Source organism: Muricoccus nepalensis (assembly GCF_006438825.1).
Classification (GTDB): Bacteria; Pseudomonadota; Alphaproteobacteria; order Acetobacterales; family Acetobacteraceae; genus Roseomonas; species Roseomonas nepalensis.
In genome coordinates, this window is record NZ_RCZP01000013.1 from 1 (window position 1) to 115,343 (window position 115,343).

Here is a 115,343-nt window from a genome sequence, read left to right on the forward strand (position 1 = left end):
TGTTCCTACGCGTTACTCACCCGTCCGCCACTGACGATCCGAAAACCGCCCGTGCGACTTGCATGTGTTAAGCATGCCGCCAGCGTTCGCTCTGAGCCAGGATCAAACTCTCAAGTTCATCATGCCAATCACAGAGCAACCCAAAGGCCGCCCCATAACCAACACAACGCTCGATCAAGGCTCCGCTCACCACTCCCGATGACCCCATCGCCAACCCACCGTCATCGCCAAGGCGACAACCGGATCAGCTAAAAAGCCATCCATACTTCCAAAAGACCGATGCAATTTTGAAGGAACAAGGTTCAGCCCTAGCAGCAAACGACATCCCATCGCCGAAAAGGCGCCAGAACATCAAGCTGGGAGAGAGCAGAACCGGCGAATAAATGCCGAACAGACGCTCATCGCGCCTCGCTCGGCATCCTCTTCGGAAGCACCGGAGGGCTGGATAACCTCGCCGTCCGGTGAGAGCTATCTAATCCCGTCGGGCGGCGCGATCAACCCCAAAAATCGCGCTGCCCGCGAAACTTCCCTCGCCACCCCGGCTGGCCGCCCGGATCACGCCGCGTGCGCGGCTTTCCCGCGCCGCTGGAAGCGCAGCACCTCCTCGATCCAGCCGTCCAGGCGGTCCGTCTCCGCCTCGGCCGCCTCGGTCTCGCGGTAGGCCTCGGGGAAGCGAAGGGCGAGCCATCGCCAGGCCACCAGGCGCTTGTACACCTTCTCCGCCGTTTCCAGCACGGCACCGCCGGCCCGCTGGGGATTGGGAAGGTGTCCCGCGGCCGGGGGGCTGACCGGCCGGCCCGATCCGTGATCGACCGCCCAGCGCGTGAGCCGCGGGACCCCGCTGTCCCGCTCGTTGATCGGGCACATGGCGTAGGTCCAGCGGTCCAGGAGCGACAGCCCCGGCACCCCGTCGACCGCCGCGGCCACGGCCAGGGCCTGGGTCAGGTCCGCCAGCCGGTAGTTCGGGTCGTCCTTCCGCAGCACGGCCCGCTTGATCCGCGCGAGCACGCCGAAAAGGCTGTCCGAGCCGATCTCCTCGGCCACCGCCGCGATGATGTCGGCGTCGGGTTGCACCTGGGGCCGCGTCTCCGCCGGCGGCGCGGGCGGGGCGTTTAGCAGCCGGCGCACGAAGGACGGGTCCCCGGCCCCGGCGAGCACGGCCACCACCCCCTCCTCGTGCTTGCCGAAGCGCCCGGCCCGCCCACCGATCTGCTTGACCTCCTGGGAGAGGAGGTCGCGCGACTGCTGCCCGTCGAACTTCCGGAGGCTCGAGAACACCACGCGCCGGATCGGCAGGTTCAGCCCCATCCCGATCGCGTCCGTCGCCACCAGCACCTCGGCGTCCCCCCGACGGAAGCGGGCGGCCTCGGCGAGCCGGACCTCCGGGCTCAGCGCGCCGTAGACCACCGCCACCCGACGCCCGCGGCGCATCAGCTCCTCCCGGAACTGCAGGACGTCCCGCCGGGAGAAGGCGACGAGCGCGTCGCCCGGCCCCAGTTCGCTCAGCTCCACCGTCTGCCGCGCGGCCACCAGCGGCGACTTCCGGGCCAGCGAGACCTCCTCGACGGGGTCGCCGCAGAGCGCCGCGATCCGCCGGACCATCGGCACGGCCTCGGGCGAGCCGAGGACGAAGACCTCGCGCGCCGGCGCCCCCATGATGGCCGCCGTCCAGGCCGCCCCGCGGTCCGGGTCCTGCAGCATCTGCGCCTCGTCGACGATCGCGACGTCCACGGGCTCGTGCAGCGGGCACATCTCCACCGTGGCGGCCAGGTGACGGCTTCCGGGCACGCGGATGCGCTCCTCCCCCGTGGTCAGGGAGGCGGCCACCCCGCGGTCGGCCAGCGCCTCCCGGAACTCGTGGGCGAGCAGCCGCAGCGGCGCCAGCGCCAGCCCGCTCTCCGCCTTCGCCAGCCGGTCGAGCGCCGTGTGGCTCTTGCCGCTGTTCGTGGGGCCGGTGACCAGCGTGATCCGCCGCTCCAGCGCCCGCGCCGTCGCGAAGTGGCCGGCGTAGCGGTCCAGCGCCGCGACGCGCGCGACCGCCGCGTTCGCCGCCCGCCCGCCATGCACGGCCGGATGCGCTGGACCCGCCGCCGGCCCGCGCCCGCGCGAGGCCCCCTCCCCGCGCCGGTCGCCAGGCGGCGCCTCCTGCTCCGCACTGCGCCAGGCCGGCACCTCCGCCCGCAGCGAGGCCACCACCTCCGGGTCGAACTGCCGCCGCTCCCCCTTGCCGCCGCGCCCCGAGGCGATCCGCCGGGCGACGGGCACGAGACCCGCGCTCACCCAGCGCTGCCCCTCCTTCGGCGAGCAGCCGAGCAGGCCCGGCAGGTCCTCGGCCTCGACCAGCCCGCGCTCCCACTCGCGGAGCCGGCGCACCTCCTCGCGGCGACGCTCGCGCGCCAGGCGACCGGCCTCGCTCACCTCCCGCCGGCGCTGCTCCTCGGCGCGCACCGAGGTGGTCCGCAGGCGCTCCGCCGCCTCGCGGTCGAGCCCCTGCGCCGCGCCGATCAGCCGGGCCAGCTCGCCCAGCCGCTCCGTCCGCAGCAGGCGCCCGCTGTCGGACAGGTCCGCGACCACCGCGGCAAGGGTCGCCTCGGGGCCCGTCCCCGCGTCCCGCAGGCGCGCCGAGACGACCCGGTCGGCGGCGGCGAGAAGCTCGCCCTCGCCCGCCTCGGGGTCCTCCACCGCCGCCGCGGCCGCCCGCGCGTCGGCCGGGGTCACCCAGAGCCGCCCGGCCTCCTTCGTCGTCTCCAGGATCCGCGCCGCCCAGCCGCGCCGCCGCACCTCGCAGAGCGCCTCGCGGACGACCTGCCCGTGCAGCGTGGGGTACCGGCCCAGCACCCGCAGCAGCGCCGGCCTCTCGCCCGGCGGCACCGCCAGACCGGTGGCCTCGATCGCCTCCTCCGCGCCGCGTGCCGAGCCCTCGTCCTGCCGATCCATCGTCCCGTCCATCGTCGTCATCGTCCAAGCCCGGACAGGAGGCGCCCTGCACCGGGACGCCTTCGCACCCCCGGCACGCGCCGGCAACAGATTGGGCCGCGCCCGGCCCCGTTCCAGCGCCCCGCCTCAGGTCCTCGTCTCAGGGCCCCGCGGGCGACCGGGCGGGCAGCCGACGCGCCGCCCCGGCGTTCTCCCGCGATGCCCAGCCCCTCCGCGACCGCCGCCCCCTCCCCCCGCCCGGCCGCGTCGCCCAAGCGGCCCTTCGACTACGACGAGGCCTTCCGCCGCCTCCGCGCCGCGCTCGTGGGGCACCCCAAGGCCGCCATGTTCGAGCTCCGGGACCGCGGGCACGGCTCGCCCTTCGAGCAGCTCGTCGCGAGCCTCATCTCCGCCCGGACGCGCGACGAGGTCACGACCCCCGTCTGCCTCCGCCTCTTCGCCGAGGCCCGCACGCCCGCCGCGATGGCGGCGCTCGACGAGCCCTGCCTCGCGCGGCTCCTCGACGGCGCCACCTTCCCGGAGCCGAAGGCCCGCGACATCCTCGCCCTCTCCCGCCGCATCCTGGAGGAGCACGGCGGCGAGGTGCCGGGCACGATGGAAGGGCTGACCGCCTTCCGCGGCGTCGGGCCGAAGATCGCGGCCCTCACCCTCGGCGTCGCCTTCGGGCGGGAGGCCATCGCGGTCGACATCCACGTCCACCGCATCGCCAACCGCTGGGGCATCATCGCCGCCTCCACCCCCGAGCGGAGCATGGCCGCCCTCGAGGCGGTGCTTCCCCGCCGCTACTGGATCGAGATCAACGAGCGGCTCGTCCCCTTCGGCAAGATCGTCTGCACGGGCGAGCGGCCGCGCTGCTCCGCCTGCCCCCTCCTCGACCTATGCCGGCAGGTGGGCGTCACGGCCTCGCGCTAGGCCCAGGGGCCCGCATAACAATCCGCGGCGCGCGGGCGGGGGAGCCCCCGAACCACCCTGGCCGGAAGCGCCCGCGCGGCGTTATCCTGCGGCGTGAACGCCCTTTCTCCCCTTCGCACCCGGCTGCCGATCGAGGTCGTCTTCGACCTCGTCTGCCCCTGGTGCTTTATCGGCACGCGACGCCTGCGCCGCGCCCTGCGCGCGCGGCCCGAGCTCGTGGCCGAGCTTCTCTGGCGGCCCTTCCTCCTCAACCCCGAGCAGCCGCCGGCCCGCGAGCCCTTCGCCCGGCGCCCCGCCAACGCCGACCGCGCTCGCCGCCTGCACGCGACGCTGACCGAGATGGGCCGGGCCGAGGGCGTGCCCTTCCGCTTCGACCTGATCCACCACACCCCGCCCTCGGTCGACGCGCACCGCTTGGTGCGCCTGGCCGCCCGGCGCGGCGCGGCGGAGGAGGTGGTGGACCGCCTCTTCGTCGCCCATTTCGCGGAGGGCGCCGACATCTCCGACCACGCGACCCTGGCCGGCATCGCCGCCGATTCCGGCCTCGAGCGCGCGGCCACCCGCCGCTTCCTCGCCGGCGAGCAGGAGGCGGAGGCCGTGCAGTCCGAGAACCTCCGCGCCCATCGCCTGGGCATCAACGGCGTGCCCTGCTTCGTCATCGCCGGGCGGCACGCCATCGCCGGCGCGCAGGAGCCCGAGGTGCTGCAGCGCCTGCTCGACGTCGCGCTGACGGAGGGCGTGTGACGAGGGGCGCGGGGCGCCGCGCCGCGCTGCTCCTCCTCCCCTCCGGCGCCGCCTTGGCGCAGCCCGCCCCGGCCTTCGCCGAGGTGGACCTCCTCCTCGTCCTCGCGATCGACGCCTCCGGCAGCATCGACGAGGACGAGTTCCGCCTCCAGCGCGAGGGCTGCGCCGAGGCAGTCACCCACCCCAGCGTCGTCTCCGCCATCGGCTCGGGCCGCCGCGCCTCCATCGGCGTGGCCCTGGTGGAATGGGGCTCGCCCGGCGGCGCCGCGACGGTGGTGGAGTGGCACCGGGTGGCCGGCAGGCCTTCCGCCCAGGCCTTCGCCCGCGCGGTCATCGGCGCGCCCCGCTCCCCCCAGTCCTGGAACGCGATCGGCGACGCCGTGGACCACGCCGCCGCCCTCATCGCCGCCGCCCCCTGGCCCGCGGCCGAGCGCGTCATCGACCTTTCCGGCGACGCCCCGGACATGCGGAGCCTCCGCCCCGTCGAGGAGGCGCGCCGCGCGGCCGCCGCCCAGGGCATCACCGTGAACGCGCTGGCCATCGAGGGCGGCCGCCCCGGCCTGACCCGCACCTACGAGGAGACGGTCATCGCCGGCGACGGCGCCTTCGTCATGACCGCCGAGGCCCGCGCCGACTTCGCCCGCGCGCTCCGGGCGAAGCTCCTCCGCGAGATCGCGGCCCGGCCGGGCGGCGCGCGCCCCGCCTAGGCCGCCTTCGCCTGGGTCGCGACCCGCAGCAGGGCCTGCAGGATCTCCCGCGCGACCCTCACCCGCTGCGCCAGCTCCATCTCCCGCACCACCGCCAGCTTGTGGTCGGGCCGGAGCTTCACGCCGCCCTTCTGGGTCGCGACCCAGGCGACGAGCCCGCCGGGATTGGCGAACTGGTTGCGGCGGAAGGAGAGCACGACGCCCTTCGGCCCCGCGTCCAGCTTCTCCACCCCGGCCTCGCGGCACATGCGCTTGATCGAGACGACCTGGAGAAGGTTCTCGACCTCCTCCGGGATGGGCCCGAAGCGGTCCGCCAGCTCCGCGGCCATCGCCTCCATCTCCGCCTCGCTGCCCAGCGACCCGATGCGGCGGTAGAGGCCGAGGCGGACCGGCAGGTCGCGGACGTAGTTCTCGGGGATGAGCACGGGCAGGCCGAGGTTGATGTTCGGCGTCCAGTCCCGGTCCGGCGCCTCCCCCTTCGCGCCCTTGCCCCGCTGGCGGTTGCGGATGTCCTGCACCGCGTCCTCCAGCATCTGCTGGTAGAGCTCGATGCCGACCTCCCGCACATGGCCGGACTGCTCGTCGCCGAGCAGGTTGCCGGCGCCGCGGATGTCGAGGTCGTGGGAGGCCAGGGTGAAGCCCGCGCCGAGGTTGTCCAGCGTCTGCATCACCTCCAGCCGCTTGGACGCCGCGGCGGAGAGCCGGTGCGACTGCGGCCAGGTGAGGTAGGCGTAGCCCCGCTGCTTCCCGCGCCCCACCCGCCCACGCAGCTGGTAGAGCCCGGCCAGCCCGAACATGTCGGCGCGGTGGATGATCAGCGTGTTCACCGCGGGCATGTCGAGCCCGCTCTCCACGATGTTGGTCGAGAGCAGCACGTCGTACTTCTGGTCGCCGAACTCGGTCATCACCCGCTCGAGCTCGGTCGGCGTGAGGCGCCCGTGGGCCTGGGCGATGCGCACCTCCGGCACGATCTCGGCAAGGCGCGTCGCGACCTTCGGCAGGTCCTCCAGCCGCGGCACCACGCAGAAGACCTGCCCGCCGCGGAAGCGCTCGCGCTGCACGGCTTCGCGGATCACGACGCTGTCCCAGGGCATGATGAAGGTGCGCACGGCCAGCCGGTCCACCGGCGGCGTCGCGATCACGCTCATCTCCCGCACGCCGGAAAGCGCGAGCTGGAGCGTGCGCGGGATCGGCGTCGCGGTCAGCGTCAGCACGTGGACGTCGGCCTTCAGCGCCTTCAGCCGCTCCTTGTGCGCCACGCCGAAGTGCTGCTCCTCGTCGACGATGACGAGGCCGAGGTCGGCGAACTCCACGCCCTTGGCGAGCACGGCGTGGGTGCCGACGACGATGTTGATGGAGCCGTCGCGCAGCCCCTCCTTCACCACCGCCATCTCCTTCGCCGTCACCATGCGGGAGAGCTGCGCGACCTTCACGGGCAGCCCCTCGAAGCGGGCGGAGAAGGTGCGGAAATGCTGGCGGGACAGCAGCGTGGTCGGCACCACCACCGCCACCTGCGCGCCAGTCATGGCCACGACGAAGGCGGCGCGGAGTGCGACCTCGGTCTTGCCGAAGCCGACGTCGCCGCAGATGAGGCGGTCCATCGGCTTGCCCGCCGAGAGGTCCTCCAGCACGTCCGAGATGGCGCGGAGCTGGTCGTCGGTCTCGGCGAAGGGGAAGCGGGCGCAGAACTCGTCCCAGGCGCCCTCGGGCGGGGTGGCCGTCACCCCTTCCTTCGTCTGCCGCTCCGCCGCCGTGCGGATGAGCTGCGCCGCCATGTCCTGGATGCGCGACTTCGCCTTCGCCTTCCGGTTCTGCCAGGAGGCGCCGCCGAGCTTGTCGAGCGCGACGCCGGCGGAGTCGCTGCCGAAGCGGGTCAGGACCTCGATGTTCTCGACGGGCAGGAACAGCTTGTCGCCGCCGTCGTAGAGCAGCCGCAGGCAGTCATGCGGCGCGCCGCCGGCGTCGAGCGTCTGCAGCCCGTCGTAGCGCCCGATCCCGTGGTCGGCGTGGACGACGAGGTCGCCCTGCTCGATCTCGGTCGCGTCCGCGATGAACTGGTCGGCGCGCTTGCGGCGGCGCGGCGGGCGCGCGATGCGGTCGCCCAGCAGGTCCTGCTCGCCGGTGACGGAGATGCCGGGCTCGCCGTCCGCGCCGGGGGCGCCGATGAAGCCGCGCTCCAGCCCCCAGACCGCGAGGCCGACCACGCCCGGCGGCAGGGCCTGGGTCGCGGCCCAGTTCTCCACCGGCTGGGTCGGCACGCGGTGCTCGCGCAGCAGGTTCGCCAGCCGGTCGCGGGAGCCCCGCGTCCAACCCGCTAGGATGGCCCGCCGCCCCTGCCCCGCCATGGCGCGGGCGTGGTCGTGGAAGGCGTCGAAGACGTTGCCGCCGGCCTGGCGCACCTCGGTGAAGACGCGCCCCTGGCGGCCGCCAGCGTCGATCCCCTCGCCGTCCTCCGGCTTGCCGAAGGGCGTGAAGCGCAGCAGCACGCCGCCCGAGAGCATCCGGTTCCAGCCGCGGCGGTCGAGGTAGAGGCGGCCGGGCGGCGCCGGGCGGTAGGGCACCTCGCCCTCGCGCGGCGGCAGGCGCCGGGCCTCGTAGTGGTCCTCGATCATCTCCAGCCGCGCCTCGAGCGAGGCCTCCGCCTGATGGTCGAGGCTGACCGAGGCCGCGCCGAGGTAGTCGAGCAGCGTCTCCATCGTCTCGTGGAAGAGCCCCGCCCAGTGCTCCATCCCCGGGTGCCGCTGCCCCGCGGAGACGCTGACGTAGAGGGGGTCGTCGCCGGCCGCCGGCCCGAAGAGGTCGCGGTAGCCCGAGCGGAAGCGCGTGATCGAATCGGGGTCGAGGAAGACCTCCCCCATCGGCCGCAGCCAGAGCTCGTCGATCGCCTCGGCGCTGCGCTGGGTGCCGGGGTCGAAGTGCCGGATGCTCTCGATCTCGTCGCCGAAGAGGTCGAGCCGCACCGGGTCGGGCTCGCCGGCCGGGTAGAGGTCGATGATGCCGCCGCGCACCGCATACTCGCCGGGCTCCATCACCGTGCCCGCGCGCCCGTAGCCGTTGGCTTCCAGGAAGGCGATCAGCTTGTCCGGGTCGGTCCGCCCGCCCTTCGCCAGCCGCATCGTGGCCCCCGCGAAGACCGCCCGCGGCGGCACCTTCTGGACGAGGGCGTTCACCGTGGTCAGCACGATCCGCGGGCGCTTGCCGGGCTCCATGAGCCGCGTCAGCGTCGCCACCCGCTCGGCCACGATCTCCGGATTCGGCGAGACGCGGTCGTAGGGGAGGCAGTCCCAGGCCGGGAAGCTCAGCACCTCCGACTCGGGCGCGAGGAAGGCCAGGGCGTCGGCCATGCGCTGCATCCGGGCGTCGTCCCGGCACACGTGCAGGACGCCCCCCGCCTCCTCCGCCCGCCGCCGGGCGACGAGGAGGCCGTCATACCCCTCCGGCGCGCCGTAGACTTCGAGTCCGCGGGTCTTGGTCGCCGCCATTCAGGATTTCCGCATCGACGCGGGAATGCCGGCGCCCGGAAGCGCGCTCGCGTCCATCAGCCGGGTCAGCATCGGGGATTGCAGCTCCGCCGGCACGGGCCGGCGCCCGGAGAGCCAGTCGGTGAGGTCGACATCCGGCAACTCCAGGATCTCCTCAATCTCGTCCAGCTCCTGCTCCGAGAAGGATTCGATCCGGTCCGACACGAAGCCCCCCACCAGCAGGTCTGTCTCCTTGGTGCCGCGATGGGCCGCCCGGAACAGCAAACGCCGGCGGCGCGGGGAGAGTTCGTTCGCTTCGTCACTCATTGCATGGCCCGTTCGGCATTCGTTCGTGCGGTGCCATATAACCCCCGCGCCAGATCATGCCAGACCATCCCGAACACCTCCTCCCCCTCCTCGCCCCGCTCGAGAGCCTCCCCGAGGCCGCCGGAAAGGCGCGCCAGCTCGCCGACGCCGCGGGGCCGCGGGTGCTGGACCTCCTCTTCCACCTCCCCGAGCGCTACGTGGACCGCAAGCGCGTTACCCGCCTGGCTGATGCGGCCGATGGCGACATCGCGACCGTCCCCCTGCTGGTCGAGGAAGTGAAAAGTCCGCGTCAAGCGGGGCAACCAATCATAGTACGCGGGATCAGCACCGACGTTCCTTTGGATCTCGTGTACTTCGGTATCAAAGGGGAGTATCTAACAAAGAAGAAACGACTCATTCCGCAGCTTTGCGAATTATTTCGTCCTGGACACTCTGTCGTTGTATCCGGCCGTGTGCGGAAGTACGGGTACCGCTGGCAGATGGACGCTCCTGAGTTCGCCAACCCACCACTGCCGATCCCAGACGTGCAGCCGATCTGGCCGCTGGTGAGAAGTCTTGCTTGGGGCGACGTGCAGAGGGCCATGACGGCCGCCCTCGCTTGCCTGCCTGCCACGGGGGAATGGCAGGACCCCACCCATCTCCGCCGCCGCCGTTGGCCGGGCTTCGCAGAGGCCTTGCACGCCCTTCAGGCCCCCTCCGCCCTTCCTGTCCGCGAGGCGACGGACCGGCTGGCCTATGACGAGCTCCTCGCCGGCCAACTCGCTATCGGCCTCGTCCGCCGCGCCGTGCTGGAACGCCCGGGCCGGTCGCTCCGAGGCGACGGCGCGCTGCGCGAGGCCGCCCTCGCCGCCTTCGGCCACGAGCCCACCCCCGCCCAGGCCGGCGCCTTGGCCGAGATCGACGCCGACCTCGCCGCGCCCCGCCGGATGCTCCGCCTGCTCCAGGGCGACGTCGGCAGCGGCAAGACGCTGGTGGCGCTGCTCGCCATGCTCCGCGCGGTGGAGGCGGGCGCCCAGGCCGCCCTCATGGCGCCGACGGAAATGCTCGCCCGCCAGCACCTCCGCACCTTCCAGCGCCTGGCCGGCGCCGCCGGGGTCGAGTGCGCGCTGCTGGCCGGCAGCGTGAAGGGCAAGGAGCGCAACCGCGTCCTCCGGCGACTCGCGGACGGTTCGCTCCCCCTCGTGGTGGGCACCCACGCCCTTTTCCAGGAAGGCGTGCAGTTCCGCGACCTCGCCCTCGTCGTCGTGGACGAGCAGCACCGCTTCGGCGTCGCCCAGCGGCTGATGCTGACGGAGAAGGGCACCGAGACGGACGTGCTGGTGATGACCGCGACCCCCATCCCCCGCACCCTCCTCCTCACGCAATGGGGGGAGATGGCGACCTCCCGGCTGGAGGGGCGCCCGGCCGGGCGCAAGCCCATCGTGACCCGCATCGTCAGCCGCGACCGGCGGGACGAGGTGCTGGCCGCCCTCCGCCGCGCCTTCGCCACGGGCAACCGCGCCTACTGGGTCGTCCGCGCCATCGAGGAGGGCGAGGCCCACGACAACGCCGCCGCCGAGACCACCTTCGCCCAGCTCAAGGAGGTCTTCGGCGAGACCGTCCGCCTCGCCCACGGCGCGCAGAGCCTCGACGTGCGCGAGGCCGCGCTGGGCGACTTCGCGGCCGGCCGGGCGCAGCTCCTCGTGGCCACCACGGTCGTCGAGGTCGGCGTGGACGTGCCGGAGGCGACCATCATGATCATCGAGCAGGCCGAGCGCTTCGGCCTCTCCGCGCTCCACCAGCTCCGCGGCCGCGTCGGGCGGGGCAGCGCGCAGTCCTTCTGCCTCCTCCTCCCCTCTTCCGAGCTCATGGAGGGCGAGAAGCGCCGCCTCGCCGTCATCCGCGACACCGAGGACGGCTTCGTCATCGCCGACGCGGACCTCGACTTCCGCGGCGGCGGCGACGCGCTCGGCACCCGCCAGGCCGGCCAGATCGGCCGCCGCATCGCCGACCCGCAGCGCCACGGCCCCCTTGTCCGCGTCGCCCACCAGGACGCGGAGATCCTTCTCCAGAAGGATCCGGACCTCGTGGCGACGCCGCGGGGCCGCGCCGCCCGCGCGCTGCTCGACCTCTTCGGCCACGACCAGACCCTGAAGCCGCTGGCCGCCGGGTAAAGCTCGGTAACGGCCGCTCACGACCTCTTGCGCGCCCCCTCGCCCCGCCGTAACCCGGCGCCGCGGGGGCGCCCGGCCCCCCGCCCTCTGGGGGAGCCGACGTGGACGCCGCGCCTATCGAGATCGACCGCCTCACCAAGCGCTTCGGCGCCTTCACCGCCGTGGACGCCATCTCCTTCACCGTCCGCGCCGGCGAGGTCCTCGGCTTCCTCGGCCCCAACGGCGCCGGCAAGTCCACCACGATGAAGATGCTGGCCGGCTTCGTGACGCCCACCGCCGGCACCGCCCGCATCATGGGCGAGGACGTGGTGGACCGGCCGGTCGCCGCCAAGCGCCACCTCGGCTTCCTGCCGGAGGGCGCGCCCACCTATCCCGAGATGACCGTGCAGGGCTTCCTCGCCTTCACCGCCCGCGCCCGCGGCTACCGCGGCACCGAGGCCGCCGACCGCGTCCACGACGCCATGCGCTCCACCAGCCTGGAGGAGGTCCGCCTCCAGCCCATCGAGACGCTCTCAAAAGGCTTCAAGCGCCGCGTCGGCCTGGCCCAGAGCCTGCTGCACGACCCGCCCGTGCTGGTGCTGGACGAGCCGACCGACGGCCTCGACCCCAACCAGAAGCACGAGGTCCGCAACCTCATCGCGCGCATGGCGCCGAGCAAGGCGATGATCATCTCCACCCATATCCTCGAAGAGGTCGGCGCCGTCTGCACGCGCGCCATCGTCATCGCCCGCGGGCGCGTGGTGGCCGACGCCACCCCCTACGAGCTCGCCTCCCGCGGGCGCGACCTCGACGCCGTCTTCCGCGACCTGACGCGGGGCCCGGCCGGGGAGGCCGCGTGATGGGCGGCACCCTCACCGTCGCGCGGCGGGAGCTCGGCTCCTACTTCGCCACCCCCGTCGCCTACGTCTTCATCGTCATTTTCCTCGTCATGTCGGGGGCGCTGACCTTCACCCTCGGCGGCTTCTTCGCCCGCTCCACGGCCGACCTGCAGCCCTTCTTCTCCTTCGTGCCCTGGCTCTTCCTCTTCCTCGTCCCCGCCATCACCATGCGCCTCTGGGCCGAGGAGCGACGGCTCGGCACGATCGAGCTGCTGCTGACCCTGCCCATCGCGCAGTGGCAGGCGGTGCTCGGCAAGTTCCTCGCGGCCTGGGCCTTCTGCGCCATCGCGCTCGCGCTGACCTTCCCGCTCGTCGTCACGGTCAACCTGCTCGGCGATCCCGACAACGGCGTCATCGCGGCGGGCTATCTCGGCTGCCTCATGGTCGCCGGCGCCTACCTCGCGATCGGCGCCGCCATCTCGGCGCTGACGAAGAACCAAGTGATCGCCTTCGTGCTCGCCGTCGCCGTCTGCTTCCTCTTCGCCGCCGCCGGCTCGCCCGTCGTCACCGAGTTCCTCAGCCGCAACACGCCGGTCCTCGCCGAGGTCGCCCGCGGCCTCTCCGTCACCGACCGCCTCGCCGGCTTCTCCCGCGGCGTCGTCTCGCTGCGCGACGTGATCTTCTTCGCCAGCTTCATCGGCGTCTGGCTCTTCGCCAACGCCATCGCCGTCGATCTCCGCAAGGCCGACTGACCGTGAGCGACACCACCCCGCCCAAGCCGCGCGCCCGCGGCGCCTGGATCTCCCTCGGCGCGCTCCTCGCGGCCGTCGCCCTGGCCGTCGGCGTCAACCTCCTCGCCGACCGCTTCCTCGCGCGCGCCCGCATCGACCTGACGGAACAGCGCCTCTACACCCTCTCGGACGGCACGCGCTCGGTCGTCGGCAACCTCCGCGACCCCGTCACGCTCCGCCTCTTCTACTCCCGCCGCCTCGGCGCGGCCGCGCCCCTCTTCGGCGCCTACGCCGACCGCGTGCGGGAGATGCTGCGGGAATACGCCCTTCTCTCGAACGGCAAGATCCGCCTCGAGGTCCTCGACCCCGAGCCCTTCTCCGAGACCGAGGACCGCGCCCTCGCCCTCGGCCTGCAGGGCGTGCCGCTCGATAACGCGGGGGAGCAGGTCTATTTCGGCGTTGCGGGCACGAACCTCCTCGACGACGAGCGCAGCATCGCCTTCCTCCAGCCCGACCGCGAGCGCTTCCTCGAGTACGACATCACGCGCCTCGTTTACGAGCTGTCGAACCCCGCGCGCCCGGTGCTCGGCGTCCTGTCCTCCCTGCCGCTGAACGGCGACCCCCGCGTGATGATGCGCGCGCCGGGCGGCGGGCAGCCCTTCCAGATCATCACGCAGCTCCGCCAGTTCTTCACCGTGAAGGACATCGCCGCCGATACCCAGGCCATCCCGGCCGACGTCCAGGTGCTGATGGTCGCCCACGCCCAGGACCTGCCGGAGGCGGCGCTCTACGCCATCGACCAGTTCGTGCTCCGCGGCGGGCGGCTGCTCGCCCTGACCGACCCGCACAGCGAGAGCCAGGCCGTCCGCCCGGCGGCCGGCGCGCGGCCGAACACCGCCTCCAGCCTCGACCGCCTTTTCGCGGCCTGGGGGATCGAGGCGCCCTCGGACAAGGTCGTGGTCGACCAGCGCGGCGCCTGGCGCGTGCGGGCCGGTCAGAGCGACCGCGCGGGCGCCGTGGACTACCTCGCCTGGTTCAGCGCCCAGGGCGACAGCCTCAGCCGGGCCGACGTCGCGACCGGCGAGCTCTCCCAGGTCACCTTCGCCAGCGCCGGCGTGGTCCGGAAGCGGGAGGGCACGGCGATCGAGCTCACGCCCCTCGTCACCTCCTCCGCCCAGTCCGCCCTCGTCGACGTCGCCCGCGTGCGCGAGCCCGACCCGACCCGCCTGTTGACGGAGTTCCGCCCCGACGGCGGCCGCCACGTCCTCCTCGCGCGCCTGCGCGGCACCCTCGCCACCGCCTTCCCCGAGGGGCCGCCCGCCCTGCCCGAGGGCACCGCGCGCGCCGCCGACCTCCCGGCGCACCGCGCCATCTCGGAGGGGCCCGTGAACCTCGTCGTCGCCAACGACGCGGACATCCTGGAGGACCGCTTCTGGGTCCGCACGCAGGACTTCTTCGGCCAGCAGGTCGCGACGCCCACGAGCGACAACGGTTCCCTCGTCACCAACCTCGTGGACACGCTGGCGGGCGGCGACAACCTCATCTCGCTTCGCTCGCGCGGCGAGAGCCTGCGCCCCTTCACCCGGGTGGACGCCATGCGGGCGGAGGCCGACGCCCGCTACCGCCAGACCGAGCGCGGCCTGACCGAGCGCCTGCAGGCCACGGAGCGGCGCCTGCGCGAGCTGCGCCAGGGCCCGGGCGGCGGCGCCCAGACCGTCATCACCCCCGAGCAGCGCGCCGAGATCGACGCCGCCCGCGCCGAGATCGTCCGCACCCGCCAGGAGCTGCGGGGCGTGCAGCGGGGCCTCCGCCAGGGCATCGAGAACCTCGAAACCTGGCTGCGGGTGATCAATATCGCCCTCGTCCCGGCCCTGATCACGGTCTTCGCCATCGGCCTCGCGGTGCTCCGCGGCCGGCGGCGCGCGGCGGCGCGGGGCTAGGCGCCATGCCGCTCAACCGACGCCACCTCGCCCTCCTCGGCGGCGCGGCCGGCGCCGCCGTCGCGGCCGCCCTCCTCCTCCCCGGCGACGAGGCCGCGCCCTCGCCGTCGGACGCGCCCCTCGCCTTCCCGGCCCTCGCCGCCCGGCTCCCCGCCGCGCGCCGCCTCGAGGTCCGCCAGGGCGCGGCGTCGCTGACGCTCGAGCGCGGCGCGGGCGAGGCCTGGCTCATCGCCCAGAAGGGCGGCTATCCCGCCCGCGGCGAGCGCGTCCGCGAACTGCTCGTCGCGCTCACGGAGCTTCGCCTCGCTGAGCGCCGCACCGCCGATCCGGAGGCCCTCTCCCGCCTTGGCCTCGACGAGCCCGGCCCGAACTCGACCGCGCTCCTCCTCCGCGTGCTGGACGGCGCGGGCGCGCCGCTCGCGGAGCTGGTCGTCGGCCGCCGCCGCACGCGCACCCAGGCCGCGGCCCCCGGCAGCGCGGCCGAGAGCGCCTATGTCCGCCGCCCCGGCGAGAGCCAGTCCTACCTCGCCGAGGGCCGCCTTCCCGTCGACGCCGATCCCCGGCTCTGGCTCGACCGCGAGGTCGCCAACCTGCCGGAGGAACGCGTCCGCGCGGTGGTCGGGCGGCGCGACGGCCAGGCCGTGGAGCTCCGCCGCGGCGAGGGCCCGGACGGCCGCCTCGCGCTCGTCTCCCCGGCCGGCGCGCCGCCGATCGACGAGGTCTCCCTCGACGAGGTCGGCCGCGCGATGGAGGGCCTGACCCTGCTCGACGTCCGCCCGGAGGCCGAGGCGCCCGGCGAGCCCGCCGGCGAGGGCCGCTTCACCCTGACCGACAACCTCGCGATTACCGCCCGGCTTCGGCAGGCGGACGGCGAGGTCTGGCTGACTCTCGCGGCCGCCGGGGACGACGAGGCGGCGCGGCTGAACGCCCGCTGGCGCGGCTGGGCCTACCAGGTCGGCGCCTGGAAGCTGCCCGCCTTCGCTCCGAGCCTTGAGACCCTCCGGAAGCGCGAGGGTTGAGCGCGCGGGAATACCCCGACCGGCCCTGGGTCGGCATCGGCTGCCTCGCCTTCCGGGGGGAGGAGGTGCTGCTCGTTCGCCGGAGCCGGCCGCCCCGGGCGGGGGAATGGTCGGTGCCCGGCGGCGCCCAGCACCTCGGCGAGACCGCCGAGGCGGCCGCCCGCCGCGAGCTGCGGGAGGAGGCGGGGATCGAGGTCGGCCCGCTCGAGCTCGTCGCCTGCGTGGACGTCCTGCACCGGGACGAGGCCGGCGCGGTCCGCTTCCACTACACCATCGTCGACTACGCCGGTCGCTGGCTCTCGGGCGAGCCGCGCGCCGGCGACGACGCGAGCGAGGCCCGCTTCTTCGCGCCCGCCGAACTGCCCGGCCTCGGCCTCTGGGAGGAGGCCGTCCGGGTCATCGCGAGCGCGAGGCGGCGCCTGGGCGGGGCCTAGACCCGCGCCTCAGTACCAGATGCGCTGGTTCTGCATCCCCGCGTAGAGCGGCGCCACGAACTCGCCGTAGCCGTTGTAGATCCGCGTCGGCACCCGCTCGTTCGAGCCGAGCAGCCGCTCGCTCGCCTGGCTCCAGCGGGGATGGGCCACCTCCGGGTTCACGTTCGCCCAGAAGCCGTACTCGCTGGCCTGCAGCTTCTCCCAGTAGCCTACGGGCTGCTCGGCCTGGAAGGTGACCCGCACGATCGACTTCGGCGCCTTGAACCCGTACTTCCAGGGGAACAGCGCCCGGATCGGCGCGCCGTTCTGCGGCGGCAGCGGCTTGCCGTACATGCCCGTCGCGATGAAGGCGAGCTCGTTGCGCGCCTCGGCGACCGAGCAGCCATCGCTGTAGGGCCAGGGGTACCAGGCCTGGCGCAGGCCCGGCATGGTGTCGCGCTGGGTCGCCGTCTCGAAGACCACGAACTTCGCCTCGGGCCGCGGCGCCGCCAGCCGCACGAGCTCGGACATCGGGAAGCCCGTCCAGGGCACCGTCATCGCCCAGGCCTCGACGCAGCGGTGGCGCAGCACGCGCTCCTCCTGCCGCACCTGCTTCAGCAGGTCCTCGAGGCCGAGCTCCCGCGGCCGCTCCACCAGCCCATCGAACTTCACGGACCAGGGGCTGACCTTCAGCCGCGCGGCGGCGGAGGCCACGCTCTTGGAGGTGCCGAACTCGTAATAGTTGTTGTAGCTCGCCACGTCCGCCTCGGGCGTGATCTCGCGGCCCGGCTGGTAGCGCGGGTTGCGCATCGCCGGTGCCACGGCCTGGGCGAGGGCCGGGGAGGCCAGCCCGGGCAGCGCCAGCGCCGCCGCCCCCGCCGCGATCCCGGCGCCGAGCGCGCCCCGTCGCCCCATCACCACCGCCTCGGGGGTGGCGGCGCTTTCCGGCAGTTCCCAGCCGCGGCGGATGCGGATCAGCATGGTCGTCTCCGTTCGGTTGCCCGGAACACGGGGGGCGATGAACCCAGGTGTCCATGAACTCGGGTCTTGGGGGCGCTGTTCAAGGCCGGTCCGCCCGGCGTGAACGTCGCGAAGCGTTTCAGCCGCCCAGCCGCAGGCCCGCGCGCCGGACGATGTCCCGGAACTTCGCCAGCTCCGCCACCAGGAAGGCGCGCGTCTCCTCGGGCGTGCTCGGGGGCGCGGGGTCCACCCCGGCCGCGGCCAGCTTGTCGCGCACCGCCGGCTCCGCCAGCGCCCCGCCCGCCGCCGCGCTCAGCGCCGCGAGAACCGGCGCGGGCAGGCCGCGCGGGCCGAGCAGCACGTTCCAAGTGGTGACCTCGAAGCCGGGCGCGACGGTCTCGGCGAGGGTGGGGATCTCCGGGAAGAGCGGGTGCCGCTCGCGCGAGGTCACCGCCAGCCCGCGCGAGAGCCGGTCCCGCAGGTGCGGCGCGGTGGAGGCGAGCACCTCGAAGGAATAGGCCACCTCCCCCTTCGCCAGCGCCTCCATGACCGCCGAGCCGCCGCGATAGGGCACGTGCTCCGCCTCCAGCCCGCCGACCGAGATCTTCAGGTACTCCCCCGTCAGGTGCCCCACCCCGCCGACGCCCGAGGTCGCCCAGGAGAGCGCCCCCGGCCGCGCCCGGATCCCCGCCACAAGCTCGGCCACCGTGCGGAAGGGCGAGGCCTGCGGCACCACCACGACCAGCGGCCCGCCGCCGAGCATCGCGATCGGCGTGAAGTCGGCCACGGGGTCGTAGGGCGTCTGCGAGGGCAGCGCGGCGGGATTGGTGCCGTGGGAGGAGGCGGAGCCGAGGAGGATCGTCGCCCCGTCCGCCGGCCGCTGGCGCACCCACTCGCTGCCGATGGCGCCCCCGGCCCCGGCCCGGTTCTCCACGATCACCCGCCCGGCCGGGCCAAGGCGCGGCCCCATCCGGTCCGCGACCACCCGCCCCGCAATGTCCGTGGAGCCGCCGGCGAGGAAGGGCACGACGAGGGTGACCGGACGGTCCGGCGCCCATCCCCCCTGCGCCGCGGCCGGCAGCGCGGGCGCGAGAAGACCGGCGGCGAGCAGCGCGCGGCGTTGCATGGGCATCCTCCTCCGCGGCGACTCCGTCCGGCGCCGCTTTCCCCGACCTTGCCAGGGCGCGGCACGGCGTGGAACCGCCGCCTCAGCGCGGCCGGGGCAGCAGCGCCGCCGGCTGACCCGGGGGCGGCGTCTCGACCCGGAGGAGGCGGTAGCGCTCGGCCTCGATCCCGTCCCGCGCGCGGACGACCTCGCCCCCCGGCGCCGCCCCGGACCAGAGGGAGGGCCCCTCCCCACGTCGAAGGCTCCGCAGCAGGATCCCGGCCTCGCCCGCCGGCGGGGCGGGGAGGCCGAACAGCGCCCAGCGGTCCCCGATCGCGACCACCGGCACCCCCGGCGGCAGGTGCAGGGCCAGCTGCGCCGCCAGCCCGTACTCCTCGGCCGCCAGGAAGGCGGCGCCCGCGGCCCGCCGCGCCGCCTCGGCCTCCCGCGCGAGGCCCGGCCAGCCGCCGAGCCGCGCGAGGGTCGGGTCGGTCCCGCGGCGGAGCGGCAGCGGGGCGGCGGCGGCCTGCACCAGCGCCAGCACCGTCAGCCCGAGCCCGAGCCAGGCCCCGATCCGCTGCCAGCGCCGCGCCGTGAAGGCGGCGGCCGCGACGGAGGCCGCGGGGTAGAGGATGGCCGGCCAGTTGCCCTGCACCCGGCTGCCCGTCGCCTGCCAGAGGAACAGGGCGGCGGCCGGCAGCGTCAGCGCCGCGAGCAGCCCCGCCCCGCCCGCCCCGCGCCGCGCCCAAGCGACGGCCGCGGCCCCCACGCCGACTGCGCAGAGAGCGAGGAGCACGGGCGAGGCCAGGCCGAGCTGCCCCGCCAGCAGCTCGCCCAGGAAGCGCCACGCGAAGTCCTCGCCCGCCCCGGCCCGCCCGCCCTGCTTGGCGAAGGAGGCCCAGCCATGCGCCGCGTTCCAGGCGACCACCGGCAGGAAGAGCGCGCCGGCCAGCAGCCCGCCCGCGTAGAGCCGCCAATCCCGCCACCAGCGCCGGGCGGAGGGCTCGGCCACCAGCCAGAGGAGGAGCCCCGCGCCGAGCAGGGCCGCCGTGTACTTCGAGGCCAGCGCGGCCCCCGCGAAGCCGCCCACCGCCAGCCACCACCGCCCGTCACCCGAGGCGTGCAGCCGGGCCGCGGCCCAGAGGGCGAGGCACCAGAAGACGAAGACCGGCGTGTCCGGCGTCATCAGCACGGCGCCCGCGTTCGTCACGGGCATGGCGTTCATCAGCGCCGCCGCCCAGGTGCCCGGCCGCCGGTCCGGAAACAGCGCGTTCCCCGCCCCCGCGACGGCGAGCGAGGCGAGGGCGAGGGCGGGCGGCCCCAGCAGCCGGATGCCGAGCGGCCCGTCCCCCGCCAGCGCCGTGCCCGCCGCGATCCAGAGCGCGACCATCGGCGGGTGGTCGAGGTAGCCGGGCTGGAGGTCCCGGCCCCAGACCCAGTAATAGGCCTCGTCCGGCGACAGCGGCAGCAGCGCCGCCGCCCCGAGCCGCGCGGCCGTCAGCGCCAGCAGCGCGATCCACCAGCCGGCGGGCGTCGCGGCCGGCTCCCGCCCGCTCACCGGCCGCGCCAGACGAGGGTGGAGGAGACCGCGTAGTTCCACACGCCCGTCAGCAGCGCGCCGGCCGCGCCCGCCAGCCCCCAGCCCGCGATCCCTTGCCGGACCAGCAGCCCCGCGATGCCCACGTTGGCCGCCGCCCCGATCGAGCAGACCGCGTAGAACAGCAGCAGCCCGCGCGCGAGGCGCGGCCCGCGCAGCCGCATGGCGCGGTAGGTGATGCGGTTGTTGAGGAGGAAGTTCGCCGTCATCGCGACGAGGGTCGCGGTCCACTGCGCCGCCTCGAACTGCACGCCGGGAAGGCGGGAGGCGAGGCCGAGCACGGCCAGGTGCACCCCCACGCCGATCGCGCCCACCGCGGCGAAGGAGACGAAGCGCCAGGGCAGCCAGCCGCCCAGCGCCTTGTCCATCAGGAGGCCGAGGAACTCGAGCAGCACCGCGGCGTCGAGCTTCGACTCGCCAGCCTGGCGCGGGCGGAAGCGGTAGGGGATCTCGGCCACCCGTATCGGCCGCCGCGCCGAGAGAAGGAGGTCGAGCAGGATCTTGAAGCCGCGGGCCGAGAGGCGCGGCGCCAGCGCCTCGAAGAGGGCGCGGGGCAGGAGGAAGTAGCCGCTCATGGGGTCGCCGATGGGCGTGGGCAGCAGCCGGGCGGCGAGCCAGGTGCCGGCGTCGCTCACCCGGGCGCGGGCGGCCGAGAAGCCGGAGCCCGCCTCGCCCCCCTCGGCGTGTCGGCTGCCGACCGCGACCTCGGCGCCGCCCCGCACGGCCTCCAGCATGGCCGGGAGAATCGTCTCGTCGTGCTGCAGGTCCCCGTCGATCACCGCGACATAGGCGGCGGAGGAGGAGAGCACGCCCTCGGTCACCGCCGAGGCCAGGCCCCGCCGCCCGATCCGGCGCAGCCCGCGCACGCGGGGGTCGCGCGCGGCGATGGCGCGGACCTCGCCGATGGTCCCGTCCGGGCTGTCGTCGTCGACGAAGACCACCTCCCAGGCGATCCCGCGCAGCGCCGCCTCCAGCCGCGCCACCATGGGCGCGACGTTCGCCGCCTCGTTGTAGCAGGGCACGACGACGGTCAGTTCGGCAGGGGAGCGATGGTCGGGCACCCCGGCGCCTTAGCCCGCGCCGCCCGCCGCCGGAAGGGGGCGGGCCCTTCCCCGGAGGGATGGATCGGCGTAGCGGAACATCTCCCCGCAAGGCCGGAGCCGGCCGGCGGGACGCGCGAGGGTTCGAGAGAGGATGCCAGAGGGCCTGATCCCGGCGGACATGCCGACGCTCGCCGCCCTCGGCCCGGTGGCGCTGGTCATCGCCCTCTCGGCGCTGTTCCGCGGCTTCACCGGATTCGGCTTCGCAATCATCGCGGTGCCCCTGCTGAGCTTCGCCCTGCCGCCGCTGCTCGCGGTCGCCCTCGCCGCCTGCCTGCAGTTCCTGGGCGGGCTGATGGACTTCCGCGGCGCCGCCCGCGCCTGCCACTGGCCCTCGCTGCGCTGGCTCGCGGCCGGCGCGGTGCTCGCCTCGCCGCCGGGCACCCTCCTCCTCGCGGGCCTGCCGGCGGACCTCGCACGGCTTCTGATCGCGGCCGCCTGCGCGGTCGCGGTGCTGGCGCTGGTGGCCACCCCCGGCCTTCGCCGCCTGCCCGGGCCCGGCGCGACGCTCGCGGCCGGCGCCCTGGCCGGCCTCTTCAACGGCATGGCGGCCATGCCGGGGCCGCCGGCGCTCGCCTATTACCTCTCCCTTCCCCTGACCCCGGCCCAGGTCCGCTCCTCCTTGATGGTCTTCTTCCTTCTCTCGGCCGGCCTCTCCTGCGCGAGCCTCGTCGCGATCGGGGCCATCGGGCGGCGGGAGATGCTGCTGGCCCTGGCGGGGATGCCGATCATGCTCGCGGGATCGCGCTTCGGCGCCGCGTTGTTCCGGCGGGCGGGCGGGGCGCACCGCAACGTCTCCCTCGCGGCCCTGGCCCTCGTCGCGGCGCTGACGGCGGCCCGGGGGATCGCCGGCCTGCTCGGGTCCGCCCCGTGAGGATCCGGCGCCAGCACGTCACGCAAGGGCTGGGCAGCCTGCGCGCCTGGATCCGCGGCACCGAGCCCGGGCTGGTCGTGCTGGCCGTCGTCGTGGGGGCCGCGAGCGGCGCCCTCGCCTCGGGGATGAGCGCGATCGCGCAGGGGATGCACGTCGCGCTCTTCGGCCCGGAGGTCACGCACGGGCTGAGCGCGATCCGGGACGTCGATCCCGTGCTCGTCCTGCTCCTGCCCGCCGCCGGCGGCCTCCTGCTCGGCCTCATCAACCTCGGCCTCGCCCGCTGGCACCCCCGCGTGCCCGTGGACCCCATCGAGGCCAACGCCCTGCACGGCGGGCGGATGGCCCTGCAGGACGGCGCGGTCGTCGCCGGGCAGAACCTTGTCTCGAACGGGTTCGGGGCCTCGGTGGGGCTGGAGGCCGGCTACACCCAGGTGGCCGGCGCCGTCGCCTCCCGCGCCGGGATGCTCTTCGGCCTCCGGCGCGGCGACCTGCGGGTGCTGGTGGGCTGCGGCGCCGCCGGGGCCATCGCCGCCGCCTTCGACGCGCCGCTGACCGGCGCCTTCTACGCCTTCGAGCTCGTGATCGGCACCTACACCATCGCGAGCCTCGCGCCCGTCGTGACGAGCGCGGTGGTGGCCACCCTCGTCGCGCGGCTCGCGCACGGGCAGACCTACGCGGTGCAGCCCGGCGGCGTCGCCTCCCCGGACTGGGACGGCTACGCCATGGCCCTCGTGCTCGGGCTCGCCGCGGCGCTGGCGGCCATCGCGCTCATGCGCGGCGTCGGCCTGATCGAGGCCCTGCTGAAGCGGGGCGTCCGCCGGGCCTGGCTGCGCCCGGCGGTGGGCGGGCTCGTCGTGGGCGGCCTCGCGCTGCTCGCGCCCGGCGTGCTCTCCGCGGGGCACGGGGCGCTGCACCTCGCCTTCAACACGGAGGGATCGGCGCGGGCGGCGCTGATCCTCCTCCTCCTCAAGGCCCTCGCCTCGGCCATCTCGCTCGGCGCCGGCTTCCGCGGCGGCCTGTTCTTCGCCTCCCTCCTCCTCGGCGCCCTGCTCGGCAAGGTCATGGCGGCGGGGATCGGCCTGCTCGGCCTCGGGCTCGTGGACTCGCTCTTCCTGGCGGTGGTGGGGATGAGCGCCTTCGGGACCGCCGTGATCGGCGCCCCGCTCGCCATGACCTTCATGGCGCTCGAGACCACCGGGAACTTCCAGGTGGCCGGCGCGGTGCTGGCCGCGGTGGCGGTCACCGGCATCACCGTGCGGCGCCTCTTCGGCTACTCCTTCGCCACCTGGCGCTTCCACCTGCGCGGCGAGGGCATCCGCTCCGCCCACGACATCGGCTGGCTGCGGGAGCTGACCGTCGGACGGATGATGCGGCGGGACCTCCGCACCGTGCGAGCCGACACCCGCCCCGCCGCCTTCCGCCGCGACTTCCCGCTGGGCGCCGCCGACCGCGTGGTCGTCCTCGACGACGCCGGCCGCTACGCGGGCATGGTGATCGTCGCCGAGGTCCACGCCGCGCCCGCGGAGACCGAGACGATCGGCGCCCTGCTGCACCAGAAGGAGGTCGCGCTGCTCGCCTCCATGAACGCGAAGGAGGCGATGGCCGCCTTCGACGCCGCGGAGACCGAGGCCCTGGCGGTCATCGACGGCCTGGAGAGCCGAAAGGTGCTTGGCATGCTCACGGCCAGCCACGTCCTCCGCCGCTACGGCGAGGAGCTCGGCAAGCGGCGCCAGGAGGAGGTCGGGCTCGCCTGAGCGCAAGGGCCCGCCCGCCAGAGCGGGGGTTGGGGGCGCGGGCCGGGGCTCACTCGCCGGCCGGCACGGCCTGCCGGATGGCGACGGGCCGCGGGGCCCTGGCCGCCGGATCCCTGGCCGCGGGCGGCGCGTCGCCGAGCACCGTCCCAACCACCCGGTTCCTTCCGGCGAGCTTAGCCTCGTAGAGGCACCCGTCCGCCGCCCCGGCCAGGTCCGCCACCGCCGGCGGCAGGGCGGCGCTCGGCCAGGTCGTGGCGGCGCCGACGCTGACGGTGACCACGCCGCCGAGGCCGCCCTCCGGGTGCGGGATGCGCAGGCCCTCCACCGCCGCCCGCACCCGTTCGGCGACGGCGGCCGCGCCGGCCGCGTCCGCATCGGGGAGGAGGAGCACGAACTCCTCCCCGCCGTAGCGCGCGGCGAGGTCGCCCCTGCGGCAGGCGCTGCCGCCGAGGGCCTCCGCGATCGCCCGCAGGCACTCGTCCCCCTTCAGGTGTCCCTGGCTGTCGTTGAGGGCCTTGAAGCGGTCCACGTCGATCATGAGGAGCGAGACGGGGTACCCCGTGCGCGCGGCGTGGTGCCATTCGTGGAGGAGCGCCTCGTCGAAGGCGCGTCGGTTGGCGATTCCGGTCAGGCCGTCCATCGAGGCTAGCCGCGTGAGCCTCTCCTCCACCGCCTTGCGCTCGGTCGTGTCGCGCGTGATCGCCACCAGCCCGTCGCGCGCGCCCGAGACCGGGTCGAAGACGACCTTGACCGTGGACTCCAGCCAGACCCAGCGGTCGTCGCTTCGCAGCACCCGGTAGGCGATGGTCGCCTCGTCCACCTCGCCCCGCCTCAGCGGAACCACGGCCGCGCTCAGGATCTCGAGGTCGGCCGGGTGGACGATCTCCTGCGGGCGCTTGCCGACGAGTTCCTCCGGCCGCCGGCCGAGCAGCCGGACCGAGGCGGGCGAGACGTAGCGCCGCACCCCGTCCGAGCCGATGCGCGTGACCATGTCGTAGCTGTTCTCGGCAAGAAGGCGGAACTTCGCCTCGCTCTCGGAGAGCGCCGCCTCGACTCGCTCGCGCCGCCGCAGCTCGCGCACGAGGAGCCAGGTCGCGAACGAGAGCGCCACGAGCACGGCGCCCAGGGCCGCCGCCGGCAGCCACGCCCGCTGGTGCCAGCCGCGCGCGAGATCCGACGTCCCGCGGGCCACGTTGACGATGAGCGGCAGGCCGCTCACCTGCGAGAAGATGTAGAGGCGCTCGGCCCCGTCGAGAGCGGACTGCGCCGAGAATTCCCCGCTCTCGGTCTCGAGGAACCGCTGGAAGGCCCGTCCGCCGGCGACGTTGCGGCCGATGTCACGGGGATCGAAGGGCATGCGCAGCATCGTGGCGCCATCCCGGCGATGGAGCGTGCTGGACCCGTTCGCGCCGAGCTGGATGCCCGCGAAGGCCTCCAGGAGCACGGCAAGGTCGATCCCGCCCAGCACCACCCCCTGGAACCGCCCGTCCGCGGCGCGGATGGCCCGGCTCATCGGTAGGATCCAGCCGCCACGCAGCTGTGCGGGCGTCGGAACGCCGACGAACAGCCCGTCGACCAGCCCGTCCCCGTGCACCCGGAAGGCCTCCCAGTCCGAGAAGTTGGCGATGCGCGGCGGCTCCGACCGGGAGTCGAGCGCGATGTTGCCGGCTTCGTCGAGGATGAGGATCGCGCCCGGCCCGGCCGACGTCGCCGCCCGCTCGAACACCGCGGCCTGGCGGATCTCGAGCGGCACCTCGGCAAGGCCGGGGAGGCTGGCGTTCTCGGCGGCGGCACGGAGCGAGAGGTCGAAGCTGTGCAGCGTGCGTCCGACCTCGCGGCTGAGAAGCCCGACCAGGTTGCGGCCCTCCACCCGAGCCTCCTCCCAGGCGTCGTGGCGGATCTGCGCGATGCTGAAGAAGGCCAGTGCACCGACGCAGCAGGTGACGCCCAGCGCCGCCAGGACGACGTGCCAGGGCGACAGCCGCGCGGCCACCCGGGCAAGGTTCCGTGTCTCGGCGGTCGGGGGCGTCGGCATGCGCGCCAGTTTTCGCGAGCCGGGTTAGGAAATCGTTGCCTGACGGCCTGGCCAGGCGCGCGAAGAATTCGCCTGGACGGGATGCCGGAAGGGCTCGCCGCGGCCTGCTGCGCCCGATGAGGCTCGAATCCAAGACCTCACGTTGAAAAGGGTCGAAACGCTGCTTCCGCCTTTCTCCGCACCGTCCGCAGCGTTGCGCTACCAGGTGCCGCAGCTCGGACGGGCCCGGACCACCGCAGGGGTGGCCCGGCCGGAAATCTGGATCGACCGACACTGCGGCGGGAGCGCCCGATGCAGCGTTTCAGATGGGCCAAGCAGGCCCAGCGGTTCGTCTGCGCGCAACGTATGATCCGCGGCCCCACCCGTCCTCTCGGCACCGGATGTCATCCGGGGAGTACCGGCGCGTCCGAACCAAGGATTTGCAAATCGAGGAGCAGTAACCTGCATCCGAACGGGATCATCATCGGCCGCACGCTCAGTCACGCGGCCGAATTCACGTTCTCATCAAACAACTCGCCAACACCAACACGCCGAAACCAGCGCTCAACAGCAAGGATTAAAACTGGATGAACGCGGGAGGCTGCTCGGCAAACATAAAAACGTTGACGGCGTTACCCTGCAGACTTCAAATCTTAGGCGCAACAAACATGGAGACGCACCCGTGCAGAGCGCCGCGCCCCGCCGCCACGTCCTGCGGCTTGTCGCCACCGCCCTTGCCGCCGTCGCCGCCCTCCCGGCCACCGCCCACGCCGACGAGACGCTGCAGGCGCCGTCTGGCCGGGTCGTCCTGACGCTCTCCGGGCGCGTCGCGCGCACCAACGGCGAGGGAGCCGCGCGCCTCGACATGGCGATGATCGAGGCGATGGAGCGTGCGACCGTCGCGACGCGGACGCCCTGGTACGACGGCGAGCAGGTCTTCGAGGGCGTTCCCCTGCGCGCGCTGCTACGGGAGGTCGGGGCCTCGGGCCAGAAGCTCGTCGTGCGGGCGCTGAACAACTACATGACCGAGATCCCGCTCGCCGACGCCGAGGCCCGCGGCGCCATCCTGGCCTACCGCCGCAACGGCGAGCCCATGCCCGTGCGCGACAAGGGGCCGCTCTTCGTCATCTATCCCTACAGCAGCGACCGCGCGCTCCAGAACGAGGTCTATTACGGCCGCTCGGCCTGGCAGGTCAGCCGGATCGCCGTCGAGTAGCCCGCCGCCGGGGCCCCCGGTCAGCGGGCCACCGAGACCGGCCGCAAGAGGTGGCTGGGTGAGGCGCCGCGAGGCGCACGGCAAAGCCGCCACCCGCGACCAAGGTCCGCCCTCCATGCCGCGCCGCGCGCCCCGCCGCGCCGCCCGACCCGCGAGGGGCCGGGCCGCCCCCTGGATCGCCGGGGTCATCTTCGCGCTCTTCCTTCTCGCCGCCGGTGGGGCGACGGACATCATGCTCCGGCGCAACGACGCCATTGAGCAGCTCGCCACCTACAACGTCTCCTTCATCGCCACCCAGGCGTCGGCGGAGATGGAGCGCCTGCACGTGCGGGTGCTCGGCCTCATGGCCGGGGCGGAGGGTGTCGGCGAGGACGACGTGCGGCTGCACTTCGACATTGTGGTCAACCGTATCAACATCATCGGCCAGGGCGATTCACGCCGGATCCTCTTCGCGCAGCCGGGCGCCCAGCGCCTGCTCCACCGCCTGAACGCCTTTGCCGGGGAGGGCGAGGCGCTCGTCGCCGACCTCGGCGATCCCGCCAAGCTGGACCGTCTCGCCCGGCTCATCGCGAGCTTCGAGGAGGACCTCGCGGAACTCGTCTCCATCGGCAAGATGAAGGGGGGCGAGCGCATTGCCGAGACGCAGGACCAGCTGCGGCGCCTCCAGACCGGGGCGCTCGCGCTCTTTGGCTTCCTCGCCGGCTGCGGCGCCGCCCTGACCGCCTTGCTCTGGTGGGCGCAGCGGAGCAACGCCCTCCTGGCCGAGCGGGAGCGCGACCTCGACGTGCAGAACGGCCGCTTCGACGCGGCCCTCAACAACATGGGCCAGGCGCTCTGCATGGTGGACGACGCGGGCCGCCTCATCGTCTGCAACCAGCGCTTCCGGGACATGTTCGGCCTCGGCGGCGATCTTGCCCCGGCGGGGACGCCCATGGCCGCCCTCCTGCGCACCGCGAGGCGGGGTGGGCGGTTCCCGCCGGGCCTGATAGCCCGCATCCGGGAAGGGCAGAACGAGATCCTCTCCCGCGCCGCGCGGGGGAGCTTCGTCGTCGAGGAGCCCGGCGCCGTGGCTCTCTCCGTCACCCACGAGAGCCTGCCCGAGGGCGGCTGGCTGGCGACCTACGAGGACATCACGGAGAGCCGGCGCGCCGAGGCCCGCTTCGCGCACCTCGCCATGCACGACAGCCTCACCGGCCTGCCGAACCGCCTCTCGCTGCGCGAGCGCCTCGACCGGGCTCTGGCGGCCCAGCGGCGCCGCGGCGACCCCTTCGCCGTGTTCTGCCTTGACCTCGACCACTTCAAGGACGTCAACGACACCCTCGGCCACCCCGTGGGCGACGCGCTGCTCCGGGAGGTCTCCTCGAGGATCCTGTCCTGCCTGCGCGAGGGCGACCTCGTGGCGCGTCTCGGCGGCGACGAGTTCGCCATCCTCCAGTTCGGGGTCGGCGACCGGGACGAGGCGGTGTCGCTCGCGTCCCGGGTCATCGAGGCGGTCTGCGCGCCCTACCTCCTCGAGGGCCACCGGGTCATCATCGGCACGAGTGCCGGGATCGCCGTCGCGCCGGACGACGGCCTTGACGCGGACAGCCTGATGAAGAGCGCCGACCTCGCCCTCTACAAGGCGAAGGGGGAGGGGCGAGGCACCTTTCGCTTCTTCGAGGCCGCGCTCGGCAACCAGGTCCGGATGCAGCGCGCCATCGAGCTCGACCTGCGGGAGGCGATCGGCAAGGGAGAGCTGGAGGTCTACTACCAGCCCCAGCTGGAGCTCGCCACGAACGCGATCCGCGGCTGCGAGGCCCTGCTGCGGTGGCGCCACCCGCGCCTTGGCTTCGTCTCGCCCGCCCAGTTCATCCCGGTGGCCGAAAAGATCGGCCTCATTGCCCGGCTTGGCGAGTGGGTGCTCCGCGAGGCATGCCGGGCGGCGGCCGACTGGCCCGTGAGCGTCCGGGTGGCGGTCAACCTCTCGCCCGCGCAGTTCCGGACGAGCGACGTCGTGCAGGTCGTGGGCGACGTGCTCGCCGCCACCGGGCTACCGGCCCGCCGCCTCGAACTCGAGATCACCGAGTCCGTGCTTCTCCAGGACAGCCCGCAGGTGATCGCGGCCCTTCACGCGCTGCGTGGAATGGGGGTCGGGATCTCCCTCGACGATTTCGGGACGGGCTACTCCTCGCCGAGCTACCTCCTGCGGTTTCCGTTCGACAAGGTGAAGATCGACAAGTGCTTCGTCAGCGCGGACGGCATGGACGCGCGCGCCATCTCCGTGGTGCGCTCCATCTCGCGGCTGGCGGCCGAGCTCGGCATCACCACCACCGCCGAGGGCGTCGAGACGGCGGAGCAGATGGAGCGGATGCGCGACGCCCACTGCACGGACATCCAGGGCTTCCTCATCAGCCCACCCCGGCCGCTCCGCGAACTCCGCCGCTTCCTCGGGATGGACCTCGAGGCCGAGGCGGCCTGATCGCGGGCGCGTGGGCGCCCTCCCTCCCCCTCCGGAGCCGGCCTCCCCGGGAGCAGGGAACCTTACCGCACAACAGCTCCCGTCAGCGTTGCGACGTCGCTCTTCGCCGCACCCGGCCGCTCCAGCTTGCGCGTCACCTCCTACAAGGCACGCCAAGAGATCTTCTGGTTAAGATCGCCCCGTCGGCGAGCCCGATGACATTCCGCCCACCTCTCGCCTATCCTTCCGTACCGCCAAGCGGTTCAAGGCCTGCACCTCAGGAGAAGATGAAGGCGAACGGCCAAGGGGCGCTGAACCATGCTCCAAGGGAGAAGGCTCAAGCGCCCGTCTACGCCTTGAATCTCAGCAATCCGGATCCGTTTGTCCGGGCAATGCCCGGGCAGGCGGACGCGAGACAAATGCAAATGAAGGCAGACAGCACAACAGCGCGCTAATTCGCCCGTGAAAAGCTTGGTGCGCCCGCTGGGGCTCGAACCCAGGACCCCAAGATTAAAAGTCTCGTGCTCTACCGACTGAGCTACAGGCGCGCGCCGCTCCTATGGGAAGCGCCCGCCCCCCCTGTCAAGCCGAGCCCGGCGCAAGGCCGGGCCCGGGAGGGGTCAGGCCGCGCCCGCGGGGCGCATCTTCACAATACGGTCCGGATTCTGGACCTGCCCGCTGCTGCCGGCGCCGCGCTTGATCTTGTCCACCAGCTCCATGCCCGAGGTCACGCGTCCCCAGATGGTGTACTGGCCGTCCAGGCTCGGATAAGGGCCGAACATGATGAAGAACTGGCTGTTGGCGCTGTTCGGGTCGCCCGCGCGCGCCATGCCGCAGGTGCCGCGCAGGAAGCGCGCCTTGGCGGGCGGCGAGAACTCGGCGGGCACGTTCGGAAGCGGGCTGCCGCCGGTGCCGGTGCCCGTGGGGTCGCCGCCCTGGGCCATGAAGCCCTCGATGACGCGGTGGAAGGGCGTGTTGTCGTAGAAGCCCTGGGCGGAGAGCGTCTTGATGCGCTCCACGTGCTTCGGCGCGAGGTCGGGCCGCAACTCGATGGTCACCCGCCCGTCCTTGAGGTCGAGGTAGAGGGTGTTCTCGGCATTGGCCTGGGCCTCGGCCTCGTTGGTGGTGGCGTCGCTCATCATGGCTCCCGTAGCGGTGGCGATCGAGGTGGCGAGAAGGGTCCGGCGCTGCATGGCGTCTGATTCCCGGGTTGGTGGGCCTGGTGCGCCGCCGCTCAGGCGTGGCGGACGCGGGCGAGCGTGCGCTCGTGCGTCAATTGGGGCACGAAGCTCGAAATGTCTCCCCCCAGTCGCGCGATCTCCTTCACGAAGCGGGACGAGATGAACTGGTTCGTTTCGCTGGCCATGAGGAAGACCGTCTCCACCTCCTGGTCCAGGCGCCGGTTCATGCCGGCCATCTGCACCTCGTAGTCGAAATCGGACACCGCCCGGAGGCCGCGCACGATCATGCCCGCGCCGTGCTCGCGCGCGAGCGTCACCAGCAGCCCCTCGAAGGGAACCACCTCGATCGTGGCCCCCGTCGCCGCCGCGATGCTGCCGGTTTCGGCCCGTACGAGCTCGACCCGCTCCTCGATCGGGAAGATCGGCCCCTTGCCGGCGTTCATCGCGACGCCGATCACCAGCCGGTCGAGCAGGCGCGCGGCGCGGTGGATGACGTCGATATGGCCGTTCGTGACGGGATCGAAGGTGCCGGGATAGACCCCGATCCGCTCAGGCATCGGCCGCCCCGCCCTCGCTCACCACCACCCCGTCGTCCACCACCGGGAAGCAGGAGGTGACCGCCTCGCCCTTGTCGAGGCGGAACAGCGTGACGCCCGCGGCCTGCCGCCCCATGACGCGGACCTGGTCCGCCGGCAGGCGGATGAGCCGGCCGTTGTCGGTCACCAGCATCACGTCGTCGCCGGGCCGGACGGGGAAGGTCGCGACCACCGCGTGCCCCTTGCCACGGCCGAGCGGGATGCTCGCGATGCCCTGCCCGCCGCGGCCCGTGCGGCGGTACTCGTAGGCGGAGGAGCGCTTTCCGAAGCCGGTGTCCGTGACCGCGAGGAGGATCTCCTCCGCCCGCTCCAGCTCCTCGGCCCGCTCGGCGCTCAGCGCCACCTCCTCGGCCGATTCTTCGCCCTCCTCGGCGGCGGGCGCGGCCTCCTCGGCGGGGGCCTCGCCGGCCTCCCCCTGGGCGCGCCGCTTGGCGGCCGCCAGCTTCAGGTAGGCCGCGCGCTCGCCCGGCGTCGCCGGGACGTTGCGCAGCACCGAGAGCTCGATCACCGCGTCGCCCTTGCCGACGAGCCGGATGCCGCGCACGCCCGTCGAGTCCCGGCCCGCGAAGACGCGCAGCACGCCCTCCTCCGCCGTGAAGCGGATGGCGCGGCCGAGGCGGGTCGCCAGCAGGATGTCGTCGCCCTCCCGGCAGGTCTGCACGCCCACCAGGCTGTCGCCCTCGTCGAGCTTCATCGCGATCAGCCCGGCGGCGCGAACGTTCCGGAAGTCCGACAGCCGGTTGCGCCGCACGTTGCCGCACTCCGTCGCAAACACGAGGTGCAGGTTCTCCCACAGCCCCTCGTCCTGCGGCAGCGGCAGCACGGCGGTGACCGTCTCGCCTTCCTGGAGCTGCAGAAGCTGGCGGAGCGAGCGCCCGCGCGCGGTCGGCCCCGCCTCAGGCAGCCGCCAGATCTTCTCGCGGAAGGCGATGCCGCGGCTGGTGAAGAAGAGGACGTGCTGGTGCGTGTGCGCGTTGAAGCTGCGGATGACGACGTCGTCCTCGCGCGTGCCCGCCGCGCTGCGCCCGCGGCCGCCGCGGTTCTGCGCGCGAAAGGTCTCGAGCGGCGTGCGCTTGACGTAGCCGTCCCGCGTGATCGTCACCACCATCAGCCCGGGCTCGATCAGGCTCTCGTCGTCCTGGTCGGAGATGCCGTCGAGGATGGAGGTCATGCGCGGGACCGCGATCTGCGCGCGCACCTCCGCGAGCTCCTGCGCCATCAACTCGAGGCGCCGCGGGCGGGAGGAGAGGATCTCCAGCAGCTCGCGGATGGTGGCCGCTATCTCGTCCAGCTCCTGCAGGATCTTCTCCCGCTCGAGCCCGGTCAGGCGGCGCAGCGTCAGCTCGAGGATGCCGCGCGCCTGCGCCTCGGTCAGGCGCACCGTGTCCTCGGTCACGATGTTGCCGGCGTCGTCCACCAGGGCCAGCAGCGCGCCGACGTCGCCGGCCGGCCAGTCCGTGGACATCAGCGCCTCGCGCGCGGCGGCCGCGTCCGGGCTCGCGCGGATGACGCGGATCACCTCGTCGATGTTGGCCACCGCGATCGCGAGGCCGACCAGGATATGCCCGCGGTCCCGCGCCTTGGTCAGGCGGAAGCGGCTGCGGCGGGTGATCACCTCCTCGCGGAAGCGGATGAAGACCTGCAGCGCGTCCCGCAGACCCATCTGCCGAGGCGTGCCGTCGTCGAGCGCGAGGAAGTTCACGGGGAAGGAGGTCTGCAGGTTCGTGAAGCGGTAGAGCTGATTCAGCACCACCTCCGCCGTCGCGTCCTTCTTCACCTCGATGACGATCCGCATGCCGTCGCGGTCGCTCTCGTCGCGAAGGTCGGAGATGCCCTCCACCTGCTTCGCGCGGGCAAGCTCCGCGATCCGCTCGATCAGCGTCGCCTTGTTCACCTGGTAGGGGACCTCCGAGACGACGATCGCCTGCCGCCCGCCGCGCATGTCCTCGATCTCCGCCCGCGCGCGCACCGGCACGGAGCCGCGCCCGGTCTCGAAGGCCGCCCGGATGCCGGAGCGCCCGAGGATCAGCCCGCCCGTCGGGAAGTCCGGCCCGGGCATGATCTCCATCAGCCGCTCGAGCGTGATCGCCGGGTCCGCGATCATCGCCAGCGTCGCGTCGATCACCTCGCCCGGGTTGTGCGGCGGGATGTTGGTCGCCATGCCGACGGCGATGCCGTTGGACCCGTTCACGAGAAGGTTCGGGTAGGCCGCCGGCAGGACGCGCGGCTCCTCCGCGCTCTCGTCGTAGTTCGGCTGGAAGTCGACCGTGTCCTCGTCGATCCCGGCCAGGAGCGCGGTCGAGGACTTGGCCAGCCGCGCCTCGGTGTAGCGCATGGCGGCCGCGGGATCGCCGTCCATGCTGCCGAAGTTGCCCTGGCCGTCGATCAGCGGCACGCGCATGGAGAAGGGCTGCGCCATCCGCACCATGGCGTCGTAGATCGCGCTGTCGCCGTGCGGGTGGTACTTGCCCATGACGTCGCCGACCACGCGGGCCGACTTCTTGTAGGGCTTGTCGGCCGTGAAACCGTTCTCGTTCATCGCGAAGAGGATGCGGCGGTGGACGGGCTTGAGCCCGTCCCGCGCGTCCGGTAGCGCGCGCGAGACGATCACGCTCATCGCGTAGTCGAGGTAGGAGCGGCGCATCTCCGCCTCGATCGTCACCGGCCGGGTCTCGTCCGGCGCCCGCTCGTCGGAGGGGCCGCCGCTCTCGGTATCGCTCACTTATCGGGTTCCAGATGGCTCAGCCAAAGAGGGTCGGGAAGGATCGCGCCGGCTCAGAATGGTAGAGGGCGGGAGTCCCTGTAAACTGTATGCCTGGGTGACCCCCAAACTCCAGCAAACTGGCCCCTTCCACGCCGTCCCCTGCCCTGCCGAGGAGGCCCCTTCGCCCACGCCGTCAAACACAGCACCTCAAGCACCGATTCCTCTACTCAGGTCTGACAAGAATTCGGCGCCTTTTCCAAGGGTACTCTCACAGAGCGAGGGACCACATCGGCAGTGTTGACGCCCCAAGGGGGGGGCCGGGTTCGCTTCGTTATATAGGGAGTCCAGCGGGATAAATCTACCCGGTAGCCGCGTCCTGAACCGGCCCAAAGGGGGCCGGGAGCACCCTCCTGCAAGGAAGGACAAGGGGCCCAGAAGCAGGGTACCTCTACGCGGCGTCAGATTGCGGGGAACTGGAGACATCTGTCTTGAGACTGCACGCGGCCTGAGGTACCTCCAGTTCGGCGACACGTCAGTCGTGTTACCTGCGTCTTCTTGCCGTGGATGCCGTTTTTGCAAGCGGACCAGTCGGCTATTTACAGATTGTTTTTATCAAGAACCGCTAAGCACCTTTACAGATGTAAAGCGCGTGGTATTTTATTCGGTCACCCACCTACTCGGCAGTACTGCATGTCTCTCGCATTCAAGGAAAATATCCCAGCAAATCGAGGCATCACCGAAGATCAACGATTATGTTATCAGCATCTTTTCCGTCTTATGTCCGCGGATTGCCCGGGATATGCGGAGATGGTTATCGACAATGTAGAGAATGAAGATGGTGGTTCAGCACATGCCTATTTAACTTGGTGGAGGTACTGGACCTACGTATCTGAACCTCTATACACAACTCTGCCTGCGAGGCTATTTGCCGAGGTTATACCGCCCCGCATGGGTGCTAGCCTACTCCTTCCATCAAGGACTCCGCGGGTAGGAAGTTCACCCGTCGAAGGCAGGTCGGGTTCTACACGGACCGGTATTAGTCCTCCTTCGCTATACGATCGCTACCTGCAATCTGATCTTTGGAAAAAAATACGCTCGCGAGTGCTGCATCGAGATCGGTATAGGTGTCGCTGCTGCAATGCGCGTGGACGCGAAGTGCATCACCGTTCGTATGACCTCGATGTTATGGCCGGTCTACACGACACAGATTTGATCACCCTTTGCAGTAATTGCCACCAGCACGTCGAAGGCGTGGATACAGGGATTCCCTCTAACGAGAACCCGATAACTCCGAAGCGAACGGCGAAGCGAGTGAAACGGTCCCTAGACCAGAAGGAGGTGCGCTTGCTTAATCTCTGTGAGAGACATGGGAGAACGTTGTCGCCACTGCGCTAACGGCCTTACTCGGTGCCGCACAGCGCGCGGCGCGCCGCCCAGGTCATGCGCCTGCGCTCCTGGGAGGCGGCGCGTTGGGACCGGCATGTGGGCCAGGCCCTGCACTTCGCTCTCGAGGTGTCCCGTCAGCCCGCCGCCCCGTCCCCCTACCCGTTCGGTACCGGCCACTCTTCGCCTGCCGAAGCCACTCCTGCCCGCGATCTCCATGCGATCGGTTCATCCTGGCTACGCCCGGGTTCGGGGCTAGAGATCAACGGGCACTTGCCACCGACCTCTGGCGTGACATCCTTCCCCTCTCTTTGGCATGGGGGATGGGATGTCTGGTCGGTCTGGTGTCTTCCTGGCTGCCGCCATAGGGCTGGCAATCGCGGGCACTCCCGCACAGGCCTGGACTCCTGGAGAACTGCTCTATCCCGGCGAGGGCATCGATAAGAACATCGACCGCATGGAGGCGGCGCTCCGGACCCTGATCGATCAGTTCGGCAAGACCGTGGACGAGGCCACCCTGCGAGCACTGCAGCGCGGCATGATGGCGGTCCAGTCCACCCGGAGCGCACTGAGCGACGTCCTGACACAGGCCGCCAACAGCGTGAGCAATGAGCGACGTGCCCTGATGGTGCAGTTGGAGGCTCAGATCCTCGAGGTCGAGAAGACCGTGAAGGACGTGAGCAACCAACTTGGGGAAAGCGAGCAGCGCGTTACCCACACTTTGCAGGAGATCACACGCTCCTCGCAGGCGCCCTGGGTTCTTGAGTACGAGCCAAGGCTGTACCGCTCCGATCTCTCCTCGCCTGTTCGCGTCACCGTTCGCGGCCAGAACCTGGCGGATCCCCGGAACCGTGTGATCGTCGGCACCCATCAGATCGCGCCCTCCATCAGTCTCGCCAATACGGCTACCTTCTCGGTGCCACGCGACATGCTCCGCCCAGATGTCGATGGTTTCGCCCCGATCGTGCTGCGCACCCATGCCACAAGCCGCTCCTTCTGGTCGTGGCTTCCCTGGGCCTCCACACCCGCGCCTCTGGAGGTCAGCCTGGCACTGCGATCCATGGGGTCGGTGGTTGGTCACTACGAGTTGGAGTTCCGTTCCACGACAGTGGCGAGCTATGTCGTGCATGATCAGTCCTACTCAGTGGCAAGTCCGGCCAGCGGTGCCGAGCGCTGCATCGATAGCCTTCCCGGCGAGGAGTTCGACACTGGCTTTGTCCAGATCACCATCACCAAGAATCTGAGGACCACTCCCGCCCCCCCGCTATCACTCGCTATGGTGTGGCCTCCGGCTCCCCAGCCGCCCGTAACCGGGCCTGGCCCGGCCACCGCGGTCGCCATGGGGTTTGCTTCACCCGAGAAGATCTGCTTCGTCATGCACACCCCACCCCCCGCTGGGGGTTCGAGCCAGATCGACTTTACCGTCAAATACCGCGTCAAGATCCATGCGGCAGAGGGTCCGCTGCAGCGCCGAAGCGGCGCCCTTCCCTGGGATAAGGACACCTCCGAGGTGCTGCCCCCCGGAGTGGAAGGCTTCCTCGCCCGGGTCAGGTTCTCCGGCTCCGAACGCAACATCGAGCGCGTCTTCGAGAAGTCGAGAACGTATGGCCCCCTGAACCTGACCTACGAGCCGGGAAGCCGTGCGGTGGTGTTCCGCCCTCTTCCCGTCGATTAGTTCCCTCCTGCCCTCCTGCCCTCCTGCCCTCCTGCCCTCCTCGCCGATGCGGCCGCGCCAGCGGCTGAGCGAGGAGGGATGGATGGGAGCACGATGCTGGAAGACGGTCTCACCGGTGAAGTGCTGGAAGTACGGGTTCTCCACCCAGCGGGAGAGCACCAGAGCGCCCAAACCACCAACTCTCCCAAGCAAATCATTGCCCGGGAGGTTGTTCAGACCCGACTACCTATCTTCGGCAATCGGCGGAGTTCGGTCCCCGCGTCATCTGCAGTCCATGATGATGGTTACCATCCCTCCGCAAGCGCCTTCTCCACGTCATCCCTGGCCAGCACCTTGGTGCAGGTCTCCCACCCAGACTGCCAGGCAGCTTGGGCAGGGGTGGCACCCTGGCCCGTCGCGGTCCCGCCCCAGCGCACGTCGAAGGCCGACAACCGCGCCTTCGTCTCGGCGTGCTTCCGCAACTCTCGCTCCAGATGCTCCTCGCTCTCGATCCAGTCGTCCTCAATGGTGTCTGGGAGCTGACCGAATATGTCGAAGCGGTCCCGCATCCGCTGCGACAGGCGGTCGTAGACCACCTCGTCCCGGCTGCCCTCATAAACCAAGCTGAGCATGTCCACCTCGGACCGGGCCTGGCCGAACCGCTTGATGCGGCCGATGCGCTGCTCGAGTTTCGACGGGTTCCAGGGCAGATCCACATTCACCAGCGTGCCGAGGGTCTGCAGGTTCAGTCCCTCGGCGGCCGCGTCGGTTGCCACCAGCAGCTTCAGCCGCCGGTCACGCACCGCCGCCTTGATGGTCGTCCGCTCCGCCGACGCGAAATGGCCATCCTTGTACAGGCCGGATCTCCCTGCACCTGCGTAGAGGCCAACCGGGGTGGAGGAGAACTCCGCCGCCAGGCAGTCGGCGATCCACCTGGCCGTATCGTAATACTGGCTGAAGATGATGCAGCCGTAGGATCCGAGCCAGCCGACCTCCCGCAGGTAGTGTCGGAGCACCTGTAGCTTAGGATCGGCGTCCGTCCCGGTTGGAGATGCCGACGCCGCGACGCGCAGGTGCCCAAGGAGGTCACGGAGCGCTGCCCGCTCAGCCTGAGAAGCCTCCCCGAGCTGGGCCAGGTCGAATTCCTGGTCGTCGCCATCGGCCCGCAAGACGGCAGGCGCCTCGCCCTCGCCAGCCTCGGGTATGCAGGTCCGGCGGGCGATCGCCAGCGTGGTGGAGAGGCCCGCTATGGACGAGGAACAGATCCGCTGGAGCAGGAGGCTACGGAGGAACCCGGCCCCACGGTTCCGCTCCATCAATGCCGAGGTATAGGCCTCCGCAGCCACGAAGGCGTCCTGGAGCGGGATGGTGGACGCCACTGCCCGTCCGGTCGCCCCGTAGAAGGCGCGGGTGCGAGGATCGTGCTCCACCGGGCGGGGATGCAGGTTCACCGCCACCCGCTTCATCAGGCCCGCATTCTCGAGGGCTGCACGGCGCCGCAGAACGGTGTGGCGGACGACGGGGTTGTTCTCCTGGAAGAAGGCAATTCCCCTACGGTCCTCTTCCAGCCGATCCGCGATGTCCCAGCGGAGATCCTCCGGGAGGTCGGTGTAGGACGAGGACGTCAGCGCCCCATCGTCGGCCATACGGAAGTGCTCTCGAAGGTAACCGAACAGCGGATCCGTCTCGCCTCTTCCCAGGGGTATCGGATTTCGCAACCACTCCCAGGCATCCTCGATCGTTCGAGGACGGATCTCGCCGCGGATTAAGCGGAGCGCCTCCTCCGGCTGGTTGCGCCACCGGGAGAGATCACCCCCCAGGACGTGGTCAGCCCCCGAGGCGAGGATCCCCATAAGGTCCCAGAGATCGAGTGCGTTAGTCTGGATCGGCGTCGCCGTCCCGAGAAGCACATGGCGCGACCGCAACGCGATCCGGTTCATGAAGTCCAGGAGGTTGTTGGCCTCGCGCGACCCGTCCGCCTCCGCCCGGCCGCGCGCCTTATGGGCCTCATCCAGGATGACGATGCCGTAGGCGGCCTCGCCAGGGCGGGCGCGCCGTTCCAGCAGTGCGCGACGCTCGACCGCATCCATCCGCATGACGATACCCGTCGAGACGATGGCAATCCGGTAGGGGCAGCGGGTGATGTCCTCGGCTCGGCTGGGGATCACATGGCCGCGGTGGTCGGCCCAGGCCTTCTCGTTCGACATCCAGCGGGCCGATGGGATACCCAGCTTCTCCACCAGTTCGGTCTGCCACTGCTCGCACAGGGTGGCTGGGGCCAGGATAAGGGCGGGACCGTCGCCCAGGAGGGCTGTCAGCAGGGCTGACGTCGCGAGCGAGAGGGTCTTGCCGACGCCGACCTCATCCGCGAGCAGGAGGCGGACATTGCCGTACAGTTCGCGCTGTCGGAGGAACTCGGACACGAACGCCTTCTGCCAGGGCTGGAGACCCTCACCGGCACGGACCAGGGGACTCTCGGCCAGTGCGGCCCGCGGCAGGTCGACATCGCCCTGCTCGTCCCATGGCGGGCAGTCCGGGATACGGACCTCGATGCGGTCGGCGCAGCGGGAGATCTCGGTCACCACCGCGTCGGGAAGGGGAACAGAACGTTTCCACAGGTAGTCGAACTCGGCCTGGGTCCAGTCAATCCCCTCCTCCGAGGTGTCCTCCCAGACAAGCTCGTAGTGCTCGCCCCAGCCCTGCCGGGTCTCGTTGACGGAGCCCATGAAGCTGGTCCGGGTGCCATCGGCCAGGGTGATAATGCCTGCCTTGCCGTGGATCAGCGGTGCCGTGAACCGGTCGATGACCCGGATCTCGATCTTCGGCTGGCTGTTACCATCCTTCGCCGTGAGCAGGTCCCGCATGAGGGTGTAGCGATCACGACGCAGAAGCGTGTCGACCGCGACGCCCCCCTCGCCGGTCCCCTCCCACCACTGCTTCATCAGAGCCTGCGCACGGACCTCCTTGCTGACCTGGATGTCGGCCGGGTCCAGATCCGAATTGCAGACGATCCGGATCTTGCCCACCGAAGCGATCTCTTCTGCCGCGACCTCGAAGATGGACGAGCGGAAGTAGCCCGCGATGCGGTCATACTTCTGCGCCCCGAGGAGTCGATCACGGAGGAAAATGTGCCGGAGCCGTCCCTCGCGGGAGGAGAAGCGGCGGATGTGAGAGATGCGAGGAGGAGAAAGATCACTCATGCCCGTTCTGCCCACCTCATAGCCGACCATCCTCCAGGTTCAGCGTCCCGTCGTATTCGCCCGGCGGGGGCAGAGGCAGCTCGGGTTGGAATGGCGCCTCACCCCACTCCGATGGCCGCATGGCGCTGATGTAGAGGCCGTTCCGGGACGGCCCCTGCATGTCCGCGAAGGCATAGGGGAAGAAGCCAGCCTCGACCAACCCTAGGAGGCGCTGGAACCAGCCCGCATAGGCGTAGTCCCATCCCCGCCCCTTCTCGGCGAGGACAGGGAAGCGTTGGAGGAGCTTGTCCGCAAGTTCACGGGCACCGTCACCGGCGGCATCTTCCCAGCCGAAGAAGTGACCCTCCTTGGCGTGGCCGCTGGTGTACGTCGCCACTCCCTCAGCGATCTCCTTGGTTGCGCGCTGGTCGGAGTGGGTCAGCGAGTACTCGGAGACTGCAACCGCCCCATGGACTTGGTGGAACAGATCCACCGGGCCGATCTCGAACCGCCAGTAGGCACCGCTTGCCGACATGTAGGGCATGGCGCGGAGGCGCTGGAATCCAGCCTTGTGCAGTTCAGCCAATGCCGCGACCACCCGTGCGGACCGACGGATGCGATGATCCGGATGCGGGCGAAGCGCAACCAGTCCAGCGGCGGTGGTGACGGCTCCAGCCATGACGCACTGCTACTCCGCTGCTTGCTGTTGTGCTGGAGCGGTGACCGGGTAAGCCCAGATCTGCCTTGCATTGTCGAACAGGAAAGCACCACGCCGTTGGATCGCTTCCTCGTCCCAGGCAGTGGCATCTTCGCCCATGAAGCCTTGGGTGACCTGGAGCAGACCATGCTTGCGGAACAGGGCCTGCTTGTCAGCGAAGCTCTTGTTGCTCAGTTCCCAGCCGAGTTCGCGAGTGTGGAGGGTCAGATTGCCGATCGTCTGTAGAAGGGCTGCCCGTCTCGCGATCGCCAGCAACCGCCTGGCCCTGACGGTGGAGGGCGTCTCCGCCCCCGCAGGTGAAGTCTTGACCTGCTCTCTGAGGGCGGCTCGGCCACCATCCCCCAACTGATCGACCTCGTGGATTTCCTGCCAAGTCACCTTGCTGCCATCCGGGAGCGGCCAGTTCGTGTGCCAGCCCTGCGGCATGAGGTGCTCGATCCACACGTGGCTGGGGATCGGAACAGGATCGGTCTTGGGGCCTCGCAGGGCGGTCTCAATCTCGCTCAGCACGGATATCATGCGCACGGGTGGACGAAGGCGTGCATAGAGGTTCGCGGACAACCAATGGTGCCGGAACTCGGCGTCCGACGGCCACGTCGAGCTACTGCCTCCTTGGGAGAGCAAGTAGGTGCGCACGAGGTCCGCCGACGCTCCGTGCTGGACGATCTCGCGCGCTAGCCCCAGGAAGATCCGGTTGTAGTTGGCTGCGGATCCTCCGACGATCGCGCGCCGGACGACGTAGGAGACGATGTCCTGGTAGGCCTGCTCCTTCTCGTTCTCGCCGACGTCGCTCGAGGCAATGGCAAGGATGGGGGCATAGACTGTGGTGATATCCCATGGCTTGAGGCGCCGCGCGGCACGTCCGAGAGCATCCTCGCCGTCGGCCCGGACGATCTGCTTGTAGAGATCGGCGTAGTGCAGGATGTCCTCGACCTCGGCCTCGACGCCCTTCGGTGCATGATCAGTCCGTAGGAAGTCCCTGTACTCGGCAAAGAGCTGGGCGAGCGAGATCTCCTTGCCCGAGCGTGCCGTAAGGTACTGCAGCATGAAGAACTCGACCCGTGGCCGCTTCAGACGCCCCCTCTGTTCGTCCTCAGTCCAGAAGTCAGCCTCGAGGGGCGTCCATTTGTTGTCGTAGAGCTTCTCGGCCGACGTACCGACCGCCGTCCTTGCCGCACGCATGAAGATAAAGTTGCGGATCAGATCGAAGGCGAGAAGAGGCTTCCCACGATCGTTCAGGGTCTCAAAAATCGTCTGGGGATCGTCGTCTGTCTGGAGCTGGATCTCGACCAGACGGAAGTCGTCGAGCACGGCCACCAGGAGGGCGTCGAGCTTCGCCTCGACGTCGGCCCCCTCGCCGACGAAGCCGCGAATGGCGTCGTAGAAGAAGATGTATGCCTTCAGCAGGTTCGGCTGCTGCCTAAGATTGATCTTCTTCAGCTGGACGGAGTTCTGAGGGAAGTGCTCCCGGAATCGCTTGCGGATCTCTTCGCGTGAACGGGCAGACTGGATCTGGAGGTAGGTGTCGCGGTCATGGTGGGTGGGCCAGAGGCGATGGGCGTCCACCTCTGGCGACTTCATGTCCTCCGCGTCCGGGTTCGTGGTGTTGCGGTCGGCCAGCCGCGACAGGCTCGCTAGGTCGTTCACCAGGGCGACGTCACGCAGGGTGCAGAAGAGGATCTGCAGCGTGGTGAGGCGCTGCTGACCGTCGATTACCTCGCAGATCGGAACCTCGCGCGAACTCCCAGCCTCGCGGCTGTTCAGCACAACCGCCCCCATATAATGGGGGTATCGCTTCTCGACGCCCCCTAGGCGCTGGGTGGCCTTCGCCAGGATGTCCTCCCAGAGGCCCTCCCATTGCCCCTCGCGGCTCCAGACATAGTGGCGCTGGTAGATCGGCACCACGTAGCGGCGGGACACCTTGAACAGGCTGCGGACGGAGACGGTATCGGACTTCAAGGAACTTACCCCCTACAGCCGCTCGGATCCGATGAGACCGGCCAGGACGCGAGCTGCCACCGCTTCCGCGGGGTTGCGTCGCGACCACGTCCGCCCGAACCAGGTAGCAAGGGCACGCACGTTGTCGCGGACACCCAGCCAGCTTGCCTCCCCGAAGTGATCCCGCAGACCATGCAGGGCCGCCTTGCCCGATGTCTCTGGATCCACCTCCCGATCGGCATCTCGCGCGAGCGACATGATGGCATAGAGCGTGGGGCGGAGTGGGCCGTCTGCGACGGGATGCCCGCGCAGCAGGGCAGCACGGAACTCGGTGGCCGTCTTCAGACGGGCACGGTTCGGCGCCCTTTCCGCCATCAGATCCTCCCAGCCCTCGGCACGGTAAGCCTTCGCGAAGTTCTGGTATTCATCCAGCTTGCCGCCGGGAGAACCTGCGGGCCACTCGCCTTCGGCGGTCGTCATGCGCAGGTAGAAGCGGGTAGCTGGAGGGAGGCGATCCCACATCGCCTCCGGAATTCCCTCAGGAACCATTAGTTCCGTCGCTGTGCTCACGGCCAGGGAGATCATCTCTTCCACTAGACCTATTGGTGCAGGCTGTCCCCGGCGGCGTTCCTCGCGAGGCCGCAGGGCCTCGCGGGTCATGTCGACCCCGTCGATGTGAGTGTAGGTGGTCAGCACCTCGAGAGCGGCGGCATAGCCAGCCATCTGGATGTCCGCGTCGCTGAACAGGTTCTCGTCCCGTCCGCCGCCGCGAACACTCTGGTTCAGGCCGGTCAGTGTCTCGACCTGTGCTTGAACCCTGGCCCGGACCTCTGGGACGATCTCGCTCTTGAACCCATACTCGTCCTCGGTGCGCTTGCGCAGAACGAGAAGGACAGTGCCCTGAACGTATCCGCCCTTCTTCAGCTCCGAGGAGGTCTCGGTCGACACATACCACGCCGCGGTCACCCGCAGGCCGGACGCCCACACGATACCTGCCATGTCTGCCCAGACGCCTGCGTCCTTGTGGGTGAACATGCAGACCTGCAGGCCATTGTCAGGCATATTCCCTGCCATCGCCGAGAACGCCGCAACCATCTCGCGTCGGAAGGCCTCGCCCTTGCCTTGGATCGCAAGAGGGCGGCGACTGTCCCAAGTCCATTGATCAAATGGAGCAGGCGGGTTCTTCCGCAGCCATGCAATGAAGAATTCAGTAATCTCGTGATAGTGGACGGCGTCCGCGTACGGGGGATCAAAAATCCAGAGCGAGGCCTCTTTTTTCGTCGCCGACGCTGGATGCGTCTCAAGTGAAAAATCAGCAGCACTCATTGGGCAATGGGAGATTTTCAAATGGTATTTCTCTAACCCCGCATCGGAATAAACTCCCCAATTGTAGAGTGTGTTTAGCGCCTGATTTGAAAATACCTGCTCGATTTTTGGAAGCTGAGTTGGTTGCGGATCGGCATTCCAACGACACAATTTAGAGGTCCGGTCAGCGTCGCGAGCTCGGCTGAGAGAAGCTACAGGCGACGAGCCATATCGCCCATATAGGGCTTGCCGAAGCAGTGCCCGCGGGCTGAACAGATGATGCCAGTACGTCCATCCGCGAGTCCTGATCGGCTCGTCGGTCTTCTCCCCTGGTTCAATCCGCATATCGGGCACGAAGCCGTTCGCCTGCCATTCAGCGATATTATCGCGGACTTGCTGCGCAACCCTCCTCTCACGCTCTAGATCATCGGGGCGTGCACCATCAAACCAAGTCTCCGGCCGTGCTTTGCCCTCCTGCAGGTCGAGCGCGCTCAACCATTGAATGGCATAGAGACGCTCAAGGAATACGTCACCGCCAATCCAGGCACCGGGGGCTGATCCGGGTACTACAGGGGAAGCCTGAGCAACCCAACTCGGCTCACGGGCCTCGAAATCCGAGAGTTCCCATGCACGCAACTTGTTATTGCGCGAACCATCAGGCCCCGCAGATCCTTCACCATCTCCACGCAGCCGCGAAACGGGAATCCGCCATTCTCTCTCTTCTTCCCCCTGGATTGGTGCAAGGGAGTAGACTAGATGACCATCTCGCACCGTCCCCTGGGCGGCCTTCGTCATTTCGTCTTTCGAGAGACCACTCTCGACGATAATGTTGAAGCACTTCTTCGCATAGTCAGGATCAAGCCTAGCGGCGCATCGACGGTTGTTGCTAATCACCCAGGATGGGCACATCGGCACTCGCCATCCAGTCTGGGGATCTACCGTTTCCAGGCAGTATAGATACGCCTTCGCCCGATTTGACTGAGCATCATGCTCGATACCTAGGCGGATGATCTCATTATCAACCGTGGCCGCAAGAAGGGACTGCTCCTCAATGATGCGTGCCCGAGATTCATCATCTGCTCCGATGACGTTCAGCGCACCCCAGGTGAGCATGGCAGCGATCGGGTTTAAATCCGAGGCAACCACACTGCATCCGGAGCGTGCCGCCTCGAACGGAATGCTCCCGCCTCCTGCAAACGGGTCTCCAACGATTGGACGGTGTCCGAACCGCGCGACACCTAATTGCTCGACGAGTTGATGGACCGACCTGGCTGTAGTGCCGAGGTGGTGGTTCACCTTCTCCCAGACACCCTCATACAGGGGATCTTCCTGGAGCGAGAGATCCTCGACTTCCTCTAGACGCTTCGAGATCGACACTTGGCGGGAGAACGGCATTGAGGAGACTGCGCGGCGCCGCAGATCCACCCTCTCACGAAGAATGCGTGCTCGCTCCGCGTCGCGATCCTCCCTCCTTCCATATCCGACGAGCTTGATGGGGGTCCACCCGGAGGTGATCTTTCCTTTCTCATCGACTACCCGGAAGACATGCGGCAGCTTTTCCAAGGGATCGATTGCCGGACACTCGAGGACATCATCGGCACTGATGCTTGGTTCACGTCGCCAGATGCCTTCTTCATCCATGCGCATGAGGAGATCGAAGATCTCTAGGTCAGCCTGGGGATCCTCGGTGGAAGGCAATAGGGAGGCGAGCACGGTCGCCCGCACAAGCACGAGTGGCTTCCGCCCTTTCCAGTACGATCCTAGAGCTGTCAGGGTTTGCCCTGGTCCGGCCTTCCGCTCCTTCTGGGCCTCGATCCCCACCTTTTGGGCAGGGAACACGCGCTCGATCAGTGCGGGCGCGTCCTTGAGGGAGAACGGGGCAAGGCACGGTCGCGCGACATTGGTGTCCGGCATGGTGATCGTCAGTCCAGGTCGAAGAGAGGAAGTCCGCCCGTGCTCTTGGGGGCGGGTGAAGTCTTGACCGGTGCTTCGGCCGGTGTAGCGGAGAGCAGCAGCGCGAGGCCACGGCGGACGCCATCCGAGGGAGCCATCAGGACGCGTCCAGCCAGCCAGAGGCGCTCACTGGACGTCAGTGCCACCCAGGAGGTGACCACCGCAGGCACCGAAGCCTCGTCGGCCGATATCACGGCCCAGGCCAGGGTCATCAGTTCCGTGCCGAGAACCCGCTCCACCCGGTTGTCGCCGGGCTGCCAGCGCCCCGTAGCCAGCCCCTTCTCCCGCAGGCGGGTGTTCAGCTCCGTTTTGGCGGCATCGGCCATCGCGTTCCACCGGCCACGCGGAACGGCGCACCGCTCCGTCGCTAGACCGCGCTCCGAGTCCTCCAGGATTCCGAAGTCCTCGCGGATCCGGATGTCGCCACCACGTCCGGCGGGGATAGAGACAATGACGTGGTGCGGCCACGCCGACAGGGGCGGGCAGCCGAACCCGACAGTGCCCGCCGCCTTTGCTCGGGCCTGGACCACGCCCAGTTCGGCCCGGAACTCGCCCGCCCGGATGACCGGTTCCGACGGTGCCCGGCCCTTCGTGCGGGCCGGGGCAGTGACACGGCGTGCGGCCATCATGTTCTCCCTCCTCAGGACTGGGTCACGCAGGTCCGGGGGTCGCCCACGTCCACCTTCAGCGCGTCCACGAACGCGATGAGATCGCGCCCCGTGGGGAAGGACACGGACTTCACGGCGGAGGTAACCGTCGCATCGGGACGGCCCATCGACGCGCGGACGGCCTCGACCACCGCCGACAAGCCTTCTCCCTTTAGTCGAAGATCTCCGCCCAGCCGCATGGAGAGGGCCGCCGTGGATTCACCTACGGTGACCTGTGGCACCACCGCCTCGGCAGAAGCTGCCTTCAACGCCGTGACCAGGGAGAAGAAGTCCTCCGTGCTGCTCTGACGGATGTCGAGGACGAGCGTCGCGGGCTTCGCCTCGTCCACGAAGTCCCGCAGCGTCGGCGGCATGTCGGTGCCCTCACCGCCGTCGTCACCGTCGTCATTCTTGGGCCGAGACGGGCGGACGGTCATCGGGATGTGGAAGGTCTCCTCGCCCTCCAGGTCGCCATCGATCGCAATCGCCCGCAACAGCACGCTGCCGCCCGTGGCCATGGCAGGGGTGACGAGGAAGGAACCATCGTAGACGGTTCCCTCGCGTGCCAGAGTGCCATTCAGGGTGTAGCGGATCGTGGCCGCGGATGGCCGGGCGAACAGCTCCACCCGCTTCCCGTCCGCGGACGGCGAGACAGTGTGCTGGATAGTTATCTCGTTACGCCAGACATATGGCTCACCTGTCGGATGTACCCCTTTGGGATCCACTGCAAGGAAGGCGATGCGCAGGTCCGTCGTGGAGAAGCTCAGCTCGGTCATCTCAGGGTCCGACGTGGAGACGGTCGTCGTCCCCTTGGCGAAGTGGATCCGCGGCGTCTGACCAGCGTCGAGCGCGACCACCGACAGCCTGACCTCGCCATCGAGCGACCGGCTCTCCGGTGTTACGGAAACACGGGTCTTGTCCACCGGGAACGGACCGCGCCGAACCTTGCCGTTCTCGGCATCCCGCCACTTGCCCGAGGTCACCGCGATCCGCTTGACCGCATCCAGGCCACCGGGCGGGAACCACTCGAACCTGGCTGCCTCCTTGGCCTTGGTGGTGATGTCCAACCAGGGGATGGTGTTGAAGCCCGACCCATCCGGCCAGAGCAGGCCGCCCTGGTTGGTCTCCGGATTGCCCGCGACCCGCTGGATGATGGCGTCGGCGCTGGCTTCGGGGTTCGGGTTGTACTTCCCGGCCTTGACCAGGGCGGCCTCCACGGCCGTCTCTCCGTCCAGGGAGGATCGTCCGTCCTTGCCCTTCGCCGTACGCAATTCGAGCTTGGCCTCGATCAGACCGAGCGAGCGGTCCGGCTTGCGTCCTGGATACCAGACGCGGTTAAAGGCGTTCTCTACCTGGGTGAGGAAGTCGAACTCCGCCGTGTTGCGGCGGTCCTCCACCTCGCTCCGGAGTGGGTCGTCGGCCCGCAGCTCCCGGAGCACCTTCTCCGCAGCGTAGAGGCGCCGCATCGCGCCTTCCAGATTGAGGAAGTAGGTCGGGCTTCCGGTGACGATGAGAAAGTTGTTCTTCTGCACGAGGCCGGAGAACAGCTTCTCCGCCAACTCTGGTGGCGTCTTAGTGTCCGGGTTGATGGCGATGAGCTTGCGCTGGCCGGACAGATCGATGGCACCCAGTTCCGGCAGGGCCAGGACCTCAGCGTAGACCTTCCCCTGCCTGGCGCGGAACACCTCCTCGAGCTGGCGCTGGATGCCCTCGTCAATGCGCGGCTGGGGTGCCTTGTCGGCCTCGGACTGCAGCCGCTTGGTGATGTTCTCCTGGGGAGCGAAGTAGACGACCTCGCCCGCCCCGCGGTGGATGTACCAAGCGTCCTTCACGAGGGCGTCGAAGGCTCCCGCGAATTCGTCGGGCGCGCGGCCGGGCGCCACGAGGCACTCGATCACCTGCTCCTTCGTCAGCCCGGCCTTGGCGTCCACGCCGCGCATGAGGGAAGCGCAGAGGATGACGTTGGCCGCCTGGCTCCCAGCGTCGGAGCCGACCTGGCGGTCCACGGTCTCAGCGTGGCTGTTCCCGCCGTCCGCGATATCCTTGGCCACGGCTTCCTGCAGGTCGGACAGGGGCAGGACCTCGTTGCGCATGTCGCTGTCGTTCAGGTCCATGTGCTGGACCCCGATCAGCCCCACGGTGTCTGCCCGGCCCTCGGTATAGACGTCCTTCACGATGCGGCTGACCATCCGCATCAGGCCACGCGTCTGCCGGAACTTCTCGTTGTTCCGGAAAAGCGCCACGAGGTCCCGGAGCCGTGGGTGGAACGGGTAGCAGCGATGGACCTCCTCGGCGTACTGCTCGGGGGTTCTGGCGACCGTGCGGGACCGGACGGCCTCGTCCATGGCCTTCGCGTATTCGCTCGCCACGCGGTCCACGACCTCCGGCCCGGGCATGCGCTCGAACAGGCGCCGCCGGAGAATGTCGAAGATCTCGTTCGAGTTCAGGGCGACTGGCGTGATCTCCTTCGCGCTGCGGCGGACCTCCTGCGAGAGGTTCGCCACCGTCTGAGCGATTGAGCGGCTCGCCCCCTGGTAGGCGGCGCTGAGGTTGGAGACCACGACCATGCAGCGGGGCAGCTTCACCGCGGCCGAGAACAGGTTGGCCAGGGCGTAGGTGACGACGTTGGCCAGCGTGCCCTGGCCGAGTTCCTTGGTCTGGGCGTAGTCCAGGTAGGGCGCCAGCTCGTCGAGCATGATGAGGGTCGGCTCGTCGCCGATCAGCTTCATCCAGTCCGCCTCGCCCGGTGCGGAAGCGCCGCTTTCCCAGAACCTGCGGAACTCCGCCCCCTTGCCGAGCTGATGGGCGATCTCGCCCCAGATGTAGCGGTCGCTGGGCTGACGGCCAGATATCGCGACGACCTTGGCCGCACCGAAGCCGTTCGGCGCCTTCAGGCTGGCCCCGTCCAGCACCTGCTGGCGGAGGGAAGGAGACTTTGCGATGAGCCCGAATGACACCATCAGGTGCGTCTTGCCGCCACCCATGGCCTGGGTGAGCGTGAACACCGCCTGATCGCTACGACCGTCCAGACGGGCGATGCCTAGTTCGAAGAGCTGCTTCATGCCCCCGGTGACGTGGTTCCGGGCGAAGAAGGCGTCAGCCTCCCTCTCGGCAGCCTCGATGACCTGGGCGATGTCCTCGATGTCCGGCTCGGGGTCAGACCGGAGGACACTGTCGAAGGGCTTGCAGGCAGCGCGGACGGTGGTCAGCAAGGGCGGCGTCCTCCCGCCGAGAATGAAGGCTGGACTACCCATTTATGGTCAAACAATCGCCCTACTCCCCGAGCTTTTTGCGCGGCGGAAGCGATTTCCGCTCCCGGCTGCGAATCCTAGGATGCCTCTCTGAATCCTAATCCCGTTTGCAACCAAACCGGTATCCCCATGGGGCTAGGAATCGGCCGATCTACCTTTCGCCTGGACAATTCGGCTCCGTGACAATGGAGCGGCCCAGCGGCCAATGATGAATCATTGTCAACTTCAAATTAGCCGCGCGGCACGGAGTTACCGAAGAACGCCCAAACCGCTTACCGGACCGTCTCCTTCAATCCAGCTCATTTCGAACTCGATGCTTCTGGCGAGGAGGGAGTTAAAGCCGGTGACCAGCGCCACAGCCAATCCGGTTCACCGCGCCTGTTTGCAAGACACCGGCGGTGACATCTCCCACCAACACCCCCTACAACCTGGCGGTATCATGGTCGACTACGGGGTTTCCCTCCTTGCCTCTCCATCTGCGGCCCAGCCCCGGTCACGATGTAGCGTTGAGGCGCTGGTTCACCGCCCGGCACACGGCCTCATACCCAGCGCGGATTCTACGTGCGTCCGGACCCGCTCGATGCCGGACCTCTGGGTAGAGAGCCATGGCGCGCTCTCGCTCGCAGTAGCATGCCAGCCTGGCGTGCTGCATCGACATCCCTAGCGTCGGACGAGGCTCACCAACAATCAGCCGTGCTGTCTCGTCCCAGCAGATAGCGTCGAAGTCAGACACCCGGTAGCGGGCTGCCCCAACGGTGGCGAGCAGGAGGTCCAGCCACGGGCCGTCCCACGACGGCTGATCCGCCACGAGGCAGCGGCCCTTGGCGAGATCCAGAATGACCCTTGCCGCATCCATTGCGGCAACCCCGCTGCGACCCAGGGTATCACGGCTGATTCCGTGGACCGCCTCCGCCCGCGGGTCCCAGTCCGTCGATGACCAGGTGTCCTCGGGTTTGATAAGCAGGCTGCCCGTTCTCTTCCCTGGCAAAGCCGCCCATCCAACTTCGATCGGATAGGAATTCGGCGATAAGCTAGAAGCTTCAAAATCGATGAACAGGAATTTCCGTTCCGGGTGAAGTATTCCGGCACCTCGTTGCTTCCCGAACTCGGGTTCTGGATTGCCGTTCACGCCCCCTGGGGCCCCATCTCAAGCCATGACAGCACGGTCGCCAGAGCCCGCTCTGCCCTGACGAGACGTCCACCCGGCAGGAGGATGAGCGTCACCCCATCCTCCTCGCGGATCGCCGATACCGAGGCGGCGGCAATGGCGTGGAGCACGCCGTCGGTATCGCGGAGGACGACGAAACGCCCGATACGTTGCCCCTCAACGAGTTCGATCTCCCGCACCATCTCACGGCTCTCCGTCCGCGCGGGATCGTCGTCGACCACGGGGATGACCACCCTCGTGGTGATGGTCGACGCTTGGCTGGTCTGGAGATTCCTGGTTGACGACAGCGCCCTGGGTGGCGGTCTGCCCCACCAGGCACGCGACCTCCTCCCCTGTCAGGCGCCCCCGGGATGCCAAGGCATCCGCCACGGTGAGAACCGCTGCCCGGTTTTCGGCGATCAGACAGCATGCCGCAGCCATGCTCCGGGAGAGCAGAGCGGCGACTCGCTCTCGGATATCGGGATGGTCTCTGAGCAGACGATCAGCGTCGCCATCCCGCTCCACGCGATGCCAGAGAACGGCGTGAGCGTGGCCATCAAGCCCCAGGGCAGCAACGGCGACAACTGCGAGACGGGTGGCTGCCGCAATGTCCGAAGTAGGTGATCCCCCGGATCCGCCTGAGATGTCACCTAGCACTTCGAGCTCGGCGGCCCTTCCTGCCAGCAAGGCCCTTAGCCGGTTCTGGATGGCGCCCCCTGTGAGGAATACCGTTCCCTCTCCCAGCGCATCCTTCCTTGTCATGGTCCGGCACGGGGAGCCGAGATCGCCTTGGACCTGCACATCGATGAGGACGCCATCCCCACACCCGAGGTAGGCCACGGCATGCCCGGCCTCGTGTACTGCGGCCCGTCGGAGATCACCCGGGGACAGGGGCGGCGGCGGCTCACCGATCTCGGCGACAAGGTCATCCAGTACCATGGGTCGCCCGGACCGACGGGCGGTCGCCCGTGCTACCCGACACCACCTTTCCACATCGGCACCACTCGCCCCCCTTCCATAGGCGACCGCCGCCAAAGGAAGGAGGTCCTCATCCCGGAGTTCACCTCGCAAGTGATGCCGCAGGATCTGCGCTAAGCCGTCCGCATCGGGTAGCAATACTCGGATGACCCGCTCCAGGCGTCCCGGTCGTAGGATCGCGGGATCAAGCACCGTCGCGTCGTTCGTAGCCCCGATGACTACGATTCCCTTGCGGGTGTGGCTGCCATCCAGTTGTTCGAGGAGGGCGTTCACGACTTGGCGGCTATAATCACGGTGCCGAGCATCAAACCGGCTGCGATCTCCGATGCCATCGATCTCATCGATCAGGAGCACACACGGCGCAAGACGCCTTGCCTCAGCGAAGGTGGCCGCCATGGCCCCAAGGAGGCTCCCAAGGTGGCCCTCCTTGCTTCCTTGCCAATCCTGGAGAGATGCCGCCAGGAAGGGCACCCCTGCGCTCATAGCAATCGCACGGGCCAGTGATGTCTTGCCGCACCCTGGTGGTCCCTCCAGGACGCATCCGCGGTCCAGTTCCGACGCAGGTAGGTCTCCAGCAACGCAGCCCTTGAGATCCTGCACTAGGCGGTGAGCCCAATGCGACGCCTCCCCCATCCCTGGCAGAGTTTCCAGCCCCGGGCCTGATGGTGTTTGCTTCCCTTTGATCGTGGCCGCTACCCGTCGGAAGAAGTCTGCCGCCGACTGTCCTGGACGCCTGGAGAACAGGAGATCGGAGGGCTGCAGAAAGCGGATCAGGTCATCTGGGATCGCCTCGATCGGGTCGGTCGCAGAACTGCAGACATCGACCGCCAAGCGGATCAGCAGTCCGGCGTCGACAGGAGGGATGACCAGACGCTGGTCCGCGGCGTGGACAACCTCCAGGGGAAGGAGCGCTTCGGGGGCGTGGCTGATCGCATGCACCGCCCTCCCCTCGATCAAGGCAACGCGGAACTCCTTCAACAAGTCCCGCTTGGTTGATCCCTTGCCCGGATCAATGGCAAGCAGTTCTGCAGGCCTGCCGAGTTCCTTCTTCTGCCACACGGAAACTGGACCTGTCGCAGCTTCCAGGATGTCGTCACTGGACTGCGGCCGGGCCCGGGGCGCCATTGTCACTGACCCGGCGATCATCCTCCAGGCGATGGCAATGTCGGCTCCCCAGGCTTGGTCCGGAACCTCGATGATGGACACCATCCCTGGCCGACGTGATGTCTCCAGGAACCCGGACTGATCGCTCAGGGCGGCATCGATCATGAGCCGGGAAGCCAGAACGGAGATGCCGAGATCCCGGGTCAGCTGCATTCCGCCCAGCGTCTGATCATTCTTATCCGTGAAGTCTTGCTCCAGGGTGAAGTCATCACCGTAGAAGTCATGGGGTTCAGCCACGGTGGATGGCCTCCCACCGGCCAGGGTGTCCTGCAGGTTCGCCCAGGGCGTACACGCGGCTAAGGGTGCGAGCCCAGCCCGCGCCCTCGTCCATTGCCCAAACCGTTGATGTCGTGATGAGCGGCAGTCGAAGACGTGGATGACCACGGCAGATGCCAACGAGATGCGGGCCACCATGGGTGACGAGACGCCAGAAGCGGAGCGTCGGCGCCGATGCGAGTTCGGCTGGCGATGGTGGGCAACCACCGGCGAAGCGAGTCAGGTCGGCAGCAAGGGATTCGAGACGAGAGACCTCATCGAGCAGCGCGCAACGCGCGTGCTCCGAGGGCATGCCATCAAGGCGGATCATAGGAAGTCTCCGAGAGAGCAGCAGGTGCCGCAGGAGCGGCAGGGCGGCCTCAGGCCGCGGAGCTGGCTATCTCGGTCGTGTAGGTGGCAGCGGCGGCTGACGGCGCGATGACATCGGCCCGGCAAGCCATCAGGCCCAGGGGCTGGTCAGCGCGGAAAGGCGGGTTGCCGTCCATAGAGAACATGTAGGGAACTACGAGGCTGGATGTCCAGCACTTTTCTGGACCGCACTGTTAACGCCAGGATGGTGACGCCTGTGATGATCGGAGTCGCCGGGGGAGCAGTTGGATGTCGTCCACGATGAACACGCCGGGGCGTCAACGCCGGTCGAGACGAGAGAACAAGCTAGCGACGTTGGAGATCGGCTTGGTGAAAGCCATGATCCACGAAGGCATGCCTGATCAGGAGATCCAGGCCTACTTCACCCGCCCTGGGCGAACCATCAATCACGGACGGTTCAAGGAGATCCGTGACGGCAAAAGGCACGCATCCGTCGGGCGTGCGTCAGCCAGTGCACTCCGTGAGTTCCTGAATGCATGGCCAGAATACCAGACTGTCACCGGGCTTCATCCCCGGGATGATGAGCTGCTCGTCAAGGCAAGGGAGGCCATGCTGGCGGCTGTCCGCCAGTACAACGCTCCCGGTGTAAACTTCCGCTCCGAATGCTTCATTGTCCTGGCGGTCATCGCCTGGACCTACCTTCTGCACTGGCTCTACCGGCGCGACGATATCGACATCCGGTATCGCGACGCCTCAGGCAAGGTGAAGACGACTGTCGGGGGAGCCGAGAAGCACTGGGAACTTGAGGAGTGCCTTCGCCACGCGGCGTGCCCCATTGATGAGCCCACCAAGGCCAATCTGCGCTTTCTGATCGGCATCAGACACGAGATTGAGCACCAGATGACGCAACGGATCGATCACCTGCTGGGTGCCAAGATCCAGGCCTGCGTTCTGAACTTCAACAAGACCCTCAAGGAACTGGTTCGGCCGCGGGTCGGGCTGGACCAGGAGGCGACCTTTGCAATCCAGCTCGCTGGGATGATGCGCGAGCAGAGGGACATCCTTCTCAAGGACACGGGCCTCCCCAAACACATCCTGACCGCCATGGAGACCCTTGAGGACAGCCTTCCGGAGGAGGTGCGCCAGGATCCCGCCTTCGCCTGGCGCGTCATGCTTGTCCAGAAGACTACCAACTCAAAGGGGAGAGCCGACGAGGTGGTGGAGTTCGTCCCGATCGGGTCACCCCTCCAGGAGGAGATCTCTCGAATTGCCCTCAAGGAGACCGACAAGCCGAAGTTGAGGCCGGGCATGATCGTGGACGAAATGAAATCTCTGGGCTTCAAACGCTTCACCATGGATAGTCACACTCGGCTCGTCAGGGAACGTGACGCCCGAGATCCGAAGAAGGCCTTTGGCACCTTTGTCGGCGGCAAGGAGTGGTGGTGGTATCACCACTGGCGTGATGAAGTCCGAAAACACTGCGAGCAGTTCCCGGAACGCTACCGGTCATCTCCTCAGCCACCGAAACCTTAACCCTGCCAACGAGAGTGCTGCCGCGTGGGCTGATACGCCCGCCTGAACAGCTTTTTCAAATCACCAGCGGGGACTGTGATGCTAAGCCCCCTGGCCAGTTGACCGCTCAGGGTCGACCTCAGCGGTAGACACCCTGGTCGGGGTTACCGTTGGATGGGGTGGAACACAGGTGTGGGCCGTAGCTTTCTGGTGGTGGCTGGCGGGCTCATCATGCACTGGATGTACTCCTGCAGGCGAGCGTTCTTGCCACGCTTCACAAGGTTCACAATGGGCGTCCGTACCTCTGTAGAGCGACGCTCGTGTGCGCAATGGGCGTAAAGCTCCCGGTGCCATGTTCTGCGAGTAGTGGGCCACTTCACCTCCTAGGCCGGACCATGGCTGGTTGGGCACGGTGGTCTTTGAAGGGTTGAGTCCGGCGGGCGAGCACATGCAGCCACATGTCCACTTCCGCCCGGCCAGTGGCGCGGGACCTACCGCCATGGCCAGGACGGCCCCTATTCAGCCAACCTGCTTCTGTGTTGCTATCAAAGCATCCTGCTCCGCGTACATCCGGGCTCCAGATGGTGAACCAGAGGTCAACTTCGAATGCGAAGTTCGGCGAAGGCGTTACTGGCTGGCGCGGCTCTCATCGCAGCGATGGGGGCCGCGAGCTATCACCTTTTCTGGCCAAAAGTCGCACGGATCGATCCGGATCGTCCCCCCACGCCGCAGGCTAACGTCGTTGCCCCTGCCATCGATCCCTCATTCCTGGTCGTGCCGCTCCGCCTAACAACTGCACGCGTGGTCGAGCTGGCGAACGACAGGGTGCCTTCGACCGTAGGCGACAAGAACGACCTGCCGAACTTCGGCCCGACGGCAAACAACCGGCTCACCTGGGCTTTCGCAAGGAGGGATATCACCGGTTCCGCCCAGGGCGGAAGGCTGATCCTCAGCACAACCATTTCGGGTAGCGTGACCGTTGACGGCAAGATCCAGCCTATCCGTGGGACCGCGGGGAAGTGGCTGGGCAGGCTCGCACCCTCGCAGTCGTACAGCCAACCGCTGCGCGTGGCCGCAGAGGTGACCGCCACGGCCGCCCCAGAGCTCCTGCCGGGCTGGCGAGTGGCGGGCAAGCTCGAGGCGAGCGCGCTTCTGACAACAGCTTCGGCCGAGATCGCTAACCTCTTCGACCTCAGCCTGAGAGATGTGCTGCAGCCGCGTGTGAATGAGGCGATCACGAAGGCCCTACGTGACCTGGAAGTGCGGATTTCGGCAGATCAGTCGCTCGAGAGGGCTGCCCACGACGCATGGTCGAGGGCCTGCCAGCCCGCGGAAATCAAGCTCGATGCTGGTCGCCCATCGCTCTGGCTATCAATCAACCCGATTGGGTTCCTGGCCACACAGCCCACCATCGGGACGGACTTCGTCGAAATCTCCCTCGGCCTTCGCGCGACCCCATCCGTCACCTCGGCGAAGCCGGAAGGCCGACCGTGCTCACCGTTCCCCAGGGAGGTCGAGATCGCGCGAGAGATCCCTTCGCAAAGCGAAGTAATGGTCCAGGCATACCTCGACTACGCCGCCCTGAACGCGGCCATAGCGGCCGAGCTAGCCCGCAACAACGTGGTCGGCAACGAGGAAGCCCAGGCACGCATCCTGGGCATGTCGCTCTCAGCCCACGGCGAGATGATCCTGGCATCGATTGATGCCGAGTTCCGCGAGAACCGGTTCTTCGGAGCTCGCGCTACTGGCCGCCTGTTCGTCGCGATCAGGCCCGGTCTCGACGCGGAGGCCCAGGTGCTCCGCATCGAGAGCGCCCGCATCGATGGCCGCTCGTCCGAGTTGCTGGCATCCGTCGGCCTTGGCGCGCTCCGGGCGTTGGCCCCCGTTATCGAAACGCGCCTTGCAGGGCTGTCGTTTGACATGCGTCCCCAGCTCCAGGAGTTGCGGAACCGGGTCAGGGAAGTGGCCGCGAAGGCCCCCTCCTCTTCTGACGCCCTACGGATCACCCAAGCCTCCCTTGACGACGTGCGTCTCGTAGGGATCGGCCACGGCCCCGACGGCCTCCAACTCACGGGGGCAGCACGGGGGCGAATCGCGCTGGAGGTCGTGCGCCTGACACCTTAGTCGCTCCCCGATTAAGCAACCTGATACGAGGGATGTGGCGCGCCGCGGGGCGGCAGTACCTCAATCGTTCACCTCCAGGATGGGACCCGCTTGTGGAACCAACACCGTCATCCTCAGGATCCGCGCAGTCCGGATCGGCGATAATGAACAAGGACATGCTCGACGCACGGCGAGACCTCAGGTCTACCGAATGTGAGTTCATCAGGCACCAGCTCTGGGTCACCCTGATCGTGGTGGCACTGGCGATCGTCAGTCGAAACCCAGGGCTACTGGGGGACCTCACCGCGGGCATAGGCCTCAAACCCGCAATCGGAGACGTCATCACCCTCGGGCCGGTCGCTATCTTGGCCCTGACCGGCTGGGCCTGCTGGGAAGCAGGTCGTGTCCGGGAGGCCCGGGAGGACGTGTTTGAGTTCGGGGCGATGAGGGGAAGGCAACGGCGCCACTGGCGCCACTGGCTCGTCCTGCCGCTCTTCCTAGTCCCGGCCCTCGGCGTCCTTTTCCTGTTCAGGCAGTATGTCTTGGAGGTGAAGACGCAAGGCGCTCAGGAATGCGGTGATTTCGGTCCGCTGCGCCTCTTTTATGATTGGGCACTCATGCGCGGAAAGGGCTTCGTCGTTGAGTATTGCTTCGGCAATGGCGGCAAGCCAGCGCGCTCCATCTACATCTACCCGCCGGTACAGACCTGGTTGTACCTGGCAATCGCAATCTGGTCCGCTTGGCTCGGCTATCGGTCGTGGCGCCACTTCACTTTCGTCCCGACTGCTTCTTCCAAAGTCGCCGTGACGGCCACCGATCCATCGGCGGCCCCGAGCACAAGTGGCACCAGCGACGACTCTCCCTCGTAACGCCACGATCCATAGGTCGCTGCTTACCTCCCACGGGTGTCTCCGAGCGCCTCCCCTCGGTCGAGCACCGTGCTCGGGAGACGCTTGGCTCGCTGGGCGCCTTATACCGGTCCGCACAGAAGCTGACCTACTCTCGGGGAGCAAACTTCCCCCCTGCAACACCTTCGCTGGAGGGAGTAGGTCAGTACCTATGCGGGGCGGTATTAGAGCATGCCCTTACTAAGCAGACTGTTATCTCCTGCGAGCGCATGCCTCTCTTCGATCATGCGTGCATCAAGCTGGGACACCGCTATCAATACATTTTCTGGGTTTCTACTACCTGACATCATGTCCCCACCCCTTGCGGGCCTGCATTTCAAGGTAATGAAACCGGAGAGCGTGAAGATGCGGACTCACGCTTGCCGCATGCAGGTCGTCTCCGCATCGGGGAATGACCTCAGTCCATCGCACGGAGGACTGCTTGGGGAAAGCAGACCTTCTACTCGTCGATCAGGCGCCAGCCGGAGAGCAGGGTGCGGCTCCCCAGATCGAAGGAGTAGACGCACCCCCCTCCCCCGCCAGGCTGGTCTTCGGTCCGGCTGATCGGCAGGCCCTTGAGATGGCAGAGCAGGAGCGCTCCGACGCCACCGTGGGAGATGATCGCAATGTCCCCGTTCCTGGGTGCTGTGGCGATCACGCGTTCCACGGCGGCTCTAATCCGGCGTTGGGCATCCACAGCCCGCTCCCACCCGCGCACGCTTCTCTCCGGGTGCGCGAAGAACAAATTCGCTGTGTCCTCGAACTCTGCTTTGGGCAGATAGCCTGTCGCCGAGCGGTCGTTCTCTCCCAGGTCTGCCAGGATGACGGGCGAAATGCCGAAGCGATCCGCTACCAAGCTGGCGGCATCCCTGGCCTTGCGCTCGGCGCTGCTGAATACCGAGCCCAGTTTGCTCATCCAGGGCTGCTCCAGGGCCAAGCCCATTCGCCGGACGCCTTCTGAGGAAAGTGGCCAGTCCGGCACCGGCACAGCCGGGTCAATGACGACCTCCGGGTGCGTGATGAAGTGCAGCATGGGCATAGCGGTTTATTGTGCTGGTCCAGGGTTACAGTGCTGCTTTGGGAAGGGGCGGCGCTAGTAGAACTCGGCCGCGTGCACCAGGATTATGAATGGGTGGATATTCTAACTGTGAGTGGCCAACCACCTCAAGGTCCTGGCCTCCAACCAAGCCCTCCGCCTAGACTCCGGCTGTATCGAGGCTCACAGCGCCCTGGCCGAGGACACCACCGACCAGGACATGGCCCGCCTGCACCTCGAGAAGGCCGTCAGGATCGGCCAGGATCTCTGGCACCCCCTCGCCCGCGCTCGGGATGACTTCGCCTAGTGGGGCGTGACGGCCACCCGCCCGTTCGTGCGGACCATTAAGGCGCTGGGCGCCTTGGCCGCGGAGATGCGTAACGAGAGGATTGCTGGGACCTGCTGCGTGGAGGCTCCCAGCCGCCTGGGCAAGGGACGAGCGAGCGGCCCTCTTCTGGGAGACCCTATCATCAGCGCAGCAAGGACGACCGCGCCGCGCCCCTACCGTCTAGCGTCCTGACTCCCTTCCAGTCGCTTTCAGCAGGCCATGAGCTTCGTTGATCTTCCGAGTCAAGGCATCGGCGACGGCACGGATTTCCGGGCTGAGATGAGCGACCTTGTCTGGATGGTTAAGCGCAATCAGCTTCCTGAATGCAGCGCGGACCTGTTCCTGCGTGAAACCTGGCTCCAATCCGAGGACGGTCATGGCCTCCGCACGGTCCATCTGCTTGGTGCCGGGAGGAGGGCGCCTGTCCCGCGGTCCCGCCGAACCATTCGAGCGAGTACGCCCCTGGGCGGGTTCGACAACCACGGCGATGCAGGTCGCCGAATAGTCGGTCGTCCGATGCCATTTCGTACGATAGTAGGGATTGCCGCGATCGCTGTGCCCAGCGACGACACGCTCGCTCCACGACTCGTCGTGTCGCTCCCAGAAGTAGTCGACGTACGCGTTGCCGCCGACCTGGGCGGTCAGGAGGTCGAGCTGAATGGCCGCCTCCTCTGGCGATGCGGTGCGGCGATGGGTGGCGAGCTTGCGGATGACCTTCACGATGGTTTGGCCGGGAACGGTGTCGCGCCGGGACCGTTTAATCCCCATGTTCAAGAGGGAGGTGATCCGGACAACCTCCTTCAACACAAGGGCGAAGCCGTCCGGTGACAGGTAGTGCGCTACGGCGGCGTAAGGCGTCAGGGGGACAAGCGTCGCCTTGGGTAACTCGTCGAAGGAGCGAATGCGGTTGAGCCGCGCCGGAAAAAGTCCGCCCGTCGCGGAGCACCGGAAGAATAGGCGGCTTTTCAGGCATTCAGCACAAACGGGGCGATCGGCGTCAAAATCCTTCAGTTCATACCCATGTATCTGCTGCGATTTGACAAGCTTCTCGCGCAGTCGTCGGTCCTCGGCTGCTTCTGGAGTTCCGTCAAACAGTGTCGACTCAAAACTGGTTTCGCTGTCGCGGTCGCAGAACTGGCAGTGATTTACATTGTGCCACCAAGTCGAAATGGAGCTGAACATCGGCGGTTCCGTGCGTGCCCCTCACCTTACCGCCTATGGGCGATCTGCAAAGGCGCCGGATGCAAGAAAGCCGAACGGAGCAGCGCTGTTGCATGAAGTCAGCGGGAATGCCCATGCCTCATTAGATTACCGGCTGCCGTCTTGCGAACTTGGCTTACCTTCCTTTTGGATCGAGCCCGTGCGCCGCTTTGAGCAAACCATTCAGTCCGACCTCGCGCACATGCGACGCGGGGGGCTGAGTGATTGAAGCCCGGACAGCGTTCAGATCACCTACGATGACGATCTGCCGCACCCCCCGGGTAACCGCCGTGTAGATCATCGTACGGTCGACGCGTGCGCCGTGCGGTACCACTACAACGACCCTCTCGAAGCCGGTGCCCTGCGATTTGTGCACGGTGAGGCCGTATGCCAAGTCGACGTCACCCAGCTCTCCGGAGTCAATGGCGTGAACCCGGCCATCGAACTCAGCCTGGATGCCCCCTTTCGACGTGACCTCTACCACCCGTCCCAGTGACCCATTCCACAACTCACGCCGGTAGTCATTCCTTGTCCAGAGGATGGGGTCACCGACCGCGAGTTGCCGTTCCGGTACGCGCTGCCGACCGACTGCATGGATCTTATGCAGATGCCGGTTAATGGCAGCGACACCGCCCGCGCCCGCCCTAACCGGCGATAACACCTGCATCTCCCCCCCTGCCCGCCCAAGATCCGCCAGGACATCCGTAACCGCATCCAGGATCTCATCCTGCGCGCACGCGAGCACGGTCACACCCCGCGTCGTTCCAGTACGCCAGGCACGAAGCAGCGGCACCAAGCCGGTGCGGATGTCCGCGGCAACATCAGGGATGCCCGTCGCCTGAGCCTGACGGTGGACCTGGAGCAGGGCAGCCTTAGGGACAGCGGGCTGGTTGGCAAGAAGATGGAAGGTCAGCCCAAATCCAATGGGTGGCAGCTGATAAGGATCGCCAACCAGGACGAGGCGATAGCCCTCACCCACGGCCCTGAGGATCCTGTAGAGCAGAGGGAGGTCCAGCATGCTGGCCTCGTCGACAACCAACAGTGGACCGGTGCTGGCTGTGACCTCGCCCCGGGCCGCGGCACCAAGGAAGGAGGCGATGGTTGTCGCGTGCCGCCCAGTGGCTTCCCGCATCCGTGCGGCAGCTCGCCCCGATAGGGCCATCTGATGCACCGTTAAGCCTAGGTGTTCAGCGAGATCTCCGAGTACCCGGAGCGTCGTCGTTTTGCCCGTACCCGCACCTCCCAACAGCAGTGCCAAGGGATTCAGCAGAAGTCGCCGAACTGCAGCACCCTGCTCCTCGGTCAGACCAGCCATCGCATCCGGCGGCAAGGCATCCAGGCCACGCTGGATAGCTGCTCTTCCGACGAGGAGATCATCCATCCCAGATGATGTCTGCATCCCGGCAAGTCGGTCAGCGACATACCGCTCCATGACGTGGGCACCAGCGGGTTGAAGACCCTCGCCCTGGGGGATAGCCGCACCCTCGGCTTCGGCCATCCGGACAGCACGCGCGGCGACGCCTGGTCCTGAGCCGAGCAGGGAGGCCACCCCGGTCAGAATGGCATCACGCGGGGTCCAGGTGTGCTGCTGTTCCAGACGCCGGTAGAGAACAGCCTCCACCGCGGCCACCAACCGATGATCGTGGCCAGTGCCGAAGCCCAGGTGTCGCGCGGCCGCGTCAACCCGGGCCCAGGGTGCGACGGCGATCAGGACGTAAGGGTTCTCCCGAATACGCCTCAGGACGCCCTCCCCCCAGAACCGGACGGCCTTGAGCGCAAGACGGGCTTCGAAACCCTGCTCATCGAGCCAGGCCACCACGTCAGCCTCAGCCAGCCGCTCCCGCCAAGCCGCCACCAGTGTCCCAGCTCGGTCGTCGCCGACCACCGGCATCAGGACTTCCAGATTGCCATCGCTAAGGGCTCGATAGAGATCGGTTCCCAGGGCCCGCCACAGGGCGGCCGCTCGGGTGACGCCGATACCCTCGAATGCCGGGTTCGTGGCCAGGTAGCGGACGATGAGCTCGCCACGGACGCCGGGAGGGGAATACCGCCGTCCGACGATAGGATGGGCGCCATCTAGATGCACGAAGAACCTCAGAGCCTGTGGGAGGTCTACACAGCCACTCGCCGTCCGGTCTCCACTATGTGTGCCTCGATGTGCCGCAGGCGATCCAGCTCCCCGCGTAGGCGGTTCCTCTCCGCTCGCAGGGACCCATTCTCCGCCTTAAGAGAGGCGTTGGCCTGCTCGAGCTGGTGGATGCGCCGGTCACGTGGATCGGGGCCATCCGCATCGCTGCTTGCCGCCCCTTTCGAGTGATCAGGCATCCCAAGTCCAAGGCGGGAGACTGCATCCTCCAGAAGGCTTCTGGCGCCGGGATTGGCGTACAACACGTTGCGGTCGAAACGGCAGGCCAGAGCGATCGCGCTGAGGTTTGCCTTCCCGCCCCGCTCTGGTACGCGGACTCCATCCGCCTCCAGGGAAGCGATGTAGGAGCGCAGGACCTCGACGTTCTCAGCGCCCCGCTCCCGTCCCGATCGGGGTGCGTCAACCACCGTTGGCTCTCCGGGCGACAGACCACCCACGGTCGATGACGGGCATCGGTTGAGCGAGATCCGCCGCCGACACACCACGCATGTGCGCGTTGTACTGGTATAGGGCGAACTGCTCCTCAAAGGCGGTCAGCTGCGCTTTGAGCTTGGCCACCTCGGCGGCAAGTTTCTCCGCGCGCTGGAGGTAGATACTGTCGGCCGGGTCGAGGATGACCTTACGCTGCCTCCGGGAACTCTCCTCCCGGCAGAGTTTGTACGCCACCTTGATCTCCGGGTGCCGCTCCAGCGCTTGGCGGGTCCACCGGTATCCAAGCTGGGCATCCGTACGGTCGACTAGGCCTGCCCATGTGATCTGATCCCCATCCCAGGACTGGATGACCCCGACCACACGGGCGACCAATCCCGGCGTGATGGCAACGCGCTTCAACGCCTCGGGGGCAACCCGCCTAAGCCGCACGGGAAGTCCTCCCCCCGGAAGGAACAGCTCCAACCTGATTGCTGCTGGACAACGTGATCTGGACCAGGGTGCCATCCTCCACGGCGTTGTCGCCATGGACCTCCAGGGCAGACCTCAGGGCATCTCGCATCCGCTTGTGGTGGGCGACGAAGTTGTTGGCTCCATAGGTCTCCTCCCCCGCCTCGGCTTCAGCACCGGCGAGAAGGAACTCGTGTTCCTCCAGCAAGACCTCTGCTCGGGCGCGCCGCACCGCATCGCCCTTGACCAGGAGGTGCTGCGGGCACGCGGCGCAGCTGCCGTGTTCCATGCACGGCGCCAGCGACCAATCATTCGTGCACATGCCGAGATCGGTGGTGTGTGCCGTTGCGAGCTGAGAGTCGCGGAACGCCTTCCGGTCTGCGAGTGGAAGACGATCATGAACACGGGCGATCGGACCGACGAGCTTGCCTCCGGCCAGGTGCGCGCGTGCCCGCTCGGCGAGTTCGAAACCGCTGGTGTGGTCATAGGCCGCGTTCTGGCCGACGTCCTTCCGACCAGACCAGCGGGCGATCTCCATTTGTCCCATGCCGCCCTGTTGGGCCAGGGTGTTGAGCCAGTGCCGGAACTGATGCGACCTCATGTTCATCAGGGACCCATCGGCCTCTTTGAACCCAAAGCGATCAAAGACCGTACGCATGGTTAATCGAGACGTCAGGAAGTCAGCAACATTCGCGTTGGTAACTGGAAGAACGATTGCCGGGATCTCCCCACGGACGCTGTGGAACATGTTCAAGCAGGTCAAGAAGAGCTGCTTACTCACACCCTGAACCTCTCCTGGTTGGTTCAGCCAGCTCATCCTCTTGCGCATCGCCCTTTCAAGCACGGCGAGAGGAACCCCTTGCCGCACTGACCCTGATGTACCGCACCAAAGCTTGAGCAGGCTTGCCCCATGGACAACATCGAGCATCTCAGGGATGTCGTGTGCCGTAACAATCGTATGGAGGGCTTTTCCTCGCCACCCATCTGGCAGCCAAGCTCTCCCAGGGTTCGCCACGTTCCAGACCGCCACCTTGCGGAAGGGTTCGGTGATCCTGGTGATGTCCGCTACGGCCCTTCGCGCCACGTCGACCATGGCGGTCGGGATCCATTTGACCGATGGGCCGCCGCCCTTCTCCGCGAAGTAGCGGATGCCATATCGCTGGAGCGGATTACCCGCCGCGTCGAGGATCGGCTCCCCATTGTGGACGACGGGTTCGAACACTTCGCAGTCCGCCGGGACCGTCAGCAATTCGTTGATGCGCCAACCGCCACAGACGAGGAGTTCCACACATCGCATGAGGAGGACGTCGCCTGGTTCGACAACCAAATTGGCAATCTGCGCCAAGGCATCGAGAGAGGCCTCGCTTGGCAAGTTGCGGTCGCGCCTCTCCACTGAATCGGGGTCGATGCGACTGTCACCGTGTCCCGAACGGGGAAACGGATTCACGAAGTCGATCGTGATCTTGGTCAGGTTGAAGCGGCTGATATAGCCGACAAGTTCGAGGAGGTGCTGGCCCGTCTTGTACCGAGAAGACGGCTCCTCTCGTGCTTTGACCTCCTTGCACGCGACAATGAAATCCTCGGGCAAGAGGTCGGCCAGCTTCGCACCGCGGGCCTCCAGAGCATCATAGAGATACCGCGCCGCGCGAATGATGATCGAATGTGTCGAGGAGAACTTGGCTCCGCGCTGCTGCCGAAGACAGACCACCGCCTTCAGGAATGAGGCAAAGGGTTCCCGCAGTGGGATACGCCTGTCCATGCTCTTCGCATGGCCGCCCTCGTGCGTGGTGAAGTAGAGGCCGATTCTCTTCTTCGTGTTAGACGCCCTCCCTCCGAAGGGTAGCGTCCACAGCGGCTCATCAAAGTTCAGAGGTACAGGGAAGACGCCGATGGCCTCCCGCCCTTTGGCAATGAAGACCACCAAATTCTGGGCGGCAGTTCGAGCTTGAGCGCTCGGAAGTTGTTCAACCGACATGGTTATGATCCCCAGACTTAGTGGCGGCGACTCGGCTTACGACATCGGCAACGGCCAGGATGGTGGTGTCGGTGAGCGCCACCATCCGGCCGTCCAAGCCCCCCTCTTCTCGCCGCTTACGCTCGGCCAGCAGGTCACGCAGGAGTTCCTGGTGTGGGGCATCCAACCAGGGCTGGAACTTGTTGCAGGTGTAGCAGGCGACCGGCGCGTTCAGCCCGCAGAAGGAGAAGGACCCGCAGGTCCCGATCGGGTCGAGGGCTGGTGCCTCCCGATCGTGCCGGTAGATCCTCGCGCCCGCTTCCCCACCCCTAACCGCCAAGGCCTCGGTGCGGACCAGATGGCCGAGGAAGGCCTGCGAGATCGGACCCAGGGTCAGAGCCATGGCTTCGTCGAGCTTCTCAACGATGTCCGACTTGAGGTCGAAGTAGCACTGGACGTTTTGGAGGTCCGTATGATCCAGCGTCTCCGCGACCTCCCGCTGAGAAGCCCCCTCCCGCACGAGGCGAGTGGCGAAGGTGTAGCGGAAGCGGCGGCACGTCGCCTGGAGTGCTTTACCGGTCCTGGGAGAGACGACGCCAAGTTGGGCGACACTCGTTCTCACAAGACTGCCGAATTCGTCCGTCGACATGCTCAAGGCGTATTCATGGAACGCGCCTCCTAGCCGAGCCTCCCGGAGGTACGGCCGCATAAAGACCGGCATCGCCACGCCCGCTGGAACTCCAGCGCCCAGGGATGCCCGGTTCTGGGAGATCAACTCCTGAACAAGAGAACCGATCTCGCGGGTCAGCTTGCGGGTCTTGAACTCGTGCCGTTCACGGGCGTGCCTTTTCTTTATACGGGCAACCCGGATCTGGTAGAACGCTCCGTCGGAGTCCGGCTCCTCCAGTTCCAAAAGGTCGTCCGCCCGCATCAGCACATACTGCTGGTTATTGCCACCCAGAGCTGTGCACAGCCAGATCGCCACCTGCTGCTGCAGGGAGATCCGCCCATCGTCCCGAGATGCCCGCAGAGCGTTCAGGAGAGCCGTGGTCTCAATGTCATTCAGAGGACCACCATCGGGGTCCAGGGACAGCACCGCGGCGCCCTTGGCGTTCCCACCGAACCGGATCTCACGAAGCTCGAAGCAGACCTCGGCTGAGAAGCGTGGGTATCCTTGATCGCAGCACCATTCGTACCAATCCCGAGCATAACGGGCGAGATACCGTGCGTGCTCGGGGTACGAACCGATGAGTTCGGACATGAACGCCATTCCGATCGGCTCACCGGGGATATCGATAGACCTGAAATACGGAAGTCCAGTCATACGGCTTAGCATCGAAAAATAATGACTGATGCCACCCGCACGCTGGCTCTTGATGATCTCCGCCATAAAACAGGTCATTCCGGCGAGAAGGTCGTAGGAGCTGACATTAATCGCGCTCCAGTCGAATGAGCGCCTGCCCGTTGCCTCGTCATAGCGCCAGATCGGGGTATCTGTTTGAACCGGACGGCCACCCTTATCCCGGATGATGCCATGGCCAGGGAACGGCCGACCATTGGGATCAGGAGAGTTATTGAAGGCGAGGCTCACCGGTTTTTACCCCTATAGCTCTTGGCTTGCAGATAAAGCATGCGGCGGTTTGCCGCCTCGCGCGTATGGCGGGTGGTGTAGTGCGCTGCCTGTTTGGAATTCCGGGACCACCCCATAAGGTAAATGCGCTCCCGGATCTCGTCCGCATCCTTCACCTTCTGCTCGTCCATTAAACGAGAAAAGGCGTCGTTCCACGTATGGCGGAGAACATGGGCGCTCAGGTTATGGGGGAGTCCTGAAACTCGTTTCCGGAGCAGCTGGAACATATCGCTTACGCTTCGCTTGGCGAGCGGTTTGCCCGTGCGAGAGACAAAGACATAAGGAGTCTTCTTCGCTGCCCCATAGCGCGCCGGGTCCCTACGGTGTTTGGTAATCCACGTCTGCAGCGCCTCCCAAAGATCGCTCCCCAGGGGGAGTACCCGTGCCGCCGTTTTCACAAGCGGCTGCGCCAGGCGGAGATCATCCCGATCGTCTGGGCGACGATGCACAGCGAGAGTTGGCCGATCTCCGGACAAACGGAGATCCTCCCCCTTTACGACCAGGGCCTCCGAGAGGCGGACACCGAGATCGAGGTAGGTGAGAAGGAGGGCGTAATTCCGGTGACGATGCTGCCTTTGGAAAGGGTTTTCCGGATGATTGGGGTGGATTACTTCGCGCAAGCGGGCAGCCGTCTCCTCGGCCAAACCTTCACGGCCGACAGAGCGCGGCTTTGACAACATGGACGTCATGTTGTTCCGGAATTCCGTTACGCGTGTACGCGCCGGGATGAACCTGGCATCTGCGTTTGGAATACGCTGAACCACCCACTGGGCACGCCAGACAATATAATCACGGACGTAGAGACAGCGATTATAGTGCGTGAGTGAATTAACCCTGCCGTCCTGGGGACGAATACGGTTAATCCAAAGGGCGTCGCGCAGCGCTAACACCTCATCGGGTGTTAGGAGCTCAGCGGATTCCAGGCGTGCTTCGAGATCAATGCCCCGCTGATCAGCCCAGGCCAATGCCACGGCAATTGCCGAGACTTCCTGGAACATAGTCGAGACGGAACCCTGATGGGCACGACGGAGAACTAGGCTGTACCTGGTAACCCACGGTAGGGGGAGGCCGACCCGGGTATCGTAAAGCAGCACGAATCGTTCGCCATGGGCGAACCTCGTAGGGCTAACGACGTACCGGGCTACAATATGTCCAACAAGGAACGGGCCTCCAGAGCGACCCGGTTGTAGGCCGCCCTGATAATTTCCGTCTACCTAAATTTTTGAGGCCTACGCTCAGCGACATCTAGTTTACACGCAGGGTGCAAACGTTTCTGTAATTCGCCCAAGTTTACTGGGTGAAAACGCCCCCGTTCCCCTTCTGTGTTTACAAATCCAAGTACCGCGTGCTTTCGGGCGCTCAGAAGGGGAACAGGGCTACACGAAGAAAGCAATTAAGATGTTGAAAACGTTCACCAAACGGTAGCTAGTTTACACTTTCTAACTACCGCCCGCTAGAATGGGATGTCGTCGTCGAGGTCCGCCTTGGGCGCGTCCCAGCCGCCACCGCCGCCACCACCGCCGCGGGCCGGCTTGGCCGCCCCGCCGGAGGAGGCGCCGCCCCGCCCGCCGCCATAGCCGCCGCCCGAGGCCCCGCCCCCGAAGCCGCCGCCGGAGCGCTCGCCCCGGTCGCCGCCGAAGCCGCCGCCGGCCTCGTCACCGCCGCCGCCGCCCTGGTTGCGGCCGCCGACGAGCGTCATCTCGCCGCGGAACTGGCGCAGCACGATCTCGGTGGAGTAGCGCTCCTGTCCCTCGTTCGTGGTCCACTTCCGGGTCTCAAGCTGGCCCTCGAGGTAGACCTGGCTGCCCTTCTTCAGGTAGCGCTCGGCGATCTCGCCGAGCTTCTCGTTGAAGATCGCCACCGAGTGCCACTCGGTCCGCTCCTGCTGGTTGCCCTCGCGGTCCTTGTAGCGCTCGCTCGTCGCCACCCGCAGGTTCACCACCTTCCCGCCGTTCTGGAAGTTCCGGACCTCGGGGTCCTTCCCCAGCGACCCCAGGATGATCACCTTGTTGACGCTGCCGGCCATGCCACCCACATCCTCGAAAGGCCGGGCGAACCCGGCCGAAACCCATACAGACCCGGTGGCCTCGCGCCACCGCTGATCCCAAATCGTCGCCGCGCGCAGAATTCCCCTTGGGATTCGGGCGCGGGCCGACGAAGCTACCCCCCGGGGGCCGGCGATGCCACCCCCTGGGGGAACCAGGGCCGGTTCCCGGGGGCGCCGAAGCCGGCTCCCGGGGGAGCCCGGTCCGGGACCGCCCCCCGGCGACCCCTTCCCGTCACCATTATATGGTGGCACAAGCTCCAGAACACAATGCGAACAGAGGCCGCTCTCCCTTGCCCGACAGCCTGCCCGAGACCGTCTCGAACCGGAGCGGCGCCGACCGGCCCGGCGAGGGCCGAGCCGCCGCCAACCGCCTGGCCCATCGCGGCAGCCTCGAGATCGGCACCGGCGGCCATATTCGCATCCGCGGCGCCCGGCAGCACAACCTCAAGAACATCGACCTCGACATCCCCAAGGGGACGCTGACGGTCATCACGGGCGTCTCGGGCTCGGGCAAGTCGTCGCTCGCCTTCGACACGATCTACGCCGAGGGCCAGCGCCGCTACGTCGAGAGCCTCTCGGCCTACGCGCGCCAGTTCCTCGAGCTCCAGCAGAAGCCCGACGTGGACAGCATCGAGGGCCTGTCCCCGGCCATCTCGATCGAGCAGAAGACGACCTCCCACAACCCGCGCTCGACCGTCGGCACGGTGACGGAGATCGCCGACTACACCCGCCTCCTTTGGGCGCGCGTCGGCATCCCCTATTCCCCGGCCACCGGCCTGCCGATCGAGGCCCAGACCGTCTCGCAGATGGTCGACCGGGTCATGGCCATGCCCGAGGGCACGCGCCTCCTCATCCTGGCCCCCGTCGCCCGCGGCAAGAAGGGCGAGTGGAAGAAGGAACTGGCCGAGCTCCAGCGCCGCGGCTTCGAGCGCGTGAAAGTCAACGGCGCCCTCCTCCGCATCGAGGAGGTCCCCGCGCTCGACAAGAAGAAGAAGCACGACATCGAGGCGGTGGTGGACCGCGTGGTGGTGCGGGAGGGCGCCGGCCAGCGCCTGGCCGACAGCTTCGAGACGGCGCTCGGCCTCTCGGACGGCGTCGTCTACCTGGAGGGCGCCGACAACGGCGAGCGCACCGTCTTCTCCTCCCGCTTCGCCTGCCCCGTCTCGGGCTTCACGATCGAGGAGATCGAGCCCCGGCTCTTCTCCTTCAACTCCCCCCAGGGCGCCTGCCCCGCCTGCGACGGCCTCGGCAGCGAGACCTTCTTCGACGCGGCCCTCGTCGTGCCGGACGACGCCAAGTCCATCGCCGAGGGCGCGGTGGCCGCCTGGGCCGGCGGCGCCTCCTCCCCCTACTACGACCAGACGCTCGAGAGCCTGGCGCGGCACTTCAAGGTCTCCGCCAACACGCCCTGGGCCGACCTCGCGAAGCCCGTGCGGGACGCCATCCTGAACGGCACCTCGGAGGTCATCACCCTCCGCTACAAGGACGGCCTTCGCGCCTACGAGGTGAAGAAGGCCTTCGAGGGGGTGATCCCCAACCTCGAGCGGCGCCTGCGCGAAACCGACAACCCCTGGATCCGCGAGGACCTCAGCCGCTACCAGTCCGACCGCCCCTGCCATGTCTGCCGCGGCGCCCGGCTGAAGCCCGAGGCGCTGGCGGTGAAGGTCGCCGGCCTCAACATCGCGGAATCCTCCGACCTCTCGATCCGCAAGGCCATGGAGTGGTTCGCCGGCGTCTACGACCAGCTCAACCCCCAGCGCCAGGAGATCGCCCGCCGCATCCTGCGCGAGATCAACGACCGCCTGCGCTTCCTCGTCGATGTCGGCCTCGACTACCTGTCGCTCGCCCGCGGCAGCGCCAGCCTCTCGGGCGGCGAGAGCCAGCGCATCCGCCTGGCCTCCCAGATCGGCAGCGGCCTGACCGGCGTGCTCTACGTGCTGGACGAGCCCTCCATCGGCCTTCACCAGCGCGACAACGAGCGCCTTCTCGGCACGCTTCGCCGCCTGCGGGACATCGGCAACACGGTGCTCGTGGTCGAGCACGACGAGGACGCGATCCGCGCCGCCGACTACCTCGTGGACATCGGCCCGACGGCCGGGGCAGGCGGCGGGCGCATCATCGCCCACGGCACGCCCGACGAGGTCGCCGCCAACCCCGACAGCATAACCGGCGCCTACATGTCCGGCCGCCGCTCCATCCCCCTGCCGGAGACGCGCCGCGCCTCCGACCCCAAGCGGCAGCTCCGCGTGGTCGGCGCCAGCGGCAACAACCTCAAGAACGTCACGGCCTCGCTCCCCATCGGCACCTTCGCCTGCGTCACGGGCGTCTCGGGCGGGGGCAAGTCCACGCTGGTGATCGAGACCCTCTACAAGGCCGCCGCCCGCCGCCTGATGGGCGCCGGCACCGTGCCCGCGCCGCACGAGCGGCTGGAGGGGCTGGAGCATCTCGACAAGATCATCGACATCGACCAGTCCCCGATCGGCCGCACGCCCCGCTCCAACCCCGCGACCTACACGGGCCTCTTCGCGCCCATCCGCGACTGGTTCGCCGAGCTACCGGACTCACGCGCCCGCGGCTACAAGTCCGGCCGCTTCTCCTTCAACGTGAAGGGCGGCCGCTGCGAGGCCTGCGGCGGCGACGGGCTCATCAAGATCGAGATGCACTTCCTGCCCGACGTCTACGTCACCTGCGACACCTGCAAGGGCAAGCGCTACAACCGCGAGACGCTGGAGGTGAAGTTCCGCGGCAAGTCCATCTCCGACGTGCTGGACATGACCGTGGACCAGGGGCTGGAGTTCTTCTCCGCCGTCCCCGCCATCCGCGACAAGCTGAAGGTGCTGAGCGAGGTCGGCCTCGGCTACATCCACCTCGGCCAGCAGGCGACGACGCTCTCGGGCGGCGAGGCGCAGCGCATCAAGCTGGCGAAGGAGCTCTCCCGCCGCGCCACCGGGCGCACCCTCTACATCCTTGACGAGCCGACGACCGGCCTGCACTTCGAGGACGTGCGCAAGCTGCTGGAGGTGCTCCACGCCCTCGTCGCGCAGGGCAACACGGTCGTGGTGATCGAGCACAACCTCGAGGTCATCAAGACCGCCGACTGGCTGCTGGACATGGGCCCCGAGGGCGGCGACGGCGGCGGGCGGATCGTGGCGGAGGGCACGCCCGAGCAGGTGGCCGCCAACCCCGAGAGCCACACGGGCCGCTTCCTGGCGCCGCTCCTCGCGGGGCGGCCCGTGGCGGCGCCGGCGCGCAAGCGCAAGCGGGCCTGAGCCCCCCTCAGGCCGCGGCCGCGCGCCGGAGCCCCTCCCGCTCCTCCTCGGAGAAGTCCGCCCAGGCGAGGTCCCGGTCGAGAGCGAAGACCGGCAGGCCCGGCGCCGTGACGCCGAGCGCGACCCGCCCCTCCGCGTCGAGCCAGAAGGGCTCCGCCTTCTTCGGCAGGGGCCAGAGCGTCGGCTTGCCGCCGCCGGCCGGGCGCACCTGCCAGCCGTTCGGGTCGGCGCCCACCACCACCGCGACCGGCATCAGCGGCTGCCCGGACAGGGCCTCCATGTCCCGCCGCGCGCGCCCCGCGGCCCGCACGAGCAGCACGCCGCCGCCCAGCAGCAGCAGGACCAGCACCGCCGCGGCCGCGAGGGTGGCGGCGCGGTTGCCGAGGTGGTCCAGCCCCATGTCGGTCGTGAGCTGGCCGGGCCGGGAGGGATCGGCCAGCAGCCGCACGCTGTAGTCGCCGAGATGGGGCTCGGCGAAGACGTACTCGGCGCCCTGGCGGATCGGCTCGCCGTTTTTCGTCGGCGCGGCCGAGACGAGGGTCATGGAGCAGGTCTGCAGCAGCCCCATCCGGGCGGTGCAGCGCCCGTTCTCCACCCGCCCCGCGGCCGGAACCGCGCCGGCCCGGATCTCGTAGTCGGAGAGGAGCGTCGGCAGGAGGGAAGCCGCGGCCCACCAGCCGAATCCGATGGCCATCACGAGCATCCCGAGGGCCGAGAGCCACCCCCGCCAGCGCGCGACCGGCGCGTGGATGCGCAGCGGCCGCTTCGGAAAGGCGGCCTGGACCGTCGGAATGTTCAAGAGGGTCGAATCCTGCGTCGGGGCGGCGGAGGCTAGGCGGCGACTGCCGGCCCGTCCGTTCGAGATTGCGTGATACCCGGGCGCGCCTCAGAACCGGCCGCGCCAGCCGGCCCAGGCGACGGCCAGCCGGTCGCCCGCGCCGCGCGGCCCCGATGCCTGCCCGGGCTGCCAGGCGGGGCGGAGCACCCGCGCGAGGTCCCGCCGCGCGAGCACCCCCGGCAGCGCCGCCGCCACCGCCCGGGCGGGCAGGCCGGCCAGGCCCCGCCGCCCGGCCTTGAGCAGCGCGAGGCCATCCCGGGCCAGCGCCCGCGCCGCCTCCCGCGGCTCCGCGTGCGGCGGCAGGGGGTCGCGCCCCTGGGCCGCCAGGGCCGCGAGGCTGCGCAGCGTGCCGCCGATGCCGTAGGCGGTGCCGACCTGCCGGAGCCCCGTCATCGCCTCCTCCCCGGCACCCAGCACCCGTCCCGTCTCGGCGGCCATCACGCCGGCGGTGGCCCGCATCCGCTCGGCCAGCGGGACCGCGTCCTCCCCGGTCTCCTCGGCCTCGCGCCCCTCCACCATGGCCAGCAGCGCCGCGGGGTCGAGCCGCCCCGCCCGGATCTCGGCCGAGAGCGGCCCCGCCACCTCGTGCCGGCGCGGCGCGGCGCCGGCCGCCGCCTCCTCCACGGCCTCCCGCCACCACTGGAGGCGGATCAGCGCCATCATCGGCTCGCGCGCCGCCTCCCGCGCCCGGGCCAGCTCGTGGTTGAAGGCGATGAGGGCGAAGAGGGTCTCCCGCGCCTCGGCGGGCGCGAAGAGGGCGGAGAGAAAGCGGTCGGGATCGTGCCGCCGGGCGAAGCCGGCCAGAAGGCCAGCCGGTCCGGGAAGGTCGGGGGTCGCGTCCATCGGGGCGACTTGGACCCGGGGGTCCCCGGTGGCAAGCGCCGCCCGGCCTCCCATGTCTCGCGCCGGCGTGACGCCCCCCGGCCTTGGCCGAGGGGGTCGCAAGCGCGACACTGCGCGCCGAGCGAACCACAAGGAGATGCCCATGGCCTTCAGCCTTCCCCCCCTGCCCTATGATCCCGGCGCGCTGGCCGCGCGCGGCATGCAGCAGGAGACGCTGGAGCTGCACCACGGCAAGCACCACCAGGCCTATGTGACGGCGCTGAACGGCCTCATCGAGAGCAAGGGCCTGCAGGGCAAGACGCTCGAGCAGATCGTGGCCGAGGCCGGCAAGGCGGGCGCCGACGGCCTGCCCGTGCTGAACCAGGCCGGCCAGCACTGGAACCACCTCCTGTTCTGGCAGGTGATGTCGCCCAACGGCGGCGACGACAAGATCCCGGGCGCGCTGATGAGCCGCATCGAGAGCGACCTCGGCGGCCTCCAGAAGTTCAAGGACGACTTCAAGCAGGCCGGCGTCACGCAGTTCGGCTCGGGCTGGGCCTGGCTGATCGAGGACGCCTCGGGCAAGCTCAAGATCACCAAGACCCCGAACGGCTCCAACCCCGTCGCCACCGGCGAGGGCACGCCGCTGCTGGGCGTCGACGTGTGGGAGCACTCCTACTACCTCGACTTCCGCAACCGCCGCCCGGACTACCTGACGAACTGGCTGGACAAGCTCGTCAACTGGGAGTTCGTGGCCTCGCTGATGGGCAAGGGCATGACCTCCGGCCAGACGGCCTGACGGTCTCGGTCCGCCGCCACGGCGCCGGAACGACGAAGGGCGCCGCGGGTCATCCCCGCGGCGCCCTTCGCGCGTTCGGCGGGCCGCTCAGGACTTGGCGGGAACCGTGTCGTTGGCCGGCGTCGGGCGGATGACGCTGCCGATCGTCGTGCGCACGAGGGTCACGCGGACGTTCGGCGCGATCTCGGCCTCGATCTCGTCCGAGCCCTCCTTCACCTTCGTGATGGTGGCGACGAGCCCGCCGCCGGTGACCACGCGGTCGCCGCGCTTGAGCTGGCCGAGCATGTCCCGATGCTCCTTCAGCTTCTTCTGCTGCGGGCGGATGAGGATGAAATAGAACACGCCGAAGATGAGCAGCAGCGGCGCGAACTGCATCAGCATGCCGGCGGCGCCGCCTGCGGCCGCGTCCTGCGCGAAGGCCGGGGAGATGAACATGGGGCTGGGCTTCCGTCCGGGCGTTGTGGGTGCGAAGAGGGGCGGAAACTAGCCGTCCGCCCCCCCGCGTCAAGCGGAGGCGGCCGGGCCCCCCGGCAAACCCGCCCGGCCAACCGACGAGAGCACGATGGACCAAGCCCTCCTCAAACGCATCGCGGAGGCGCTGGAGCGCATGGCGCCCCCGCCCGCGGCGCCGATCCGCCTCGCCGGCGCGGACGCCTTCGTCTGGCACCCCGCCCCCCTGCCCCGCCTCGTCCCCGTCCGCCGCGTCTCGGCGGTGGACATCGCCCTCCTCCAGGGCGTGGAGCAACAGAAGGGCCTCCTGCTGGAGAACACCCTCCGCTTCGCCCGCGGCCTGCCCGCCAACAACGCCATGCTTTGGGGCGCCCGCGGCATGGGCAAGTCCTCCCTCGTCAAGGCCGCCCACGCGCGCGCCAACGCCGAGATCCCCGGCAGCCTCGCGCTGATCGAGATCGCACGCGAGGACATCGCGACCCTGCCGGAGCTGCTGGAGATCCTGCGCGACCAGCCGCGCCGCGTGCTCGTCTTCTGCGACGACCTCTCCTTCGAGCGCGAGGATGCCGACTACAAGGCGCTGAAGTCGGTGCTCGACGGCGGTATCGCCGGCCGGCCGGAGAACGTCGTCTTCTACGCGACCTCCAACCGCCGCCACCTCATGCCGCGCGACATGATCGAGAACGAGCAGCAGCGCGCCATCCACGCGAGCGAATCCGTGGAGGAGAAGGTCTCCCTCTCCGACCGCTTCGGCCTCTGGATCGGCTTCCACAACTGTGACCAGCCCACCTACTTCGCGATGGTCGAGGGCTACGCCAAGGCGCTCGGCCTTCCCATCGAGCGCGAGGCGCTGCTGGCGCGCGCGAAGGAGTGGACGGTCACCCGCGGCTCGCGCTCCGGCCGCGTCGCCTGGCAGTTCGCCCTCGACATGGCGGGGGAGCTGGGCGTGAAGGTGCGGGCTTGAGCCCTCCGGGAGGCCGCCAGGGCGCCCAGCGCGACGCCGAGGGACGCTTCCTCAACCCCGACGGCGGCCCGTCCGGCCAGCCCCTCGGGCAGGTCTGGAAGATGATGCGGGAGGGCACCGGCACGCCCTGGCCGCGGCGGGTGACGGACCCGCCCGAGGCGCCGCCGGCCGAGCCGCCGCCGGGCCACGCCGCTATCACCTTCGTCGGCCACGCGACCTTCCTCATCCGCGTCGCGGGCGGGCCGACGCTGCTAACGGACCCCGTCTGGTCCGAGCGGTGCAGCCCCTTCACCTTCCTCGGCCCCCGCCGCGCCCGGGCGCCCGGCCTCGCGCTCGAGGCCCTGCCGCCGGTCGACGCGGTGCTGCTCTCGCACAACCACTACGACCACCTCGACGTCGCGACGCTCCGCCGCCTCGGCGCCCCCCGGATCATCACGGGGCTCGCCAACGCGCCCATCCTGGCCCGCAACGGCATCCTTGCGGCGGAGGAGCTTGACTGGTGGCAGGAGACCAGGGTGGGGGCCGCGACCGTCACCTACCTTCCCGCCCGCCACTTCTCCGCCCGCGGCATCCGCGACCGCGGGCGCTCGCTCTGGGGCGGCTTCGCCGTCCGCACCCCGGCCGGCTCCCTCTTCTTCGCGGGGGACACCGCCTACGGGGGCCACCTGCGCGAGATCGGCGAGGCCCTCGGCCCCTTCCCGATCGGCCTCATCCCGATCGGCGCCTACGAGCCCCGCTGGTTCATGCGCGCGGTCCACATGAACCCGGAGGAAGCCGTCCGCGCCCGCGCCGACCTGGGCGTGCGGACCGCGGTGGCCATGCATTTCGGGACCTTCAAGCTCACCCAGGAGGGCATCGACGAGCCCGCCCGTGCCCTCGCCAAGGCCCGCGCCGCCGCCGGGCTGGCCGAGGGCGACTTCATCGTCCCCCGCTTCGGGCAGACGCTGGTGCTACCCTTCTAGGAGCGCCCTCCAGGGGCGGGGGCGGGCCGCTCGAAGAGCTGCTCCATCACCTCCTCGCCCCATTGCCGCCCGGGGCGCTCCTCCACGAGGCGGAAGCCCGCCCCCTCGTAGAGGCGTCGGGCGGCGTCGAGGCCGCGGAAGGTCCAGAGACGCGTGGCGGCGAAGCCCCCGGCGTCGCAGAAGCGCAGCGCCTCCCCCAGCAGGCGTCGGCCAAGGCCGGAGCCGCGCTCGCCCTCCTCCACGATGAACCAGCGGAGATGGGCGATCCCCTCGCCCAGGTCCTCGCCGTCGATGGCGACCGTGCCCACCACGCGCCCGCCGCGCCGGGCGGCCCAGAAGCCGTTCGGCGGATGGTCCAGCCGGTCCGCGAACTCGCCCAGCCCAGCCGCGACCCGTCCCTCGAAGAAGCGGCCGAAGCCGGAGAGCCGGGCGTTAGGTCGTGGCGTGCATCTCGACGCATCGGCCGAGCACGCCCGGCGCGTAGCCGCGACGGATCTCGGCCGCCGCGTCCCCGCTCACCGCCGGGGCGCCCCGGCGCGGCGGTCCGGGCTAGCGCGCTGTGCCAAAGATGCGCTGCTCCACCCGGTCGCCCACCCGGATGTTCAGCCGCTCCGCCGTCCCCGCCGCCAGCTCCAGCGTCGCGCGCACCGGCCCGCCGGAGCTGATGGTGGCGAGGCTCCGCGGCACCGTGCGCTCGGCGATCCGCAGCACCGTGCCGCCCTCGGTGATGAAGACCATGTCGAGCGAGGCGATGGTGTTGCGCATCCACATGCTGCTCTCGCGCGGCTGTCCCCAGTCGAAGAGCATCCCCTCGTTCGGCCCGACTTCGGTCCGGAACATGAGCCCGACCGTCTGCTGCGCGGGGTCGAGCGCCATCTCCACCTCGAAGGCGTGGCGCCGGCCGTCGCGGGTGACGATCACCAGCGGCTCGGTCGGCAGCTTCGGCTGCGGCCCGTCCTGGGCGGCCGCCGGGCGCGCGATGGCCGCGACGGGGGCGAGGGAGGCGAGGGCGAGAAGTCCGCGGCGCCGCGTCACCGCCCCGCCCCCTCCGCCTCGCGCTGCGGCATCCCCTCGGGGATGACGGTGCGGACGAGGCTCGCGTCCAGCGCCTCGTACTCGTGGTAGCGGATGGTCTCGTAGAGCTCGGCGCGGGTCTGCATGCGGTCCACCATGCGGTGGGTCCCGCCGTCGCGGCCGATGGCGGCGTAGAGCTCCTCCATCGCCTTGTTGGCGACCCGCAGCGCCGAGACCGGCCAGATCACCATCGCGTAGCCCATCTCCTCGAACTCGCGATCCGTGAAGAAGGGCGTGCGGCCGAACTCCGTCATGTTGGCCAGCAACTTCACGCCGGGCATGCGGCGGGCGAACTCGCGGAACATCTCGGCGGTCACCAGCGCCTCCGGGAAGATCGCGTCCGCCCCGGCCTCGATGTAGAGCTTCGCGCGGGCCACCGCCCCGTCCATCCCCTCGCTCGCCGCCGCGTCGGTGCGGGCGATGAGGTAGAGGTGGCGGCGGGCCTTGCGGGCGGCGGCGACCTTGGCGGCCATGTCGTGCGGGTCGGCCAGCTTCTTGTCGTTCAGGTGCCCGCACTTCTTCGGCAGGAGCTGGTCCTCGAGATGCACCGCGGCCGCCCCCGCCTCCTCGAAGGCGCGGACCATGTGCATGACGTTCAGCGCCTCGCCGTAGCCGGTGTCCCCGTCCACCAGGACCGGCAGGGCCGAGGCCCGGGCGACCTGGCGGATGTACCAGCAGACGTCGTCGACCGTGATCATGCCGAGGTCGGGCAGGCCCATGTTGGCCGACATGGCCGCCCCCGACATGTACAGCGCCTCGAAGCCCGCCCCCTTGGCCAGCAGCGCCGCCATGCCGGTGTGGGCGCCGGGAAGGCGCAGGATGCCCGGGCGGTCCAGCAGGGCGCGGAAGCGGGCGCCGGCCGGCGCCTCCGGCAGGTCTTCACCAATGACGTAGGGCATGCTCGCCTCCCGGGGTGCTGGCCTCGGGCCCGCGCCGAAGGGGCTCGCCGGGCCTGGCACGCGGAACATCCGCCTTGCCCCCAGGCTAACACCCGCCCTGGCCGCCTGCCAGACAGGCGGCCATGCGCGGGCGGCGCGGGAGCGGGCCGCCGGCCGGGAGGGCCCCGCCCTTTCCCCCCGGCGGCTCAGCCCCTAGCTTGCGCCCCGCAGGAACACCCCCAACCCACCCGCAGAACGGAGAACGCGCCATGGACATGACCGGGAGCCGCCTCATCGAGGCGCCGCGGCAGCGCGTCTGGGAAGCCCTGAACGACCCGGCCGTCCTCCAGGCCGCCATCCCCGGCTGCGAGTCGGTGGAGCGCACGGGCGACGACAGCTTCGCGGCCAAGGTCGCCGTCCGCATCGGCCCCATGTCCGCGAAGTTCGGCGGCAAGGTGACGCTGACCAACGTCCGCCCGCCCGAGGGCTACACCATCACCGGCGAGGGCTCGGGCGGCGCCATGGGCTTCGCCCGCGGCGGCGCCGACGTCTCCCTGACCGAGGAGGGCCCCTCCTCCACGAAGCTCGACTACACCGTGAAGGCGCAGGTCGGCGGCAAGATGGCCCAGCTCGGCGCCCGGCTGGTGGACAGCACCGCCCGGCAGATGGCCGATCAGTTCTTCGACCGCTTCGCCGCACAACTTGCTCCGCCGGCGCCCGTTGCGCCTGAACCCTCCGAAACCCCGACGATGGCGACCGACAGCATGGCCTCTTCCGACACCGTCCCCACCCAGCCGCGCCCCGACGGCGCGCCGATTGCGGCCGGCCGCACCGCCACCGCGGCGCTCCGCCCGGCCGCGGCCAAGCGCACCATCTGGGACACGCTGGACGCCATCCCGCGCGAGCCGCTGGGCCTGCCGATCAACCTCTGGCTCGGCGGCGCCGTCTTCCTCGGCATCCTGATGCTGCTCTTCGTCCTCGGCTGACCGGGGCTTGGCCGAAGCTCGCGCCCCCGCCGACGTCGCCGCCACCCAGGCCCTGCTCGAGGCCGGCGGCTACGTCGCGGACCGGGCGCTCGCCACCACCGTCCACCTGGCGCTGGCCATGGGGCGCCCCATCCTGCTGGAGGGGGAGCCCGGGACCGGCAAGACCGAAATCGCCAAGGTCCTGGCCGCCCAGCTCCCGCGCCGGCTGGTGCGGCTGCAGTGCCACGACGGCATGGACCTCTCCTCGGCCGCCTACGAGTGGAACCACGCCCGCCAGCTCATGGCGATCCGCCTCGCCGAGGGCGCGGGCGGCTCCGGGCGCGCGAGCCTCGAGCACGGCCTCTACGACCGCCGCTTCCTCGAGGCCCGCCCCCTCCTCCAGGCCATCGAGGGCAGCCCCGCCCTCCTCCTGATCGACGAGCTGGACCGCGCCGACGAGCCCTTCGAGGCCTTCCTTCTCGAGATCCTCGCCGACTTCCAGATCACCGTGCCGGAGCTCGGCACCATCCGCGCCGAGACGCCGCCGGTGGTGGTCATCACCTCCAACCGCACGCGCGAGGTCCACGACGCCATCCGGCGCCGCTGCCTCTACCACTGGGTGGACTACCCCGACGCGGGGCGGGAGCGGGCCATCCTCGCCCGGCGCGCGCCGGAGGTGCCGGCCGGGCTCTCCGCCCAGGTCGTCGCCTTCGCCCAGGGCCTGCGGGGCGGGGACGAGTTCTTCAAGCCGCCCGGCGTCGCCGAGACGATCGACTGGGCCCGGGCGCTGACCGCCCTCGACCGGCGGGAGCTCGAGCCCGCGACGGCCGAGGCAACGCTCGGCGTGCTGCTGAAGTACCAGGACGACATCGCCCGCCTCCGCGGCGCCGAGCTGGCCCGACGGGTGGAGGAGGCGCGCGAGGCGGGCTCTTGAGCGCGCTCGCCCCGAACCTCCTCGCCTTCGGCCGGGTCCTTCGCCGCGCCGGGCTGCCGGTCGGCCCCGCGGAGACCCTGGGCGCCGCCGAGGCCCTGTCCCACGTCCCCTTCTCGGACCGCGCCGCCTTCCGGGCCGCGCTCCGAGCCACGATGATCCACCGGCGCGACCACTTCGAGGTCTTCGACGCCGCCTTCGACCTCTTCTGGCGCAACCCGGACGCCTCTCTCGGCGCCCTCGACCCCGACGCGCCGCCCGAGAGCCTTCCCCCCGCCGCCCGCCGCGTCTCGGACGCCATGCCCGGCGCCGCCCCGCCCGCGCCGCCCACGGGCGAGCCCGAGCGGCGCGACGACGCCGCCCTGACGGTGAGCGAGCGCGAGCGCCTGAACCGCCTCGACTTCGAGGCCATGACCGTGGAGGAGCTGGCCGAGGCCAAGCGCGCGATCCGCCGCCTCGTCCTGCCGCTGGCCGAGCGCCCGACGCGGCGCTTCCGCCCCGACCCCTCCGGCCCCCGCGCGGACCTGCGGGCCACGATCCGCGCCTCCATGCGGATGGGCGGCGAGATCACCGGCATCGCCCGCCGGCGCCGCGTCACCCAGCCGCCGCCGCTGGTGCTGCTCTGCGACGTCTCGGGAAGCATGGCCCATTACGCGCAGATCCTGCTGCATTTTCTCCACGCGGTGGCGAACCACCGCGCCCGGGTCCACAGCTTCGTCTTCGGCACGCGGCTGACCAACATCACGCGGGCTCTGCGCAACCGCGACCCCGAGGTCGCCTTCCAGGCGGTCTCCCACATCCTGCCGGACTGGTCGGGCGGCACCCGGATCGGAGAGGCGCTGGACCGCTTCAACCGCCTCTGGGCGCGGCGCGTCCTCGGCCAGGGCGCCGTGGTGCTGCTCATCACCGACGGCCTCGACCGCGGCGGCGCGGAGGGGCTGTCGGAGGCCGCCGAGCGCCTCTCCCACTCCTGCCGCCGGCTCATCTGGCTGAACCCGCTGCTGCGCTACGCCGGGTTCCAGCCCCGCGCCGCCGGCATACGCGCCCTCCTCCCGCACGTGGACGAGCATCGCCAAGTGCATAACCTGAACAGCCTGCGCGCCCTGGTCGCCACCCTCTCGGCGCCCGCGCCCAACGGAGGACGATCGGCATGAGCGGCACCGAGGACATCCTGGAGACCGCCCGCGCCTGGCGCGCGGAGGGCGAGCGCGTGGCGCTGGCGACCGTGGTGGAGACCTGGGGCTCCTCCCCCCGCCCCGCCGGCTCCCGCCTGGCGGTCACCGGCAGCGGGCGCCTGGCGGGCTCCGTCTCGGGCGGCTGCATCGAGGGCGCCGTGGCCGATGTCGCGAAGCAGGTGATGGAGAGCGGCGCGCCCCAGCTTCTCGACTTCGGCATCACCGACGAGCGCGCCTGGGAGGTGGGGCTCGCCTGCGGGGGCAAGCTGAAGGTCTTCGTGGAACCGCTCGCGTGACGCCGGACACCCTCGAGACCCTCCAGGCCGCCCGCGCCGCCCGGCGCCCGGTCGCGCTGCTGACGCGCCTGCCCGACGGCGCCCAGCGCCTGCACCCCGACGAGGCCCTGCCCGACGCCCTGCGGGACGCCGCCGAGGCCGCGCTGCGCGACGACCGCGCCGGGCCGGTCACGGCCGGCGAGGAAACCTGGTTCGTCCAGCCCCAGGTGCCCTCGCCGCGCCTGATCGTGGTCGGCGCCGTCCACGTCGCCCAGGCGCTGGTGCCCATGGCGACCGCGGTCGGGCTGGCCGTCACGGTGGTGGACCCGCGCCGCGCCTTCGCGACGGAGGAACGCTTCCAGGGCGATGTCACGCTGGTCGACGAGTGGCCGGACGACGCGCTGCTCGCGCTGCGGCCCGACTCCCGCACCGCCATCGTCACCCTCACGCACGACCCGAAGCTCGACGACCCCGCGCTCGACGTCGCGCTGAAGTCCGAGGCCTTCTACATCGGCGCGCTCGGCAGCCGCCGCACCCACGCCAAGCGCGTGGAGCGGCTCACCGAGGCCGGGCACGGCGCCGAGGCCATCGCCCGCATCCGCGCCCCGGTCGGCCTCGACATCGGCGCCGTGACGGCGCCCGAGATCGCGCTGTCGATCATCGCCCAGGTCGTCGCGGCGCGCCGGGGCAAGCCCCTGTGATCTTCGGCCCCACCCCGCTGGAGGAGGCGCGCGGCGCCGTCCTCGCCCATACCCTCCGCCTGCCCGGCCGCGTCATCAAGAAGGGCACGGTGCTCGACGCCGAGGCCATCGAGGCGCTGCGCGCGGCCCGCCACCCCGAGGTGATCGCCGCCCGGCTTGAGCCCGGCGACATCCCGGAGAACGAGGCCGCGGACCGCATGGCCGAGGCCATGCTCCGCCCCCTCATCGCCCGCAGCCGGGCCGCGACGGGCCGCGTGAACCTCACCGCCGAGACCGCGGGGCTGCTCCGGGTGGACGCCGCCATGGTGGACCGCCTCAACGGGCTGGACGAGAGCCTGACGCTCGCGACCCTGCCCGACCACGCGGTGGTCGCGCCAAAGGACATGCTGGCGACGCTGAAGGTGATCCCCTTCGCCGCCCCCGCCGGCGCGCTGCAGGTGGCCGAGGCGATGCTGCGCGGCGCCCCCGCCATGACGCTGCACCCCTTCCGCCCGCTGAGGGTCGGCCTCGTCGCCAGCGCGCTGCCGGGCATGAAGGACAAGGTGATCGAGAGCGGCATCGAGGCCACGCGCGCCCGCGTCGAGGCGCTGGCCGGCACGCTGCTGCCGGCCGAGCGCTGCGCCCACGCGACCGCCGCCATCGCCGAAGCCCTCTCCCGCCTCCGCAAGGCCGGCGCGGAGCTCCTGCTCGTGCTCGGCGCCTCCGCGGTGGTGGACCGGCGCGACGTGGCGCCGGCCGCCATCATCAAGGCGGGCGGCGCCATCGAGCACTTCGGCATGCCCGTGGACCCCGGCAACCTCCTCTGCCTCGGGCGGATTGGGGAGGTGCCGGCCATGGTCCTGCCGGGCTGCGCGCGCAGCCCGAAGGTGAACGGCTTCGACTGGGTGCTGGAGCGCCTTTTCGCCGGCGTGCCCGTCCCCCCCCGCGCCATCATGCGCATGGGCGTCGGCGGGCTGCTGAAGGAGATCGAGACCCGGCCGCTGCCCCGGGGCGACGCCCCCTCCCAGCCCGCCGTCCTCGCCCCCCGGCGCCCGCGGCGGGTCGCGGCCCTCGTGCTGGCGGCCGGGCGGTCCCGCCGCATGGCGCCGCTGAACAAGCTGATGGTGCCGGACCGGACCGGGCGCGCGATGATCGTCCGCGTCGTCGAGAACGCCCTCGCCAGCCGCGCGCGGCCCGTCCTCGTCGTCACCGGCCACGAGCGGGAGCGCGTCGAGGAGGCGCTGGCCGGGCGCCCGGTGCTGATGACCCACGCGGAGGGCTACGCCGAGGGCCTCTCCGCCTCGCTCAAGGCCGGCATCGCCGCCCTGCCGGAGGACGTGGAGGGCGTGCTCGTCCTGCTCGGCGACATGCCCCTCGTCGGCCCCGCCATGCTCGACCGACTGCTCGCCGCCTTCGACCCGGAGGAAGGGCGCGCCATCGTGCAGCCGACCTTCCGGGGCAAGCAGGGCAACCCCGTCCTCTGGGGGCGGGAGCTCTTCGCGGAGATCCTCGCGATCTCGGGCGACGTCGGCGCCCGCCACCTCACGGGCAAGCACGGCGACCGCCTGGTCAACGTCGAGATGGCCGACGACGGCGTGCTCCGCGACTTCGACACCCAGGACACGCTGAAGGGCCTCTGAGCCGTCAAGGCCTGATCTTCGGCGGGGGCGGGCCCATGTCGGGAGGGATCATGCCGACCGCCTACGCCATCCCCTTCCCGCCCGAGGCCACGCCCGCCGTGGCCCCCCGGGCGCTCCTCCTCGCCTGGGACGCCGCGCGCGACGCGGCCTCGGCCGCCCTCCACGGTCCCCCCCGGGCCTTCCGCTTCGCCGGCGACCCCTCCCTCGACCTCGTACTGGAGGACCGCGACGCCTGCTGCTGGGCGGAGGCGCTGGACCGCCGGATCGGGCTCGACCACGCGGACGGGGTCGCCACCCTCCTCCGCCTCCTCGCCCTGCTCGAAGTCATGGGTCGCGCCTCCTGGCTGCGCGGCCTCTTCGACATCGGGCGCGAGGGAACCGTGCTGCACCCCGACCTTCTTCGCGCCGCGGCGACCCAACCCCTGGACGGCGCCGCCCGCTTCGATGAAGAGGGTCTGAGGGTCCGGCTCGCGCGGCCGGGCCTGCCACCACGCCAGCCGCCGCCTTCCCCGCCGCGGATCGAGACCACCGGAGCGACGCCCGCATGAACCCCCTCCTCCCCGCGCTGCTCCCCCTGCTGCTGGCGGCAGGCTGCAGCGCGCCGCTCCCCGGCACCGGCGGCGGCGCGCCCCGGGGCGAGCGCGCGGCGCTGAACGCCGCCTGCCGCACCCAGGCGGAGCGCGTGGTGAACTACCGCGACCGCGGCCAGACCATGCGGCAGGACGACTACAACGCCCGCGTCGGCACCACCTCCTACCTCGGGCCGCAGGTGATCACGGACCAGATTGCCCAGGTCTACGAGCGCGACCGGATCGCGGCCGAATGCGTGCGCGGCGCCGAGCCCGCCCGCCCCGCGCCCGGTGGGGGCCTCTCCGGGCGCTGAGGCGCCCTTGGCCTCGCCCTTCGCCCGGATCGTCGCGGGCCCGCTCGGCCGGGCGCTCGCCACGCGCAACGCCCGCATCTTCTTCGGGGCCAGCCTCGGCGCCTGGACCGGCCTCTGGATGCACCGGATCGGCGTCGCCTGGCTCGCCTGGGAACTCTCCCGCAGCGCCGCCTGGGTGGGGCTGATCGCCTTCGCGGACCTCGCGCCGGCGGTCCTGGTCAGCCCCGTGGCGGGCGCGCTGGCGGACCGGGTGGACCGGGTGCGGCTCACGATGGTCTCCCAGGGGGTGATCGCGGCCGAGGCCCTGACCGTCGCCGCGCTGACGGCGACGGGGGGCATCTCCATCGGCCTCCTCTTCGCCCTCGAGCTCGTCAGCGGCAGCGCCGCCTCCTTCGCGCAGCCGGCGCGGCAGACGCTGATCCCCGCCCTCGTGGGGCGGGACGACCTGCCGGCGGCGGTCGCGACGAACAGCCTTCTCTTCAACGTCGCGCGCTTCATCGGCCCAGGGGTCGCAGGCGCGGTCATCGCGGCCTGGGGCGTCGCGCCGGCGATCCTCTGCAACGCCCTCGGCCAGAGCTTCGCCAGCCTCTCCATGCCCTGGCTGCGGGTGGACGCCGCCCAGCGGCGCGGCCACCCCGCCACGAGTTCCCTTCTCGCCGAAACGCTGGAGGGCTTCCGCTACGTCGCCCGCCACCCCGGCCTCGGCCCGATCATCGCCTTCTCCGCCGCGACCTCCGTGCTGCTGCGCGGCGTGCAGGAGATCCTGCCGCCCTATGTCGAGCGGCTCTTCGGCCGGGGCGCGGAGTCGCTGGCGGCCCTGACCGCCTGCTTCGCGGTCGGCGCGCTCGTCTCCGGGCTGGTGGTGGCCTCGCGCGGGCGGCTGGCCGGCACCACCCGCGTCGCCGTTCTCGCCATCCTCGCCCAGGCCGCGGCGACGGCGGCCTTCGTCGCGACCGGCGCCTTCCCCGTCGCCATGCTCTGCGCGGCCCTCATCGGGGCGGCGGCCTCGGCGCACGGCATCTCCGTGCAGGTGCTGGCGCAGACGGCGGCCTCGCCGGCCATGCGGGGACGCATCATGTCGCTCTGGGCGCTCGTAACCCGCGCCTGCCCGGCGCTCGGGGCGCTCGCCCTCGGCACGGCGGGGGAGGCCTTCGGGCTCCGCCTGCCCACGCTCGTCGCCGCGCTGCTGGCCGTCGGGATCTTTGCCTGGGGCCTCTCCCGCATGGGCGGGATCGCCCGACAACTCGAGGCACCGAAGGAGACGCCGTGATGCTGGAAGCCGCGCTGGTGGGGATGGGGCGCTGGGGGCAGACCCTGGTGAACAGCGTGCAGGGGCGGAACGGCACCGGCCTCCGCTTCGTCGCCGGGGCGACCCGCAGCCCGGACAAGGCGCGCGGCTGGGCGGCGGAGAAGGGGATCGACCTCCTGCCCGACCTCGACGCCGTCCTCGCCGACCCGCGGGTGAAGGCCGTGGTGCTGGCCACGCCTCACCGGCAGCACGCGGGACAGGTGGTCGCGGCCGCGCGGGCCGGCCGCCACGTCTTCGTCGAGAAGCCCTTCGCCCTCTCAAAGGCCGAGGCCGAGGCGGCGGTCGCGGCCTGCCGGGAGGCGGGCGTCGTCCTGGCGCTCGGCCACAACCGGCGCTTCCTGCCGGCGATCGCCGAGATGAAGCGCCTGCTGGCGGAGGGCGCGCTCGGCACGCTCATGCACGTCGAGGGCCAGATCAGCGGCGCCGGCGCGGAGGGCTGGAAGCCCGGCATGTGGCGCGCCGACCCCCACGAGAGCCCGCTCGGCGGCATGGGTGCCATGGGCATCCACATGATCGACGCGCTGATCAACCTCGCGGGCCCCATCGAGCAGGTCTCGGTCCTCAGCCAGGCCCGGGTGCTGGAGAACGGGCTCGACGACACGACCGCCATGCTCTGCCGCTTCCGCGCCGGGCCGACGGGGCTCTTCGCCACCCTCGCCTCGGCGCCGCGGGTCTGGCGGGTGGGGCTGTTCGGCAGCCAGGGCCGGCTCGAGCAGCGCGACGCGGAGACGCTCGTCTTCCACCCGCGCGAGGGCGAGGGCTGGGAGCGGCGCTTCGAGCGGGCCGACATCGAGCGCGCCGAGCTGGAGGCCTTCGCCGCGGCTGTCGCGGGCGGGCCGGCCTACCCGCTGCCCCTCGAGGAGGCCGTCCACGGCGTCAGCGTCTTCGAGACGATGATCCACGCGGCGGCGAGCGGCGGCCCCGTCCGGGTGCCCTGAGCCGGGTGCCCTGGGCGGGCTTTCCGGGGCGCCGGGCGGGCGGTGCCTTGCCGCCCCCCCGTCCGGCGCCCTAGAAGCCCCGCGCCATTCCGGCCTCGGAGACTTCAGACATGAGCGCGATCCTTCGCAAGGGCGTCGGCCCCGTCCTCTCGACCTCGGTCGAGTACCACGGCTTCGTCTACCTCGCCGGCATCACCGCCGACGACCTCTCCCAGGACGTCACCGGCCAGACGCAGCAGGTGCTGGCCAAGATCGACGCCGCGCTGGAGGAGCACGGCACCGACAAGACCCGCCTGCTGCAGGCCCAGGTCTGGCTGAAGGACATCCGCGACCGCGACGCCATGAACAAGCTCTGGACGGGCTGGCTGCCCCAGGGCGGCGCCCCCGTGCGCGCCTGCGTCGAGGCCAACATGGCCGACCCGCGCCACCTCGTGGAGATCATGGTCACCGCCTGCCGCTGACGGCGCCCGGCCCGGGGCGCGCCGTCCGGCCGCCCCGGAGCCACCCTATCAGGCACCGCCGACGCGGCATGGTTGCCCAAAGCGTTGCGTTTTCAACCACTAAGACTCTGTGGCCGCCCGGCAGCCACACTGTGTCCTCAGACGACGTTCTGTCCAATCCCTAGGACATCGTTCCCGATCCTTGAACGGGCGCTCTCGCCGAACCGGCAAATCGATCCCTTTGCTGCGCCGCGGCGGGATCATCGGTTGCCCGGTTTTCGCCCCAGACCCTAACACCGCCTGAGTAACACCGGCGTGACGGCGCCGCAGCGGCGCGACCGGTCGAACACCGGTGGGGGCGAAGGACACTGTTTTGGGGGACTACATGCGGGCCAAGAACGCTGCTGCCATCGTCGTGACCTGCGGGCTGGTGCTCGCGCCGCAGCTCATCGCAAGCGCCGCCGCCTCCCCCAGCCGCAGCAACACGAAGCACGTCTCCGCCGCCCCGTCCGCCGGCGAGAGCGACGGGGCGCGCGAGGCCCAGCCCTCCCGCCCGCTCCGCACCTCCGGCCCGAAGGCCGGCGCGACGCGCCGCGCCGAGGAGCGCGAGACCCCCCTGGCCACCATGGCGCCGCGCTACGACTTCGCGGCGCGGATTTCCTGCGTGCCCTACGCCCGGATGGTCTCGGGCATCGAGATCATCGGCAACGGCGGCACCTGGTGGAACAACGCGGCCGGCCTTTACCAGCGCGGCCATCGCCCCGAGGTCGGCTCCGTGCTCGTGTTCCGGCCTTCGGGCGGCATGCGGCTCGGCCATGTCGCGGTCGTCGAGCGGCAGGTCTCGGCGCGCGAGATCACGGTGCACCACGCGAACTGGGAAGGGCCGGGGATCCGCAAGGGCACCGTGACCCGCGACATCACGGTCATCGACGTCTCCGACAACAACGACTGGACCGAGGTGCGCGTGCAGATCGGGCGCGAGCCCGGCAGCTTCGGCCGCGTCTACCCGACCTACGGCTTCGTCTTCAACCGCCCCGAGGGCGGCGCGCCGCGCGGCCCGATCATGGTGCGCGCGAACGGGCCGATGCAGGAGGTGGCGGAGGCGCCGGCGCCGAGCGCGCATCTCCGCTTCATCAACACCTCGATCGGCGGCCTCGGGATCGAAGGCGGGCGCTGACGCGCGTCGTCGGCCCGGGGGCCGGCGCTCAGGCGCGGGCGCGCGCCCAGTCGGCGCCGTCGGCGACCTCGATCCGATTCCGCCCCTTCTCCTTCGCGCGGTAGAGCGCGAGGTCGGCGGTGCCGGCCAGGGTGTCGACCGTGCATTCCGGCACCGCGACGGCCACGCCGATGCTGATGCTCACCTCGAGCGAGCGCTCCCCCACCCGGATCGGCCGCTCGCAGATCGACAGGCGAAGCCGCTCGGCCACCATCGTCGCGTCCTCGGGCGGCTGCGGCGACATCGCCACGACGAACTCCTCGCCCCCGAAGCGCGCGACCACGTCCACAGCGCGGAGATGCAGGCGGAGCCGCTCGGCCACCTCCTTCAGCACGGCGTCGCCGAAGCCGTGGCCGTAGGTGTCGTTCACCGTCTTGAAGCGGTCGACGTCGATCAGGAGCATCGTGGCGCCCCCGGCGCGCAGCAGCCCCTCAAGGTGGCGGGTGACGTAGCGGCGGTTGCGCAGCCCCGTCAGGCTGTCCGTCACCGCGAGCTCGAGACTCCGCTGGAGGTCGCCGCGCAGGCGCTCCTGGTAGCGCTTGCGGCGGATCTGGTTCCGGGCCCGCGCGCGAAGCTCGTTCGCGTCGACCGGGCGAAGGACGTGGTCGTTGGCCCCGAGGTCGAAGCCGCGCAGCACCTGGTTGCGCTGGTCCACGTCCGCCACGAGCAGCACGGGGACCTCCCGCGTCGAGGCCTGCGCGCGCATGCGGGACGCGAGCCGGAGCCCCTCCCCCTCGTCGAGCCAGAGGCTGAGGACCGCGAGGTCGAAGTCGTCGCCCAGCAGGCGGGCCCAGGCGGTGGCGGCGTCGGGCGCGCGGGTCACGCGGATGCCGTCCTGGGCTAGGATGGCGGCGAGGGAGGCCGCCTCCCCGTCGTCCTCAGTCGCCAGCAGCGCGCTCGCGCCGGTGACGCTGCGGGAGGGGTCGGGCATCGGCTCGAAGCCGAGGTCCTTCGCCGTCTCGGCGCGCAGGCGGAAGGCATCGAGCACCTGCTTTGTGCGCAGGAGCGCGCGCAGCCGCGCGAAGAGCGTCGCGTGGTCGACCGGCTTGGAGAGGAAGTCGTCCGCCCCCGCCTCGAGCCCGCGCACGCGCTCGGCCTGGTCCACCAGGGCGGTGATCATCACGACGGGGATGTAGGAGGTGAGCGGCGAGCCCTTGAGCAAGCGGCAGACCTCGTAGCCGTCCATGCCGGGCATCATCACGTCGAGGAGGATGACGTCGGGCGACCAGGACTGCGCGAGCCGCAGCGCCTCCGGGCCGGAATTGGCCAGCGCCACCTCGTAGTACTCGGCGTTCAGCCGGGCCTCGAGGAGCTTTAGGTTGGCGGCGATGTCGTCCACCACCAGCACGCGCGCGGTCACGGCCCGCCTATTCCGCGCCTGGGGGGCGGTGCCACGTCACGGCGCCAGGCATGCGACGAAGGGCCAAGGGTTCTTCCTGGAAGTCTGAGACACGAAACGTCGCACGCTACCGTAAACGAATCCCAACCGCGCTGATCGCTCTTCCGTGAGCTTCCTCGCTGGAACCGTGTCGCGCAAGACGTTCTCCCGGGCAGGCCGCCGCCGGCCTTCTCCTGCGCTATCCCACGCAACCGCAGGAGGTGAACAGATGCTAAATTTCAATCACGGCGCCGAAGCTTCGATCTCCCCTCCGGCGGCGTCCCGCAGGCGAAGGACGAGCCGCGGCGCGGCGGCCGCGCGCGGGCGGAGGACGCCCTCCAACCCGCGGTCCCGCAGCGCGGCGGAGAGGGCGTCAGCCCGCGGGTGCTCGCCCTCGATCGCAAGGAGCCGGCAGCCGCTGTCCGGAAGGCCGGCGGGCGGCCCCGCGGCGCCCCAGTCTATCAGCGTGGGCAGCAGCCCGTCGAAGCCCGCCTCCTCCGGCGGGGAGGCCAGGATCCAGGAGAGGGTGCCGCGCGCCATGCGCCGCACCCGGCCGGCGCTCGCCGGGCCCAGGCGGGCGGCGAGCGCCTCCAGCCCCTCCGTGCGGGCCACCCAGGCGATGGGCCCCGGCCGCGCCGCGAGGCGGCGCCGCCGGGCGGGGTCGTCGAGGCCGAAGAGCCGCGGCAGCGGAGGATTCGGCTGGGCCGGGTCGCGCGCGATCACCTCGAGGTAGCAGCCCTCCCCCAGACCAAGGAGAAGGTTGTGGGTGCCGGCGCCCGCGTGGATGCCGCCCGGCCCGGGGCGGACGCCGAGCAGCGCCTCGACGAAGTCCGCGCCCTGCTCGAGCGTCGCCGCGCCGATGACGATGTGGTCGATCGCGGCCATGCGCGCCCGCCCTCCGCGCCGGTCAGGCGTTGCCGGAAAGGTAGTCCATCGCCGCCCTCACCCCGCCGTCCTCGTGCGGGACGCCGGCGACGCGCAGCCCCATCTCGACGCCGCCGAGGGTGCCGAGGAGGGTGAGGTCGTTGAAGGCGCCGAGATGCCCGATGCGGAACACCCGGTCGTTCAACCGCCCGAGCCCGTTGCCGAGGGACATGTCGAAGCGCTCGAGGATGGTCGCGCGGAGCGCGTTGGCCGAGTGGCCCTCGGGCAGGCGCACGGCCGTCAGCACGGGCGAGAAGTGCCGGGGCTCGGCGCACTGCACCTCGAGGCCCCAGGCGCGGACCGCGCGCCGCGTCGCCTCGGCGTGGCGCTCGTGGCGCGCGTAGACGTTCGGAAGCCCCTCCTCGTGGAGCATGTCCATGGCGGTGTCGAGCGCGTAGAGCATGTTCGTCGCGGGCGTGTAGGGGAAGTAGCCGGTCGCGTTGGCGGCCAGCATCGGCTTCCAGTCCCAGAAGCTGCGCGGCAGGCGCGCCGACTCGCTCGCCTTGATCGCCTTCTCCGACACCGCGTTGAAGGAGAGGCCGGGCGGCAGCATCAGCCCCTTCTGGCTCCCGGACACGGTGACGTCCACGCCCCACTCGTCGTGGCGGTACTCCACCGAGCCGAGGGAGGAGATCGTGTCGACCAGCAGCAGCGCCGGATGGCCTGCCGCGTCCATGGCGCGGCGGACCTCGTCGATGCGGGACGTGCAGCCCGTGCTCGTCTCGTTGTGGACGACGCAGACCGCCTTGATCTCGTGCCCCTTGTCCGCGCGCAGCGCCGCCTCGATGGCCGGCACGTCGGCCGCCTGGCGCCAGTCGGTCTCGAGCAGCCGCGGCTTGAGCGAGAGGCGCTCCGCCATTTCCTGCCAGAGATGGGCGAACCAGCCGGTCTCGCACATGAGCACCGCGTCGCCGGGGGAGAGCGTGTTCACCAGCGCCGCCTCCCAGGCCCCGGTGCCGGAGGAGGGATAGATCACCACCGGCCCCTCGGTGCCGAAGACGGGCTTCACCTTCTCCAGCACCCGCTTGCCGAGGAGGCCGAAGTCGGGGCCGCGATGGTCCATGGTCGGGTTGTCGAGGGCGCGGAGGACGCGGTCGGGCACGTTGGTGGGCCCGGGAATCTGCAGGAAGTGCCGCCCGTTCTCGGGTCGGGTGGTGAAATAGGCCATGGGCGTCCTCCGCTCTGCCCCCCGTCTAGCCCCCGGCCCCACGGCCTGCCAATGAGTTCGGCACCTCCCATTGATGAGGATTATGGATGCCCCGGGAGGCGGGGGGCTTTCCCTCCAGGGTTCTTCCGGCCAGCCTTCGCGCCATGACACGCCGCGCCGCCCTCCACCGCGTTCCCATGGCCCATCCGGGCGACGTCTCGGCGGTCGAGGCGCTGATCGACGGCGGGCTGGACCCGTCGGCCATCGTCGCCATCCTCGGCAAGACCGAGGGGAACGGCTGCGTCAACGACTTCACCCGTGCCTACGCCGTGGCTGAGCTCGGCACGATGCTGGCGGCGCGCCTGCGCACGACACGGGAGGCGGTGCTCGAGCGCGTGGCCATGGTGATGTCGGGCGGCACGGAAGGCGGGCTCTCGCCCCATTTCCTCGTGCTCAGCGTGGCCGAGACGGAGGAGGCGCCGACCGGGGCGCTCGCCATCGGCGCCGCCTTCACCCCGGCCTTCCGCCCGGAGGAGATCGGCCGGATGGCGCAGGTCGAGGCGACCGCGGCCGCCGTGCGGCAGGCCATGCGCGAGGCGGGGCTCTCCCGGCCCGAGGAGGTCCACTTCGTCCAGGTGAAGTGCCCCCTCCTCACCACCGCGCGCGTCGCGGAGGCGGCGTCGCGCGGCCGGGAGGTCGCCACCGCCGACACCTACGAGTCGATGGGCCTCTCCCGCGGCGCCTCGGCGCTCGGCGTCGCCCTCGCGCTCGAGGAGGTGCCGCGCACCGCCCTCTCGGACGCGGCGATCGGGCGGGACCTCTCCCTCTGGTCGCGGCGGGCGAGCGCCTCGGCCGGGGTGGAGCTGACGCGGAACGAGGTGATCGTCTTCGGCATGGGCTCGGGCTGGGCCGGGGACCTCGCCATCGCCCACGACGTCATGCGGGACGGGATCGACCTGCCGGCGGTCCAGCGCGCCCTGGCCGGCGCCGGGCTCGACACCGGCGGCGGGCAGCTCGACCCGCAAGCGGCCGAGCGGGTCGTCGCGCTGCTCGTGAAGGCCGAGCCCTCCTCCTCTGGCGAGATCCGCGGGCGCCGCCACATCATGGCCGACGACAGCGACATCAACGCGACGCGCCACGCCCGCGCCCTGGTCGGCGGCGTGGTCGCGGCGGCGGTGGGCCGGACCGACCTCTTCGTCTCCGGCGGCGCGGAGCACCAGGGGCCGGACGGCGGGGGCCCCGTCGCCGTCATCGCGCGCCGCGGGTGACGCGTCACCGCGCGGCGGATGAGTTCGGCGCGTTCGATTGATGAGGATTATGGATGCGACGGGCAGGCCCCCCTCGGCTAGCTTGCGCGCCCGAGGAGACGCCCCGATGAACGCCATCACCCGCTCGCGCATCGCCCCCGGCGACAGCCGCCTCAGCGCCCGCCTGAAGCGCGAGACCGCGGGCGAGGTGCTGTTCGGCGCGGGAGACCGCGGCCGCTACGCGACGGACGCCAGCATCTACCAGGTAGAGCCCATCGGCGTCCTCGTGCCCCGCACGGTGGAGGACGTGGCCACCGCCATGGCCATCTGCCGCGAGGAGGGCGTGCCCGTCCTGCCGCGCGGGGGCGGCACCAGCCAGTGCGGGCAGACGGTGAACCGGGCGCTCGTGGTCGACTGCACGCGCCACCTCCGGAACGTGGTCTCCGTGGACAAGGCCGCGATGCGCGCCACGGTGCAGCCGGGCATCGCGCTCGGCGCGCTGAACGACGCGCTGAAGGGGGACGGGCTCTTCTTCCCCGTCGACCCCTCGACCTGGGCGCGCTGCACGATCGGGGGGATGACGGCGAACAACTCCTGCGGCTCGAAGTCGATCCGCTACGGGCTCATGGCCGACAACGTGCTCTCGATCGACGCCATCCTGCCGGACGGCGCGCGCTTCGCCTTCGGCGAGCTGCCCGAGAACCTCGGCGAGGGCGTGCCCGGCTCGGTGGCGGAGCTCGTGAACCGGCTTCGCACCCTCGGCGCCGCGGAGGCCGCCGAGATCGCGGCGCGCTTCCCAAAGGTGCTGCGGCGCGTCGGCGGCTACAACCTCGAGGCGCTGACGCCAGAGGCGCGCGCCAGCGGCCGCGGCAACCTCGCGCGCATCCTGGTGGGCAGCGAGGGGACGCTCGCCTTCTCCGCGGGGATCGACCTCAAGCTCTGGCCGATCAAGCCGCGCAAGGCGCTCGGCATCTGCCAGTTCCCGACCTTCCGGCGCGCGATGGAGGCCTCCAGGCACCTCGTCACCCTCAACCCCGAGGCGGTGGAGCTGGTGGACCGCACCATGATCGACCTCGGCCGGTCGATCGCGATCTACAAGAACACGATCGACCGCATCGTCATCGGCGAGCCGGACAGCCTCCTGATCGTCGAGTTCCACGGCCACGAGGACGCGGCGCTGGAGCGCGAGCTGGACCGGCTGGACGAGATGATGGGCGACCTCGGCCTGCCCGGCCAGGTCGTGCGCTGCGTGGATCCCGGCTTCCAGGCGGCGGTCGCCGAGGTGCGCGAGGCTGGGCTCAACATCATGATGTCCATGAAGGGCGACGGGAAGCCGGTCTCCTTCATCGAGGACACCGCGGTCGCGCTCGACGACCTCGCCGACTACACCGAGCGCCTCAACGACGTCTTCGAGCGCCACGGCACGAAGGGCACCTGGTACGCCCACGCGAGCGTCGGCTGCCTGCACGTCCGCCCCGTGCTGAACATGAAGGACGGCGAGGACGTGCGCCGGATGCGCGAGATCGCCGAGGAGTGCTTCGCCCTCGTCCGCGCGTACAAGGGCAGCCATTCCGGCGAGCACGGCGACGGCATCGTCCGCTCCGAGTTCCACGAGGAGATGTTCGGCCCGCGCATCGTGCGCGCCTTCGAGGCGGTGAAGGACGCCTTCGACCCCGCGGGGCTGATGAACCCCGGCCGCGTCGTGCGCCCGGCGCGGATGGACGACCGCACACTGTTCCGCTACCCGCCGAACTACGCGCCCGACCCCGCCGTGAAGCCGGTGCTGGACTGGTCGGCCTGGCCGGGCCCGCAAGGTGGTTTTCTGGGCGCCGTCGAGATGTGCAACAACAATGGCACCTGCCGGAAGTTCGACGCCGGCGTGATGTGCCCGAGCTTCCGCGCGACGCGCAACGAGCGCGACCTCACGCGCGGCCGCGCCAACACGCTGCGCCTCGCGCTCACCGGCCAGCTCGGCCCCGACGCCCTGGCCTCGGACGAGGTGGCGGAGGCGATGTCGCTCTGCGTCTCCTGCAAGGCCTGCAAGCGCGAGTGCCCGACCGGCGTCGACATGGCGAAGATGAAGATCGAGGCGCAACACGCCCGCGCGCAACGCCACGGCGTCTCCGCCAAGGACCGTCTGATCGCGAGCCTGCCGCGCTGGGCGCCGCTCGCCTCCCGCCTGCCGGCGCTGGCGAACGCGCGCGAGTGGGTGCCGGGCGCGCGGGCGATCGGCGAGAGGGCGCTCGGCTTCGCGCGCGAGCGCGCCCTGCCCCGCTTCGCCCCCCGCCCCTTCCGAGACCCGGCCGAGGACGCGCCCGCCCCGCGCGGCGACGTCGTCCTGCTCGCCGACACCTTCAACCGCTACTTCGAGCCGGAGAACCTGCACGCCGCCCGGCGCGTCCTGCGCGCGGCGGGCTACCGCGCGGTGTCCGCGCGCGCGGCGGACAGCGCGCGCCCGCTCTGCTGCGGCCGCACCTATCTCGCGGCGGGCATGGTGGACGAGGCGCGGGCGGAGGCGCGGCGGACCATGGACGCCCTTTCCGGCTCGGACCTGCCGGTGATCGGGCTGGAGCCCTCCTGTCTCCTCACTCTTCGGGACGAGTTCAAGTCCCTCCTTCCCGGCGCGGAGGCCGACCGGCTGTCCGACCGCGCGGTGCTGCTGTCGGAGTTCCTCGTCCGGGAGAAGGCGGAGCTGCCGCTCCAGGCCGTTGCGCCGGCGGCCCATATCCACGGCCACTGCCACCAGAAGTCCTTCGGCGCCTTCCCGGACGCCGTGAAGGCCCTGCGCGCGGTGCCGGGGATGGAGGTGAAGCCCATCACCTCCTCCTGCTGCGGGATGGCGGGGGCCTTCGGCTACGACGCGCGGCGGGTGGAGGTCTCCAAGGCCATGGGCGAGCTCTCCCTGGCGCCGGCGGTGCGCGCGGCGCCGGAGGCCGACCTCATCGTGGCCGACGGCACCTCCTGCCGCCACCAGATCCAGGAGCTGACGGGGCGCGAGGCGCTGCACAGCGCGCGCGTTCTTGACCGGGCGCTCCGGCCGGGTTGAAGCGGAGGACCGGGCCGCCCGAACTGCCTGCCCGGCCCGGTCAAAGCAGGCCGGAAGCGGCGGAGCGCACTCGCCAAGCCAGTACCGATGTCGTAACGTATTCGTGATTGATTCGTTCCGAGAGGTACCAGAAGGCAGCTCCTTCGCTGGTCGGCCCTGTCTCTTGGGCTTGTCGCCCCTCTTCTGGCGCAGGCCCAGCCGGTCTCCGGCCTCTACATCGCGGGCGGTGGAGGCGCGACCTGGCTCCAGGACGCGGATCTCACGCCCCGGTCCGGCCTCGCCCTCGCCGGCGCGGGCACCGGTTCCGCCAGCTTCAACACCGGCTACACCGTCGTCGGCAGCCTGGGCTGGGGCTACGGCAACGGCTTCCGGGCGGAAATCGAGGGCAACTACCACCGCAACGACGTGGATGAGGTCTCGGGCTTCGGGGCCCTGCCCCGCCCGCTCAGCAGCAGCGGGCACCACCGCAGCTACGCCGCGATGGCGAACCTGTTCTACGACTTCATCATCCCCGACGCCCCCGTCATCCCCTATCTCGGCGCCGGCCTCGGCTACGGGTGGACGAACTACGAGACCGTGCGGGTTCGCGGCGCGAACGGGACCGCGCTGGAGATCATCGGGACGGAGGGCCGCTTCGCCTACCAGGGCATCGCCGGCCTCGCCGTGCCGATCGCGGCCTCCCCCGGCCTCTCCCTGACGGCCGAGTACCGCTATTTCGGCACGCTCGAGCCGAGCCTGGCGACCACCTACATCTCCGCCGCGACCGGGACGCGCCGGATCAGCACCGAGACCCAGGTGAACACCCACTCGGTGCTCCTGGGCCTGCGCTACGCCTTCAACGCGCCGCGCCCGGTCGCCCCCGTCGCCGTCGCCCCGGCGCCCGCCGCGGCCCCGGCCCCGGCCCGCACCTACCTCGTGTTCTTCGACTTCGACCGCGCCGACCTGACGGACCGCGCCCGCCAGATCATCGCCGAGGCCGCCCAGGCGGTCACGACGACCGGCACGACCCGCATCGAGGTGGCCGGCCACGCCGACCGCTCGGGCACGCCCCAGTACAACCAGCGCCTGTCCCAGCGCCGCGCCGAGGCCGTCGCGGCCGAACTGTCGCGCCGTGGCATCGCTCGCAGCCAGATGTCGATCCAGGCCTTCGGCGAGAGCCGCCCGCTGGTCCCGACCGCCGACGGCGTGCGCGAGCCGCAGAACCGCCGCGTGGAGATCGTCCTGCGCTGAGCAGGCGATCCCCTCACGGGAGAGCAAAGGGGGGCGGGGCCGCAGGGTCCCGCCCCCTTTTCATATGTCAGACGCAACGGCCGCGGCCAGACCTGTGTCTTCCAGGACACAGGGGCAGGGGGACGCGGTGGACCGTTGGAACCCTCAACCTAGGTGAATGTTGGAAAGGCCAGCGGGACGCACCTACATCCCGTCCAGTCCCCCCACGTTCTCTAAGGATCCCTCCATGTCGCTTCGCAAGGCACTTCTGGCCGCTACGATGCTGGGGCTGCCCCTTGCCGCCCAGGCGCAGCCCGTGACCGGCCTCTACATCGCCGGCGGCTTCGGCGCCAACTGGCTGCAGGACGCCAAGCTCGGCGCCACCGGCCCCCTCGCCCAGTCCCTCTCGCGCTCCGGCATCAACCCGGGCGGCGAGATCGCCTTCGACACGGGCTTCGTCGGCCTGGGCAGCCTCGGCTGGGGCTTCGGCAACGGCCTGCGCGCCGAGGTCGAGGGTAGCTACCGCCAGAACGACGTGGACAAGATCCGCGGCTTCCGCGGCACGACCAGCCAGGCCGACGGCAAGTCCCGCAGCTACGGCGTCATGGTCAACGCGCTCTATGACCTCGACTTCACCCGCTTCGGCGTGCCGACCTACATCCAGCCCTACATCGGCGGCGGTATCGGCTACATCTGGCGCGACTTCGACGACGTGCGCGTGAACGTCCTCGGCGGGCAGCTGCGCAGCAGCGACACCGACGGCCGCTTCGCCTACCAGGGCATCGCGGGCTTCGGCGTGCCGCTGACACAGTTCGGCGTCACGGGCCTCACGCTGACGGCCGAGTACCGCTTCCTCGGCACGCTCGAGCACTCCATCGACACGACCAGCAGCGGCGGCGGCTTCTCCTCCTCGCGCGGCGGCACGAAGTCCGAGAACTACAACCACTCCGCCCTGATCGGCCTGCGCTACGCCTTCAACCAGCCGCGCCCGGTGGCGCCGGCCCCGACCGTTGCCCCGGCGCCCGCCGCGGCCCCGGCCCCGGCCCGCACCTACCTCGTGTTCTTCGACTTCGACCGCGCCGACCTGACGGACCGCGCCCGCCAGATCATCGCCGAGGCCGCCCAGGCCGTGAACACGACCGGCACGACCCGCATCGAGGTGGCCGGCCACGCCGACCGCTCCGGCACGCCGCAGTACAACCAGCGCCTGTCGCAGCGCCGCGCCGAGGCCGTCGCGGCCGAGCTGGCGCAGCGCGGGGTGTCCCGCAGCCAGATGTCGATCCAGGCCTTCGGCGAGAGCCGCCCACTGGTCCCGACCGCCGACGGCGTGCGCGAGCCGCAGAACCGCCGCGTGGAGATCGTCCTGCGCTGAGCAGGCGATCCCCTCACGGGAGAGCAAAGGGGGCGGGGCCGCAGGGTCCCGCCCCTTTTCTTGTCCGCCGCCGGTGCCCGGGAGCGATCGGGCTGGCGGCCGTCCCCCATCCGTCCTAACCCGCCCCCATGACCAGCGCGCCCGACCGACAGATCATCCAGGACGAAATCCTCCGCCGGCTCGCCGGCCGCGAGCCCGGCAAGAGCATCTGCCCGAGCGAGGTCGCCCGTGCCCTCCGGCCGGAGGCCTGGCAGCCGCTCATGGGCCCGGTGCGGCAGGCGGCCGTGGCCCTGGCGCGGGAGGGGCGGCTGGAGGTTCTGCGCAAGGGCCGCCCGGCCGCGCTCGAGGAGCTCCGCGGCGTCATCCGCCTCCGCGCGCCCCTGGCGGAGGGCTAGCCCGCCGGCAGCCGATTGACCGGAGCGGCCGGGGAGGGACACTCCTCCCCGAATCGCTCCGGACTCGCCCGCCATGTCGAACGCCTTCGCCGCCATCCGTGACGCTTGGGCGCTGTCGCGGCCCTTCTGGACGGGCGAGGGGCGCTGGGCGGCGCGCGGGCTGCTGGCGGTGGTGGTGGTCCTGAACCTCGGGCTGGTGGCGATGAACGTCATCCTCACCTACTGGCAGCGGGGCTTCTACAACGCCCTCGAGGCGAAGGACTGGGACTCCTTCATCGGCCTGCTGCTGCTCGGCCACTCGACCGCGGACACGGGCTTCCTGCCCGGCTTCAGCCTTCTCGCCGCGCTCTACATCGTCGTTGCGGTCTACGCCCTCTACCTCAAGCAGGCCCTGCAGATCCGCTGGCGGAAGTGGCTGGCGGAGAGCCTCGCCGCGCGCTGGCTGAGCCACCGCGCCTATTACCGCATGGCCGCAAGCGGCGATGGCGGCGCCGACAACCCCGACCAGCGGATCGCCGACGACACCCGGCTCTTTGTGGAGAACACCCTCACCCTCGGCCTCGGGCTGATGCGGGCCGTGGTGACCCTCGTCTCCTTCGTCTTCGTTCTCTGGGGGCTATCGGGCGACATGACGGTCTTTGGCGTCAACATCCCCGGCTATCTCGTCTGGGTCGCGCTGGCCTACTCGGTCGCCGGAACCTGGATCACGCACGCCATCGGCCGGAAGCTGGTCCCGCTGAACTTCAGGAAGGAGCGGGTGGAGGCCGACTTCCGCTACTCGCTCGTCCGCGTGCGCGACCATGTCGAGGGCATTGCCCTTCATCGCGGCGAGGAAGAGGAACGCGCCGGACTGGAATGGCGCTTCACGGCGGTGGTCGCCAACTGGTGGGACGTCATGCGGGCGACGAAGCAGGTGACCTTCTTCACGCAGGGCTTCGGCCAGGTCGCGACGATCTTCCCCTTCGTCGTCGTGGCCCCGAACTACTTCGCCGGCCGGATCCCGCTCGGCGGCCTCATCCAGACCTCGACGGCCTTTGGGCAGGTGCAGGAATCCCTTTCCTGGCTCGTCAACAACTACCCGGAGGTCGCGGAGTGGCGCGCCACGGTGCAGCGCCTGACCGGCTTCGAACGCGCCGTGTCGGAGGCCGAGGCCCATGCCGGCGAAGGCCCTTCGGTGAGCACCGAGGCCCGCGACGGCCTGGAAGCGTTGGGCCTGGACGTCTGGCTGCCGGACGGCCGGCGCCTTCTGGAGGACGCCTCCCTCTCCGTCGCCCCGGGCGAGGCGGTGCTGCTCACGGGTCCGTCGGGCAGCGGCAAGTCGACCCTCTTCCGGGCGCTCGCGGGCATCTGGCCCTTCGGCCGGGGGCGCGTCCGGGTCCCCGCCGGGCGGGCGGCGCTCTTCCTGCCGCAGCGCCCCTACCTGCCTCTCGGCACGCTGCGGAGGAGCGTCTGCTACCCCACCACCGAAACCGCCTTCCACGAGGACCAGGTGCAGGAGGCCCTGGCCGATGTCGGCCTGGCCCGGCTCATCCCGCGCCTCGACAGCGCCGATGACTGGGAGCGCGTCCTTTCGGGCGGCGAGCAGCAGCGGCTGGCCTTCGCCCGCGCCCTGCTGCAGCGCCCGGCCTGGCTCTTCCTCGACGAGGCGACGGCGAGCCTCGACGCGGCCGCGGAGGCGGAGCTCTACGCCCTGGTGCGGGAGAGGCTGCCGGGCACGGCCATCATCTCCATCGCCCACCGCCCGGCCGTCGCGGCCTTCCACGACCGGTCGGTGCGGCTGGAGGGCGGGCGGCTCGTGCCGGCCTGATGCCGGCGGGGCGGAGGGAACCTCCCCTCCGCCCACGCGCCGGGCTCAGTGGTCCTGGTCGGGCGCCGGATCGGAGTTGAGCAGCGTGAAGCGCTCCTCGCCGATCCGCTCGATGAGCGTGAACTGGGCGTGGAGGAAGTCCTCGTGCTTCTCCTCGTCAGCGAGGATCTTCAGCAGGAGGTCGCGCGAGACGTAGTCGCGCACGGACTCGCAATGGGCGATGCCGTCCTTGAGGTCGCCGATGGCCTTCTGCTCGAGGCGGGAGTCGCACTCCAGCACCTCCTTCACCGTCTGCCCGATCAGCACCTGGTTCAGGCGCTGCACGTTGGGCAGGCCGTCGAGGAAGAGGATGCGCTTGATGAGCCAGTCGGCGTGGCGCATCTCCTCGATCGATTCCTCGTACTCGTGCTTGCCGAGTCGGGTGACGCCCCAGTGGTTCAGGATGCGGGCGTGGAGGAAGTACTGGTTGATCGCCGTCAGCTCGTTGGTGAGCTGGGTATTCAGGTACTCGATGACCTTCGGATCACCGGCCATGGCACGCCCCTTCCTCAAAGAAGGCGGTGATGCCGCCTGCCCGGCGGGTGGTCAATCGCCGTTACGCCGCGCCCGCCGATCCTTCCGCCGCCGTCGCCGGGGCGCGCAGCAGGCCGAGGATGGTGGCCGTGCAGCAGCCGCACTGCGCCCGGCAGCCGCAGGCCGCGTAGACGTCGTGCGTGCGGCTCGCCCCGGCATCGATGGCCGCCTGGATCCGCGTGTCGCTCAGGCCGTTGCAGAGGCAGATGTACATGCCGCGCCGCTCCTCCCCGGACCTTGCCGGGCGGGAGGGTTCTAGCAGTTGCGAGAGTTTCTGCAAGTCATTCGCATCATCTTGCCGTCGCGCCCCGGACCGGGGGTGGGAAGCCTCCTCAGCCCGCCTCCCGCAGCACCCGCAGCACGTCCTGCCCGTAGCGCTCCAGCTTCGAGGCCCCGACCCCGTGGACGGAGGCAAGGGCGTCGATGTTGCCGGGGCGGCGGGCGGCGATCTCCTCCAGCGTGCGGTCGGGGAAGATGACGTAGGCGGGCACCGCCTGGCGCGTCGCCTCCTCCTTCCGCCAGGCCCGCAGCGCCTCGAAGGTGCCGCCGTCGGCTGGCGGGCCGGAGAAGGCCGTGGCCGCGCGCCGCTCCCCGCGCTGGCGCCGGGGGGCGCGGGCGGCGTCCCGCAGCGCCGCCTCCTGCAGGAGGACGGGCTGCGCGCCCTTGAGGATCGGCCGCGCGGCCTCCGTCGCCTGGTAGATCGGGAACTTGCCGTCCCCCGCCATCTCCAGCGCGCCGCGGGCCAGCAGGTGGCGCGCGATGTTCTTCCAGGCCCCGTCCGCCACGTCGCGCCCGATGCCGAAGACCGAGAGCCCGTCATGCCCGAAGGAGCCGACCTTCTCCGTCCGGTTGCCCCGCAGCACGTCCACCACGTGCCCGAGCCCGAAGCGCCCCCCCGTGCGGTGGACGGCCGAGAGGAGCTTGCGCGCCGCCTCCGTCGCATCCACCAGCCGTGGCGGGCGGAGGCAGGCGTCGCAGTTGCCGCAGTCCTTCTCCAGGTCGTCCCCGAAGCAGCGCAGCAGCAGGCGCCGCCGGCAGGTCGCGCTCTCCACGATGGCGACGAGACGGTCCAGCCGCTCGTGGTCGAGGCGCTTCTGCGTGTCCGCCGCCGGGCTCTCGGCGATGCGGCGGCGGGCGACGGCGATGTCCTCCGCGCCGTAGAGCAGCATCGCCCGCGCGGGCGCCCCGTCGCGCCCGGCGCGCCCGATCTCCTGGTACCAGGCCTCGGGGCCGCCCGGGAGGGAGAGGTGGGCCACCCAGCGCACGTCCGGCCGGTCGATGCCCATGCCGAAGGCGATGGTCGCCGCCATCACCACGGGATCGCCGGAGGAGAAGCGGCGCTCGGCCGCCCGGCGGTCCGACGCCTCCATCCCGGCGTGGTAGTGCAGCGCGTCGAAGCCCTCCTTCTTCAGGCGGGCGGCCGTGCGCTCGGTTTCGGCGCGGCTCGGGCAGTAGATGATGCCCGCGCCGCGGCCGTCGTCGGCCTCGTCCATGAAGGCGGCGATCTGCGCGGTCGCGTTGTCCCGCGCGGCCACCTCGATCCGGATGTTCGGCCGGTCGAAGCTGCCGCGGAACACCGGCGCGTCGGTCAGCGACAGGCGCTCGCGGATGTCGTCCACCGTGCGGGCGTCGGCCGTCGCGGTGAGGGCCACGCGTGGCACCTCGGGGAAGCGCTCGGCCAGCATCGTCAGCGCGCGGTACTCGGGGCGGAAGTTGTGGCCCCAGGCGGAGATGCAGTGCGCCTCATCCACCGCGAAGAGGGCGAGGTCCCGCCGCGCGAGGCGCTCCGCCGTGCCCTCCAGCGCGAGGCGCTCGGGCGAGACGTAGAGGAGCTTCAGCCGCCCGTTCGCGAGGTCGCGCGAGACGCGCCCGCGCTCCTCCTCGTCGAGGCCCGAATGCAGCGCGGCGGCGGCGACGCCCTGCTGGCGCAGCGCCGCCACCTGGTCCTCCATCAGCGCGATGAGCGGCGAGACGACGACGCCGAGGCCCGGCCGGCAGAGCGCCGGCACCTGGTAGCAGAGCGACTTGCCGCCGCCCGTCGGCATCAGCACGAGGCCCGAGCCGCCGCCGGTGACGTGTTCCACGATCTCCGCCTGCCGCCCGCGGAAGTCCGGGAAGCCGAAGACGTCGTGCAGGACGGTGCGCGGGTCGCCGCTCACGCCTCCGCCCCCGTCCGGCAAGGGGGACGGCGCGGCGCGAGGACCGGGGCCGCGGCGGGGTGCTGGTCGGTGCGGTGCATGGGACCCCCGGGAGATAGCGCGGCGCGCCCGCCGGGGACAGGGGACGGCGGCGGAACGAGCGCCGTCAGGACATCGCGGGCAGCGCGCGGCCGCCCGCGAGGCGCAGGATCCGGGTCGGCCGCTCCACCCCGGTGAGCCGGTGGGTGATGAGGATCGCGCTGCGCCCGGCCAGCGCCGCGTCGAGCGTCTCGAGGAAGGCGCGCTCCGTCGCGGCGTCGAGCCCCGCCGTCGGCTCGTCGAGGATGATGATGGAGGCCGGCGAGAGCAGCGCCCGCGCGAGGGCGATCCGCCGCGCCTGCCCGCCGGAGAAGCGGGCGCCCGCCTCCCCGCAGCGGGTCTCGAGCCCCTCCGGCAGCGCGCGGACGAGATCGGCGATTCGGGCGCGCTCCAGCGCCTCCCAGAGGGCGGCGTCCGGCGCTTCGGGCGCGGCGAGGCGAAGGTTGGCGGCGATGCTGTCGTCGAAGAGCGTCGCGTCCTGGGTCAGGCAGGCGATGCGGGCGCGGACGGCGTCGGCCGAGAGGGTCTCGTAGTCGGCGCCCCCGAGCGTGATCCGCCCGTCCTGCGGCGCCGCCAGCTTCAGCAGGAGCGCGGCGAGGGTGGACTTGCCGATCCCCGACGGGCCGAGCAGCGCAACCCGCGCGCCCTCCGGCAGGTCGAGGGAGAGGTCCTCGAAGACCGGAGGGCGGTCCTCGGCCCAGGCGAAGCGCACCCCGCGGACGGAGAGCGCGTGGCCCTGCGGTGTCGCGGAGACGGGCGGGTCCGGCACGGGCACGGGATGGTCCGCGGCCTCGAGCAGGCGCCGCGCGCCCGCCGCCGCCAGCGCCAGCGCCGCGCCGGCCCGCGGCAGGGCGCCCAGCGCGTCCGCCGCGGCCAGGACGAGGAAGAGCGCGACGATCACCGCCGCCGGCTCGCCCCCGCCCGTCACCCCCCAGGCGAGGGCGCCGAGCAGCGCGCCCTGGGTGAGCACCGCTCCCGCCGCCCCGCCGAGCGACCCCGCCCGGGTCAGGCGCCGCCGCTCGAGGTCCATGGCGCGCGCCGCCGCCTCCACCCGGGCGATGGCGCGCCCCTCGCCGTTGGCGGCGAGGACATCCTCGAGCGCCGTCAGCGGCTCCACCGCCTCCGCCCGCAGCGCGCCGGTGGCCTCGGCGGTGCTCGTCGCCGCGCGGCCGGCGAAGGGCGCGATGAGGACGGGCAGCAGCAGGGCGAGGGCGAGCGGCAGGGCGACGATCGCGGCGAGCACCGGCGCGACGGCGCCGAGGATGACCGCCAGCGCGAGGACCACCGCCGCCGCCGCGGCCATGGGGACCAGCGCGCGGAGGTAGAGCCCGTCCAGCGCCTCCACGTCGGTCACCAGCCGGCCGAGAAGGTCGCCCGAGCGCGTCATGCCGGGCCCGGCGGTGAGGCGCTGCGCGAGGCGGCGGAAGAACCAGGTGCGAGTGTCGGCCAGCGCGCGGAAGGTGGCGGCATGGGTCGCCATGCGCTCCGCCCAGCGGAGGAAGGGGCGGAGGAAGATGAGGGGCCGGAGGAACACGAGCAGCCCGGCGCCGGCCGCGAGCGAGCCGGTCGCCAGCCCCTGCCCCACCCCGCCGCCCGCCAGCGCCAGCAGCGCCACCCCGGCCAGGGCCGAGGCGCAGGCGGTTGCGGCGCCGAAGGTGAGCCAGAGCGCCCGCGGGTTCCAGAGACCGAGGACGCGGGCGAGGTCGCGCGCCGCGCTCACGTCGCCACCGCCCGGCGCTGCGGGACCACGCGCCCCTCCCGCAGCTCCAGCACCTTCGGGAAGCGGGCGCGCAGCATGGCGGAATGGCTGGCGATCACCACGGTGCGGCCGGTGCAGAGCCGTCGCAGGCTGTCCAGCACCTGGGCCTCCGTCGCGGGGTCGAGGTGCGCAGTGGGCTCGTCGAGCAGCACCAGCGGCGCGTCGCGCAGGAAGGCGCGGGCGAGGGCGACGCGCAGGCGCTGCCCGCCGGAGAGCCCGTGCCCCCCCTCCCCGATCGGCGTGTCGAGGCCCTCGGGTAGGCTCTCGGCGAAAGCCGTCACCTGGGCGCTCCGGGCCGCGGCCTCCACCGCGGCGTCGCTCGCCTCCGGGCGGGCGAGGCGGATGTTCTCGCGGATCGTGGCGCGGAGCAGCACCGGCCGCTGCGGCAGGTAGGCCACGAGGCGACGGAGCTCGGCCGGGGCCAGGGCGAGGGCGTCGCGCCCGTTGAGCGCGATGCGGCCCTCGTCCGGACGAGAGAAGCCCATCAGCAGCTTCAGGATGGTGGACTTGCCCGAGCCGCTCGGGCCCGACAGCACGAGGGTCTCGCCGGGGGGAACGTGGAAGGACACGTCCTCGATCGCGAGCGGCCGCGCGGGGTCCGGGCGGTGGGAGAGGTGGTCCACCACGAGGGTGACGCTCGGCGGCACCTCCTCCAGCAGCAGGCCGCCGGGCGCGGTCGCGTCGAGGATGGGCGCGAGCGCCGCCGCCGCGCCCTGGGCCGACATGCGCTCGTGGTAGGCGGTGGAGAAGGCGCGGAAGGGCGTGAAGAAGGCGGGCACCAGCAGGAGGCAGAAGAGCGCCGCGACCGGGTTCGGGTGCCCCTCGGCCGCGAGGATGCCGTGGCGCCAGGCGAGGCAGCCGAGCACCGCCGCCGCGACCAGCTCCAGCGAGCCCGAGGAGAGGAAGGCGAGGCGCAGCACCCGCATGGTGCGCACGCGAAGCTCCTGCGCCGCCGCGTCCAGCGCCCGCGCCTCGTCCTCCTGCCGGCGGAACAGCACGAGGGTGGGCAGGCCGCGCATGCGGTCGAGGAAGCGCCCGGACAGGCGCTGCAGCGCCTCGAACTGCCGCCGGCTGGCGACCGCCGCGCCGATGCCCGACACCGCCATGCCGACCGGGACGAGCAGCCCCGCCGCGACGAGGATCATCCCGCTGAGCGCGTCGGCCGCGCCGGCGGCCAGGGCCACCATCAGCGGCGCCACCACAGCGAGGGCGGCCGAGGGGATCCAGCGGGCGAAGTAGCCGTCCATGGCCTCCACCTGGTCGACCGCGAGCGCCGCGCCCTCGCCCGCCGGGCGGGCCGAGGGCGTCTCCGCGAGAAGCCGTCCGAAGAGGCGCCGGCGGAGCGTCGCGCGCGCCGCCTCGCCCGCGCGGGCGGAGGCGGTCTCCTGCGCGACGACGAGCCCGACCTGGAGGAGGGCGAGGGCCGCCGCCGCCGCGAGGGTGCCGGCGCCCGCCTCGCCGTGGCCGAGAAGCGTCGCGAGGAGGGTGGCCATCAGCCAGGCCTGCGCGATGCCGGCCGCGGTTGCCGCCAACCCGAGGAGGATCGGCACCATCAGGGCGGCGCGGCCCTCCCGCGCGGCGGCGGAAAGGAGGGCGCGGGCGGGGTCTCGGCCGGCACGTCGGGACATGATGAAGGCTTCTTACGGCAATCGTGGGCTTGGCGGAATGCGGCTTGGGTGCTGCACCTGCGAGCATAGCTGGTGCCGATTCCCGGCCGAGCGAGGTCCCCGATGCTCCCCACCCACGGCCGGCACGGCTACCACCCCTGGCGCGGCCGCCCGCGCTGGACCTGGCCGGGGGGCGCGCGGCTGGCGCTCTACCTCGGCGTGAACCTCGAGCACTTCGCCTTCGGCGAGGGGCTGGGGGCGGAGCTGGCGCCGGGCGCGGCCAGCGGGGCCGCGCCGCACCCGGACGTGCTGAACCACGCCTGGCGCGACTACGGCAACCGCGTCGGCGCCTGGCGGCTGATCGAGACGCTGGACGAGCTTCGCCTGCCGGCCACGGTGCTGCTGAACTCCGCGATGTACGACCACGCGCCGGAGCTGCTCGCCGCGCATCGCGCCCGCGGGGACGAGATGGCCGGGCACGGCCGCACCAACTCCGAGCGCCAGTCCGCCCTGCCCGAGGCGGAGGAGCGCGCCCTCATCGCCGAGGCCACGGCCGCCATGAGCCGCCACGAGGGGGCCCCGCCCCGCGGCTGGCTCTCCCCCTGGATTGCCGAGAGCCGCGCGACCCCCGACCTGCTGGCCGAGGCCGGCTACCGCTACACGCTGAACTGGTGCAGCGACGACCAGCCCGTCTGGCACGCGACGCGGCACGGCCCGCTCATGGCCGTCCCCTACCCGCAGGAGGTGAACGACATCCCCTCCATCATCGCCCGCAAGGACGGCGCCGCCCAATTCGCCGCGATGATTGTGGACGACTTCGACGAGCGGCTGCGCCAGGTGCGGGACGGGGTCGCGCAGGTGATGGGGATCGCGCTGCACCCCTACATCATCGGCCAGCCCTACCGGATGCGGGCGCTGCGCCGGGCGCTGGCCCATGTGGCGGCGGGGCGGGACGACGTCTGGATCACCACCGCCGGCGCCGTCTTCGACCACGCGGCCGCCCTGCCCCCGGGAAGCATCCCCGAGGGCTGAGCCCCGCCTAGAAGGTCACGACGGAGCGGATCGACGTCCCCTCGTGCATGAGGTCGAAGGCGTGGTTGATCCGGTCGAGCGGCATGGTGTGGGTGATCAAGCTGTCGATGTCGATCTTCCCCTCCATGTACCAGTCGACGATCTTCGGCACGTCGGTGCGCCCCCGCGCGCCGCCGAAGGCCGAGCCCCGCCAGTTCCGCCCGGTCACGAGCTGGAAAGGCCGCGTCGCGATCTCCTGCCCGCTCGGCGCGACCCCGATGATGATCGAGGTGCCCCAGCCGCGATGCGTGCACTCCAGCGCCTGGCGCATCGTGTTCACGTTGCCCACGCACTCGAAGGAGAAGTCGGCGCCGCCGTCCGTCAGGTCCTGGATCGCCTGCACCACCTTGTCGCGCCCGACCTCGTCGGGGTTCACGAAGTGCGTCATGCCGAACTTGCGGGCCATCTCGACCTTGCCCGGGTTGAGGTCGACGCCGACGATCCGGTCCGCGCCCACCATCCGCGCGCCCTGGATCACGTTCAGCCCGATGCCGCCGAGGCCGAAGACCACCACGTTGGCGCCGGCCCAGACCTTGGCCGTGTAGACCACCGCGCCGATGCCGGTGGTGACCCCGCAGCCGATGTAGCAGATCTTGTCGAAGGGCGCGTCCTCCCGGACCTTCGCCACCGCGATCTCCGGCAGCACCGTGAAGTTCGAGAAGGTGCTGCAGCCCATGTAGTGCCAGAGCGGCTTGTTCGGGCTGTTGCAGGAGAAGCGGCTCGTCCCGTCCGGCATGATCCCCTGCCCCTGGGTGGAGCGGATGGCCGTGCAGAGGTTGCTGCGCTGGGAGAGGCAGGTTTTGCACCCCCGGCATTCCGGCGTGTAGAGCGGGATGACGTGGTCGCCCGGCCGCACGGCCGTGACCCCCGCCCCCACCTCGCGCACGATCCCCGCGCCCTCGTGCCCGAGGATGCAGGGGAACTTGCCCTCGCTGTCCAGGCCCGAGAGCGTGTAGGCGTCGGTGTGGCAGACGCCGGTGGCCATGATCTCCACCAGCACCTCCCCGGCCTTCGGCCCCTCGAGGTCCACGGTCTCGACGCTGAGCGGCTTGTTCGCCTCCCAGGCGACGGCGGCGCGGGTTTTCATCTCTGGGCGGCTCCCCTTCCTGTCGGTGCGGTGGTTCTATCCGGGCCGAAACGGGCGGACCAGGGGAGGAGGCGGCGTGACGCTGGCGGAACTGACGGCGCGGGTGCGGGAGGGCGTGCCGCTCGCGGGCGCGCTCGGGATCGAGGTGCTGCGGGCCGACGCCACCTCAGCCGAGCTGCGCCTGCCGCCCTCCGGCCTCTCCCTCCGCCCCGGCGGCACGGCCTCGGGCCCCGCGCTGATGACGCTGGCCGACGTCGCGATCTGGGTGCCCCTGCTGGTGGCGAAGGCGGGCGCGGACGAGACCCGCACCGCCCAGCTCGGCATCGCCTTCCTCCGCCCCGCCGGCGCCGCGGGCGTGCGGGCCGAGGTGCGGATCGTCCGACAGGGGCGGACGAGCCTCTACGCCGAGGTCTGGATGCGGGCGGAGGGGGAGGAGAAGCCCTGCGCCCACGCGACCTCGACCTGGATGCGGGCCGCGGCGGGGTAGCGGGGGAAGTGGCGCACCCTGAGGGACTTGAACCCCCAACCAACCGGGTAGAAGCCGGTTGCTCTATCCAGTTGAGCTAAGGGTGCGGGCGCGCGGCCGCCTCAGTGCGTCCAGTTGACGAGGCGGTCCGTGCGGAAGTTGTCGGCGTAGGACTTCGGGCGGAGGGCCGGCACCTGCCGGCGGCGCTCCACCTCGTAGGGGATGCCCTTGGACTTCGCGTAGGCCTCGGCCTGCTCCAGCGTGTCGAAGCGGAGCTGCACCTGGCGGTTGGTGTCGCCCGAGCCGTACCAGCCCATCAGCGGGTCGATCCGCTTGGGCTCGGAGGGGGACCACTCGAAGATCCACTCGTCGGTGCGCCCCTGGCCCGACTGCATGGCGTTCCGGGCGGGCGAGTGGATGCGGGCGATGCTCATCAGGGAACTCCGGCGATGCATCTCGAATTCGGGGCGGCGGGATTCGAACCCACGGCCTCCTGTACCCAAAACAGGCGCGCTACCAGGCTGCGCCACACCCCGCGAGACCGCGCGAACCTATGGGCGCGCCGCCCCCGGCGCAATGGGGGCGCGTCACGAAGCCGCGGGGATCGCCTCCGCCCCGCCCATGAAGGGCCGCAGGACCGGGGGAATGGTGATCGAGCCGTCCTCCCGCTGGTGCGTCTCCATCACGGCCACCAGCGCGCGCCCGACCGCGACGCCGGAGCCGTTGAGGGTGTGGAGGAAGACGTTCCCCTTCCCCTCCCGCGGCTTCATCCGGGCGTTCATGCGCCGCGCCTGGAAGTCCCGGCAGTTGGAGCAGGAGGAGATCTCCCGCCAGGCCCCCTGCCCCGGCAGCCAGACCTCGAGGTCGTAGGTCTTGGTGGCGCCGAAGCCGGTGTCCCCCGCGCAGAGCAGCACGCGCCGCCAGACGAGGCCGAGCTCCGTCAGCACCCGCTCGGCGCAGCGCGTCATCCGCTCGTGCTCCTCGGCGGAGGCGTCGGGGGTGGTGATGGAGACCATCTCCACCTTCGAGAACTGGTGCTGGCGGATCATCCCCCGCGTGTCCCGCCCGGCGGATCCCGCCTCCGAGCGGAAGCAGGGCGAGAGCGCGGCCAGCCGGATGGGAAGCGCGGTCTCCGGCACGATCTCGTCCCGCACCGTGTTGGTCAGCGGCACCTCGGCGGTCGGGATCAGCCAGCGGCCGTCGGTGGTGCGGAAGAGGTCGTCGGCGAATTTCGGCAGCTGCCCGGTGCCGTGCATGGAGGCGTCGTTCACCAGCAGCGGCACCACGGTCTCGGTGTAGCCGTGCTCGTCCACCTGCAGGTTGAGCATCCACTGGCCGATCGCGCGCTCCAGCCGGGCGAGCGGGCCGCGCAGCACGGTGAAGCGGCTGCCGGAGAGCTTCGTCGCGGTGGCGAAGTCCATGCCGCCCAGCGACTCGCCGAGCTCGAAGTGCTGGCGCGGCGCGAAAGGAAGGTTCGGGATCGCGCCGTGCTGGTGGAGGACGACGTTGCTCGTCTCGTCCCGCCCCTCCGGCACCTCCGGGTCGAGAAGGTTCGGCAGCGCCTCCAGGATGCGCCGCTGGGCGGCCTCGGCCGCCGCGGCCTCGGCGTCGAGGCCTTCCATGCGGTCGCGCAGCGCCGTCGCCTCGGCCTCCGGCGCGGTGGTGTCGGCGCCGGCCTTGCGGCCCTGGCCGATCTCGCGCGCGAGCGCGTTGCGGCGCGCCTGCGCCTCCTGCGCGGCGGTCTGCGCCGCCCGGCGCGCGGCATCGAGGGAGAGGAGCTCCGCCGAGACCGGGGGCAGCCCCCGGCGCGCGAGGGCGGCGTCGAACCCGGCCGGATCGGCGCGGACGGCCCGTATGTCGTGCATGGGGAGGGCCTCAGACGGTGGGCGGGGTGGGTTTCGGCGTCATCCAGACGGCGGCCAGGATCGACAACTCGTAGAGGGCGAGCAGCGGCACCGCGAGGCCCACCTGGCTGATGATGTCGGGCGGCGTCAGCACCGCCGCCACCACGAACATGCCGACGATCGCGTAGCGCCGCCCGCGCCGGAGCTGCTCGACGCTCACGATGCCCACCCGCGCCATCAGCGTGATAGCCACCGGCATCTGGAAGGCGACGCCGAAGGCGAGGATCATGTGCATGACGAGCGAGAGGTATTCCGACACCTTCGCCTCGAGCTGCACGGGCAGCCCGCCGCCGCCGGTCGGCGTCTCGAAGGAGATGAAGAACTTCCAGGCGAGCGGGAAGATGAAGTAGTAGGCCAGCGCCGCGCCCATCACGAAAAGCACCGGCGAGGCCACCAGGAACGGCGTGATGACCTTCTTCTCGGACTTGTAGAGCCCGGGCGCGATGAACAGCCAGAGCTGCGTCGCCCACATCGGGAAGGAGAAGAACACCGCCCCGAAGAAGGCGACCTTCAGGTAGGTGAAGAAGGCCTCGTAGAGGGCGGTGAAGATCATCCGCCGCTCGCCCCCGCCCTGCTGCATCAGGATCTCGGCCAGGGGGCGGGCCAGGAAGCCGTAGATCGCCGTCGAGAAGTAGTAGCAGAGCGCGAAGGCGATCCCGAAGGCGCCGATCGACCACAGGAGCCGCGTGCGCAGCTCCAGCAGGTGGTCGATCAACGGCATGGGCTTGTCGTCGATCGTGTCTTCGGGGTCGCGAGGCACTGGTGCGGATGCTTCTTCGTCAGGCGGTGTGGGTGGTGGCGGGGCGCGCGGGCTCCGCGGGCGGGCTCGTCGCGGCCTCGGCCTCGCGCGGCGCCGCGGCGGCGGGCTCCGCTGGAGGCTGCGGCGGCGCGGACGGGGCGGTCTCGCCGGGGATGTAGGTCACGGCGACCGGGTCGAAGGCGGCGGGCGCGGCCGGGAGGTCGGCGGCACCGGCGACCTCGACCTCGGACGCGGGGGTGGTGGCGTCGGCCGGCGGCGCCCCGTCGGGCAGCGCGGCCCCGGTGCCGGCGGCCGGCGCCGCGTCGGAGGTGGGCGGCGGGGCCGCGCGGAAGGGGTCCTCGCGCATGGTGCGCGTCAGGGTGCCGTCCTCGTCCACGGCCTTCTCGATGGTGGACTTGAGGTCGAAGTTGCGGATGTCGCGGATCTGGTCGCGCACGTCCTCGAGCTTCGCCTCGCGCACCACCTCGTCCAGGTGGCCCTGGAACTCGCCGGCCATGCGGCGCAGCTTCTGGATGCCGCGGGCGATGCCGCGGACGGCGTCCGGAAGGTCCTTCGGGCCGATCACCACCACCGCGACGACGGCGATGAGGGCGATCTCGGACCAGGCGAGGTCGAACATGTTTCTCCGATCACCCGGGGCGGGCCTCCGGCCGACACCCCTGGCGGCGGCCGGTCCCTCGCGGGGTCGCTTCCGTTAGCAGAACTCGCCCGCACGACAAATGGGGCGGGCCGAAGATGGGGCCTCCGGGCGGGCGATGGAAGCCGGGGCCCCTCAGCCCTCGCCGGGCGGCGCGGCCTCCGCGGCGTGCTCCGCCGGCGCCGCGGGCCGGGCGGGCGCCTCCCCGGCGGGGAAGGGCAGCCCCGGGTCCGGCAACAATTCCTCACGCTTCGGCAGGTCCCGGAGCGAGGCGAGGCCGAATTGCTCGAGGAAGCGGGGCGTGGTGGCCCAGAGGGTGGGCCGGCCCGGCGCCTCCTTCCGGCCCCGCGGCGCGACGAGCCCGTTCTCGAGCAGGGTCTCCAGCGTGGTCTGCGAGAGGGCCGTGCCGCGGATCTCCTCGATCTCGGCCCGGGTGACCGGCTGGTGCCAGGCGATGATGGCGAGCGCCTCCATCGCGACCCGCGGCAGGCGCCGCGGCACCTCCACCACCCGCGTGAGCGCGGGCGCGAGGTCCGGCGCCGTGCGGAAGGCGTGCCCGCCCGCGACGGCCACGAGGTTCACGCCCCGGCCCTCGTAGGCGGCGGCGAGCGCGGCGAGCGTCGCCGCCGCGTCGGCGCCGGGCGGCAGCAGCGGCTGGAGGCGGGCGGCCGTGACGGGGGTCGCAGAGGCGAAGACGAGCGCCTCGGCAAGGCGCAGCGCCTCCGCGGGCACGGCCGCGGGCCCGCCGCCGTCCGATGCCGACTCGTCGCCCGACGGCCCCGCGGCGGCCTCTCCGTCCGGCGGCACGGCCGGGTCCGGCCCGATCGCCGCGGGGGTCTCGTCCTCAGGCCGCATCGGAGCCCCGCTCCTCGCCCAGCCGCATCC

Annotated in this window: 93 protein-coding genes, 3 tRNA genes, 1 rRNA gene and 1 pseudogene (1 of these 98 running past the window's edge); 42 read left to right on the forward strand and 56 right to left on the reverse strand. The window is 70.5% G+C overall.

Annotated elements, in window-relative coordinates; all coding sequences use genetic code 11:
- A 16S ribosomal RNA gene (locus EAH89_RS14490) occupies window positions 1-118 on the reverse strand; the annotation flags it as partial.
- A 437-nt stretch (window positions 119-555) separates the two neighbouring features.
- Complete coding sequence (locus EAH89_RS14495) at window positions 556-2,958, reverse strand: helicase-related protein (protein WP_241667025.1); 2,403 nt, start codon at window positions 2,956-2,958, stop codon at window positions 556-558.
- Window positions 2,959-3,135: 177 nt separating this feature from the next.
- Between EAH89_RS14495 and EAH89_RS14500 the strand changes: the two genes are divergently transcribed.
- The 3 genes from EAH89_RS14500 (at window position 3,136) to EAH89_RS14510 (ending at window position 5,300) form a co-directional block, all read left to right on the forward strand.
- A complete protein-coding gene (locus EAH89_RS14500; protein ID WP_140884353.1) occupies window positions 3,136-3,849 on the forward strand; it encodes an endonuclease III domain-containing protein in 714 nt (237 codons plus the stop codon).
- A 93-nt stretch (window positions 3,850-3,942) separates the two neighbouring features.
- Window positions 3,943-4,593: a DsbA family oxidoreductase gene (locus EAH89_RS14505; protein WP_140884356.1), complete on the forward strand. Its 651-nt coding sequence runs from the start codon at window positions 3,943-3,945 to the stop codon at window positions 4,591-4,593.
- Window positions 4,590-5,300: a DUF1194 domain-containing protein gene (locus EAH89_RS14510; protein ID WP_241667026.1), complete on the forward strand. Its 711-nt coding sequence runs from the start codon at window positions 4,590-4,592 to the stop codon at window positions 5,298-5,300. The genes EAH89_RS14505 and EAH89_RS14510 overlap by 4 nt, the downstream gene beginning before the upstream one ends.
- Here the strand turns inward: EAH89_RS14510 and mfd are convergent.
- The 3 genes from mfd to EAH89_RS32615 are packed head-to-tail and all read right to left on the reverse strand — an operon-like array spanning window position 5,297 to window position 9,381.
- On the reverse strand, window positions 5,297-8,782 hold the full coding sequence (gene mfd / locus EAH89_RS14515; RefSeq protein ID WP_140884358.1) for a transcription-repair coupling factor: 3,486 nt from the start codon (window positions 8,780-8,782) through the stop codon (window positions 5,297-5,299). The two genes, EAH89_RS14510 and mfd, sit on opposite strands and share 4 nt — an antisense overlap.
- The gene (locus tag EAH89_RS14520) at window positions 8,783-9,088 is read right to left on the reverse strand and encodes an FAD assembly factor SdhE (protein ID WP_140884360.1); all 306 of its coding nucleotides are present in this window, start codon (window positions 9,086-9,088) and stop codon (window positions 8,783-8,785) included.
- A complete protein-coding gene (locus EAH89_RS32615) occupies window positions 9,085-9,381 on the reverse strand; it encodes a hypothetical protein (RefSeq protein WP_241667027.1) in 297 nt (98 codons plus the stop codon). Before EAH89_RS32615 ends, EAH89_RS14520 begins: the two co-directional genes overlap by 4 nt.
- Window positions 9,382-9,567: 186 nt before the next feature.
- On the opposite strand from EAH89_RS32615, the gene EAH89_RS14525 reads away from it, so the two are divergent.
- The 6 genes from EAH89_RS14525 to EAH89_RS14550 all read left to right on the forward strand — a co-directional run bounded on the left by EAH89_RS14525 (window position 9,568) and on the right by EAH89_RS14550 (window position 16,183).
- Window positions 9,568-11,241 (forward strand): ATP-dependent DNA helicase RecG, encoded by a 1,674-nt coding sequence (locus EAH89_RS14525; protein ID WP_241667028.1) that lies wholly within the window; start codon window positions 9,568-9,570, stop codon window positions 11,239-11,241.
- Window positions 11,242-11,342: 101 nt separating this feature from the next.
- The gene (locus tag EAH89_RS14530) at window positions 11,343-12,080 is read left to right on the forward strand and encodes an ABC transporter ATP-binding protein (RefSeq protein ID WP_140884365.1); all 738 of its coding nucleotides are present in this window, start codon (window positions 11,343-11,345) and stop codon (window positions 12,078-12,080) included.
- On the forward strand, window positions 12,080-12,811 hold the full coding sequence (locus EAH89_RS14535; protein WP_140884367.1) for an ABC transporter permease: 732 nt from the start codon (window positions 12,080-12,082) through the stop codon (window positions 12,809-12,811). Before EAH89_RS14530 ends, EAH89_RS14535 begins: the two co-directional genes overlap by 1 nt.
- 2 nt (window positions 12,812-12,813) lie before the next feature.
- Window positions 12,814-14,730: a GldG family protein gene (locus EAH89_RS14540; RefSeq protein ID WP_241667029.1), complete on the forward strand. Its 1,917-nt coding sequence runs from the start codon at window positions 12,814-12,816 to the stop codon at window positions 14,728-14,730.
- A 5-nt stretch (window positions 14,731-14,735) separates the two neighbouring features.
- A complete protein-coding gene (locus tag EAH89_RS14545) occupies window positions 14,736-15,749 on the forward strand; it encodes a DUF4340 domain-containing protein (protein WP_140884369.1) in 1,014 nt (337 codons plus the stop codon).
- Window positions 15,746-16,183: an NUDIX hydrolase gene (locus tag EAH89_RS14550; protein ID WP_140884371.1), complete on the forward strand. Its 438-nt coding sequence runs from the start codon at window positions 15,746-15,748 to the stop codon at window positions 16,181-16,183. Before EAH89_RS14545 ends, EAH89_RS14550 begins: the two co-directional genes overlap by 4 nt.
- 9 nt (window positions 16,184-16,192) lie before the next feature.
- Here the strand turns inward: EAH89_RS14550 and msrP are convergent, their stop codons facing one another.
- From msrP to EAH89_RS14570, 4 genes are all read right to left on the reverse strand, one after another.
- Window positions 16,193-17,143 (reverse strand): protein-methionine-sulfoxide reductase catalytic subunit MsrP, encoded by a 951-nt coding sequence (gene msrP, locus EAH89_RS14555; protein ID WP_140884374.1) that lies wholly within the window; start codon window positions 17,141-17,143, stop codon window positions 16,193-16,195.
- 118 nt (window positions 17,144-17,261) lie between these two features.
- Window positions 17,262-18,248 carry a Bug family tripartite tricarboxylate transporter substrate binding protein gene (locus EAH89_RS14560; protein WP_161993599.1) on the reverse strand — a complete coding sequence of 329 codons (987 nt, stop codon included), beginning with the start codon at window positions 18,246-18,248 and terminating at the stop codon, window positions 17,262-17,264.
- Window positions 18,249-18,330: 82 nt separating this feature from the next.
- Window positions 18,331-19,785 (reverse strand): glycosyltransferase family 39 protein, encoded by a 1,455-nt coding sequence (locus EAH89_RS14565; RefSeq protein ID WP_140884379.1) that lies wholly within the window; start codon window positions 19,783-19,785, stop codon window positions 18,331-18,333.
- Complete coding sequence (locus EAH89_RS14570) at window positions 19,782-20,885, reverse strand: glycosyltransferase (RefSeq protein WP_140884382.1); 1,104 nt, start codon at window positions 20,883-20,885, stop codon at window positions 19,782-19,784. Before EAH89_RS14570 ends, EAH89_RS14565 begins: the two co-directional genes overlap by 4 nt.
- A 133-nt stretch (window positions 20,886-21,018) precedes the next feature.
- Here EAH89_RS14570 and EAH89_RS14575 point away from each other — a divergent pair, with 133 nt between their 5' ends.
- Together EAH89_RS14575 and EAH89_RS14580 are read left to right on the forward strand one after the other, a co-directional pair.
- Window positions 21,019-21,798: a TSUP family transporter gene (locus tag EAH89_RS14575; RefSeq protein ID WP_140884385.1), complete on the forward strand. Its 780-nt coding sequence runs from the start codon at window positions 21,019-21,021 to the stop codon at window positions 21,796-21,798.
- Window positions 21,795-23,552, forward strand: coding sequence for a chloride channel protein (locus EAH89_RS14580; RefSeq protein ID WP_140884388.1), 1,758 nt, complete (start codon window positions 21,795-21,797; stop codon window positions 23,550-23,552). Before EAH89_RS14575 ends, EAH89_RS14580 begins: the two co-directional genes overlap by 4 nt.
- 49 nt (window positions 23,553-23,601) lie before the next feature.
- On the opposite strand, the gene EAH89_RS14585 is transcribed toward EAH89_RS14580, so the two are convergent.
- A complete protein-coding gene (locus EAH89_RS14585) occupies window positions 23,602-25,587 on the reverse strand; it encodes a diguanylate cyclase domain-containing protein (protein ID WP_140884391.1) in 1,986 nt (661 codons plus the stop codon).
- 661 nt (window positions 25,588-26,248) lie between these two features.
- Between EAH89_RS14585 and EAH89_RS14590 the strand changes: the two genes are divergently transcribed.
- Entirely contained in the window at window positions 26,249-26,782 is a 534-nt protein-coding gene (locus EAH89_RS14590) for a molybdopterin-dependent oxidoreductase (protein ID WP_206667559.1), read from the forward strand.
- 115 nt (window positions 26,783-26,897) lie between these two features.
- The gene (locus EAH89_RS14595; protein WP_161993600.1) at window positions 26,898-29,240 is read left to right on the forward strand and encodes a putative bifunctional diguanylate cyclase/phosphodiesterase; all 2,343 of its coding nucleotides are present in this window, start codon (window positions 26,898-26,900) and stop codon (window positions 29,238-29,240) included.
- Between the two features lie 451 nt (window positions 29,241-29,691).
- On the opposite strand, the gene EAH89_RS14600 is transcribed toward EAH89_RS14595, so the two are convergent.
- The 4 genes from EAH89_RS14600 to gyrA form a co-directional block, all read right to left on the reverse strand.
- A tRNA-Lys gene (locus EAH89_RS14600) sits at window positions 29,692-29,767 on the reverse strand.
- A gap of 72 nt (window positions 29,768-29,839) precedes the next feature.
- The gene (locus tag EAH89_RS14605; protein ID WP_456306505.1) at window positions 29,840-30,358 is read right to left on the reverse strand and encodes a peptidylprolyl isomerase; all 519 of its coding nucleotides are present in this window, start codon (window positions 30,356-30,358) and stop codon (window positions 29,840-29,842) included.
- Window positions 30,359-30,453: 95 nt separating this feature from the next.
- Window positions 30,454-30,957 (reverse strand): pantetheine-phosphate adenylyltransferase, encoded by a 504-nt coding sequence (gene coaD, locus EAH89_RS14610; protein WP_140884399.1) that lies wholly within the window; start codon window positions 30,955-30,957, stop codon window positions 30,454-30,456.
- On the reverse strand, window positions 30,950-33,640 hold the full coding sequence (gyrA, locus tag EAH89_RS14615) for a DNA gyrase subunit A (protein ID WP_408906296.1): 2,691 nt from the start codon (window positions 33,638-33,640) through the stop codon (window positions 30,950-30,952). Before gyrA ends, coaD begins: the two co-directional genes overlap by 8 nt.
- Before the next feature lie 1,771 nt (window positions 33,641-35,411).
- Between gyrA and EAH89_RS31760 the strand changes: the two genes are divergently transcribed.
- Complete coding sequence (locus EAH89_RS31760) at window positions 35,412-36,758, forward strand: hypothetical protein (RefSeq protein ID WP_162559124.1); 1,347 nt, start codon at window positions 35,412-35,414, stop codon at window positions 36,756-36,758.
- A 33-nt stretch (window positions 36,759-36,791) separates the two neighbouring features.
- On the opposite strand, the pseudogene EAH89_RS14625 reads toward EAH89_RS31760, so the two are convergent.
- The 11 genes and pseudogenes from EAH89_RS14625 to EAH89_RS33425 form a co-directional block, all read right to left on the reverse strand.
- Window positions 36,792-36,917, reverse strand: a pseudogene (locus EAH89_RS14625) (transposase); the annotation flags it as partial.
- A gap of 125 nt (window positions 36,918-37,042) precedes the next feature.
- Window positions 37,043-39,967 carry a helicase-related protein gene (locus tag EAH89_RS14630; protein ID WP_206667560.1) on the reverse strand — a complete coding sequence of 975 codons (2,925 nt, stop codon included), beginning with the start codon at window positions 39,965-39,967 and terminating at the stop codon, window positions 37,043-37,045.
- The gene (locus EAH89_RS14635) at window positions 39,954-40,595 is read right to left on the reverse strand and encodes a hypothetical protein (protein ID WP_140884407.1); all 642 of its coding nucleotides are present in this window, start codon (window positions 40,593-40,595) and stop codon (window positions 39,954-39,956) included. The genes EAH89_RS14630 and EAH89_RS14635 overlap by 14 nt, the downstream gene beginning before the upstream one ends.
- 9 nt (window positions 40,596-40,604) lie before the next feature.
- Window positions 40,605-42,593: a DUF262 domain-containing protein gene (locus tag EAH89_RS14640; protein ID WP_140884410.1), complete on the reverse strand. Its 1,989-nt coding sequence runs from the start codon at window positions 42,591-42,593 to the stop codon at window positions 40,605-40,607.
- Between the two features lie 12 nt (window positions 42,594-42,605).
- Entirely contained in the window at window positions 42,606-45,791 is a 3,186-nt protein-coding gene (locus EAH89_RS14645) for an anti-phage-associated DUF1156 domain-containing protein (protein ID WP_140884413.1), read from the reverse strand.
- Window positions 45,792-45,799: 8 nt separating this feature from the next.
- The gene (locus EAH89_RS14650) at window positions 45,800-46,459 is read right to left on the reverse strand and encodes a DUF3780 domain-containing protein (RefSeq protein WP_140884416.1); all 660 of its coding nucleotides are present in this window, start codon (window positions 46,457-46,459) and stop codon (window positions 45,800-45,802) included.
- Between the two features lie 11 nt (window positions 46,460-46,470).
- Window positions 46,471-49,731 carry an anti-phage-associated DUF499 domain-containing protein gene (locus EAH89_RS14655; RefSeq protein ID WP_140884419.1) on the reverse strand — a complete coding sequence of 1,087 codons (3,261 nt, stop codon included), beginning with the start codon at window positions 49,729-49,731 and terminating at the stop codon, window positions 46,471-46,473.
- Between the two features lie 490 nt (window positions 49,732-50,221).
- Window positions 50,222-50,857: a 3'-5' exonuclease gene (locus tag EAH89_RS14660; RefSeq protein ID WP_140884422.1), complete on the reverse strand. Its 636-nt coding sequence runs from the start codon at window positions 50,855-50,857 to the stop codon at window positions 50,222-50,224.
- Window positions 50,854-51,117, reverse strand: a complete 264-nt coding sequence (locus EAH89_RS14665; RefSeq protein WP_140884425.1) for a hypothetical protein — start codon at window positions 51,115-51,117, stop codon at window positions 50,854-50,856. Before EAH89_RS14665 ends, EAH89_RS14660 begins: the two co-directional genes overlap by 4 nt.
- Window positions 51,080-53,254, reverse strand: a complete 2,175-nt coding sequence (locus EAH89_RS14670) for an AAA family ATPase (protein ID WP_161993602.1) — start codon at window positions 53,252-53,254, stop codon at window positions 51,080-51,082. The genes EAH89_RS14665 and EAH89_RS14670 overlap by 38 nt, the downstream gene beginning before the upstream one ends.
- The gene (locus EAH89_RS33425) at window positions 53,247-53,603 is read right to left on the reverse strand and encodes a DUF6634 family protein (protein ID WP_408906295.1); all 357 of its coding nucleotides are present in this window, start codon (window positions 53,601-53,603) and stop codon (window positions 53,247-53,249) included. The genes EAH89_RS14670 and EAH89_RS33425 overlap by 8 nt, the downstream gene beginning before the upstream one ends.
- Window positions 53,604-53,890: 287 nt before the next feature.
- On the opposite strand from EAH89_RS33425, the gene EAH89_RS14675 reads away from it, so the two are divergent.
- The 3 genes from EAH89_RS14675 to EAH89_RS14685 all read left to right on the forward strand — a co-directional run bounded on the left by EAH89_RS14675 (window position 53,891) and on the right by EAH89_RS14685 (window position 58,086).
- Entirely contained in the window at window positions 53,891-55,135 is a 1,245-nt protein-coding gene (locus tag EAH89_RS14675; RefSeq protein ID WP_140884430.1) for a DUF3644 domain-containing protein, read from the forward strand.
- Window positions 55,136-55,720: 585 nt separating this feature from the next.
- Window positions 55,721-57,238 carry a DUF4403 family protein gene (locus EAH89_RS14680; protein WP_140884432.1) on the forward strand — a complete coding sequence of 506 codons (1,518 nt, stop codon included), beginning with the start codon at window positions 55,721-55,723 and terminating at the stop codon, window positions 57,236-57,238.
- A gap of 143 nt (window positions 57,239-57,381) precedes the next feature.
- Window positions 57,382-58,086, forward strand: a complete 705-nt coding sequence (locus tag EAH89_RS14685) for a hypothetical protein (protein WP_140884435.1) — start codon at window positions 57,382-57,384, stop codon at window positions 58,084-58,086.
- A gap of 478 nt (window positions 58,087-58,564) precedes the next feature.
- On the opposite strand, the gene EAH89_RS14690 is transcribed toward EAH89_RS14685, so the two are convergent.
- Window positions 58,565-59,137: a histidine phosphatase family protein gene (locus EAH89_RS14690; protein WP_140884437.1), complete on the reverse strand. Its 573-nt coding sequence runs from the start codon at window positions 59,135-59,137 to the stop codon at window positions 58,565-58,567.
- A 118-nt stretch (window positions 59,138-59,255) separates the two neighbouring features.
- On the opposite strand from EAH89_RS14690, the gene EAH89_RS14695 reads away from it, so the two are divergent.
- Window positions 59,256-59,447, forward strand: a complete 192-nt coding sequence (locus EAH89_RS14695; RefSeq protein ID WP_140884439.1) for a hypothetical protein — start codon at window positions 59,256-59,258, stop codon at window positions 59,445-59,447.
- A 201-nt stretch (window positions 59,448-59,648) separates the two neighbouring features.
- Here the strand turns inward: EAH89_RS14695 and EAH89_RS14700 are convergent, their stop codons facing one another.
- The 7 genes from EAH89_RS14700 to ssb form a co-directional block, all read right to left on the reverse strand.
- Window positions 59,649-60,650 carry a J domain-containing protein gene (locus EAH89_RS14700; RefSeq protein WP_140884442.1) on the reverse strand — a complete coding sequence of 334 codons (1,002 nt, stop codon included), beginning with the start codon at window positions 60,648-60,650 and terminating at the stop codon, window positions 59,649-59,651.
- A gap of 154 nt (window positions 60,651-60,804) precedes the next feature.
- Window positions 60,805-62,559: an AAA family ATPase gene (locus tag EAH89_RS14705; RefSeq protein WP_140884444.1), complete on the reverse strand. Its 1,755-nt coding sequence runs from the start codon at window positions 62,557-62,559 to the stop codon at window positions 60,805-60,807.
- Window positions 62,560-63,213: 654 nt separating this feature from the next.
- Complete coding sequence (locus EAH89_RS14710; protein ID WP_161993603.1) at window positions 63,214-63,675, reverse strand: hypothetical protein; 462 nt, start codon at window positions 63,673-63,675, stop codon at window positions 63,214-63,216.
- Window positions 63,665-65,668 carry a hypothetical protein gene (locus EAH89_RS14715; protein WP_140884449.1) on the reverse strand — a complete coding sequence of 668 codons (2,004 nt, stop codon included), beginning with the start codon at window positions 65,666-65,668 and terminating at the stop codon, window positions 63,665-63,667. Before EAH89_RS14715 ends, EAH89_RS14710 begins: the two co-directional genes overlap by 11 nt.
- Window positions 65,658-67,238, reverse strand: coding sequence for a tyrosine-type recombinase/integrase (locus EAH89_RS14720; protein WP_140884452.1), 1,581 nt, complete (start codon window positions 67,236-67,238; stop codon window positions 65,658-65,660). Before EAH89_RS14720 ends, EAH89_RS14715 begins: the two co-directional genes overlap by 11 nt.
- A complete protein-coding gene (locus EAH89_RS14725; protein WP_140884455.1) occupies window positions 67,235-68,275 on the reverse strand; it encodes a tyrosine-type recombinase/integrase in 1,041 nt (346 codons plus the stop codon). Before EAH89_RS14725 ends, EAH89_RS14720 begins: the two co-directional genes overlap by 4 nt.
- A gap of 455 nt (window positions 68,276-68,730) precedes the next feature.
- Window positions 68,731-69,303, reverse strand: a complete 573-nt coding sequence (gene ssb, locus EAH89_RS14730) for a single-stranded DNA-binding protein (protein ID WP_140884456.1) — start codon at window positions 69,301-69,303, stop codon at window positions 68,731-68,733.
- A 416-nt stretch (window positions 69,304-69,719) separates the two neighbouring features.
- On the opposite strand from ssb, the gene uvrA reads away from it, so the two are divergent.
- Window positions 69,720-72,593, forward strand: coding sequence for an excinuclease ABC subunit UvrA (gene uvrA / locus EAH89_RS14735; protein WP_140884505.1), 2,874 nt, complete (start codon window positions 69,720-69,722; stop codon window positions 72,591-72,593).
- Between the two features lie 7 nt (window positions 72,594-72,600).
- Here the strand turns inward: uvrA and EAH89_RS14740 are convergent, their stop codons facing one another.
- Together EAH89_RS14740 and EAH89_RS14745 are read right to left on the reverse strand one after the other, a co-directional pair.
- The gene (locus EAH89_RS14740; protein WP_140884457.1) at window positions 72,601-73,392 is read right to left on the reverse strand and encodes a hypothetical protein; all 792 of its coding nucleotides are present in this window, start codon (window positions 73,390-73,392) and stop codon (window positions 72,601-72,603) included.
- Window positions 73,393-73,479: 87 nt separating this feature from the next.
- Entirely contained in the window at window positions 73,480-74,274 is a 795-nt protein-coding gene (locus EAH89_RS14745) for a squalene/phytoene synthase family protein (RefSeq protein WP_140884458.1), read from the reverse strand.
- A gap of 142 nt (window positions 74,275-74,416) precedes the next feature.
- On the opposite strand from EAH89_RS14745, the gene EAH89_RS14750 reads away from it, so the two are divergent.
- Window positions 74,417-75,052 carry a superoxide dismutase gene (locus EAH89_RS14750; protein WP_140884459.1) on the forward strand — a complete coding sequence of 212 codons (636 nt, stop codon included), beginning with the start codon at window positions 74,417-74,419 and terminating at the stop codon, window positions 75,050-75,052.
- Between the two features lie 87 nt (window positions 75,053-75,139).
- Here EAH89_RS14750 and yajC read toward each other — a convergent pair whose 3' ends face one another.
- On the reverse strand, window positions 75,140-75,487 hold the full coding sequence (gene yajC, locus EAH89_RS14755) for a preprotein translocase subunit YajC (RefSeq protein WP_140884460.1): 348 nt from the start codon (window positions 75,485-75,487) through the stop codon (window positions 75,140-75,142).
- 127 nt (window positions 75,488-75,614) lie between these two features.
- On the opposite strand from yajC, the gene EAH89_RS14760 reads away from it, so the two are divergent.
- Both EAH89_RS14760 and EAH89_RS14765 read left to right on the forward strand, forming a co-directional pair.
- Window positions 75,615-76,466, forward strand: coding sequence for an ATP-binding protein (locus tag EAH89_RS14760; protein WP_140884461.1), 852 nt, complete (start codon window positions 75,615-75,617; stop codon window positions 76,464-76,466).
- Window positions 76,463-77,428 carry an MBL fold metallo-hydrolase gene (locus EAH89_RS14765; protein WP_241667030.1) on the forward strand — a complete coding sequence of 322 codons (966 nt, stop codon included), beginning with the start codon at window positions 76,463-76,465 and terminating at the stop codon, window positions 77,426-77,428. The genes EAH89_RS14760 and EAH89_RS14765 overlap by 4 nt, the downstream gene beginning before the upstream one ends.
- On the opposite strand, the gene EAH89_RS14770 is transcribed toward EAH89_RS14765, so the two are convergent.
- From EAH89_RS14770 to prpB, 3 genes are all read right to left on the reverse strand, one after another.
- A complete protein-coding gene (locus EAH89_RS14770; protein ID WP_338325532.1) occupies window positions 77,425-77,808 on the reverse strand; it encodes a GNAT family N-acetyltransferase in 384 nt (127 codons plus the stop codon). The genes EAH89_RS14765 and EAH89_RS14770 overlap by 4 nt on opposite strands.
- 169 nt (window positions 77,809-77,977) lie before the next feature.
- Complete coding sequence (locus EAH89_RS14775) at window positions 77,978-78,463, reverse strand: DUF192 domain-containing protein (RefSeq protein WP_140884462.1); 486 nt, start codon at window positions 78,461-78,463, stop codon at window positions 77,978-77,980.
- Window positions 78,460-79,401 (reverse strand): methylisocitrate lyase, encoded by a 942-nt coding sequence (prpB, locus tag EAH89_RS14780; protein WP_140884463.1) that lies wholly within the window; start codon window positions 79,399-79,401, stop codon window positions 78,460-78,462. Before prpB ends, EAH89_RS14775 begins: the two co-directional genes overlap by 4 nt.
- Before the next feature lie 248 nt (window positions 79,402-79,649).
- On the opposite strand from prpB, the gene EAH89_RS14785 reads away from it, so the two are divergent.
- The 12 genes from EAH89_RS14785 (at window position 79,650) to EAH89_RS14840 (ending at window position 89,793) form a co-directional block, all read left to right on the forward strand.
- On the forward strand, window positions 79,650-80,366 hold the full coding sequence (locus EAH89_RS14785) for a CoxG family protein (RefSeq protein WP_140884464.1): 717 nt from the start codon (window positions 79,650-79,652) through the stop codon (window positions 80,364-80,366).
- A gap of 7 nt (window positions 80,367-80,373) precedes the next feature.
- Complete coding sequence (locus EAH89_RS14790) at window positions 80,374-81,279, forward strand: AAA family ATPase (RefSeq protein WP_241667031.1); 906 nt, start codon at window positions 80,374-80,376, stop codon at window positions 81,277-81,279.
- Entirely contained in the window at window positions 81,276-82,430 is a 1,155-nt protein-coding gene (locus EAH89_RS14795; protein ID WP_140884465.1) for a vWA domain-containing protein, read from the forward strand. Before EAH89_RS14790 ends, EAH89_RS14795 begins: the two co-directional genes overlap by 4 nt.
- Window positions 82,427-82,747 carry an XdhC family protein gene (locus tag EAH89_RS14800; RefSeq protein WP_140884466.1) on the forward strand — a complete coding sequence of 107 codons (321 nt, stop codon included), beginning with the start codon at window positions 82,427-82,429 and terminating at the stop codon, window positions 82,745-82,747. The genes EAH89_RS14795 and EAH89_RS14800 overlap by 4 nt, the downstream gene beginning before the upstream one ends.
- Window positions 82,744-83,427, forward strand: coding sequence for an XdhC family protein (locus EAH89_RS14805; RefSeq protein ID WP_140884467.1), 684 nt, complete (start codon window positions 82,744-82,746; stop codon window positions 83,425-83,427). The genes EAH89_RS14800 and EAH89_RS14805 overlap by 4 nt, the downstream gene beginning before the upstream one ends.
- Entirely contained in the window at window positions 83,424-85,046 is a 1,623-nt protein-coding gene (locus EAH89_RS14810) for an NTP transferase domain-containing protein (RefSeq protein WP_140884468.1), read from the forward strand. The genes EAH89_RS14805 and EAH89_RS14810 overlap by 4 nt, the downstream gene beginning before the upstream one ends.
- Window positions 85,047-85,096: 50 nt before the next feature.
- The gene (locus EAH89_RS14815) at window positions 85,097-85,594 is read left to right on the forward strand and encodes a hypothetical protein (RefSeq protein ID WP_194152335.1); all 498 of its coding nucleotides are present in this window, start codon (window positions 85,097-85,099) and stop codon (window positions 85,592-85,594) included.
- Complete coding sequence (locus tag EAH89_RS14820; RefSeq protein WP_140884469.1) at window positions 85,591-85,929, forward strand: hypothetical protein; 339 nt, start codon at window positions 85,591-85,593, stop codon at window positions 85,927-85,929. The genes EAH89_RS14815 and EAH89_RS14820 overlap by 4 nt, the downstream gene beginning before the upstream one ends.
- A 7-nt stretch (window positions 85,930-85,936) precedes the next feature.
- Window positions 85,937-87,199 carry an MFS transporter gene (locus EAH89_RS14825; RefSeq protein ID WP_241667032.1) on the forward strand — a complete coding sequence of 421 codons (1,263 nt, stop codon included), beginning with the start codon at window positions 85,937-85,939 and terminating at the stop codon, window positions 87,197-87,199.
- Window positions 87,199-88,176, forward strand: coding sequence for a Gfo/Idh/MocA family protein (locus tag EAH89_RS14830; protein WP_162861319.1), 978 nt, complete (start codon window positions 87,199-87,201; stop codon window positions 88,174-88,176). The genes EAH89_RS14825 and EAH89_RS14830 overlap by 1 nt, the downstream gene beginning before the upstream one ends.
- A gap of 110 nt (window positions 88,177-88,286) precedes the next feature.
- Complete coding sequence (locus tag EAH89_RS14835) at window positions 88,287-88,637, forward strand: RidA family protein (RefSeq protein WP_140884471.1); 351 nt, start codon at window positions 88,287-88,289, stop codon at window positions 88,635-88,637.
- 364 nt (window positions 88,638-89,001) lie between these two features.
- The gene (locus tag EAH89_RS14840; RefSeq protein WP_140884472.1) at window positions 89,002-89,793 is read left to right on the forward strand and encodes a CHAP domain-containing protein; all 792 of its coding nucleotides are present in this window, start codon (window positions 89,002-89,004) and stop codon (window positions 89,791-89,793) included.
- Between the two features lie 28 nt (window positions 89,794-89,821).
- On the opposite strand, the gene EAH89_RS14845 is transcribed toward EAH89_RS14840, so the two are convergent.
- The 3 genes from EAH89_RS14845 to EAH89_RS14855 all read right to left on the reverse strand — a co-directional run bounded on the left by EAH89_RS14845 (window position 89,822) and on the right by EAH89_RS14855 (window position 93,302).
- Entirely contained in the window at window positions 89,822-91,192 is a 1,371-nt protein-coding gene (locus EAH89_RS14845) for a PleD family two-component system response regulator (RefSeq protein WP_140884473.1), read from the reverse strand.
- A gap of 261 nt (window positions 91,193-91,453) precedes the next feature.
- Window positions 91,454-92,095, reverse strand: coding sequence for a VOC family protein (locus EAH89_RS14850; protein ID WP_140884474.1), 642 nt, complete (start codon window positions 92,093-92,095; stop codon window positions 91,454-91,456).
- Window positions 92,096-92,117: 22 nt separating this feature from the next.
- Window positions 92,118-93,302 (reverse strand): pyridoxal-phosphate-dependent aminotransferase family protein, encoded by a 1,185-nt coding sequence (locus tag EAH89_RS14855; RefSeq protein ID WP_140884475.1) that lies wholly within the window; start codon window positions 93,300-93,302, stop codon window positions 92,118-92,120.
- 86 nt (window positions 93,303-93,388) lie between these two features.
- On the opposite strand from EAH89_RS14855, the gene atzD reads away from it, so the two are divergent.
- The 6 genes from atzD (at window position 93,389) to EAH89_RS14885 (ending at window position 102,357) form a co-directional block, all read left to right on the forward strand.
- Entirely contained in the window at window positions 93,389-94,549 is a 1,161-nt protein-coding gene (atzD, locus tag EAH89_RS14860) for a cyanuric acid amidohydrolase (RefSeq protein WP_277753833.1), read from the forward strand.
- A 106-nt stretch (window positions 94,550-94,655) separates the two neighbouring features.
- Entirely contained in the window at window positions 94,656-97,574 is a 2,919-nt protein-coding gene (locus EAH89_RS14865) for an FAD-binding and (Fe-S)-binding domain-containing protein (RefSeq protein ID WP_206667561.1), read from the forward strand.
- A gap of 156 nt (window positions 97,575-97,730) precedes the next feature.
- Window positions 97,731-98,804 carry an OmpA family protein gene (locus tag EAH89_RS14870; RefSeq protein ID WP_140884477.1) on the forward strand — a complete coding sequence of 358 codons (1,074 nt, stop codon included), beginning with the start codon at window positions 97,731-97,733 and terminating at the stop codon, window positions 98,802-98,804.
- A gap of 226 nt (window positions 98,805-99,030) precedes the next feature.
- A complete protein-coding gene (locus EAH89_RS14875; RefSeq protein ID WP_140884478.1) occupies window positions 99,031-100,155 on the forward strand; it encodes an OmpA family protein in 1,125 nt (374 codons plus the stop codon).
- Between the two features lie 128 nt (window positions 100,156-100,283).
- Entirely contained in the window at window positions 100,284-100,550 is a 267-nt protein-coding gene (locus EAH89_RS14880; protein WP_140884479.1) for a DUF3253 domain-containing protein, read from the forward strand.
- A 73-nt stretch (window positions 100,551-100,623) separates the two neighbouring features.
- Complete coding sequence (locus EAH89_RS14885; RefSeq protein ID WP_140884480.1) at window positions 100,624-102,357, forward strand: ABC transporter ATP-binding protein/permease; 1,734 nt, start codon at window positions 100,624-100,626, stop codon at window positions 102,355-102,357.
- 45 nt (window positions 102,358-102,402) lie between these two features.
- On the opposite strand, the gene bfr is transcribed toward EAH89_RS14885, so the two are convergent.
- The 5 genes from bfr to cydD all read right to left on the reverse strand — a co-directional run bounded on the left by bfr (window position 102,403) and on the right by cydD (window position 108,554).
- Window positions 102,403-102,891, reverse strand: coding sequence for a bacterioferritin (gene bfr / locus EAH89_RS14890; RefSeq protein WP_140884481.1), 489 nt, complete (start codon window positions 102,889-102,891; stop codon window positions 102,403-102,405).
- 61 nt (window positions 102,892-102,952) lie between these two features.
- Window positions 102,953-103,144, reverse strand: coding sequence for a (2Fe-2S)-binding protein (locus EAH89_RS14895; RefSeq protein ID WP_140884482.1), 192 nt, complete (start codon window positions 103,142-103,144; stop codon window positions 102,953-102,955).
- A 118-nt stretch (window positions 103,145-103,262) separates the two neighbouring features.
- Window positions 103,263-105,089, reverse strand: coding sequence for a DNA helicase RecQ (gene recQ / locus EAH89_RS14900; protein WP_140884483.1), 1,827 nt, complete (start codon window positions 105,087-105,089; stop codon window positions 103,263-103,265).
- A 145-nt stretch (window positions 105,090-105,234) separates the two neighbouring features.
- A complete protein-coding gene (gene cydC / locus EAH89_RS14905) occupies window positions 105,235-106,887 on the reverse strand; it encodes a thiol reductant ABC exporter subunit CydC (RefSeq protein WP_161993604.1) in 1,653 nt (550 codons plus the stop codon).
- Window positions 106,884-108,554, reverse strand: coding sequence for a thiol reductant ABC exporter subunit CydD (gene cydD, locus EAH89_RS14910; protein WP_140884484.1), 1,671 nt, complete (start codon window positions 108,552-108,554; stop codon window positions 106,884-106,886). Before cydD ends, cydC begins: the two co-directional genes overlap by 4 nt.
- 102 nt (window positions 108,555-108,656) lie before the next feature.
- On the opposite strand from cydD, the gene EAH89_RS14915 reads away from it, so the two are divergent.
- Window positions 108,657-109,565: a polysaccharide deacetylase family protein gene (locus EAH89_RS14915; RefSeq protein WP_140884485.1), complete on the forward strand. Its 909-nt coding sequence runs from the start codon at window positions 108,657-108,659 to the stop codon at window positions 109,563-109,565.
- 7 nt (window positions 109,566-109,572) lie between these two features.
- Here EAH89_RS14915 and EAH89_RS14920 read toward each other — a convergent pair whose 3' ends face one another.
- A complete protein-coding gene (locus tag EAH89_RS14920; RefSeq protein ID WP_140884486.1) occupies window positions 109,573-110,691 on the reverse strand; it encodes an S-(hydroxymethyl)glutathione dehydrogenase/class III alcohol dehydrogenase in 1,119 nt (372 codons plus the stop codon).
- A 76-nt stretch (window positions 110,692-110,767) separates the two neighbouring features.
- On the opposite strand from EAH89_RS14920, the gene EAH89_RS14925 reads away from it, so the two are divergent.
- Window positions 110,768-111,178 carry a PaaI family thioesterase gene (locus EAH89_RS14925; RefSeq protein ID WP_161993605.1) on the forward strand — a complete coding sequence of 137 codons (411 nt, stop codon included), beginning with the start codon at window positions 110,768-110,770 and terminating at the stop codon, window positions 111,176-111,178.
- A 9-nt stretch (window positions 111,179-111,187) separates the two neighbouring features.
- On the opposite strand, the gene EAH89_RS14930 is transcribed toward EAH89_RS14925, so the two are convergent.
- The 8 genes from EAH89_RS14930 to EAH89_RS14965 form a co-directional block, all read right to left on the reverse strand.
- Window positions 111,188-111,264, reverse strand: a tRNA-Arg gene (locus tag EAH89_RS14930).
- A gap of 15 nt (window positions 111,265-111,279) precedes the next feature.
- A complete protein-coding gene (locus EAH89_RS14935) occupies window positions 111,280-111,591 on the reverse strand; it encodes an ETC complex I subunit (protein ID WP_161993606.1) in 312 nt (103 codons plus the stop codon).
- Window positions 111,592-111,619: 28 nt separating this feature from the next.
- A tRNA-Pro gene (locus tag EAH89_RS14940) sits at window positions 111,620-111,693 on the reverse strand.
- A 51-nt stretch (window positions 111,694-111,744) separates the two neighbouring features.
- Window positions 111,745-113,022: a serine--tRNA ligase gene (serS, locus tag EAH89_RS14945; RefSeq protein ID WP_140884489.1), complete on the reverse strand. Its 1,278-nt coding sequence runs from the start codon at window positions 113,020-113,022 to the stop codon at window positions 111,745-111,747.
- Between the two features lie 10 nt (window positions 113,023-113,032).
- A complete protein-coding gene (gene tatC / locus EAH89_RS14950) occupies window positions 113,033-113,821 on the reverse strand; it encodes a twin-arginine translocase subunit TatC (RefSeq protein WP_241667033.1) in 789 nt (262 codons plus the stop codon).
- A gap of 19 nt (window positions 113,822-113,840) precedes the next feature.
- On the reverse strand, window positions 113,841-114,440 hold the full coding sequence (gene tatB, locus EAH89_RS31260; RefSeq protein ID WP_161993607.1) for a Sec-independent protein translocase protein TatB: 600 nt from the start codon (window positions 114,438-114,440) through the stop codon (window positions 113,841-113,843).
- A gap of 153 nt (window positions 114,441-114,593) precedes the next feature.
- Window positions 114,594-115,313, reverse strand: a complete 720-nt coding sequence (gene scpB, locus EAH89_RS14960) for an SMC-Scp complex subunit ScpB (protein WP_140884490.1) — start codon at window positions 115,311-115,313, stop codon at window positions 114,594-114,596.
- Window positions 115,303-115,343, reverse strand: partial view of a segregation and condensation protein A gene (locus EAH89_RS14965; RefSeq protein WP_140884491.1) — the end only. It continues 739 nt past the right edge of the window; only the last 41 of its 780 coding nucleotides appear in the window; its start codon lies beyond the right edge, outside the window; the stop codon is at window positions 115,303-115,305. Before EAH89_RS14965 ends, scpB begins: the two co-directional genes overlap by 11 nt.

What these genes read in the sequence shown, in the direction of transcription:
- EAH89_RS14495 (WP_241667025.1), bottom strand. Translation starts at nt 2,958, where the DNA reads ATGACGACGATGGACGGGACGATGGATCGGCAGGACGAGGGCTCGGCA.
- EAH89_RS14500 (WP_140884353.1), top strand. Translation starts at nt 3,136, where the DNA reads ATGCCCAGCCCCTCCGCGACCGCCGCCCCCTCCCCCCGCCCGGCCGCG.
- mfd (WP_140884358.1), bottom strand. Translation starts at nt 8,782, where the DNA reads ATGGCGGCGACCAAGACCCGCGGACTCGAAGTCTACGGCGCGCCGGAG.
- EAH89_RS14520 (WP_140884360.1), bottom strand. Translation starts at nt 9,088, where the DNA reads ATGAGTGACGAAGCGAACGAACTCTCCCCGCGCCGCCGGCGTTTGCTG.
- EAH89_RS14525 (WP_241667028.1), top strand. Translation starts at nt 9,568, where the DNA reads ATGGACGCTCCTGAGTTCGCCAACCCACCACTGCCGATCCCAGACGTG.
- EAH89_RS14535 (WP_140884367.1), top strand. Translation starts at nt 12,080, where the DNA reads ATGGGCGGCACCCTCACCGTCGCGCGGCGGGAGCTCGGCTCCTACTTC.
- EAH89_RS14545 (WP_140884369.1), top strand. Translation starts at nt 14,736, where the DNA reads ATGCCGCTCAACCGACGCCACCTCGCCCTCCTCGGCGGCGCGGCCGGC.
- msrP (WP_140884374.1), bottom strand. Translation starts at nt 17,143, where the DNA reads ATGCTGATCCGCATCCGCCGCGGCTGGGAACTGCCGGAAAGCGCCGCC.
- EAH89_RS14560 (WP_161993599.1), bottom strand. Translation starts at nt 18,248, where the DNA reads ATGCAACGCCGCGCGCTGCTCGCCGCCGGTCTTCTCGCGCCCGCGCTG.
- EAH89_RS14575 (WP_140884385.1), top strand. Translation starts at nt 21,019, where the DNA reads ATGCCAGAGGGCCTGATCCCGGCGGACATGCCGACGCTCGCCGCCCTC.
- EAH89_RS14585 (WP_140884391.1), bottom strand. Translation starts at nt 25,587, where the DNA reads ATGCCGACGCCCCCGACCGCCGAGACACGGAACCTTGCCCGGGTGGCC.
- EAH89_RS14595 (WP_161993600.1), top strand. Translation starts at nt 26,898, where the DNA reads ATGCCGCGCCGCGCGCCCCGCCGCGCCGCCCGACCCGCGAGGGGCCGG.
- EAH89_RS14605 (WP_456306505.1), bottom strand. Translation starts at nt 30,358, where the DNA reads ATGAGCGACGCCACCACCAACGAGGCCGAGGCCCAGGCCAATGCCGAG.
- coaD (WP_140884399.1), bottom strand. Translation starts at nt 30,957, where the DNA reads ATGCCTGAGCGGATCGGGGTCTATCCCGGCACCTTCGATCCCGTCACG.
- gyrA (WP_408906296.1), bottom strand. Translation starts at nt 33,640, where the DNA reads ATGCGCCGCTCCTACCTCGACTACGCGATGAGCGTGATCGTCTCGCGC.
- EAH89_RS31760 (WP_162559124.1), top strand. Translation starts at nt 35,412, where the DNA reads ATGTCTGGTCGGTCTGGTGTCTTCCTGGCTGCCGCCATAGGGCTGGCA.
- EAH89_RS14630 (WP_206667560.1), bottom strand. Translation starts at nt 39,967, where the DNA reads ATGGTCGGCTATGAGGTGGGCAGAACGGGCATGAGTGATCTTTCTCCT.
- EAH89_RS14635 (WP_140884407.1), bottom strand. Translation starts at nt 40,595, where the DNA reads ATGGCTGGAGCCGTCACCACCGCCGCTGGACTGGTTGCGCTTCGCCCG.
- EAH89_RS14645 (WP_140884413.1), bottom strand. Translation starts at nt 45,791, where the DNA reads ATGCCGGACACCAATGTCGCGCGACCGTGCCTTGCCCCGTTCTCCCTC.
- EAH89_RS14650 (WP_140884416.1), bottom strand. Translation starts at nt 46,459, where the DNA reads ATGATGGCCGCACGCCGTGTCACTGCCCCGGCCCGCACGAAGGGCCGG.
- EAH89_RS14655 (WP_140884419.1), bottom strand. Translation starts at nt 49,731, where the DNA reads ATGGGTAGTCCAGCCTTCATTCTCGGCGGGAGGACGCCGCCCTTGCTG.
- EAH89_RS33425 (WP_408906295.1), bottom strand. Translation starts at nt 53,603, where the DNA reads ATGATCCGCCTTGATGGCATGCCCTCGGAGCACGCGCGTTGCGCGCTG.
- EAH89_RS14675 (WP_140884430.1), top strand. Translation starts at nt 53,891, where the DNA reads ATGTCGTCCACGATGAACACGCCGGGGCGTCAACGCCGGTCGAGACGA.
- EAH89_RS14680 (WP_140884432.1), top strand. Translation starts at nt 55,721, where the DNA reads ATGCGAAGTTCGGCGAAGGCGTTACTGGCTGGCGCGGCTCTCATCGCA.
- EAH89_RS14685 (WP_140884435.1), top strand. Translation starts at nt 57,382, where the DNA reads ATGAACAAGGACATGCTCGACGCACGGCGAGACCTCAGGTCTACCGAA.
- EAH89_RS14690 (WP_140884437.1), bottom strand. Translation starts at nt 59,137, where the DNA reads ATGCTGCACTTCATCACGCACCCGGAGGTCGTCATTGACCCGGCTGTG.
- EAH89_RS14700 (WP_140884442.1), bottom strand. Translation starts at nt 60,650, where the DNA reads ATGTTCAGCTCCATTTCGACTTGGTGGCACAATGTAAATCACTGCCAG.
- EAH89_RS14705 (WP_140884444.1), bottom strand. Translation starts at nt 62,559, where the DNA reads ATGCCGGTGGTCGGCGACGACCGAGCTGGGACACTGGTGGCGGCTTGG.
- EAH89_RS14715 (WP_140884449.1), bottom strand. Translation starts at nt 65,668, where the DNA reads ATGTCGGTTGAACAACTTCCGAGCGCTCAAGCTCGAACTGCCGCCCAG.
- EAH89_RS14725 (WP_140884455.1), bottom strand. Translation starts at nt 68,275, where the DNA reads ATGTTCCAGGAAGTCTCGGCAATTGCCGTGGCATTGGCCTGGGCTGAT.
- ssb (WP_140884456.1), bottom strand. Translation starts at nt 69,303, where the DNA reads ATGGCCGGCAGCGTCAACAAGGTGATCATCCTGGGGTCGCTGGGGAAG.
- EAH89_RS14745 (WP_140884458.1), bottom strand. Translation starts at nt 74,274, where the DNA reads ATGGACGCGACCCCCGACCTTCCCGGACCGGCTGGCCTTCTGGCCGGC.
- EAH89_RS14750 (WP_140884459.1), top strand. Translation starts at nt 74,417, where the DNA reads ATGGCCTTCAGCCTTCCCCCCCTGCCCTATGATCCCGGCGCGCTGGCC.
- yajC (WP_140884460.1), bottom strand. Translation starts at nt 75,487, where the DNA reads ATGTTCATCTCCCCGGCCTTCGCGCAGGACGCGGCCGCAGGCGGCGCC.
- EAH89_RS14760 (WP_140884461.1), top strand. Translation starts at nt 75,615, where the DNA reads ATGGACCAAGCCCTCCTCAAACGCATCGCGGAGGCGCTGGAGCGCATG.
- prpB (WP_140884463.1), bottom strand. Translation starts at nt 79,401, where the DNA reads ATGCCCTACGTCATTGGTGAAGACCTGCCGGAGGCGCCGGCCGGCGCC.
- EAH89_RS14785 (WP_140884464.1), top strand. Translation starts at nt 79,650, where the DNA reads ATGGACATGACCGGGAGCCGCCTCATCGAGGCGCCGCGGCAGCGCGTC.
- EAH89_RS14800 (WP_140884466.1), top strand. Translation starts at nt 82,427, where the DNA reads ATGAGCGGCACCGAGGACATCCTGGAGACCGCCCGCGCCTGGCGCGCG.
- EAH89_RS14815 (WP_194152335.1), top strand. Translation starts at nt 85,097, where the DNA reads ATGCCGACCGCCTACGCCATCCCCTTCCCGCCCGAGGCCACGCCCGCC.
- EAH89_RS14820 (WP_140884469.1), top strand. Translation starts at nt 85,591, where the DNA reads ATGAACCCCCTCCTCCCCGCGCTGCTCCCCCTGCTGCTGGCGGCAGGC.
- EAH89_RS14830 (WP_162861319.1), top strand. Translation starts at nt 87,199, where the DNA reads ATGCTGGAAGCCGCGCTGGTGGGGATGGGGCGCTGGGGGCAGACCCTG.
- EAH89_RS14835 (WP_140884471.1), top strand. Translation starts at nt 88,287, where the DNA reads ATGAGCGCGATCCTTCGCAAGGGCGTCGGCCCCGTCCTCTCGACCTCG.
- EAH89_RS14840 (WP_140884472.1), top strand. Translation starts at nt 89,002, where the DNA reads ATGCGGGCCAAGAACGCTGCTGCCATCGTCGTGACCTGCGGGCTGGTG.
- EAH89_RS14850 (WP_140884474.1), bottom strand. Translation starts at nt 92,095, where the DNA reads ATGGCCGCGATCGACCACATCGTCATCGGCGCGGCGACGCTCGAGCAG.
- EAH89_RS14855 (WP_140884475.1), bottom strand. Translation starts at nt 93,302, where the DNA reads ATGGCCTATTTCACCACCCGACCCGAGAACGGGCGGCACTTCCTGCAG.
- atzD (WP_277753833.1), top strand. Translation starts at nt 93,389, where the DNA reads ATGCCCCGGGAGGCGGGGGGCTTTCCCTCCAGGGTTCTTCCGGCCAGC.
- EAH89_RS14865 (WP_206667561.1), top strand. Translation starts at nt 94,656, where the DNA reads ATGAACGCCATCACCCGCTCGCGCATCGCCCCCGGCGACAGCCGCCTC.
- EAH89_RS14875 (WP_140884478.1), top strand. Translation starts at nt 99,031, where the DNA reads ATGTCGCTTCGCAAGGCACTTCTGGCCGCTACGATGCTGGGGCTGCCC.
- EAH89_RS14880 (WP_140884479.1), top strand. Translation starts at nt 100,284, where the DNA reads ATGACCAGCGCGCCCGACCGACAGATCATCCAGGACGAAATCCTCCGC.
- EAH89_RS14885 (WP_140884480.1), top strand. Translation starts at nt 100,624, where the DNA reads ATGTCGAACGCCTTCGCCGCCATCCGTGACGCTTGGGCGCTGTCGCGG.
- bfr (WP_140884481.1), bottom strand. Translation starts at nt 102,891, where the DNA reads ATGGCCGGTGATCCGAAGGTCATCGAGTACCTGAATACCCAGCTCACC.
- EAH89_RS14895 (WP_140884482.1), bottom strand. Translation starts at nt 103,144, where the DNA reads ATGTACATCTGCCTCTGCAACGGCCTGAGCGACACGCGGATCCAGGCG.
- cydD (WP_140884484.1), bottom strand. Translation starts at nt 108,554, where the DNA reads ATGTCCCGACGTGCCGGCCGAGACCCCGCCCGCGCCCTCCTTTCCGCC.
- EAH89_RS14915 (WP_140884485.1), top strand. Translation starts at nt 108,657, where the DNA reads ATGCTCCCCACCCACGGCCGGCACGGCTACCACCCCTGGCGCGGCCGC.
- EAH89_RS14920 (WP_140884486.1), bottom strand. Translation starts at nt 110,691, where the DNA reads ATGAAAACCCGCGCCGCCGTCGCCTGGGAGGCGAACAAGCCGCTCAGC.
- EAH89_RS14935 (WP_161993606.1), bottom strand. Translation starts at nt 111,591, where the DNA reads ATGAGCATCGCCCGCATCCACTCGCCCGCCCGGAACGCCATGCAGTCG.
- serS (WP_140884489.1), bottom strand. Translation starts at nt 113,022, where the DNA reads ATGCACGACATACGGGCCGTCCGCGCCGATCCGGCCGGGTTCGACGCC.
- tatB (WP_161993607.1), bottom strand. Translation starts at nt 114,440, where the DNA reads ATGTTCGACCTCGCCTGGTCCGAGATCGCCCTCATCGCCGTCGTCGCG.
- scpB (WP_140884490.1), bottom strand. Translation starts at nt 115,313, where the DNA reads ATGCGGCCTGAGGACGAGACCCCCGCGGCGATCGGGCCGGACCCGGCC.